84 protein-coding genes and 1 pseudogene are annotated in these 100,888 nt (G+C 68.3%); 44 read left to right on the forward strand and 41 right to left on the reverse strand.

Translation table 11 applies throughout. From position 1 onward, the window contains the following. Window positions 1-4: 4 nt before the first annotated feature. Both AC3WRR_RS18765 and AC3WRR_RS18770 read right to left on the reverse strand, forming a co-directional pair. Complete coding sequence (locus AC3WRR_RS18765) at window positions 5-1,327, reverse strand: DUF1501 domain-containing protein (RefSeq protein WP_010810987.1); 1,323 nt, start codon at window positions 1,325-1,327, stop codon at window positions 5-7. 13 nt (window positions 1,328-1,340) lie between these two features. Further along, window positions 1,341-2,930, reverse strand: coding sequence for a DUF1800 domain-containing protein (locus tag AC3WRR_RS18770; RefSeq protein ID WP_037024764.1), 1,590 nt, complete (start codon window positions 2,928-2,930; stop codon window positions 1,341-1,343). Window positions 2,931-3,128: 198 nt separating this feature from the next. Here AC3WRR_RS18770 and AC3WRR_RS18775 point away from each other — a divergent pair, with 198 nt between their 5' ends. From AC3WRR_RS18775 to AC3WRR_RS18785, 3 genes are all read left to right on the forward strand, one after another. Then, window positions 3,129-4,052, forward strand: a complete 924-nt coding sequence (locus AC3WRR_RS18775; RefSeq protein ID WP_010810985.1) for a DMT family transporter — start codon at window positions 3,129-3,131, stop codon at window positions 4,050-4,052. Further along, window positions 4,036-4,800, forward strand: coding sequence for an AraC family transcriptional regulator (locus tag AC3WRR_RS18780; protein WP_011617677.1), 765 nt, complete (start codon window positions 4,036-4,038; stop codon window positions 4,798-4,800). Before AC3WRR_RS18775 ends, AC3WRR_RS18780 begins: the two co-directional genes overlap by 17 nt. 258 nt (window positions 4,801-5,058) lie before the next feature. Continuing rightward, a complete protein-coding gene (locus AC3WRR_RS18785) occupies window positions 5,059-5,679 on the forward strand; it encodes a hemerythrin domain-containing protein (RefSeq protein WP_011617678.1) in 621 nt (206 codons plus the stop codon). Window positions 5,680-5,942: 263 nt separating this feature from the next. Here AC3WRR_RS18785 and AC3WRR_RS18790 read toward each other — a convergent pair whose 3' ends face one another. From AC3WRR_RS18790 to AC3WRR_RS18810, 5 genes are all read right to left on the reverse strand, one after another. After that, window positions 5,943-6,551, reverse strand: coding sequence for a TetR/AcrR family transcriptional regulator (locus AC3WRR_RS18790; RefSeq protein ID WP_231881459.1), 609 nt, complete (start codon window positions 6,549-6,551; stop codon window positions 5,943-5,945). 240 nt (window positions 6,552-6,791) lie between these two features. Then, on the reverse strand, window positions 6,792-7,754 hold the full coding sequence (locus tag AC3WRR_RS18795) for a tripartite tricarboxylate transporter substrate binding protein (RefSeq protein ID WP_439669338.1): 963 nt from the start codon (window positions 7,752-7,754) through the stop codon (window positions 6,792-6,794). A 45-nt stretch (window positions 7,755-7,799) separates the two neighbouring features. Further along, on the reverse strand, window positions 7,800-8,600 hold the full coding sequence (locus AC3WRR_RS18800) for an enoyl-CoA hydratase/isomerase family protein (protein ID WP_454751063.1): 801 nt from the start codon (window positions 8,598-8,600) through the stop codon (window positions 7,800-7,802). Further along, window positions 8,572-9,717, reverse strand: coding sequence for an acyl-CoA dehydrogenase family protein (locus AC3WRR_RS18805; RefSeq protein WP_231881461.1), 1,146 nt, complete (start codon window positions 9,715-9,717; stop codon window positions 8,572-8,574). The genes AC3WRR_RS18800 and AC3WRR_RS18805 overlap by 29 nt, the downstream gene beginning before the upstream one ends. A gap of 8 nt (window positions 9,718-9,725) precedes the next feature. Next, complete coding sequence (locus AC3WRR_RS18810; RefSeq protein WP_439669342.1) at window positions 9,726-10,865, reverse strand: acyl-CoA dehydrogenase family protein; 1,140 nt, start codon at window positions 10,863-10,865, stop codon at window positions 9,726-9,728. A 90-nt stretch (window positions 10,866-10,955) separates the two neighbouring features. Between AC3WRR_RS18810 and AC3WRR_RS18815 the strand changes: the two genes are divergently transcribed. Continuing rightward, window positions 10,956-12,161 (forward strand): CaiB/BaiF CoA transferase family protein, encoded by a 1,206-nt coding sequence (locus tag AC3WRR_RS18815; RefSeq protein ID WP_439669344.1) that lies wholly within the window; start codon window positions 10,956-10,958, stop codon window positions 12,159-12,161. Window positions 12,162-12,261: 100 nt separating this feature from the next. After that, window positions 12,262-15,675: an adenylate/guanylate cyclase domain-containing protein gene (locus tag AC3WRR_RS18820; protein WP_492297800.1), complete on the forward strand. Its 3,414-nt coding sequence runs from the start codon at window positions 12,262-12,264 to the stop codon at window positions 15,673-15,675. A gap of 64 nt (window positions 15,676-15,739) precedes the next feature. Here AC3WRR_RS18820 and AC3WRR_RS18825 read toward each other — a convergent pair whose 3' ends face one another. Together AC3WRR_RS18825 and dkgB are read right to left on the reverse strand one after the other, a co-directional pair. Then, complete coding sequence (locus AC3WRR_RS18825) at window positions 15,740-16,861, reverse strand: alkene reductase (RefSeq protein ID WP_439672105.1); 1,122 nt, start codon at window positions 16,859-16,861, stop codon at window positions 15,740-15,742. A gap of 7 nt (window positions 16,862-16,868) precedes the next feature. Continuing rightward, the gene (dkgB, locus tag AC3WRR_RS18830; RefSeq protein WP_492297802.1) at window positions 16,869-17,672 is read right to left on the reverse strand and encodes a 2,5-didehydrogluconate reductase DkgB; all 804 of its coding nucleotides are present in this window, start codon (window positions 17,670-17,672) and stop codon (window positions 16,869-16,871) included. A 103-nt stretch (window positions 17,673-17,775) separates the two neighbouring features. Between dkgB and AC3WRR_RS18835 the strand changes: the two genes are divergently transcribed. The 5 genes from AC3WRR_RS18835 to AC3WRR_RS18855 all read left to right on the forward strand — a co-directional run bounded on the left by AC3WRR_RS18835 (window position 17,776) and on the right by AC3WRR_RS18855 (window position 23,808). After that, complete coding sequence (locus tag AC3WRR_RS18835; RefSeq protein ID WP_010810973.1) at window positions 17,776-18,678, forward strand: LysR family transcriptional regulator; 903 nt, start codon at window positions 17,776-17,778, stop codon at window positions 18,676-18,678. A 108-nt stretch (window positions 18,679-18,786) separates the two neighbouring features. Then, on the forward strand, window positions 18,787-19,896 hold the full coding sequence (locus AC3WRR_RS18840; RefSeq protein ID WP_011617685.1) for an alkene reductase: 1,110 nt from the start codon (window positions 18,787-18,789) through the stop codon (window positions 19,894-19,896). Window positions 19,897-20,206: 310 nt separating this feature from the next. Next, window positions 20,207-21,586 (forward strand): amino acid permease, encoded by a 1,380-nt coding sequence (locus AC3WRR_RS18845; RefSeq protein ID WP_010810971.1) that lies wholly within the window; start codon window positions 20,207-20,209, stop codon window positions 21,584-21,586. 80 nt (window positions 21,587-21,666) lie between these two features. Then, window positions 21,667-22,656 carry a ferritin-like domain-containing protein gene (locus AC3WRR_RS18850; protein ID WP_492297804.1) on the forward strand — a complete coding sequence of 330 codons (990 nt, stop codon included), beginning with the start codon at window positions 21,667-21,669 and terminating at the stop codon, window positions 22,654-22,656. A 9-nt stretch (window positions 22,657-22,665) separates the two neighbouring features. Continuing rightward, window positions 22,666-23,808, forward strand: a complete 1,143-nt coding sequence (locus AC3WRR_RS18855; RefSeq protein WP_492297806.1) for a glycosyltransferase — start codon at window positions 22,666-22,668, stop codon at window positions 23,806-23,808. A gap of 15 nt (window positions 23,809-23,823) precedes the next feature. On the opposite strand, the gene hpnA is transcribed toward AC3WRR_RS18855, so the two are convergent. After that, complete coding sequence (gene hpnA / locus AC3WRR_RS18860) at window positions 23,824-24,831, reverse strand: hopanoid-associated sugar epimerase (protein ID WP_011617688.1); 1,008 nt, start codon at window positions 24,829-24,831, stop codon at window positions 23,824-23,826. 208 nt (window positions 24,832-25,039) lie between these two features. Here hpnA and ispH point away from each other — a divergent pair, with 208 nt between their 5' ends. The 6 genes and pseudogenes from ispH to AC3WRR_RS18890 all read left to right on the forward strand — a co-directional run bounded on the left by ispH (window position 25,040) and on the right by AC3WRR_RS18890 (window position 31,885). Then, window positions 25,040-26,053 (forward strand): 4-hydroxy-3-methylbut-2-enyl diphosphate reductase, encoded by a 1,014-nt coding sequence (gene ispH / locus AC3WRR_RS18865; protein ID WP_010810967.1) that lies wholly within the window; start codon window positions 25,040-25,042, stop codon window positions 26,051-26,053. Between the two features lie 21 nt (window positions 26,054-26,074). Next, window positions 26,075-27,244 (forward strand): adenosyl-hopene transferase HpnH, encoded by a 1,170-nt coding sequence (gene hpnH / locus AC3WRR_RS18870; protein WP_010810966.1) that lies wholly within the window; start codon window positions 26,075-26,077, stop codon window positions 27,242-27,244. A gap of 11 nt (window positions 27,245-27,255) precedes the next feature. Beyond that, a pseudogene (gene hpnI, locus AC3WRR_RS18875) lies at window positions 27,256-28,338 on the forward strand (bacteriohopanetetrol glucosamine biosynthesis glycosyltransferase HpnI); the annotation flags it as partial. 266 nt (window positions 28,339-28,604) lie between these two features. Beyond that, window positions 28,605-30,029 (forward strand): hopanoid biosynthesis associated radical SAM protein HpnJ, encoded by a 1,425-nt coding sequence (gene hpnJ / locus AC3WRR_RS18880; protein WP_010810964.1) that lies wholly within the window; start codon window positions 28,605-28,607, stop codon window positions 30,027-30,029. Window positions 30,030-30,067: 38 nt separating this feature from the next. Next, window positions 30,068-30,871 carry a hopanoid biosynthesis-associated protein HpnK gene (gene hpnK, locus AC3WRR_RS18885; protein ID WP_081050141.1) on the forward strand — a complete coding sequence of 268 codons (804 nt, stop codon included), beginning with the start codon at window positions 30,068-30,070 and terminating at the stop codon, window positions 30,869-30,871. A 9-nt stretch (window positions 30,872-30,880) separates the two neighbouring features. Further along, complete coding sequence (locus AC3WRR_RS18890; protein WP_037024770.1) at window positions 30,881-31,885, forward strand: lysylphosphatidylglycerol synthase domain-containing protein; 1,005 nt, start codon at window positions 30,881-30,883, stop codon at window positions 31,883-31,885. Between the two features lie 13 nt (window positions 31,886-31,898). Here AC3WRR_RS18890 and AC3WRR_RS18895 read toward each other — a convergent pair whose 3' ends face one another. Next, window positions 31,899-32,543 (reverse strand): MlaC/ttg2D family ABC transporter substrate-binding protein, encoded by a 645-nt coding sequence (locus AC3WRR_RS18895; protein ID WP_011617691.1) that lies wholly within the window; start codon window positions 32,541-32,543, stop codon window positions 31,899-31,901. 171 nt (window positions 32,544-32,714) lie between these two features. On the opposite strand from AC3WRR_RS18895, the gene hpnN reads away from it, so the two are divergent. Together hpnN and AC3WRR_RS18905 are read left to right on the forward strand one after the other, a co-directional pair. Beyond that, window positions 32,715-35,351, forward strand: coding sequence for a hopanoid transporter HpnN (gene hpnN / locus AC3WRR_RS18900; RefSeq protein ID WP_439669360.1), 2,637 nt, complete (start codon window positions 32,715-32,717; stop codon window positions 35,349-35,351). A 40-nt stretch (window positions 35,352-35,391) separates the two neighbouring features. Beyond that, the gene (locus tag AC3WRR_RS18905) at window positions 35,392-36,186 is read left to right on the forward strand and encodes an MlaA family lipoprotein (protein ID WP_010810959.1); all 795 of its coding nucleotides are present in this window, start codon (window positions 35,392-35,394) and stop codon (window positions 36,184-36,186) included. A 9-nt stretch (window positions 36,187-36,195) separates the two neighbouring features. Here AC3WRR_RS18905 and AC3WRR_RS18910 read toward each other — a convergent pair whose 3' ends face one another. Further along, window positions 36,196-36,630, reverse strand: coding sequence for an FKBP-type peptidyl-prolyl cis-trans isomerase (locus tag AC3WRR_RS18910; protein WP_010810958.1), 435 nt, complete (start codon window positions 36,628-36,630; stop codon window positions 36,196-36,198). A gap of 217 nt (window positions 36,631-36,847) precedes the next feature. Here AC3WRR_RS18910 and AC3WRR_RS18915 point away from each other — a divergent pair, with 217 nt between their 5' ends. The 3 genes from AC3WRR_RS18915 (at window position 36,848) to AC3WRR_RS18925 (ending at window position 39,137) form a co-directional block, all read left to right on the forward strand. Continuing rightward, complete coding sequence (locus AC3WRR_RS18915) at window positions 36,848-38,176, forward strand: tetratricopeptide repeat protein (protein ID WP_010810957.1); 1,329 nt, start codon at window positions 36,848-36,850, stop codon at window positions 38,174-38,176. Window positions 38,177-38,237: 61 nt separating this feature from the next. Next, window positions 38,238-38,609: a DUF6152 family protein gene (locus AC3WRR_RS18920; RefSeq protein ID WP_454751055.1), complete on the forward strand. Its 372-nt coding sequence runs from the start codon at window positions 38,238-38,240 to the stop codon at window positions 38,607-38,609. Window positions 38,610-38,624: 15 nt separating this feature from the next. After that, entirely contained in the window at window positions 38,625-39,137 is a 513-nt protein-coding gene (locus AC3WRR_RS18925) for a DUF6644 family protein (protein ID WP_010810955.1), read from the forward strand. Window positions 39,138-39,149: 12 nt separating this feature from the next. On the opposite strand, the gene copD is transcribed toward AC3WRR_RS18925, so the two are convergent. Genes copD through AC3WRR_RS18945 form a run of 4 tightly spaced genes read right to left on the reverse strand, consistent with a single transcriptional unit; the run spans window position 39,150 to window position 43,383 of the window. Continuing rightward, window positions 39,150-40,082 (reverse strand): copper homeostasis membrane protein CopD, encoded by a 933-nt coding sequence (copD, locus tag AC3WRR_RS18930; protein WP_010810954.1) that lies wholly within the window; start codon window positions 40,080-40,082, stop codon window positions 39,150-39,152. Next, entirely contained in the window at window positions 40,083-40,469 is a 387-nt protein-coding gene (gene copC / locus AC3WRR_RS18935; protein ID WP_010810953.1) for a copper homeostasis periplasmic binding protein CopC, read from the reverse strand. Window positions 40,470-40,504: 35 nt separating this feature from the next. Continuing rightward, on the reverse strand, window positions 40,505-41,503 hold the full coding sequence (locus AC3WRR_RS18940) for a copper resistance protein B (protein ID WP_010810952.1): 999 nt from the start codon (window positions 41,501-41,503) through the stop codon (window positions 40,505-40,507). 26 nt (window positions 41,504-41,529) lie between these two features. After that, complete coding sequence (locus AC3WRR_RS18945) at window positions 41,530-43,383, reverse strand: copper resistance system multicopper oxidase (protein ID WP_492297809.1); 1,854 nt, start codon at window positions 43,381-43,383, stop codon at window positions 41,530-41,532. 165 nt (window positions 43,384-43,548) lie between these two features. On the opposite strand from AC3WRR_RS18945, the gene AC3WRR_RS18950 reads away from it, so the two are divergent. Together AC3WRR_RS18950 and AC3WRR_RS18955 are read left to right on the forward strand one after the other, a co-directional pair. After that, the gene (locus AC3WRR_RS18950; protein ID WP_010810950.1) at window positions 43,549-44,244 is read left to right on the forward strand and encodes a heavy metal response regulator transcription factor; all 696 of its coding nucleotides are present in this window, start codon (window positions 43,549-43,551) and stop codon (window positions 44,242-44,244) included. Continuing rightward, window positions 44,241-45,620 carry a heavy metal sensor histidine kinase gene (locus tag AC3WRR_RS18955; RefSeq protein ID WP_492297810.1) on the forward strand — a complete coding sequence of 460 codons (1,380 nt, stop codon included), beginning with the start codon at window positions 44,241-44,243 and terminating at the stop codon, window positions 45,618-45,620. The genes AC3WRR_RS18950 and AC3WRR_RS18955 overlap by 4 nt, the downstream gene beginning before the upstream one ends. Here the strand turns inward: AC3WRR_RS18955 and AC3WRR_RS18960 are convergent. Next, the gene (locus AC3WRR_RS18960) at window positions 45,610-46,656 is read right to left on the reverse strand and encodes a LysR family transcriptional regulator (RefSeq protein ID WP_492297811.1); all 1,047 of its coding nucleotides are present in this window, start codon (window positions 46,654-46,656) and stop codon (window positions 45,610-45,612) included. The two genes, AC3WRR_RS18955 and AC3WRR_RS18960, sit on opposite strands and share 11 nt — an antisense overlap. Before the next feature lie 143 nt (window positions 46,657-46,799). Between AC3WRR_RS18960 and AC3WRR_RS18965 the strand changes: the two genes are divergently transcribed. Next, complete coding sequence (locus AC3WRR_RS18965) at window positions 46,800-47,984, forward strand: NAD(P)/FAD-dependent oxidoreductase (protein WP_011617700.1); 1,185 nt, start codon at window positions 46,800-46,802, stop codon at window positions 47,982-47,984. Between the two features lie 43 nt (window positions 47,985-48,027). Here the strand turns inward: AC3WRR_RS18965 and AC3WRR_RS18970 are convergent, their stop codons facing one another. Beyond that, the gene (locus AC3WRR_RS18970) at window positions 48,028-48,642 is read right to left on the reverse strand and encodes a helix-turn-helix domain-containing protein (protein WP_492294141.1); all 615 of its coding nucleotides are present in this window, start codon (window positions 48,640-48,642) and stop codon (window positions 48,028-48,030) included. A 150-nt stretch (window positions 48,643-48,792) separates the two neighbouring features. Here AC3WRR_RS18970 and glnT point away from each other — a divergent pair, with 150 nt between their 5' ends. The 4 genes from glnT to AC3WRR_RS18990 are packed head-to-tail and all read left to right on the forward strand — an operon-like array spanning window position 48,793 to window position 53,148. Beyond that, the gene (gene glnT / locus AC3WRR_RS18975) at window positions 48,793-50,187 is read left to right on the forward strand and encodes a type III glutamate--ammonia ligase (RefSeq protein ID WP_492294139.1); all 1,395 of its coding nucleotides are present in this window, start codon (window positions 48,793-48,795) and stop codon (window positions 50,185-50,187) included. A 15-nt stretch (window positions 50,188-50,202) separates the two neighbouring features. Then, complete coding sequence (locus AC3WRR_RS18980; RefSeq protein WP_492294138.1) at window positions 50,203-51,111, forward strand: class II glutamine amidotransferase domain-containing protein; 909 nt, start codon at window positions 50,203-50,205, stop codon at window positions 51,109-51,111. Next, the gene (locus AC3WRR_RS18985) at window positions 51,099-51,791 is read left to right on the forward strand and encodes a GltB/FmdC/FwdC-like GXGXG domain-containing protein (RefSeq protein WP_492297812.1); all 693 of its coding nucleotides are present in this window, start codon (window positions 51,099-51,101) and stop codon (window positions 51,789-51,791) included. Before AC3WRR_RS18980 ends, AC3WRR_RS18985 begins: the two co-directional genes overlap by 13 nt. Before the next feature lies 1 nt (window position 51,792). Beyond that, window positions 51,793-53,148: an FMN-binding glutamate synthase family protein gene (locus AC3WRR_RS18990; RefSeq protein ID WP_010810942.1), complete on the forward strand. Its 1,356-nt coding sequence runs from the start codon at window positions 51,793-51,795 to the stop codon at window positions 53,146-53,148. A gap of 181 nt (window positions 53,149-53,329) precedes the next feature. Here AC3WRR_RS18990 and AC3WRR_RS18995 read toward each other — a convergent pair whose 3' ends face one another. From AC3WRR_RS18995 to AC3WRR_RS19040, 10 genes are all read right to left on the reverse strand, one after another. Continuing rightward, complete coding sequence (locus tag AC3WRR_RS18995; RefSeq protein WP_492294136.1) at window positions 53,330-55,753, reverse strand: CHASE2 domain-containing protein; 2,424 nt, start codon at window positions 55,751-55,753, stop codon at window positions 53,330-53,332. Beyond that, a complete protein-coding gene (locus AC3WRR_RS19000; RefSeq protein ID WP_454751049.1) occupies window positions 55,728-57,419 on the reverse strand; it encodes a FecR family protein in 1,692 nt (563 codons plus the stop codon). Before AC3WRR_RS19000 ends, AC3WRR_RS18995 begins: the two co-directional genes overlap by 26 nt. Next, complete coding sequence (locus tag AC3WRR_RS19005) at window positions 57,412-58,140, reverse strand: response regulator transcription factor (RefSeq protein WP_010810939.1); 729 nt, start codon at window positions 58,138-58,140, stop codon at window positions 57,412-57,414. Before AC3WRR_RS19005 ends, AC3WRR_RS19000 begins: the two co-directional genes overlap by 8 nt. A 309-nt stretch (window positions 58,141-58,449) precedes the next feature. After that, window positions 58,450-59,820: an exopolysaccharide Pel transporter PelG gene (pelG, locus tag AC3WRR_RS19010; protein WP_010810938.1), complete on the reverse strand. Its 1,371-nt coding sequence runs from the start codon at window positions 59,818-59,820 to the stop codon at window positions 58,450-58,452. Between the two features lie 2 nt (window positions 59,821-59,822). Then, window positions 59,823-61,421: a GT4 family glycosyltransferase PelF gene (gene pelF / locus AC3WRR_RS19015; RefSeq protein WP_010810937.1), complete on the reverse strand. Its 1,599-nt coding sequence runs from the start codon at window positions 61,419-61,421 to the stop codon at window positions 59,823-59,825. Next, window positions 61,418-62,404 (reverse strand): tetratricopeptide repeat protein, encoded by a 987-nt coding sequence (locus AC3WRR_RS19020; RefSeq protein ID WP_010810936.1) that lies wholly within the window; start codon window positions 62,402-62,404, stop codon window positions 61,418-61,420. The genes pelF and AC3WRR_RS19020 overlap by 4 nt, the downstream gene beginning before the upstream one ends. After that, window positions 62,397-63,836 carry a PelD GGDEF domain-containing protein gene (locus AC3WRR_RS19025; RefSeq protein WP_492297815.1) on the reverse strand — a complete coding sequence of 480 codons (1,440 nt, stop codon included), beginning with the start codon at window positions 63,834-63,836 and terminating at the stop codon, window positions 62,397-62,399. The genes AC3WRR_RS19020 and AC3WRR_RS19025 overlap by 8 nt, the downstream gene beginning before the upstream one ends. 66 nt (window positions 63,837-63,902) lie before the next feature. Further along, entirely contained in the window at window positions 63,903-64,469 is a 567-nt protein-coding gene (locus AC3WRR_RS19030; protein ID WP_041688544.1) for a transporter, read from the reverse strand. 59 nt (window positions 64,470-64,528) lie between these two features. Next, entirely contained in the window at window positions 64,529-68,623 is a 4,095-nt protein-coding gene (locus tag AC3WRR_RS19035; protein WP_492297816.1) for a tetratricopeptide repeat protein, read from the reverse strand. Then, the gene (locus tag AC3WRR_RS19040) at window positions 68,586-71,492 is read right to left on the reverse strand and encodes a bifunctional glycoside hydrolase/polysaccharide deacetylase family protein (RefSeq protein ID WP_492297818.1); all 2,907 of its coding nucleotides are present in this window, start codon (window positions 71,490-71,492) and stop codon (window positions 68,586-68,588) included. Before AC3WRR_RS19040 ends, AC3WRR_RS19035 begins: the two co-directional genes overlap by 38 nt. A gap of 1,018 nt (window positions 71,493-72,510) precedes the next feature. Here AC3WRR_RS19040 and AC3WRR_RS19045 point away from each other — a divergent pair. From AC3WRR_RS19045 to AC3WRR_RS19060, 4 genes are all read left to right on the forward strand, one after another. Continuing rightward, complete coding sequence (locus tag AC3WRR_RS19045) at window positions 72,511-72,714, forward strand: cold-shock protein (RefSeq protein ID WP_010810931.1); 204 nt, start codon at window positions 72,511-72,513, stop codon at window positions 72,712-72,714. A 228-nt stretch (window positions 72,715-72,942) separates the two neighbouring features. Continuing rightward, window positions 72,943-73,812 carry a presqualene diphosphate synthase HpnD gene (gene hpnD / locus AC3WRR_RS19050; RefSeq protein ID WP_492297820.1) on the forward strand — a complete coding sequence of 290 codons (870 nt, stop codon included), beginning with the start codon at window positions 72,943-72,945 and terminating at the stop codon, window positions 73,810-73,812. A gap of 59 nt (window positions 73,813-73,871) precedes the next feature. Further along, window positions 73,872-75,890, forward strand: a complete 2,019-nt coding sequence (shc, locus tag AC3WRR_RS19055) for a squalene--hopene cyclase (protein WP_492297822.1) — start codon at window positions 73,872-73,874, stop codon at window positions 75,888-75,890. After that, the gene (locus AC3WRR_RS19060; RefSeq protein ID WP_010810928.1) at window positions 75,887-76,573 is read left to right on the forward strand and encodes a phosphorylase; all 687 of its coding nucleotides are present in this window, start codon (window positions 75,887-75,889) and stop codon (window positions 76,571-76,573) included. Before shc ends, AC3WRR_RS19060 begins: the two co-directional genes overlap by 4 nt. 43 nt (window positions 76,574-76,616) lie before the next feature. Here AC3WRR_RS19060 and AC3WRR_RS19065 read toward each other — a convergent pair whose 3' ends face one another. Further along, entirely contained in the window at window positions 76,617-77,873 is a 1,257-nt protein-coding gene (locus AC3WRR_RS19065; RefSeq protein ID WP_492297824.1) for an Hsp70 family protein, read from the reverse strand. A gap of 173 nt (window positions 77,874-78,046) precedes the next feature. Here AC3WRR_RS19065 and AC3WRR_RS19070 point away from each other — a divergent pair, with 173 nt between their 5' ends. Both AC3WRR_RS19070 and AC3WRR_RS19075 read left to right on the forward strand, forming a co-directional pair. Next, entirely contained in the window at window positions 78,047-79,246 is a 1,200-nt protein-coding gene (locus AC3WRR_RS19070; protein WP_492297826.1) for a CaiB/BaiF CoA transferase family protein, read from the forward strand. After that, the gene (locus tag AC3WRR_RS19075; RefSeq protein WP_010810925.1) at window positions 79,243-80,118 is read left to right on the forward strand and encodes a citryl-CoA lyase; all 876 of its coding nucleotides are present in this window, start codon (window positions 79,243-79,245) and stop codon (window positions 80,116-80,118) included. The genes AC3WRR_RS19070 and AC3WRR_RS19075 overlap by 4 nt, the downstream gene beginning before the upstream one ends. Window positions 80,119-80,123: 5 nt before the next feature. Here AC3WRR_RS19075 and AC3WRR_RS19080 read toward each other — a convergent pair whose 3' ends face one another. Together AC3WRR_RS19080 and AC3WRR_RS19085 are read right to left on the reverse strand one after the other, a co-directional pair. Continuing rightward, complete coding sequence (locus tag AC3WRR_RS19080) at window positions 80,124-81,377, reverse strand: GGDEF domain-containing protein (RefSeq protein WP_492297844.1); 1,254 nt, start codon at window positions 81,375-81,377, stop codon at window positions 80,124-80,126. Window positions 81,378-81,589: 212 nt separating this feature from the next. Next, window positions 81,590-82,339 (reverse strand): IclR family transcriptional regulator, encoded by a 750-nt coding sequence (locus AC3WRR_RS19085; protein ID WP_011617719.1) that lies wholly within the window; start codon window positions 82,337-82,339, stop codon window positions 81,590-81,592. A gap of 447 nt (window positions 82,340-82,786) precedes the next feature. On the opposite strand from AC3WRR_RS19085, the gene AC3WRR_RS19090 reads away from it, so the two are divergent. Then, window positions 82,787-83,020, forward strand: coding sequence for a hypothetical protein (locus AC3WRR_RS19090; RefSeq protein WP_010810922.1), 234 nt, complete (start codon window positions 82,787-82,789; stop codon window positions 83,018-83,020). Window positions 83,021-83,181: 161 nt separating this feature from the next. Next, a complete protein-coding gene (locus AC3WRR_RS19095) occupies window positions 83,182-83,550 on the forward strand; it encodes a helix-turn-helix domain-containing protein (protein ID WP_010810921.1) in 369 nt (122 codons plus the stop codon). 2 nt (window positions 83,551-83,552) lie between these two features. Here AC3WRR_RS19095 and AC3WRR_RS19100 read toward each other — a convergent pair whose 3' ends face one another. The 7 genes from AC3WRR_RS19100 to soxC all read right to left on the reverse strand — a co-directional run bounded on the left by AC3WRR_RS19100 (window position 83,553) and on the right by soxC (window position 90,115). Further along, the gene (locus AC3WRR_RS19100) at window positions 83,553-84,323 is read right to left on the reverse strand and encodes a class I SAM-dependent methyltransferase (RefSeq protein WP_492294121.1); all 771 of its coding nucleotides are present in this window, start codon (window positions 84,321-84,323) and stop codon (window positions 83,553-83,555) included. Window positions 84,324-84,390: 67 nt separating this feature from the next. Further along, window positions 84,391-85,272: an ABC transporter permease gene (locus tag AC3WRR_RS19105; RefSeq protein ID WP_492297828.1), complete on the reverse strand. Its 882-nt coding sequence runs from the start codon at window positions 85,270-85,272 to the stop codon at window positions 84,391-84,393. Window positions 85,273-85,288: 16 nt separating this feature from the next. Next, the gene (locus tag AC3WRR_RS19110; RefSeq protein WP_439672125.1) at window positions 85,289-86,125 is read right to left on the reverse strand and encodes an ABC transporter ATP-binding protein; all 837 of its coding nucleotides are present in this window, start codon (window positions 86,123-86,125) and stop codon (window positions 85,289-85,291) included. A gap of 2 nt (window positions 86,126-86,127) precedes the next feature. Beyond that, entirely contained in the window at window positions 86,128-87,138 is a 1,011-nt protein-coding gene (locus AC3WRR_RS19115) for an ABC transporter substrate-binding protein (protein WP_010810917.1), read from the reverse strand. An 80-nt stretch (window positions 87,139-87,218) separates the two neighbouring features. Beyond that, on the reverse strand, window positions 87,219-88,148 hold the full coding sequence (locus AC3WRR_RS19120) for a TauD/TfdA dioxygenase family protein (RefSeq protein ID WP_492297831.1): 930 nt from the start codon (window positions 88,146-88,148) through the stop codon (window positions 87,219-87,221). A 151-nt stretch (window positions 88,149-88,299) separates the two neighbouring features. Next, on the reverse strand, window positions 88,300-88,887 hold the full coding sequence (locus AC3WRR_RS19125) for a c-type cytochrome (RefSeq protein WP_439669375.1): 588 nt from the start codon (window positions 88,885-88,887) through the stop codon (window positions 88,300-88,302). Continuing rightward, the gene (soxC, locus tag AC3WRR_RS19130; protein WP_492297833.1) at window positions 88,874-90,115 is read right to left on the reverse strand and encodes a sulfite dehydrogenase; all 1,242 of its coding nucleotides are present in this window, start codon (window positions 90,113-90,115) and stop codon (window positions 88,874-88,876) included. Before soxC ends, AC3WRR_RS19125 begins: the two co-directional genes overlap by 14 nt. Window positions 90,116-90,330: 215 nt before the next feature. Between soxC and AC3WRR_RS19135 the strand changes: the two genes are divergently transcribed. The 7 genes from AC3WRR_RS19135 to AC3WRR_RS19165 all read left to right on the forward strand — a co-directional run bounded on the left by AC3WRR_RS19135 (window position 90,331) and on the right by AC3WRR_RS19165 (window position 97,844). Next, entirely contained in the window at window positions 90,331-91,461 is a 1,131-nt protein-coding gene (locus tag AC3WRR_RS19135; protein ID WP_492297845.1) for an ABC transporter substrate-binding protein, read from the forward strand. A 4-nt stretch (window positions 91,462-91,465) separates the two neighbouring features. Further along, complete coding sequence (locus AC3WRR_RS19140) at window positions 91,466-92,302, forward strand: ABC transporter permease (RefSeq protein ID WP_492297835.1); 837 nt, start codon at window positions 91,466-91,468, stop codon at window positions 92,300-92,302. Between the two features lie 12 nt (window positions 92,303-92,314). Continuing rightward, entirely contained in the window at window positions 92,315-93,112 is a 798-nt protein-coding gene (locus tag AC3WRR_RS19145) for an ABC transporter permease (protein ID WP_011617726.1), read from the forward strand. Between the two features lie 33 nt (window positions 93,113-93,145). Beyond that, complete coding sequence (locus AC3WRR_RS19150) at window positions 93,146-93,940, forward strand: ABC transporter ATP-binding protein (RefSeq protein ID WP_010810910.1); 795 nt, start codon at window positions 93,146-93,148, stop codon at window positions 93,938-93,940. Window positions 93,941-93,971: 31 nt separating this feature from the next. Beyond that, window positions 93,972-94,934, forward strand: a complete 963-nt coding sequence (locus AC3WRR_RS19155) for a TauD/TfdA dioxygenase family protein (protein ID WP_492297837.1) — start codon at window positions 93,972-93,974, stop codon at window positions 94,932-94,934. 31 nt (window positions 94,935-94,965) lie between these two features. Continuing rightward, a complete protein-coding gene (locus AC3WRR_RS19160; protein WP_492297839.1) occupies window positions 94,966-96,339 on the forward strand; it encodes an LLM class flavin-dependent oxidoreductase in 1,374 nt (457 codons plus the stop codon). A 230-nt stretch (window positions 96,340-96,569) separates the two neighbouring features. Next, window positions 96,570-97,844, forward strand: coding sequence for an O-acetylhomoserine aminocarboxypropyltransferase/cysteine synthase family protein (locus AC3WRR_RS19165; RefSeq protein ID WP_492297841.1), 1,275 nt, complete (start codon window positions 96,570-96,572; stop codon window positions 97,842-97,844). A 105-nt stretch (window positions 97,845-97,949) separates the two neighbouring features. Here AC3WRR_RS19165 and AC3WRR_RS19170 read toward each other — a convergent pair whose 3' ends face one another. From AC3WRR_RS19170 to AC3WRR_RS19180, 3 genes are read right to left on the reverse strand one after another with little or no spacing between them, the layout of a single operon-like run. After that, entirely contained in the window at window positions 97,950-98,909 is a 960-nt protein-coding gene (locus AC3WRR_RS19170; RefSeq protein ID WP_010810906.1) for a lysylphosphatidylglycerol synthase domain-containing protein, read from the reverse strand. Further along, complete coding sequence (locus AC3WRR_RS19175) at window positions 98,906-99,205, reverse strand: hypothetical protein (protein ID WP_144062260.1); 300 nt, start codon at window positions 99,203-99,205, stop codon at window positions 98,906-98,908. Before AC3WRR_RS19175 ends, AC3WRR_RS19170 begins: the two co-directional genes overlap by 4 nt. After that, the gene (locus AC3WRR_RS19180; protein WP_037024789.1) at window positions 99,192-99,548 is read right to left on the reverse strand and encodes a hypothetical protein; all 357 of its coding nucleotides are present in this window, start codon (window positions 99,546-99,548) and stop codon (window positions 99,192-99,194) included. Before AC3WRR_RS19180 ends, AC3WRR_RS19175 begins: the two co-directional genes overlap by 14 nt. A 183-nt stretch (window positions 99,549-99,731) precedes the next feature. Here AC3WRR_RS19180 and AC3WRR_RS19185 point away from each other — a divergent pair, with 183 nt between their 5' ends. Further along, window positions 99,732-100,553 (forward strand): MetQ/NlpA family ABC transporter substrate-binding protein, encoded by an 822-nt coding sequence (locus tag AC3WRR_RS19185; RefSeq protein ID WP_010810904.1) that lies wholly within the window; start codon window positions 99,732-99,734, stop codon window positions 100,551-100,553. Window positions 100,554-100,888 lie beyond the last annotated feature (335 nt).

Below are 100,888 nucleotides of genomic sequence, written 5' to 3' on the forward strand. Positions count from 1 at the left end.
GGGGCTACACCAACCCGATATCCCGCCCCCGCACCCCCGGAAACACCTGCGCCAGCCGCGCCTCATCGAGCCCGTACAGCCTGCGGAAGACCCCGCCCAGCACCGCGCGGTACTCATTGCGCACCGGCCAGTCGCGGTTCTGGTTGAGCGTGGCTTGTTCCACCGCTACCTGCTCACCAGCGATGCGGCCGCCACGCACGGTGCCGCCCGCGATCCAGTAGACGGTGCCGTGGCCATGGTCGGTGCCGCGCGTGCCGTTCTCGCGGAAGGTGCGGCCGAACTCGGACAGCACCACCACGGTGGTCTTGTCCCACACAGGACCCATCTCGGCGGCGAAAGCAGACAGGCCGCGGCCGAGGTTGTCGAGCAGGCCGGCCAGTTGCCCCTGTGCGCCGCCCTGGTTGACGTGGGTGTCCCAGCCACCCACGTCGATAAAGCCCAGGTTGAAGCGCTCGCGCATCAAGCCCGCCATGCGCCGGGCCTCGACCTCGAATCCGCGCGCGCTGAGCGAGCGGCGGTTGGCGGCCTGCATTTCCTGCATGCGCGCTGCCATGGTGCCGGCGTCGTTGCCTGACATGCCGGGCTGCGGCTGCGCCTGGCGCGCCACCGTTTCGCGCAGCTCGAAGCCTTCATCGATCAGCGATTCGAAACGCGTGCCACGGTACATCTGCGCCAGCAGCTTCGCCTGGCGCGCATCGAACGGGGTGCGGCCGCTGCCCTTGAGCGAGACATTGGGCACGTCGCGCGGACCGGACAGCACCATCGGCAGGCCGTCGGTGAAGGCCACGGGCGCGGCCTGCCCGCCCATGGCCTGCGCCAGGCGGTTCAGGAAGCCGCTGCCGCGCAGCGCGGCCACGGACTTGCGGTCCTCGCCTTCGCCGGGCAAGCCGGCCTCGATCCCGTCCTGGGTCTCGAAGTGGCTGCGCGACAGGTCGTGCGTGCCGGCGAACGGCACGAAGGCCAACTGGCCGCGCTGCCATAGCGGCAGCATGGTCGCGGCCAATGCCGGGTGCAGCGCCCAGTCGCCGATGCCGCGCGCGGCGCTGTCGGCGGCAAAAGCCGGCGCCAGCGCCACTGCCGCGTTGGGGTCAGCGTCCGCACCGGCCGCGGGCGGGCGGCGAATGGCGATATTGGGCCGCGCGGCGTAATAGAAATCACTGCCGGCCGGCACCAGCGCGCTGGTGCCGTCATAGCCGCCGCGCAGGAACACCAGCAGGAAGCGCGCATCGGCCCGCGCCGGCAGCGCATAGACACGCGAGGCGATGGCGGGCAGGGCCAGCCCCAGCGTGGCGCCGCCCATCGTTTTCAGCCATTGTCGGCGTTGCATGGTCTGCTCCCTGTCAGCGCTGCATCCACTCGGGCGAGCCGAGCAGCACGGTATTCCATTCGGCCTGCGATTCCGCCTGGCCCAGCGCGGCGCGCGTGGCGGGGCCAAGGGTGGCTTCGATGGTGTCGAAGTACAGCTTGTTGCCAATCATCGGAAAGCGCGCGCCGCGCGGCCTCGCGCCATCGCCTGCAAACAATCCCGCCGGCCCCGAGCCGATCGCGCGCGCGATCTCGAAGCGCCGCACCATCTGGCCTGAGCTGGCCCACGCGCTTTCCGACGATGGATAGCCGTCCGGCGCCACGTGGCCGTAGAGCGGCTCGCCGAGCTGGTTCAGCCAGTTCATCACCGGGCGCAGGTTGGTCACGGGACGACCTTCATAGGCGAGCCGCATCGACGACACCACATAGACCATCGGATCCTTGAACTTGCGCGTGGGCGCCGCCAGTTGCCGGTCCAGTTCCGGCGCCAGGAACAAGGTGCGCAGCACCGCGGCGATATCGCCATCGGTGTACGTGAAGGTCTGCGCCATGCGCTCGACCAGCGCCGGCGGCGGGTTGTCGGCGATGAAATAGGCGGCCAGCTTGGCGCTGATAAAGCGCGCGGTGGCCGGCTCGCGCGCCAGGATCGACACCGCTCGCGCCACTTCGTCGAAGCCGGCCGGCTCGATGCGCTGGCCCAGCAGCGTCTTCGCACCGAAGTCATGGCGCGCGGGGTTGAATTCGAACAAACCCTCACTGCGGTACAGCCCCGCGCGCGCCGGCGGCAGCCGCGGCAGCGGCGTGCCGCGCAGGTTGACGCCCACGCCGGTCAGCACGCGCGCCAGCTCCTGCACGTCCTGCTGGGTGTAGCGGGAGCCGCTGGGGCCGCCCGATACGCCCATGGTATGCAGCTCCATCAGCTCGCGCGCGTAGTTCTCGTTGATGCGGTTGGCGCTGCTCTGGGCGTTGTCGAGGTAGACCAGCATGGCCGGCGCGGTCACGCTGGCCATCAGCAGGTCGCGGAAGCGGCCCAGCGCGTGCGGGCGGATGGCGCGCTCTTCGTAGTCGGCCAGCAGCAGCCGGACCTGGCCCTTGCCCGAGTAGACGTTGAAATGGTTCATCCAGAACCACGTCATTTGCTCGCGCAGCTGCGCCGGAGAATACAGCGCGCGCAGCAGGTGGCGCCGCGCGGCATCGGCCACGATCTCGCGGCCCTGCGCGTTCAGCGCCTGGCGGGCCTGCTGCTTGCTGTCGTCGTCGGGCAGCGCGTCGATGCGCTGGCGGGCGTCGCGTGCGGACTGGATCTGCGCGGCGGCATCGGCCTGCAGGTTGGGCAAGGCTGCGATGACGGCCGCCAGTTCGGGCGGATCGGCCAGCGGCAGCGTCAGTTGCTGGTCGAGGAAGCCCTTGCGGCCCAGCCGGCGCAGGTCGCCAAGGGTGGTCTGGTCAGCGCCGTAGGTGACAGTGTTGAGCCAGCGCAGGTCGGTGGCGGCGGTGCTGCCGCCAGCCTCGGCCGGCACCTGGGCGCAGGCGGCCAGGCACGCTGCCAGTGCCAGTGCCGCGGCGGCCCGCCAGGCGGCGAGCGCGCCCCGGCCGGATTGTCTCGAATGCTGCGCCGGATTCATGCCTTGCTCCTCGCCCTGTTCGATCAACATCACTATGTTACGTGGCAAGCGCACATTGGTTGACCCGGAGGCGCCGCCGGAGTGTTACCAGTGCTTTCAGCACGCCGATTGCCGGATTTGCCAAGACAGCGGCGCGCTGCCTGGCTAGCCTTGCGCTCTGTCCCTCCGATCCCGCCCCCGGCGGAAACGCCTGCTTGCATGTCGCGCCCCCTGTCCGCTGCCGCCTGGCTGCCCACCGTTGGCTTTGTCCTGATCTGGTCCACCGGCTTTATCGTCGGCAAGGCCATCGTGCCGCTGGCCGATACCAGCCTGTTCCTGCTGGGCCGCTTTGCCGTGGCGGCGCTAATGTTCGTGGCCTGGTCGCTGGCGGCGCGCGCGGCCTGGCCGCCGCTGCGCGAGGCGCCGCGCCACCTGCTGGCAGGCGCGCTGATGCAGGGCATCTACCTGTGCGCCGGCTACGGCGCCGTGGCCAGGGGCCTGCCGCCGACGATCATGGCCCTGCTAGGCGCGCTGCAGCCGCTGCTGACCGCGCTGCTTGCCATCCCCCTGCTGAAGGAGCTACCTTCCAGGCGGACGTGGCAGGGCCTGGCGCTGGGTGCGCTCGGCGTCGCGCTGGTGGTCGCCCCGGCGATGCAGGCCGGCATTCACCCGGCCGCGTCGGCCCTGTCGCCCTGGATCGTGCTGCTGGGCGTGCTGGCCATTGTCTCCATCACCATGGGAACCCTCTTGCAGAAACCCGCCATCGCCGCCTGTGACTTGCGCGCCAGTTCCGCCTGGCAGAACCTGGGCGCCATGCTGGTAGCCGCCGCGATGGTGGCGATCCAGGCCGCCGACGCGCCGCTGCACTGGCATGGTGGCGTGGCGCTGTGGGCCGGACTGGCATGGGCGGCGATCGGCCTGTCGGGCGCCGGCACCTGGCTGCTGGTCAGCCTGGTGCGGCGTGGCCAGGCCGCCAATGCCGCGGCGCTGATGTTCCTGGCGCCGCCGCTGGCCGCGCTGCAGGCCTGGCTGCTGTTCGGCGAACGGCTGGATGCGGTGCAGGCGCTGGGCATGGCGGTGGCCGGCGCGGGCGTCTGGCTGTGCCAGACCCCTGGCAGGTTGCGGCATGCCGAAGCCCGCTGAACCCCAAGCCTCGCCGCTGGTCGAGCATCGGCGCTACCGCCCGCAGCCTGATGGCCACCAGCACGGCTACCACCAGTTGCTGTTCGGTCTGGCCGGCGCCACCGAGCTGGAGATCGACGGCCACGTCTATCGCGTGGACGACCGCACCGGCCTGATCGTGCCGGCCGGCAGCCATCATGAATTCCTGGGCTTGGACGGCAACCTGCAGCTGGTGGCGGACTTCCCGGCGCGCTCGGTGGCACTGCCCGCGCGGCTGATGACGCGCCCGCGCACGTTCCCGCTGGACGGCGCCTTCGGCAGCCGCGTGCGCGCGCTGGCGGCATGGCGCGCCGCCGCAGCAGCACGCGGGCCGCAGACCGACTGGCACCTGGCGGCAACGCTGGCCGCGGCGCTGGCGGACTGCCTCGGCATGCCCGGCGACGAGCAGGTATTCCCGCTGATGGCCGTTGATGCCTACCTGCGCGCCAACCTGGCCGCGCCACTGCGCGTGGCGGAAGTCGCCGGGCATTTCGGCTGGAGCGTGCGGCGCTTCCAGACCCTGTTTGCCGAGGCCTTCGGCGATACCCCGCACCGCTACCAGACCCGGCTGCGGCTGGACCGCGCGCTGCAGCTGCTGACGCAATCCACGCTGCCGCTGGCCGAGATCGCGCTGGCGTCAGGCTACCCGGACCAGACCACCTTCACGCGCAGCTTCACGCGGCGCTTCGGGCAGCCGCCCGGGGCGTGGCGGGCGGCCGCACGCGGCTAGCCTGCCTGCGCGGTAGTCGATTCTGGCACCGGACTAACCGTGGTGACCCTCTCGCGTCGAGGCGAGTTAGAGGGCGGCGCAGGTTGAACGTGCGGCGTATAAGGCTTCCGCCCCTTGCGAGATCCGAGCGCTTAGCGCCGCATTGATCTGCGTCAGACTCAGATCATGCAGGGAAGCTATTGTGTCAATAGGGTCCCGCGAGTCCCGATATCGCATCGGACTCAACGGTCTGCTTGCCCAGTTTCCCAGGAGGGCGCCATGGCCACCCCACTAGCCACCTCGCTTCCAACTTCACCTTCCGCCGCGCTTTCCACCCCGGGCCCGACACCGCTTGCCGCCTGGCATACCGACCATATCCATTTCGCCTCAATGCTCGACCTGCTGGAAAAGCAGGTCAGCACCTTCCATCAGGGCGAGCAGCCCGACTACGGCCTGATGGCCACGATCATCCAATACCTGCGCAACTATGGCGATTGCGTGCACCACCCCCGTGAGGATGTTGCCTACGCGCTGCTCGTGGACCGGGATCCCGGCACGCGGATCATCATCAGCCGGTTACTGCAGGAACATCGCGTGATCGCCACAGTCGGCGCGGAATTGCTCGACCGCCTGCGTGAAGCCCAGAGCGAGGTGGTCACCTCGCGAGCGGCACTGGAAGCGGCCGCCGCCATGTACCTGGTGTACTACCGCAACCATCTGTCCACCGAGGAGAAACAGGTCATGCCGCGCGCCGCCCGGTTCCTGACCGAAGCGGACTGGGCGGAGGTCGCCGCCATCGATCCGGCCAGTGCCGATCCGCTATTCGGCGCCAATGTGGAGAGGCGCTTCGCGACTTTGCGCAAGCAGATCGACAGTGAAGCGAACGCGTCCATGCACTGAACGTCGGTCGCTTCGCGGCACTGCCGGGCCTCGGCTCAGAACTTATGCCTGCGGCGAGTGTCTTGGCCCTGGCAGAAACCGTCCCGGGCTTTTTAACGGCATCCGGCAACAGCAATGACGGACAGGTATTGCAGCCTATTTGCCGCTCTGGCGGCCCAGCAGCACCGTCTCGCCGGTCTCGCTCGAGTGCCGGCGCAGGGCGTCGTGGACCGAGGCGCCGGTGCCCTCAGCCCACCCTCAGCATCGCCATGACGATGGTTCTTCTATAGCAACCACTCCCCGATCATCCGCAGGATTTCCGCCTTCACGGCTGCAGGGTCCATGGAAGCCCGGTTCAGGCGGTGCACGGAGATACCGCGCAGCAGGCTCATCAGGATGAAGGCCGCGGATTTTGTGTCCACGTCCGCCCGGATCTGCCCAAGGGTCTTCGCCTCGTTGAGCTTGTACTCGACGTAGGCCATGTTCTTTTCGTTGTAGTCGTGGACAAAGCCATGCAGCGGCGAGTCGGCAACGGACGAGTCAAGCACGATGAAAAACATCGCGCGGATACTGTTGACCGCGTTTTCCGGCCGCTGGGTGTAGGCGTCCACCAGCGAATAGATGCCGTGAATGCCGCGGGTATCGCTGCCGTCCTTCTTGCGCTGGGCATTGAATTCACGCGAGAGCTGTTCCAGACATTCCTCCAGCAGCTTTTCCTTGGAGCCGAAGTGATTGTGCGCCAGGCCGCGGCTATAGCCCGCCTTGGTGCCGACTTCATTCATCGTCAGCCCGGCGAGGCCTTTTTCAGAAATCAGCTCGATTGCGGCCTGCACCATACGGCTGACAGACTCCTCACGCCGTTGCTCCTGGGTGCGACTGGTTTGCTGTTTCATAGGTAGTGAGCGATATGTCGCCTGCGGCGCGCCGACCGATGCATGGATCGGCCGGCTATGTCTCGAAGCAGTGGTAATGGTCCATGGCGCCGTTGTGGCTGCGTTGAACAGGATATGGGTCTGTTCACGCGGAGCTGCACGGCGCCCAAATTGTACCGAAGCGAACGGGCCACTTTTCAGAACTGCGTCGACACAAGGCCCTGCGTGCGCAGTTTCCGGCGCAGCAGTAAGGCCAGGCGCTCAACTCGGCCGGATATTGGCTTTTTCCGCCACACCCTTGAAGCGCAGGTATTCCGCACGCTGGAATTCCCCCAATTCGCCGAGCGCCTTCTTCAAAAAGGTACCCGCGCGCTTGGACTGGTATGCCTTTGCCGCCTCGGTCCCTTGCGCGGCGGAAATCGCTGCGGCAAGCTCCTTGAGCTTGTCCTGCGGGGTGCCGGCCTTCATCGAGAAGGACGACCACACGTAGGATTCAAAGTCCGCATAGCCCAGTTCCTTCATCGTCGGGACATTCGGCAACAGCTTGTCGCGCGCCCCGCCGGTAATCGCGAGCACGCGGAGCTTCTTGGCCTTTTCCATGGGGGCGATGCCGGTGATGTCGTTGAGGGCGATGTCCAGCCGGTTGCCGATCAGGTCCGTCACCATGGGCGCTCCGCCCTTGTACGGCACGGGCGTGGTCTTGATACCCGTTACCTGCGCCAGCCACTCGCCTACCAGGCGGTAGCCTTCGGAATAATTGCCGATCGAGATCGGGTTGCCCGTGGCCTTGTAGCGGGCCACCACATCCGCAATGCTGTTGTAGGGTGAATCGTTGCCGGCCACAAAAGCGGCGGCGGAGATCGCCAGGCCGTGCAGCGGCACCAGGTCCTTGAACGGGTCGTAGCCCAGGTCCTTCACCATCACCGGGTTCACCGCGATCAGCGAGTTGCTGCCCAGCAGGATGGTGTTGCCGTCCGCCTGCTCCGCCAGCACAGTGCGCACGGCGATGAGGCCGCTGGCCCCCGGCTTGTTCTCGACCACGATGGAGCGTCCCAGCGCCTTGCCGATCAGCTCCGCGTAAAAGCGCGCGCCCTCGTCCGAGCCGCTGCCCGCCGTGAAGGGCACGATGACGCGAATCGCCTTGCCCTGCGCCCGGGCGATGTAGGGGAAACCCAACGCTGCCGCGCCCGCCAGCAGCGTGGCGCCAAATTGTCTCCGTTGCATGGTGCTTGTCTCCTGTATATCGAAATGGTTTGGCCTTGGCCGGATTCAGTCTTCAAAGACCGGCAGCCGCCTTTCGGCCATGGCCTTCACGCCCTCGGCCATGTCCGGCCCCGCAAACTGGGTAGCCTGCTCCGCGCTCTCGCGCGAGATGGCGTTGCGGATGTGGCTGAGCGAGTCCGCTTTCAAGGTTTGGCGGGTGGACTGCAACGCACGCGGCGATGAAGTGGCCATTTCCCGGGCCAGTGCCATCGCGGCGGTGCGCACCTCCGCCTCGGGGACGATGAAGTCCACCAGCCCCAGCTCACTGGCGCGGGCGCCATCTACGCGGGCGCCGGTGTACAGCAACCACGCCGCCATCTGCTTGCCGATCAGCGCCGGCAGGGTGTAAGAGAGCGCGAAGCCAGGGTGAATCCCGAGCCGGTTGAAGTTGGCCGAAAACCGGGCCTTTGCGCATGACACCCGGAAGTCCGCCGCGAGCGCCAGGCCAAGGCCGCCACCCACGGCCGCGCCCTCGATGGCGGCCACAATCGGCTTGCTGAAACTGAAGATGCGCAGTGCCTCCAGATAGATGGGATTAATGCGCGAGGCGCTGCGCCCCTCCGCGCCATTGCGCCGCGAAAAATCCGCCCCCGCGCAGAACGCGCTGCCGCCCGCCTGCAGCAGCACCGCACGGCAGGTCTTGTCGGCCTGCAGCCGGTCCAGCTCGTCGGCAATCCGGGCAATCATCTCCACATCAAAGAAATTGTGCCGCGGGCGGTTCAGCTCGATGATGGCAACATGGCCGTCGCGGCTGGTCAGGATGGCCTGGTTCGGCGTCTCAGACATGGGTGGCGGTCCTTTCTGCATGCGTGGGTTGGGCTTGGTGGTCAGCCGGCGTTGCCGGGGCATCCGCCGACGGCAGGGTGCGCGCGGTCAGGTGCGGCCAGAACTGGTCCGAGCCTGCCTGGATGAACGCCTGGCCGAGGCGCTCTGCCCATTCGGTGCTGCTGCCGGCCTCGGCACGCCAGGCCCACAGGCGCCGCGTGGCAAAGTTCAGCGGGTATTCGTAGGTAAAGCCAATGGCGCCATGCACCTGGTGCGCAATCGAGGCACCCGTGCGCACCGCGTCGCTGGCCGTCACCTTGGCGACCGCGGCGCTGAATTCAGCCTGGGGCGCGCTGTCCTCCTGCATGGCGGGCAGATCGCGCAGTGCGGTGGCCGCAGCCGCGTAGCTGCAGGCCACCTCGCCGGCCAGCACGGCAATCTGCTGCTGGATAGCCTGGTTCTTGCCGATGGGCTTGCCAAACTGCACGCGGTCCTTCACATACTGCACCGCCAGGTCCAGCGCGTAATCCAGCGCGCCGGTCAGCTGCGCGGCGGTGGTGGCGGCGTAGAACACTTCCAGCGGCCGGCTCAGCCCGGAAATGCCAGCAGGCAGCACATGCGCCACGGGGGCATGGTCAAGCACCACCGTGTCGGCCGGCAGCGATGCGGCATCGGCCTTTGGCTCCACCCGCACGCCAGTCCCCTTGGCATCCACCAGGCAGACGTGGCCTGCCGCCTCCACCACCAGCCAATGGGCATGGCGCGCCCACTTCACCGCTGTCATCGTGCCGGTGAGGGTGGCGGGCGTCCCCGCCTCATTGCCGGTCAGTGCCAGTGCCCGCGTCTGCGCGCCGGCGGCCAGCGCAATCACGCTGCCGGCCGCCAGGTCCAGCCCGCTGCGCGATGCCAGGTACTGCCCCACCACCGCCTGCGACAGCGGCACCGGCGCCTGGGTATAGCCGACCTGGTAGAACAGGGACAACGCTTCCGGCCACGAGGCCTCGATGCCGCCATGCGCCTCGCGGCAGAGAATCTTGGTCATGCCGGCGTCGGCGATGGCTTGCCACAGTGCGCCGGCAAATTCACCGGTCTCGACAGCGGTCAGCAGCTCGCGGCTCACCTCGTTGGCCAGCAGTCGCTTGACGGTTTCTTCAATCATGTTGTCGCTCATCGCAGCCCCAGTCCTTTCGCAATAATTCCGCGCAAAATCTCTCTCGTGCCCCCGCGCAGCGAGAACGATGGCGCCGCCAGCGTCACCAGGTTCAGCACCTGGTCGAACTCGCTGCCATCCCCCAGCCGGTCGGGGAATACCTCGTAGGCAATGTCGGGCAGCGACTGCTCCAGCAGCGCGCCCTGGTCCTTGACGATGGAGGCGGCCAGCGACGGGTCCTGCCCCTCGGCCATCATCAGCGCGATGCCCTGCGACATCTGGCGCAAGGTGGCGTAGCGCGCGATTACCTTGCCGATGGCCACGGCCTGCTGACGGTTGCCTGCCTGCGCCGCATCCAGCATCTCCAGCAGCAGTTGCGTGCTGCTCAGGAAGCGCTCCGCGCCCGATCGCTCGTACTTCAGTTCATTGATTACCTGGCTCCAGCCCTTGCCCTCCTCGCCCACCAGGTGGTCGTCGGGCACGAACACGTCGTCGAGGATCACCTCGTTGAAGATGCGCGTGCCCAGCTGCGAGACGATCGGGCGCACCGTCACGCCGGGGCGGTCCATCTCGATGAAGATCTGGCTCATGCCGGCGTGGCGGTCATCGCCACGTTCGCTGGTGCGCACCAGGGCCACCATGTAGTGCGCATGGTGCGCGCCCGAGGTCCACACCTTGCGGCCGTTGATCTTCCAGCCGCCTTCAACCTTGGTGCCGCGGGTGCGGATGGAAGCGAGATCCGAGCCCGAGTCCGGTTCGCTCATGCCGATGCAAATGAACGCCTCGCCCCGGCGGATCTGCGGGATGACTTTGGGAGCAAGCTGGTCGCGGCTGTAGCGGATGAGCAGCGGCCCCATCTGCCGGTCAGCGGCCCAGTGCGCGCCCATCGGGGCACCTACGGCCAGCAGTTCCTCCAGCATCACATAGCGCTCCAGCATGCTCTTTCCGCCGCCGCCGATGTCGGTTGGCCAGGTCATGCCGAGCCACCCTTTTTCGCCCATCTTCCTGGAGAAACCCGGGTCGCGGCCGGCCCAGTTATGTGCCCGCTCGACGCGTGAATACTTTGTGATGTGCTCCCTGGCAAAGGCCCTTGCCTCCTCCCGGAGCGCCTCGCATTCGGGTGGCAGGTCCCCGACCGTGATGTGCAACGTATCCATGTTTATCCTTACTTGCTTGCTGACAAGCAACACTATAGAGTGGATACAACGAATCTGCTCTAGGTAATAACGATGAGAAGCGAGGCAACCATGAATGCAAGCGACACGACGAACGACCAGAAGAAGCCGGACGCCGCCGCTCCCCGAGGCCCTCTTGCCGGTATCCGCGTGCTGGATCTGACCGCGGTGGTACTGGGTCCCGTCGCCACCCAGGTGCTGGCGGACTATGGCGCCGAGGTGATCAAGGTAGAACCGCCCGAGGGCGACCTGATGCGTGCAAACGGCGTGAGCCGCACGCCCGGCATGAGTTCCACCTTCATGAATATCAACCGCAACAAGAGTTCGGTGTGCATCGACCTCAAGGCGGAAGAAGGCAAGGCACAGCTACGCCAGCTGATCGGCCGCTGCGACGTGCTGGTGCACAACATCCGCATCAAGGCGATCGAGCGGCTGGGGTTCGGCTACGATTCGGTGGCGCAGATCAACCCGGGCATCGTCTACTGCGCCGCCACCGGCTTTGGCGAGGGCGGCGCCTTTGCCGGCCAGCCCGCATTCGACGACATCATCCAGGGCGCCTGCGGCCTGGCCCATCTGGTGGGACACGAAAGCGGCGTCCCTGACTACCCGCCCACCCTGCTGGCCGACAAGATCGCGGGCCTGGCCACGGCCAACGCCATCCTGGGCGCGATCGTCCACAAGGTCCGCACCGGCGAAGGCCAGTACGTCGAAGTGCCGATGTTCGAGACAATGGTCGCCTTCACGATGACGGAGCATCTGGGCGGCCACGGCTTTCAGCCGCCCATTGGCGACGCTGGCTATGCGCGCCTGCTCAAGGGCGGCCGCAAGCCCTCGCCCACCCAGGACGGGTACATCGCCCTGCTGCCCTATACGGAGCAGCACTGGAAGGCCTTCTTTCACCGCTTCGGGCGCGGCGAATTCATCGAACAGTTCAACATCAGCAGCCGGATCGAGCGCAACAAGAACATCCAGGCGATCTATGCGGAGCTGCGCAACATCACCGCGCGGTACACCACAAAAGAGATGATGGACGTGTGCCGCGAGATGGATATCCCGGTCGCGGAAATGTATTCCATCCACACCATCCAGACCCATCCCCAGGTACAAAGCACCGGGCTGTTCCAGACCATGACGCACCCCACCGAAGGCGACGTGGTAACCACCCGCCCGACAGCCCTGTTCTCCAGGACGCCTGCTTCGATCTATAAGCCTGCCCCTCGTCTCGGCGAGGATACTGAGCGGGTCTTGGGTTCCAGGTCCGTGAAATGTTCGAATTGAAGCCGAACCTGAAAAACACGGCCAAGCAGCCGCCCATTGATCCCAAAGTGGAGAAAGCGTCTAATCATCAAGAGAAGGGACCTGAAGTGACGAGGTCTGTATGCACTGCACAAACTGCGGATCCGAGAACCCTCCTGACGCGAGGTTCTGCAAGGATTGCGGATCACGACTGGGCCGACGCTGCCCGCACTGTGGCCACGACTCGGGTTCGGCCGACAGGTTTTGTACCGCATGCGGCGCATCGCTGGCCTTACCCACTGTCGGCCCTTCCGATGAAAACCAGCTGACGGCGGCGCCCGCTCCCATCGACTACACCCCACGCCACCTGGTCGAACGCATCCTGGCGCAGCAGGCGGCGATGGAAGCCAGGGGCGCGACCGCCGGCGAGCGCAAGACCATCACGGCGCTGTTCGCCGACATGGCGGGTTCCACGGCGCTGATTCACGACCTGGACCCGGAAGAAGCGCGCCGCCTGATCGATCCCGTGATCGCGCTGATGATGGAGGCCGTGCACCACTACGAAGGCTATGTCGCCAAGTCGCTGGGCGACGGCATACTGGCCCTGTTCGGTGCGCCCATCGCGCATGAAGACCACCCGCAGCGCGCGCTGTATGCGGCGCTGCGGATGCAGGAAGCGATGCGCCGCCACGGCGACCGCATCCGCCTGGAGCAAGGCATACCGCTCCAGATCCGGGTGGGCATCCACACCGGCGAGGTGGTGGTGCGGTCCATCCGCCGCGACGACCTGCATACCGACTACGATCCGGTAGGACACACGATCAACATTGCCTCGCGGATGGAAAGCATCGCCACGCCGTCGTCCATTCTGGTCAGCGAGGCGACCTGCAGGCTGACGGAGGGGTATTTCGACTTCAAGGCCCTGGGCGCAACCCAGGTGAAGGGCATTAGGGAGCCGCTTGCCGTGTATGAAGTGCTGCGCCTGGGCGTGTTGCGCACGCGCCTGCAGGTGGCGCAACGCCGCGGCCTGGCGCAGTTCGTAGGCCGCGAGGGTGAGCTGGCGCAATTGCGTGACGCGCTGGAGCGGGCCAAGGCGGGACACGGGCAGATCGTGGGCGTGGTCGGCGAGGCCGGGGTCGGCAAGTCACGGCTGTTCCATGAGTTCAAGGTGCTGTCGCAGCGCGGCTGCATGGTGCTTGAGACCTTCTCGGTGTCGCACGGCAAGTCGTTCGCGTACCTGCCGCTGATCGACCTGGTGAAGAATTATTTCCAGATCGAGCCGCTCGATGATGAGCGCAGGTGCCGCGAGAAGGTCGCCGGCAGGATGCTGATGCTGGACCGCACACTGGAAGAGCTGCTGCCTTACCTGCTTTTCCTGCTGGGTATCAGCGAGCCGGGTTCGGCATTGCCGAACATGGATCCCCGCATCCGGCGCCAGCGCACCTTCGACGCAATCACGCGCCTGCTGGTCCGAGAGAGCCACAACCAGCCGCTCGAGTTGATCTTCGAGGACCTGCAATGGCTGGACAGCGAGACCGAGGCGTTCCTGGATGTCCTCGCCAGCCACCTGCCAGGTGCCAGGATCCTGCTGCTGCTCAACTATCGGCCCGAGTACCAGCATGGCCGACATCAGCCGGACGGCTACACCGAGCTACGGCTCGATCCGCTGGGCCAGGCCGAGGCCCAGGAACTGCTCGCCGCGCTGCTTGGCGACGATCCCGCGCTGATGCCGCTCAAGCGGCTCATCCTGGACAAGACCGAGGGCAATCCATTCTTCATGGAGGAAGTGGTGCAGACCTTGTCCGAGGAGAAGGCCCTGCTCGGCGAACCTGGCCACTACCGGATCGAGCAGACCCCGATCGCGCTGCATATTCCCACCACGGTCCAGGGCGTACTGGCCGCCCGCATCGACCGGCTGCCCCGCCCCGAGAAAGACTTGCTGCAGAGCCTTGCCGTGATCGGCAAGGAGTTTTCCCTGAGCCTGATCCAGCGCGTGGTCTCCCAGCCGGAGGAACAGTTGCAGCCGCTGCTGGCCAGGCTGGAGGCCGGCGAATTCATCTACGAGCGGCCCGCATTCCCGGATACGGAGTACATGTTCAAGCATGCGCTGACCCAGGAAGTCGCCGGCAGCTCGCTGCTGACCGAGGAGCGCACCGCGCTGCACCAACGCACGGCGCAGGCAATCGAAGCCCTGTTCCAGCATCAGCTGAAGGATCACTACAGCGAGCTGGCCCGGCACTACAGCCTGAGCGGCAATGAACCGAAGGCCGTCGAGTACCTGCAGTGCACCGGCCAGCAGGCAGTGCAGCGCTCCGCGTACCACGAAGCGATCCGCCACCTGAATGCCGCGCTGGAATTGCTCCAGCGCCAGCCCGATTCGCCCGAACGCGCCCGCCAGGAACTCACGCTGCGCCTTGCCATCGGGCCGGCGCTGATCGCCGCCAGGGGCTTTGCCTCGTCCGAGGTCGAAACCACTTACAGCCGTGCCCTGGCGCTGTGCGGTGAGGTCGGGGAGACCCCGCAGCTCTTTCCCACGCTGGTCGGCCTGCGCACGTATTTCTCCCTGCGCGCCGAGCATCGCAAGGCTTACAAGCTGGGCAAGCAACTGCTTGCCCAGGCCAGGAAGACGCAGGACCCGGAGCTATTGGGCGAGGCCCATGTCTCGCTCGCCACGACCTTGTATTACTGCGGGAAGTTCAGGGCCTCCGATGGCCACCTGCGAGATGCGCTCGCCCTCTATGGCGCCAAACCGGATCACGTCCATGTGAATATGCATGGCGTCGACCCGGAGTCACGGGCGCTATCCTTTTCGGCATTGGTCCTGTGGAATCTCGGCTATCCGGACCAGGCCTGCAAGCGAGCACAGAATTCGCTCACGCTGGCCCGGCAGCTGTGCCATCCCTTCAGTCTCGCGCATGGCCTCTGCCTGGCGGCCGAGCTGCACCAGTTCCGCTGCGACCCAAGGCTCACGCTCGAGTGCGCCGACGCGGCCATCGCGCTCTCAAGCGAGCAGGGCTTCCCCGTGTGGCTTGCCTGGTCGACCTTCCTGCGCGGTTGGGCCCTGGCCGAGCAAGGGCAGCATGAGCAAGGCATCGCGCAGATGCGCCAGGGGCTGGCGGCGTACCACGCTACCGGCGCGGCGCTGGGGCATTCGCACTTCCAGCAACTGTTGGCGCAGATCTACGCACGCATGGGACAGGTGGATTCAGCCCTGGACGCGCTAGCCGAAGCGCAAGACGCGGTGCAAAGGACCGGTGAGCACTATTGCGAAGCTGAGTGGCATCGGGTCAAGGGCGAGATGATCCTTCACGGCTGCCGTTCTGATGGCCTTCTGTCTGAAGATGACGCGCAAGCGTGTTTTCACCAGGCGATCACGGTAGCCCGCAAGCAGAATGCCAGGTCGCTGGAGTTGCGGGCCTCACTGAGCCTTGCACGGCTCTGGCAACGCCAGGGCAGGCCCGAGCCGGCCAGGCAACTGCTGGACCAGATCCGCGGCGCATTTACCGAAGGGCTGGACAGCGCGGACATGCGCGACGTCGTGGCGGCATGCCGTTGATGACGATTTCGCCGCCAGCGGCGATTTGCGCCAGTGTTTACATTCTGAATCTCCTGATTTCCACTCAGGCCGCCCTGGCGGCCAGTGCGGGATAGTCGGTCAGCCCGCGTGCACCACCACCAAACAGCGTGTCGCGGTCATGGGGGTTGAGCGTCGCGCCAGCGCGCAGGCGCTCCGGCAGGTCGGGGTTGGCCACGAACGGCCGGCCGAAGGCAATCAGATCGGCCCATCCCTCGTTCAGCGCGGCCTGCGCACGTTCCGCGGTGTACTTGCCGGCGTAGATCAGCGTGCCCCGATACACCTCGCGCAGCCGCTGCTTGAATGCGGCGGGCATATGTGGCGCATCGTCCCAGTCGGCCTCGGCGATATGGATGTAGCCCACGCCCAGCTCGCCGAGCAGCTTTGCCGCGGCCGCATAGGTGGTTTCCGGATCGGCGTCGACGCAGCCATTGAGCGTGGTCAGCGGCGCCAGGCGGATACCGACCCGGTCCTTGCTGCCCGTGCCCTCGATCAGCGCCTGCGTCACCTCGCCCAGGAACCGCAGGCGGTTTTCTAGCGAGCCGCCATATTCGTCGGTACGGTTGTTGGCTTCCGAGTCGATGAACTGGTTGACCAGATAGCCGTTGGCCGCGTGCAGTTCCACACCGTCGAAGCCGGCCGCCATCGCGTTGCGCGCGGCCTGGCGGAATTCGTCGACGATGGCGTGGATCTCTTCCACCTTGAGCGCGCGCGGGTGGGATGCCTGCACGAAGCCCGGCTTGCCATCCTGATCGGCGACGAACACGTTCACACCGTGCGCCGGGATGGCGGACGACGACACCGGTGCGTGGCCATCGAGCAGACTGACATGGCTCAGGCGGCCCACGTGCCAGAGCTGCGCGAAGATGCGCCCGCCCGCTTCATGCACGGCAGCGGTGACCTTGCGCCAGCCGGCGACCTGCGCCGGCGTGTGGATGCCGGGCGTCCACGCATAGCCCTTGCCGAGCGGCGAAATCCAGGTGCCCTCGCTGACGATCAGGCCGGCGCTGGCGCGTTGCGCGTAGTACTCGGCCATCAGTTCGTTCGGCACGTCGTCGGGCTGGCTTGCGCGCGAACGCGTCATCGGCGGCATCACGATGCGATTGGGCAGCGTGAGGGCACCCAGCGAATGCGGCTGGAACAGCGGATCGTGTGTATCGGACATCATGGCCTCCTCAGTCCCAGGCCGGGGCCAGGCCCTCGGGGCTGACCTCGCGGCCGTTGCGCTCCAGCGCGGCGACCTGGGCCATGTCGTCGGCGTCGAGCTTCAGGTCGCGCGCCAGCAGGTTGCTGGCCAGGTTCTCGCGCCTGGTCGACGACGGAATCACCGCATAGCCGAGTTGCAGCGCCCATGCCAGCGCAACCTGCGCGACGGTGGCGCGGTGCTTGTTCGCGATCTGCGCCAGCACCGGGTCCTTCAGCACCTTGCCGTAGGCCAGCGTCATGTACGACGTCACGGCGATGCCCTGCTCCTTCAGGAACGCGGCGAGCTTGTGGTTCTGCAGATAGGGGCTCAGTTCGATCTGGTTGGTGGCGATTTCGCCCTTGCCAACCGCATCGAGCGCCTGCTTCGTCAGTGCGATATTGAAGTTGGAAACACCGATCTGCCGCGTCAGGCCCAGCGCCTTGGCTTCGGCCAGCGCCGCCATGTATTCGGGCAGCGCCACGCCATTGCCCGGCGCCGGCCAGTGGCTCAGGGTCAGGTCGACGTAGTCGGTGCGCAGCTTGTCCAGGCTTTCGCGCAGGCTCGGCACAAGCTTGCCGGCGGCGTAGTTCGCCGTCCAGATCTTGGTGGTCACAAACAGTTCATCGCGCTTCACGCCGGCCTCGGCGATAGCCTGGCCGACGTCGGCCTCGTTGCCGTAGATCTGTGCCGTATCGACGGCGCGATAGCCCAGGTCCAGCGCGTTGCGCACCGAATCGATCACGGCCTGGCCGGTCAGGCGGAAAGTCCCGACACCAAATGAAGGAACGCTCATGGTGCAACTCCTATGAAGGAAACTCGAATGCACGCAGTTTGCCGCCCTTACCTTTGCGGATAAAGCCGTGTATAAGGGAAATTCATTTGATTTGAAATCAATAATGAAGACGACCATCGACGAACTGCTGGCCTTTGCCGCCGTGGTGGACACCGGCTCGATCACGGCGGCCGCCGAGCAGCTCAAGCTGACGGTCTCCGCCGCCAGCCGCACCCTGGGCCGGCTGGAGGAGAAACTGCAGACCACGCTGCTGCGGCGAACCACGCGGCGGCTGGAGCTGACCGAGGAAGGGGCGGCATTCCTGGAACACGCCCGCGCCATCCTGGCGATGGTTGACGAGGCGGAAGAGCAGATCGCGGCGCGCCGCCTGCGGCCGGTTGGGCGCTTGCGGGTGGATGCGGCAACGCCGTTCATGCTGCATGTGATCGTGCCGCTGCTGGAGGGCTTTCGCGCCAGCTACCCGGAAGTGGAACTGGAACTCAACTCGAACGAAGGCATCATCGACCTGATCGAAAAGCGCACCGATGTGGCGTTCCGCATCGGCCAGCTGAAGGACTCAACGCTGCATGCGCGCCCCATCGGCACCAGCCGAATCCGCATCCTGGCCAGTCCCGGCTACCTGAAGCGCCACGGCACGCCCACCAAGCCGGCGCAGCTCGCGCAGCATGCGCTGCTGGGCTTCACGCAGCCGGAATCGCTGAACGACTGGCCGCTGCGCGACGACGACGGCAGCGTGCTGCATATCAAGCCAACCATCGCCTCGTCCAGCGGCGAGACCCTCCGGAGCCTGGCCCTGAACGGCCAGGGCATTGCCTGCCTGTCGGACTTCATGACGCGCGACGATCGGCAAGACGGGCGGCTGGTGCAGCTGTTTGCGAAACAGACCCTCGATGTGCGCCAGTCGATCAACGCGGTCTACTATCGCAACACCGCGTTGGCGTCCCGCATCACCTGCTTTGTCGAGTATGTGGTCAAGGTGCTTGGCCAGAAGCCGTTCGAGAGCTAGTTTTCATATTTGATGCCAGATCAAAAGTATTTGACCGATACACGGCTTAATCTGCAAAGATGAACCGGGCAAACTGCGCTCCATCGAAACCCATTCCCTGGAGCACAAATGAGCCCCCTCTTCAAGCCCTTTGCCATGGCCGAGCAAACGCTATCCAACCGGATCGCCATGGCGCCGCTGACCCGTTCGCGCAACCCGGACGGGGTGCCCAACGATCTCAACGCGCTCTACTACGGCCAGCGTGCCGACGCCGGCCTGATCGTGACCGAAGGCACGGTGATCTCGCCCAGCGCGCAGGGATTCCTGTTCAATCCGGGCCTCTACACGCCGCAACAGGTTGAAGGCTGGCGCAAGGTGACCGACGCGGTGCATGCGAAGCGCGGAACGATCTTCACGCAGCTCTGGCACGTCGGCCGGGTGAGCCACGTCTCGATCCAGCCTGGCGGCATCCAGCCGGTCAGCGCAACCGACCAGGTTGCGAAGAACACCAAGGCCTGGGGCTATACCGCCGACGGCACGCCCGGTGCGGTCGATGTATCCGCGCCGCGCGCGCTGGCCAGCGGTGAGGTCTACGGCGTAATCGCCGATTTCGCGGAAGCCGCGGCCAATGCGATCGCCGCCGGCTTCGACGGCGTGGAACTTCACGGTGCCAATGGCTACCTGATCGAACAGTTCCTGAACCCGACGGTGAACGACCGCACCGACGAATTCCGTGGCGACACGCTGGAAGGCCGTACCCGCTTTGTACTGGCTGCCATCGACGCCGTGGCAGCCCGGATCGGCGCGCATCGCACGGCCATCCGCCTGTCTCCCTATGGCGGACTGGGCGACATGGCCGAGTACCCTGAGCTGGAGCAGACCTATCTCCATCTGGCCGACGAGCTCTCGAAGCGGAATATCGCCTACGTCCACCTCATGGACCAGAGCACGCGCGGCAGCTCGGCCACGCCGGGCGACTTCCTGGCAAGGTTCCGACGTCGCTTCACGGGTGCGCTGATCCTTGCGGGTGGCATGACACGCGCACGCGCCGAGCAGCTGATTGCCGATGACCTGATCGACATTGCCGCCTTCGGCGAGCCGTTCATCGCCAACCCCGATCTGGTTGCCCGGCTTGAGAACAACTGGCCGCTGGCCTCGTCGGACCGCGCGCACCACTACGGTGGCGGCGCCGAGGGCTACACGGACTATCCCGCCTACGACGGCGCCGCCGCAGCCTGAACTGCGCCAGACCACCTCGCGCAGCTTCACGCGGCGCTTCGGGCAGCCGCCCGGGGCGGGTGTCCGCACACGGATAGCAAGGCTGCACTCAGTCCACCGAGCCACACGATTGCGCGCGGGGGTGTCGCCGCTCAGGTCGTCAGCAATTTTTCCTGATTTTCACCACGAATTCAGCAACAAATACCCGCGTTATCTGATTAACCTGCCCGCTATTTTCCGTTTACGGCCCGCCGCGGACGAGAAAATAGCTGCTCCCGCCGGCCCCACGAAGGCCGGCGCGGCCTTTCTGATGACACGGAGACAACGACACATGAGTGCAAGCGCAGAACATCTGCAACGCGGCCTGGGCGAACGGCATATCCGGCTGATGGCACTGGGTTCGGCCATCGGCGTGGGCCTGTTCCTGGGCGCCGGCAATGCCATCAAGATGGCCGGCCCCGCCATCATGCTGGGCTACCTGATCGGCGGCGCGGTGATCTTCCTGATCATGCGCGCGCTGGGCGAAATGGCCGTGCACAACCCGGTGGCCGGCTCGTTCTGCCGCTACGCGCAGGACCACATGGGCCCGCTGGCCGGCTACCTGACCGGCTGGAACTACTGGTTCCTGTGGCTGGTGACCTGCGTGGCGGAGATCACCGCCGTGGCCATCTACATGGGCATGTGGTTCCCCGACGTGCCGCGCTGGATCTGGGCGCTGGCCGCGCTGGCGGCAATGGGCTCGGTCAACCTGATGGCGGTCAAGGCCTATGGCGAGTTCGAGTTCTGGTTCGCCATGATCAAGATCGTCACCATCGTGCTAATGCTGATCGGCGGCGGGGCCATGATCGTGTTCGGCTTTGGCAACGGCGGTATCGCCACCGGCATCTCGAACCTGTGGGCGCACGGCGGTTTCATGCCCAACGGCGCCTCCGGCGTGCTGATGTCGCTGCAGATGGTGATGTTCGCCTACCTCGGCGTGGAGATGATCGGCCTGACCGCCGGCGAGGCGCGCAACCCGAAGAAGTCGATCCCTGACGCGATCAACTCGGTGTTCTGGCGCATCCTGATCTTCTACGTGGGTGCGCTGTTCGTGATCCTGTCGCTGTACCCGTGGAACGAGATCGGCGCCCAGGGCAGCCCCTTCGTGCTGACTTTCGAGCGGCTGGGCATCAAGACCGCCGCCGGCATCATCAACTTCGTGGTGCTGACCGCGGCGCTGTCGTCGTGCAATGGCGGCATCTTCAGCACCGGGCGCATGCTGTACAACCTGGCGCAGCAGGGCCAGGCGCCGCAGGCCTTTGCCAAGGTCGACCGCAATGGCGTGCCGCGCCGCGCGCTGCTGGTGTCGATCGCCGCGCTGCTGTGCGGCGTGCTGCTCAATTACCTGGTGCCCGAGCAGGTCTTCGTCTGGGTGACGGCGATTTCCACCTTCGGCGCGGTCTGGACCTGGGCCATCATCCTGGTCACGCAGATCCAGTTCCGCCGCAGCTTGTCGGCGGCCGAGCGCAAGGCGCTGGCCTTCCGCATGCCGTTCTGGCCCTATGGCTCCTACATCGCGCTGGCCTTCCTGGCGCTGGTGGTGGCGCTGATGGCCTACTTCCCGGAAACCCGCGTGGCGCTGTACGTGGGCCCGGGCTGGCTGGTGCTGCTGACGGTGTGCTACTACGCGCTGGACATGCGCTCGCGCGGGCCAGTCAGCTACCGCGCCTGAGCTTGCCGTAGCCAGCGGGGTGCGCCGGCCGGCGCGCCTCGCTACAATGGCTCCCGGGCAATCCAACGCCAGGGGGCCGAATGTCCGAGACCACTGAGGTTGCTGGCAACGCGGCGGCTGCGCCGCCGCGCAACAGCGCCGCCGATGCCGAGGCCCGCGCCATCGCGGTTGCCGATAAGGTCGCGCGCACTGCCGTCGAGCAGGCCGACCATGCCATGCGCCACTGGACCGACCCCACCGCGGGGCCGGTACGCATCGGCTCCGCGCAGCACCTGCAGATGTTCTGCAATATGCTGCTGCAGACCCACAACCCCTACAAACCCGCCGTGATCGACTGGCCGAAGCTGTCGCCGGAGGCCCTGCACCGCGTCACCTCGCTGCCGATCTGGGATATCGCCGTGCAGACCGAGGGCCGCGCCTCGATCCGAGTCAAGACCTTTGCCCAGACCGTCAGCGAGCCGCTGCTGCGCATCGCGCTGGAAATGGACGGCGGCGAAGAGTCGCGCCACAAGGTGGTGCTGTCGAAGCTGGTCGAGGCCTACGGCATCGCGCTCGCGCCGGAGCCTGACTACCCGCCCCCGGACGATCCGGAATGGGGCTGGCTGGTTACCGGCTACAGCGAGTGCATCGACAGCTTCTTCGCCTTCGGCCTGTTCGCCGCGGCCAGGCGCTCCGGCTTCTTCCCCGCCGAGCTGGTCGAGACCTTCGAGCCGGTGATCCAGGAGGAAGGCCGGCATATCCTGTTCTTCGTCAACTGGGCCGCCTGGTACCGGCGCACCCTGCCGTGGTGGCGCCGTCCGCTGTTTGCGCTGAAGGTGGCGCGCGTGTGGGCCTTCCTGGTCTGGGAGCGCATCGGCATCGCGCGCGGCATAGACACCGACGGCGTGGCCCAGGACGCCAACTTCACCATGAACGGCTCGGCGGCGCTGGGCGAAGCCCTGACGCCGGGCGCGATGATCGACCTGTGCCTGGCCGAGAACGACCGGCGCATGGCCGGCTACGACGCGCGCCTGCTGCGCCCGGAAACCGTGCCGCGGCTGGCCCGGCTGGCGCGGCGCTTCGTCAAGTAGGGCCGGCCCATGCACCTTGCGTTGGCATTGTCGCTGCTGTCGCTGGCGGTCTGGCTGGTGCTGATCTTTGCCCGCGCGGGCTTCTGGCGCGTGCGCAAGCCGGCTGCCGCACCGGATCCCGCGGACTGGCCGGAGGTGGTCGCGGTCATCCCCGCCCGCAACGAGGCCGACGTGATCGGCCGCGCCGTGGCCGGCGTGCTGGGCCAGCGCTACCGGGGCCGGCTGGCGCTGGTGGTGGTGGACGACCACAGCCAGGACGGCACCGCCGATATCGCCCGCGCCGCCGCCGCGGCCACCGCGCGCCCGCGGGGGCTGACCGTGATCGGCGCTCGCGAGCTGCCGGCCGGCTGGAGCGGCAAGGTCTGGGCGCAGTCCGAAGGATTGGCTGCGGCCGACCGCATCGCCCCGCAGGCCCGCTACGTCTGGCTGACCGATGCCGATATCTGGCACGGCCCCGGCGTGCTGGCCGGTCTGGTGGCGCGCGCCGAGCACGAACGGCGCGACCTGGTCTCGCTGATGGTCCGGCTGCGCTGCGAATCCGCCTGGGAACGGCTGATCGTGCCGGCCTTTGTCTTCTTCTTCGCCAAGCTCTACCCCTTCGCCCGCGTGCGCGATGCCCGCTGCCGCGTGGCGGCCGCGGCCGGGGGCTGCATGCTGGCCAGCCGCGCGGCGCTGGCGCGCATTGGCGGCTTTGCCGCCATCCGCGGCGAGCTGATCGACGACTGCAGCCTGGCCGCGCGCATCAAGCCCGGCGGCGCGATCCGGCTGGACCTGGCCGACGACAGCGTGTCGTTGCGGCCCTACAACGACTGGCGCAGCCTGTGGGACATGATCGCGCGCAGCGCTTATACGCAATTGCGCTACTCGCCGCCGCTGCTGGCCGGCGCGGTAGCGGGCATGGTGCTGACCTACCTGGTGCCGCCGGTGCTGGCGCTCGGCTGGCGGCTGTGGCCGGCATGGCTGGCCTGGGGCGCGATGACCCTGGCCTACCTGCCGATGCTGCGCGAATACCGGCAGCCGGCGTGGCTGGCGCCGCTGCTGCCGGTCACGGCGCTGTTCTACCTGGGGGCAACCATCGACTCGGCACGGCGCTACTGGCTGCGGCGCGGCGGGCAGTGGAAGGGCCGGGCGCAGGCGCCGGTGCGGTCCTGAGCGCTCCCTGCCAGCTTAGCGCTTGTCGAGATACCCCTGCGCCCGGAACCACTCCAGCGCGTCCCGCAAACCCTCCTGGTATGGCCGCGGCTGATAGCCCAGCACCTTGCGCGCCTTGTCTGATGTAAAGAACATCCGGTACCGGGACATATTGAGTCCATCTACAGTGATGAACGGCTCCTTGCCGGTAAAGCGTGCCGCCGCCTCGGCCCCGTACGCCAGCGGGTACAGCGGCCAGCGCGGCAGCTGCATGGTCGGCGGGCGCCGGCCGCACAGCTGCGCGATGTCACGCAGCATCTGCTGCAGCATCACGTCCTGGCCGCCCAGGATGTAGCGCTCGCCGGCCTGGCCGCGTTCCAGCGCCAGGAAATGCCCTTCGGCCACGTCATCCACATGCGCCAGGTTCAGGCCGGTATCGACAAAGGCGGGGATCTTGCCCGTGGCCGCCTCGACGATGATGCGCCCGGTCGGCGTCGGCCGCACGTCGCGCGGGCCGATCGGAGTGGACGGGTTGACGATGACCGCCGGCAGGCCGCGCTCGGCCACCAGTTTTTCGACCACGCGCTCGGCCAGCACCTTGCTGCGCTTGTAGGCGCCGATGGCCTCGTGCGGGCGCAGCGCCGCGGTCTCGTCCACCGGCGCCCGCGCGCCGGCCACGCGCAGCGTCGCCACGCTGCTGGTATAGACCACCCGCTCGACGCCGGCCTGCTGCGCGGCCTCCATCACGGCCAGGGTGCCGTCGACGTTAGTGCGCACGATCTCCTCGGGGTCCGGCGCCCACAGCCGGTAGTCGGCGGCCACATGGAACAGGTAGCGCACGCCCTGCAGCGCGGCAGCCACCGCGCCGGCGTCGCGCATGTCGCCTTCCGCCACGCTCACCGGCAGCCCGGCCAAGTTGGCGCGCGGGCTTTGCGGGCGCACCAGCACGCGCACCCGGAAGCCGCGTGCCAGCGCCCTGCGCACCACCGCCGAGCCCAGAAAGCCCGAGGCGCCTGTCACCAGCACGTCATCGTTTTTCGTCATAAGCCCGTTTTCCCGTGAGGCGGAGTCGCCCCGGGCCAGCCTCGCGCTGGCCAAGGCGACTCCAGACAAAGCCGGCGTGTCGGGTATATAGTAACCACCGTGCGACGGAAATGTGATCTGCGGTGGATCTCCGGTGGATGCCGGTGCATTTCCTGTCCCGCCATCCCAAACACTGAAACCCGTTGCAAAGGGTCGGGGGGCTTACTCTATGCAGGTGATTCTTGCTCAGCCCCGGGGCTTCTGCGCTGGCGTGGTGCGCGCGATCGAGATCGTTGACCGCGCCCTCGTCAAGCATGGCGCCCCGGTGTTCGTGCGGCATGAGATCGTGCACAACAAGCACGTCGTAGAGGGACTGAAGGACAAGGGGGCGCGCTTCGTCGAAGAACTGGACGAAGTCCCGACCGGCGCCGTGACGATCTTCAGCGCGCACGGGGTCTCGCGCGAGGTCATCGCCGATGCCAGCCAGCGCCAGTTGCATGCCATCGACGCCACCTGCCCGCTGGTGATCAAGGTCCATACCCAGGGCCGCCAGTACGCGGCCAGCGGCCGCACCGTGATCCTGATCGGCCATGCCGGCCACCCGGAAGTGGAAGGCACCATGGGCCAGATCCCGGGCAAGGTGATCCTGGTGCAGAACGAGGCCGAGGTCGCGCAGCTGGACCTGCCCGCCGACACCCCGGTCGCCTATGTCACGCAGACCACGCTGAGCGTGGACGACACCCGCAATATCATCGCCGCGCTCGGGCGCCGCTTCAGCAACCTGGTCGGTCCCGATACGCGCGATATCTGCTACGCCACGCAGAACCGCCAGAGCGCGGTGCGCGACCTGTGCAAGCTGGCCGACGTGATCCTGGTGATCGGCGCGACCAACAGCTCCAACTCCAACCGCCTGCGCGAGATCGGCACTGAAAGCGGCGTGCCCAGCTACCTGATCGCCGAAGGCGCCGAGCTGGACCCCGCCTGGGTGCGCGACGCCAACGTGGTGGGCATCACCGCCGGCGCCTCCGCCCCCGAGGAAATGGTCGAGGACGTGATCAACGCGCTGCGCCGGCTGGGCCCGGTGGATGTCACCACCATGGCCGGGCGCGAGGAACATGCCGAGTTCCGGCTGCCGCCCGAACTGGCCGACGTAAAGCCGCAATCGGCCCCGCGCAAGGCCGGCAAGGAACCCGCCGCAGTCGCGGCCGCACCGGCCACCGCCAACGAGAATATCGCCGGCTGAACCCAACCAGAGGAAGCTGCCTTGGCTATTCCGCTACTGCAGGTCGCCCGCGTGGGCGCCTACATCGTCGGCAAGCATCTGTCGCGACAGAAGCGCTATCCGCTTGCCCTGATGCTGGAACCGCTGTTCCGCTGCAACCTGGCGTGCTCAGGCTGCGGCAAGATCGATTATCCGGATCCCATCCTGAACCAGCGCCTGTCGGTGCAGGAATGCCTGGAGGCGGTGGATGAATGCGGTGCCCCGGTGGTGTCCATCGCCGGCGGCGAGCCGCTGCTGCACAAGGACATGCCGCAGATCGTGCAAGGCATCATCGCGCGGCGCAAGTTCGTCTACCTGTGCACCAATGCGCTGCTGATGGAAAAGAAGCTGGACCAGTACCAGCCCAGCCCGTATTTCATCTGGTCGGTGCACCTGGACGGCGACCGCGAGATGCATGACCGCTCGGTGTGCCAGGAAGGCGTGTACGACCGCTGCGTCGAGGCAATCCGGCTGGCCAAGCAACGGGGTTTCCGCGTAAATATCAACTGCACGCTGTTCAACGATGCCCAGCCCGAGCGCGTGGCGAAGTTCTTCGACTCGGTCAAGGCGCTGGGCGTGGACGGCATCACCGTGTCGCCTGGCTATGCCTATGAACGCGCGCCGGACCAGCAGCACTTCCTGAACCGCGGCAAGACCCGCCAGCTGTTTCGCGACATCCTCAGCCGCGGCCGCGCCGGCAAGAACTGGGCCTTCAGCCAGTCGACGCTGTTCCTGGACTTCCTGGCCGGCAACCAGACCTACCACTGCACCCCGTGGGGCAACCCGGCGCGCACCGTATTCGGCTGGCAGCGTCCGTGCTACCTGGTGGGCGAGGGCTATGCCGCCACCTTCCGCGAGCTGATGGAAGAAACCGACTGGGACGCCTACGGCACCGGCAACTACGAGAAGTGCGCCGACTGCATGGTGCACAGCGGCTATGAGGCCACCGCCGTGGCCGACACCTTTGCCCATCCGCTCAAGGCGCTGGGCGTGAGCCTGCGCGGCGTGCGCACCAGCGGGCCGATGGCGCCCGATATTGCGCTGGACCGGCAGCGGCCGGCGGAATACGTGTTCTCGCGCCACGTCGAGATCAAGCTCGAGGAAATCCAGCGCGCGAAACCGCGCGCCAACCGGCCGCGGCCGGCCGAGGCCAACGCCGCGGCCACGCACTGACTGCACTGCCGATGGCCGCGGAACTTGCCGCCCCCCTCCCAGGCGCTGCGCTGACCTGCGTGTCGGCGGCCTATGCGCTGGCCGCGGCCTGGCTGTCGCATCGCGCGCCGGCGGCAAGCGGCGGCACCGCGACGACGCCGGTCAGCGTGCTCAAGCCGCTGTGCGGCGCCGAGCCCCGGCTGCACGAGAACCTGGCCACGCTGTGCCGGCAGCGGCATCCGTCGTTCCAGCTGGTATTCGGCGTGCATGCCGCGGACGATCCCGCCATCGCCGTGGTCGAACGGCTGCGCCGCGACTTCCCGGCGTGCGACATCGCGCTGGTGGTCGATCCGCAAGTGCACGGCACCAACCTGAAAGTCAGCAACCTGGTCAACCTGTTCGCACAAGCGAAGCACGATGTGCTGGTGATCGCCGACAGCGATATCGCCGTGCCGCCCGACTACCTGGCGCGCGTGACCGCGCCGCTGGCCGACGCCGGCGTGGGCGTGGTCACCTGCCTCTACCGCGGCAATCCGACTGGCGGGCGGTGGTCGCGCATCGGCGCGCAGTTCATCAACGACTGGTTCGCGCCGTCGGTGCGCATCGCCCACGCGGGCGGCTCGCAACGCTTTGCCTTTGGCGCGACGATTGCGCTGCGGCGGGATGCGCTGGTTTCGGTCGGCGGGTTCGAGGTATTGGCGGACCGGCTGGCGGATGACTTCTGGCTGGGCGAGCTGACGCGGCGACAAGGGTTGCGCACGGTGCTGTCAGACGTGGTGGTCAGCACCGATGTCACCGAGGAACACTTTGCCGACCTTTGGCGGCATGAGGTGCGCTGGCTGCGCACGATAAGGTCGCTCAATCCGCTGGGTTTTGCCTTCACCTTTATTACCTTCACCTGGCCGATGCTGGTGCTGGGCGTATTGCTGGCGCCGCTCCCTGCTGTTCTTGCCCTGGCGACCCTCGGCGTGATCGCGCGCAGCATGATGGCGGGCAGCGTGGCCGCTGCGTTGCGCGCGCCGTTGCGCGATGCGATGCTGCTGGCCGGCTGGGCCGTTGCGCTGACGGGCAAGCGCGTGCGGTGGCGCGAGCAGGTGCTGCCGGTACATGATGGGCAGCACTCCGGGCGAGCGCCTGCCCTCTCCCCCGCCCCTCTCCCGCAAGCGGGCGAGGGGAGAAAACAGGCGGACGGGGAGCCGCCATCGCGTTATTCCGCACGCCGTCCTGCGGCAGCGTCCGTTGATGTGACGACGTTGAACGCAGCGGCGGTTCGCTCCCCTCTCCCACCTGCGGGAGAGGAGCCGGGGGAGAGGGCCGGCGTATCCACGAAGTCCCCACCCCCAACCCCACCCTTCACCGGCATCCATCCCCAGAGGCCGCAATGAAAAAAACCCTGTTCCTCCAGGCCCCTTCCTTCGACGGCTTCGACGGCGGCGCGGGCTCGCGCTACCAGGCCAAGCGCGAGATCAAGTCGTTCTGGTACCCGACCTGGCTGGCGCAGCCCGCCGCACTGGTGCCGGGCAGCCGCGTGCTCGACGCACCGGCCGACGGCCTGACCGTGCAGCAGACGCTGGATATCGCCGCGGACTATGAACTGGTCATCATCCACACCAGCACGCCCTCGTTCCCCACCGACGCCAAGTTCGCCGAGGAACTGAAGCAGCGCAAGCCGGACGTGATGATCGGCATGGTCGGCGCCAAGCCCGCAGTCGATCCGGGCGGCACGCTGGGTGCCAGCGAGGCCATCGACTTCGTCTGCCGCGAGGAGTTCGACTACACCTGCCAGGACGTGGCCGCGGGCAAGCCGCTCCAGGACATCCTGGGCCTGTCCTATCGCTTGCCGGACGGCTCGCTCGAACACAACGGGCAGCGCCCGATGATCGAGAACATGGACGAACTGCCCTTCGTGGCGCCGGTCTACCAGCGCGACCTGAAGATCGACAACTACTTCATCGGCTACCTGAAGCACCCCTATGTGTCGATCTACACCGGCCGCGGCTGCCGTTCGCGCTGCACCTTCTGCCTCTGGCCGCAGACCGTGGGCGGGCACCGCTACCGCACGCGCTCGGCCGAGAGCGTGATCGCCGAGGTCAAATGGATCAAGGAGAACATGCCCGAGGTCAAGGAGATCATGTTCGACGACGACACCTTCACCGACTTCAAGCCGCGCGTGGAAGAGATCGCGCGCGGGCTGGGCCAGCTGGGGGTCACGTGGTCCTGCAATGCCAAGGCCAACGTGCCGTACAGCACGCTCAAGATCATGAAGGAGAACGGCCTGCGCCTGCTGCTGGTGGGCTATGAGTCCGGCGACGACCAGATCCTGCTGAACATCAAGAAGGGCCTGCGCACCGACATTGCGCGCCGCTTCACCGAGGACTGCCGCAAGCTGGGCATCCAGATCCACGGCACCTTTATCCTGGGCCTGCCGGGCGAGACGCGCGAGACCATCGAGAAGACCATCGAGTACGCCAAGGAAATCAACCCGCACACCATCCAGGTGTCGCTGGCCGCGCCCTACCCCGGGACCACGCTGTACCGGCAGGCGGTGGAGAACGGCTGGCTCGAGGAAAACAAGGTCATCAACCTGGTCAACGACCAGGGCGTGCAGCTGGCCGCGATCAGCTATCCGCACCTGTCCAGGGAAGACATCTACCACGGCGTGGAGACCTTCTATAAGCGCTTCTACTTCCGCCCCGGCAAGATCTGGGAAATCGTGCGCGAGATGCTGGGCAGCTGGGACATGATGAAGCGGCGCCTGCGCGAAGGCGTGGAGTTCTTCCGCTTCCTGCGCTCGCACGAGGCCTGATCCTGGCCCACGCGCTTTCCTGTGCCTCGCAACGCGCGCTGATCGTCACCGCCGACGACTTCGGCCTGCACCCCGCCGTCAATGAGGCGGTGGAGCTGGCCCACCGCGACGGCGTGCTCAATGCCGCCAGCCTGATGGTGGGCGCGCCCGCCGTGGCGGATGCGGTCGAGCGCGCGCGCCGGCTGCCGTCGTTGCGCGTGGGGCTGCACGTGGTGCTGGCCGACGGCCCGGCCACGCTGCCGCGCGCGCGGATCCCCGACCTGGTCGACGCCGAAGCCCGCTTCGGCTCGGCCATGGCCCTGGACGGCTGCCGCTTCTTCTTCCTGCCGCGCGTGCGCCGCCAGCTGGCGGCGGAGATCCGCGCGCAGTTCGAAGCCTTTGCCGCCACCGGCCTGCCGCTTGACCACGTCAACACGCACAAGCATTTCCACCTGCACCCCACGGTGCTGTCGCTGATCCTGTCGATCGGGCGCGACTACGGCCTGCGCGCGATGCGCCTGCCGCGCGAGCAGGGCGCGCCGTTGCCGCTGCGCCCCTGGCTGGCGCTGCTGCGCCGGCGCCTGGACCGCGCCGGCATCGCGCACAATGACTACGTGGTCGGCATCGCGCGCAGCGGGCAGATGGACGAGGCAGCCCTGCTGCAGGCGCTGGCGCAGTTGCCCGCGGGCGTGGGCGAGATCTACCTGCATCCGGCCGTGGTCTCTGGCGAGGCCATTACCGCATCGATGCGCGGCTATCGCCACGCCGACGAGCTGGCCGCGCTGCTGTCGCCGCGCGTGCGCGCCGCGCTGGAGCGCGCGGCCAACCGGCGCGGCGGCTTTGCCGACGTGCTGGTGCCCTGATTGTTCAAGATGAAACGCATTGCTTACCTGACCGGCCTGATCGGGCTGCTGGCGCTCACCGCACTGGTGATCCACCAAGGCGCCAGCGACATCGCCGCCATCGTGGCGCAGGGCGGCTGGCTGCTGCTGTTGCTGGTGCCCCTGCATGCACTGCCGCTGCTGCTCGATGCGCAAGGCTGGCGCGTCCTGCTGACCTCGGCCGACCCCGAGGAGAAGGCGGGGCTCGGTTTCCTGTGGTGGGTCGCCACGGTGCGCGAAGCGGTCAACCGCCTGCTGCCGACGGTGGGGGTCGGCGGTGAACTGGTCGGCATCCGCCTGACGCGGCTGCGCATCCGCGACACCACCGCCGTCACCGCCAGCATCGTGGTTGAAGTGATGCTGACACTGTTCTCGCAGTACCTGTTCTCGGCCATGGGGGTGCTGCTGCTGGTGGCCGCGCTGCAGGACAGCGGCGGGGCCTGGATCATCCTGGCCGGGCTGCTGCTGTCATTGCCGGTGCCGGTGCTGTTCGCGCTGTCGCTGCGGCACACCGCGATCTTCGAGAAACTGGAAGGCGCGGCGCGCAAGCTGTTTGGCGAAGATCACCGCATCGTCGCCTTGATCGACGGTGCGCGGCTCGATGCCCATATCCGCGCGCTCAACCGGCGCCGGCGCGAGCTGCTGGCGGCACTGGGCTGGCAACTGGCAGGGCTGGTCAGCGGCACGCTGGAGATCTGGCTGGCGCTGATGCTGCTGGGCCATCCGGTGCCGGTCTGGCAGGCGCTGGCGATCGAATCGCTGACCCAGGCCGCGCGCCACGTGGCCTTCTTCGTGCCGGCCGGGCTGGGCGTGCAGGAAGCGGTGGTGATGCTGCTGGGGCAGGTGCTGGGGATGGATGCGCAGGTCTCGCTGGCGCTGGCGCTGGTCAAGCGCGCGCGCGAGATCCTGTTCGGCGTGCCCGCGCTGCTGTCATGGCAATGGGTGGAGCTGCGCCACTGGCGGCGCAGCCGGCACACGGGCCACGCCTCGCCCTGATGGCGTGCGGCGCTCAGGCGTCAGACGCCTGGCGCGCGTTATGGGTGGTCAGGTACTTCACCAGCCCGTCGACCCCGCTGCGCGCGACGATGTCCGCAAACTGCTTGCGATACACCTCGATCAGCCACGCCCCCATCATATTGATGTCATAGATCTTCCAGCCGTTGGCTGTGCGCTGCAGCCGGTAATCGATCTGCATCTCGTCGGCATTGTTGATCACACGCGTCTGCACCACCACATCGGTGGCGCCGCTGCCGGACTTGACCGGCTGGTAGCGGAACTTGACGCTCTGCTCGCGCAGTTGCGCCAGCGACACTGCATAGCTGCGCACGAGCAGCATCTGGAACTGCTCATGGAGCTGTTGCTGCTGCTCCGGCGTGGCCGTGCGCCAGGCACTGCCCAGCGCCAGCCGCGTGGTGCGCTGGAAATCCGTGTAGGGCAGGAACTGCTTCTGCACCACCGCGGTAATCTTGGCGAGGTCGCCGGCGCGGGTGTCGGGATTGGACTGGATGGTGCCGATCACGCCCTCCACCGCGGCCTGCACCAGCCGCTCGGGGCTGGCGCGCAGGTCGCCGGGCTGGACTGCCTGGGCGTGCGCTACGGAAACCATGGCCACCGCCGCAAGCGGCGCCAGGGGAAGCAAACCGTGAATCGTCATCGATATGAGAACCAGGAAGGACGGTGAAGCGGCGCCGGCGCTGCAGCGCCGATGCCAGGCTGACAGTTTATAGCGGATCGGCCTGAATCGCGGATGCCCGGGCCGCGCATGCCGCATGCGCCACGCTGCCAGCCGATATACTCGCGGTTCGTGCTCCTTCCGGATCCGCCCATGCTGACTTCGCTGCTGACACGCATTGTCCGGCTTGCCACTGCCTGGCCGTGGCGCGTCATCATCCTGGCGGCATTGCTGACCGCCGTCAGCGGCGTCTACGTGGCCCGCAACTTTGCGATCAACACCGACATCGGCCGCCTGCTGGAATCCGACGCCCCCTGGGCGGTGCGCGATGCCGCCATCGGCGACGCCTTTCCCCAGCGCAACCAGTTGATCCTGGCGGTGGTGCAGGCGCCCGCGACCGAGCTGGCCGATGCCGCCGCCGACGCGCTGGCCGAGGCGCTGCGCCGCCAGCCGGCACGCTTCACCGCGGTCAGCCAGCCCGGCGGCGGTGCGTTCTTCGCGCGCAACGGATTGCTGTTCGCCAACACCGATGAAGTGCGCCAGCTCACGCAACAGCTGATGCAGGCGCGCCCGCTCGTCAACGCGCTCGCGCATGACCCGACCCTGCGCGGCCTGTCCGATCTCCTCGCCACCACGCTGGCGCTGCCGCTGCAGATGGGGCAGGTAAAGCTGGGCGACATGGCCAGGCTGCTGGGCAGCAGTGCACGGACACTGGACCAGGTGCTGGCCGGCAAGCCCGTCGCGCTGTCCTGGGCAGGGCTGCTCGACGACAGCCTCAAGCCCGGGCCCGATGGCCAGGTCTACAGCTACATCGCGCTCAGCCCCGTGCTGGACTACAGCGACCTGCAGGCCGGGGCCGCCGCCTCGCGCGCGATCCGGCAGGCGGCGGCCGAGCTGCAGCTGGCGCAGCGCTACCAGGCCACGGTGCGGCTGACCGGCCCGCAGGCGCTGGCCGACGATGAATTCGCCTCGGTCAGCGACGGCGCCGTGCTCAACGGCGTGCTGACGGTGCTGGTGGTGGTGCTGATCCTGTGGCTGGCCTTGCGCTCGGCGCGGCTGATCGTTGCGGTGCTGGCCAGCCTGTTTGCCGGGCTGCTCATCACCGCCGCGCTGGGGCTGGCCATGGTTGGCGCGCTGAACATGATCTCGGTGGCGTTCGCGGTGCTGTTCGTCGGGCTGGGGGTGGACTTCGGCATCCAGTTCGGCGTGCGCTACCGCGCCGAGCGCCATGACCGCGACCATATCGTCGAAGCGCTGGGGCTGGCCGCGCGCGCGGTGGGCGCTCCGCTGGCGCTGGCGGCCGCGGCCACGGCGGCGGCGTTCTTCTGCTTCCTGCCCACCGACTACCGCGGCGTGGCCGAGCTGGGGCTGATCGCCGGCGTGGGCATGATGGTGGCATTCGCCACCACCTTCACGCTGCTGCCGGCGCTGATCTGCGTGCTCAAGCCCGGCGGCGAGCCCGAGGCGCCGGGCTTCGCGTGGCTGGCGCCCGCGGACCGGTTCTTCGACCGCTATCGCAAGCCGGTGCTGCTGGTCACCCTGCTCGCGATCCTGGCAGGCGCGCCGCTGCTGCCGCACCTGCGCTTTGACTTCGACCCGCTGCACCTGAAGGACCCCAGGTCCGAATCGATGGCCACGCTGCTGGCGCTCAAGGACGCGCCGCAGGCCGGCACCGACGATGTCAGCGTGCTGGCGCCTTCGCTGCCGGCCGCGCGCGATCTGGCCGGCAAGCTGGCGGCGCTGCCCGAGGTGGCGCGCGCGGTCACGCTGCAGACTTTCATCCCCGCAGACCAGCCGCCCAAGCTGCAGGCCATCGGCCAGGCCTCGGCCGCGCTGATGCCGGCGCTGACGCAGCCCACCGCCACGCCCGCCACCGACAGCGCGCGCGTCAGTGCGCTGCGCAATGCCGCGCGGCAGCTGGCCATCGCCGCCGACGAGCATCCCGGTCCGGGCGCGGCCGAAGCCGCGCACCTGTCCGCCACGCTGAAGCAGCTGGCGGCCGCCGACGCCGCCACGCGCGACCGCGCCGAGCGCGCCATCGCCGTGCCGCTGCAGCTGGCGCTGGCACGGTTGAAGCTGGCGCTGGGCCCGCAACCCGTCAGCGAGCAGACGCTGCCGCCCGAACTGGTGCGCGACTGGATCACGCCGGACGGGCGCGCGCTGGTCAACGTCAGCCCGAAGCTGCCGCCGCCCGCCAGCGCACAGCGCGAGGCCGCGCTGGACCGCTTCATCACCGCGGTGCAGCGCGTGGAGCCGACCGCCACCGGCGGGCCGATCGCGATCCGCGGCTCGGCCGATACCATCATGGCCGCCTTTGCGCAGGCCGGCATCTGGGCGGTGGTGTCGATCACCATCCTGCTATGGATCACGCTGCGCCGCTTCGGCGATGTGCTGCGCACGCTGATACCGCTGCTGGTTTCGGCCATCGTCACGCTGGAATTGTGCGTGCTGTTCGGCATTGCGCTGAACTTTGCCAACGTGATCGCGCTGCCGCTGCTGCTGGGCGTGGGCGTCGCGTTCAAGATCTACTACGTGATTGCCTGGCGGCACGGCAAGACCCAGCTGCTGCAGTCCAGCCTGACGCACGCCGTGCTGTACAGCGCGGCCACCACCGCCACCGCTTTCGGCAGCCTGTGGCTGTCGCAGCATCCCGGCACCGCCAGCATGGGCAAGCTGCTGGCGCTGGCACTGGCGTGCACGCTGGTCGGCGCGGTGTTCTTCCAGCCGATCCTGATGGGCCGCCCGCGCGAAGGCGCCCATCACAAACATGACAAGGCCGCCCGGTCATAATCACAAACCCGATGCGGCCGACCCCGACCCCCTTCGTACGATGCCTTTACGCCAGCGCGCTACATCCGTTGCCACCACCGCCATTGCCGCCGCCCTGCTCGCCGGCTGCGCCACCGGCCCGCAAGCCAGTCCCGACGATCCGCTCGAGCCGATGAACCGCGCGGTCTTCACCGTCAACGACAAGCTCGACCAGTACGTGGCCGTGCCGGTGGCCAAGGGCTACAAGGCGGTCACGCCGGAGCCGGTGCGCACCGCGGTCACCAATTTCTATTCGAACATCGCGGACATCGGCAACTTTGCCAACAACCTGCTGCAGGGCAAGGGCGTTGAGGCAGCGGAGAGCTTCATGCGGGTCGCGATCAATTCCGTGCTGGGTATCGGCGGACTGATCGACATCGCCACGCCCGCCGGGCTGCAGAAGCATTCGCAGGATTTCGGCCTGACGCTGGGCACGTGGGGCGTGCCGTCGGGACCCTACCTGGTGCTGCCGCTGTTCGGCCCCAGCTCATTCCGCGACGGCGTGGGCCTGTATGTGAATTTCCAGTTCGACCCGACCACCTATGCCGAGCCGGCGGTGCGCAATTCGCTGTTCGGGATGAACGTGGTGGACGTGCGCACCAACCTGCTGGGCGCCACCGACCTGCTGAAGCTGGCGGCGCTGGACAAGTACGCCTTTGTGCGCGATGCCTACCTGCAGCGGCGCCGCTACCTGCTGGGAGAGAACACGTCGCTGCCGGACTACGACGAAGACGACGACGGCGGCACGGCCGCAGCACCCGCCGCGGAGGCGCCGGCGGGCACGCCTGCGCCCGCGCAGCCGCAGGCGCCGCGCTGACGCGGGGTCTTAGCCGCCGATCCCCAGCAGCACCACCTCGAAGGTAAGCGTGGCGTTCGGCGGAATCGTGCCCGGCACGCCGCGCGCGCCGTAGGCCGTGGCCGGCGGGCAGGTCAGCTTGGCCTTGCCGCCCACCTGCATCGCCTGCACCCCTTCGGTCCAGCACGGGATCACGCGGTTGAGCGGGAACGAGATCGGCTGGCCGCGCTTGTACGAGCTGTCAAACTCGGTGCCGTCGGCCAGCGTGCCGCGGTAGTGGACCTGCACCGAGTCGGTGGCCTTGGGCGAGGCGCCATTGCCCTTGATCAGGTGCTGGATGGTCATGCCCGACGCCAGCGTCTGCGGCGCCGCAGCGGGTGCGGCCGGGGCCGAGGCGGCCGGGGCGGCAGCGGAGGCGGCGCAGGCCAAGGTCAGGGTGCCGAGGAAAAGCGCAAGTGTTTTCATGGGAAACCTGGTCGTGAGGTCGTGATTGGGGTTGCGGCAGTTTAACCGACACACGGCAACGATATGGCGGCAGCGGCATATAGCGCACAACGCACCCCGGCCGTGCGCCTTGCGGCAGGCATGGTGCGGCGCACCCCGCCGCATCCGTTACACGGGGCGTTTTGCCGTCTACGATGGTTCGTGACAGCCCCGCTGCCGCGGGCGCACGGAGATTGCCATGGCACTCACGGATTCACGGGACCTTCCGGTCTCGACCCAGAACGCCCGCTCGGTCGAGCAGTATGAGACCGCCCTGCAACTGCTGAACGGCTACTACGGCGACCCGCTCGCCGCCATCGACACGGCGCTGGCCGCCGACCCCGACTTCGCCATGGGCCACGCGCTGCGCGCCGCGCTGATGGTCACCTCTGGCGACGGCACGGCCGAGCCCATGCTGCGCCAGAGCGTCGAAGCCGGCGAAGCCCGGCACGCCCGCGCCAACGACCGCGAGCGCCGCCACATCGCCGCGGCACGGGCCTGGCTGGACGGCGAGTTCGAGCGCTCGGTCCGGCTCTACGGCGATATCGTGATCGACTATCCACGCGACCTGCTGGCGATCCAGACCGCGCATCTCGGCGACTTCCTGCTGGGGCAGTCATCGATGCTGCGCGACCGCGTGGCGCAGGCGCTGCCGCACTGGGATGCCGGCATGCCGGGCTACGGCTACCTGCTCGGCATGCATGCCTTCGGCCTGGAAGAAACCCAGCTCTACGAGCGCGCCGAGGAAAGCGGCCGGCGCGCGCTCGAGCTCAATCCGCGCGACCCGTGGGCCGTGCACGCGGTGGCGCACGTGATGGAGATGCAGGGCCGGCTGGACGACGGTATCGCCTGGCTGGACGGGCGCCGCGACGACTGGTCCGACGACAATATGCTGGCCGTGCACAACTGGTGGCACCTGGCATTGTTCCAGCTGGAAGCGGGCAGGACCGACGAGGTGCTGGCGCTGTACGACCGCTATATCAAGCGCCCCGCGCCGGCGATCGCGCTGGACCTGGTGGATGCCTCCGCGCTGCTGTGGCGGCTGCACCTGCGCGGCGTGGACGTGGGCCGGCGCTGGCAGCCGGTGGCGGACGACTGGCTCGGCCGCGGCGCGGCCGGCTACTACGCCTTCAACGATGTCCATGCCGTGATGGCCAGCCTGGGCGCGCACCGGCCCGCTGCCGCCGACCAGGTCCGCGCCGCGCTGGAGCGCGCCGCCCTGGGCAACGGCACCAATGCCATGATGTCGCGCGATGTGGGGCTGCCGGTGGCCGATGCCCTGATCGCGTTCGACCAGGGCGATTACAGCACCGCCATCGACCTGTTGATGCCGGTGCGCCTGATCGCCCACCGCTTCGGCGGCAGCCATGCACAGCGCGACATCGTCAGCCTGACCCTGCTCGAGGCGGCGCTGCGCGGCCGCCGCAGCAACCTGGCGATCGCGCTCACGGCCGAACGCGCCGCGCTCAAGCCCATGAGTCCTAGCCTGCACCGGCTGGTGCAGCGCGCCGACTCGTGCCGCGCATAAGTCTCCCTGCCGCGGCCGGGATCGGCGCCTATACTGCACCTGTCCTGACCGGAGACCACCCATGCCCAGCTTCCGCGCCCTGTTCCGCCTCGCCCTCTTTGCCGCCAGCGCCGCGCTGGCGCTGGCGGCCGTGCCGGCCATTGCCCATCACGGCTGGTCCACCTACGACGAGACCAAGCCGCTGACGCTGACCGGCAAGATCGTCGAGAGCCACTACGAGAACCCCCACGCGCATATCCGCATCGATGCCGGCGGCAAGCGCTGGCTGGCCGTGCTGGCACCCGTGTCGCGGATGGAGGCGCGCGGCGCCACCGCCGACAAGGTGGCCGTGGGGCGCGAGGTCACGCTGGTCGGCTACGCCAGCAAGGAAAAGGCCGACGAGCTGCGCGCCGAGCGCATCACCGTGGACGGCAAGACCGTCGAGTTGCGCTGAGCGGGCGCGCGCCGCATGTCGGTGCTGTTCGCGCAATGGACGGAATGGGCCGGCGCGCTGGCGCGGCTGCCGTTCCCGATGGCCCTGCGCAGTTCGGCCTGGGCCTATCCCGCGGTAGAGATCGTCCACCTGGCCGGCATGGCGCTGCTGTTCGGCTCCATCTTCGTGGTCGACATGCGCCTGGCCGGGCTCGGCCGGCGGCTGCCGGTGAGCCTGCTGTTGCGCCATGCGCTGCCCTTCACCGTCGGCGCCTTCATTGCGGTCGCGGCCAGCGGCGTGCTGCTGTTCCTGGCCCATGCCGATGAGCTGGCCGCCAATCCCGCGTTCCTGGCCAAGCTGTGCCTGATTGCACTGGCGCTGGCCAATGTGCTGTGGTTCCACTTCGGTCCCTATCGCAGCCTGCATGCCGGGCAACCGGGCTGGGACAGCGGCGTCGCGCCGCCGGCCGGCGCGCGCGTCAGCGCCATTGTCTCGATGGTGACGTGGTCGCTGGTGATCTGCGCCGGGCGTCTGATTGCTTATGTCTGATGGCCGCGGGACTCACGGCGGCGCCGGAGACAGCATCCCCAGCATGGCTACCAGGGCCATCACCAGCGCGGCGGCACACGCCTCCAGCAGCAGGCTGCGCCGCAACGCCAGCGTCGCCGCCCGATGCTCCCCGGCCTGCACCGCCAACGCCAGCCGCGGGCTCAGGCGGAAGCGGTTCGCGGCAGCCAGGCCAAGCATCGCCACGAACAGCGCGAGTTTTGCGACAAGCAGCCCGCCATAGGACATCGGCGCAAGATCCGGCAGCGCCGGGCCCACGATGAACCAGTAGTTGAGCGCGCCGGTCAGCAGCAGCGTGGCAACAATGATGGTGCCGATACGGGCAAACCCGTTCGAGGTGCGGCTCAGCAGCACCACCGCCGCCCGGTCCGATACCGGCCGCGCCAGCGACAGCAGCACGAACGCGGCCAACGCGCCGACCCAGGCGCCGGCGGCCAGCAGGTGCGCCACGTCGGCGCTCAGGTGGAGATAGCGCAAGGCGCCCTCATGCATCGCGCCGTGGCCGCCCCAGGCCAGCGTCGCCAGCGCAATCCCGCCGAACCCGGCCAGCGCAGTGAAGCGCGCGCCCGGCCGCCTGCGCCAGGACACGCAGGCCAGCACGAACAGCAGCAGGGCCGCCAGGCGCACCGACCACGCCAGCCCGAAATCCGTCCCTGTGACGATCATGGCGAAGACGTGGGCCTGCAACGCGGCGTAGTCGGACTCCCCTGTCATGGCCAGCGCCATCACCACAAGGGCAGCCAGCGAAAGCCCGATGCCGGCGATGGCGCAGCCCAGCGCAAGCGCCTGGCAACGCTTTGCAAAGCGTGAGGCCCGTTCCCCCCGATGCAGCGCATAGGTGCAGAACAGCGGCAGCCCGAACAGCAAGGCCAGGTCGAAATAGAGCGCCAGGCGCAGCCCGGCGGCCACCCAGTCCGGCTGCTGCAATCACTTCACCGTGAAGGCAATCTTGCCGTTGACGGGATGGGTATCGGACGACACCGCCCGCCAGTCCACCCGATAGCTGCCCGGCGGCAGCGGCTGCGTGGGCGTGATCACCATGGTCTTGGGGTCGTCGCTGCCGGAGACTTTCACGGCCATTTTCATCGGCGCATGGTCAGCCATGCCCGGCATGCCGGTCATCACCAGGTTGGCGCCGGAAAACTGGGTGACCAGGCTCTCGGAGAACTGCAGTTCGATCTTCTGCGGCGCGGCCACCTCGGCCTTGTCCGCCGGCGTGGACGACACCAGCTTCGGGTGCGCGAAGGCGATGCTGCTGGCCAGCGCGGCGGTTGCGGCAAGCAGGGTCTGGATCAGGGGGCGATTGGCATGCATGGTTGTCTCCACTTGGGGATGATGAAGTTGTGGTGTCAGAACCAGACCCGGACACCGGCGACGAAACGCGTTTCGCCCGCCTTGCCGCCAGAGGTCCGGATCATGTCGGCGGTATTGCCGAAGGTCTGGTAGCGCTCCACGCCGATATACGGCGCGAACTGCCGGCTGAACTCATAGCGCAGCCGCAGCCCCACGGTGCCGTTGGACAAGCCGCTGCCGATGCCCACCTCCGGGTCGTTCTTGCCATAGAGGTTGGCTTCGATGCGTGGTTGCAGGATCAGGCGCTGCGTCAGCAGCAATTCGTATTCGGCGGACAGCCGCAGCGCGGTGCGGCCGCTGGTGCCGACATAGGCAGTGGCATCGACCTCGAACCAGTACGGCGCCAGCCCCTGCACCCCGAACGCCAGCCAGTTGCGCGCCGGGCGCCCGCTGCCGGTGTCGTTGCGCAGGCCCAGTTGCGTATCCCAGTAGCTGGCCACGGCGTGTCCCCACAGCAGCTCGGTGCGGGCCTCGTGCAGCTTGCCCTTCGACGCTTCGCCCTCGGCCTTGAGCACCAGCTTGTCGTAGCTGTTGCCGAACCACGCCTGCGCTTCATAGGCGGCGGCATTGCTGCCATTGGCGTGGGCCCACTCCAGGCGGTCGACCAGCACCGAGGCGAACAGGTGCTCGTCGGCCATCACCAGCTGGCGTTTGTCGCCCAGCGCGTACTTGCCGACGCCCAGCTGGTAGCCGCCGGAATAGGCATGCGGATCGCGGGCGTCGGGCGGCGCGCTGCCGCCCTGCATCTTCATGTCGCCGTGGTCCATGGCAGGGGCGGCCATGCCCTGCGTGTCCGGCGTCGGCGCACCGCCACCGTCCATGGTCTGGATCCCGTCCTGCTCCATGCCCTGCATCTGCCCATGGTCCATGCCCTGCATGGCGGCCGGGGCATCGTGCTGGTGCGCATGGCCGGCATGCGGGTCCTGCGCCTGGGCTGCGCCGATTGCGGTCAAGGCCAGCGCCACGGCCAGTATCGTCTTCTTGTGCCTGTGCATGGAGATTGCGAATTCAGGTTGAACCATCACGCCACCACCACTTCGCGGAACATGCCCGCATCCATATGCAGCATCAGGTGGCAATGCCAGGCCCAGCGTCCCAGCGCATCGGCGGTGACCAGGAAGCTGATGCGCTGCGCCGGCTGCACCGGGATGGTGTGGCGCCGCGCCTGGAAGCTGCCGTCCGGCGTTTCCAGCTCGCTCCACATGCCATGCAGGTGCATGGGGTGGGTCATCATGGTGTCGTTGTGCAGGATCACGCGCAGCCGTTCGCCGTGCTTGAAGTGGATCGGCGTCGACTTGCCGAACTCGACGCCGTCGAAGGACCAGGTGTAGCGCTCCATATTGCCGGTCAGGTGCAGCTCGACCTCGCGCCCGGGGCCGCGCGCATCCATGGCGCCGCCGATGGTGTGCTGGTCGGCCAGGGTCAGCACGCGCCTGCCGTTGTTGCGCAGGCCGATGCCGGGATCGTCCAGGTTGGTGCGGGCCATGTCGACGCGCATGTCGGTGCCCGGACCGTATTCGGTGCGGGCGTGGCGGGCGGTCTTGCTGGGGACCTTGAGCGGGTCGGCGGCGGCCATGGCGTGCTGGCTGTGGTCCATGCCGGCGTGGTCCATGCCCTGCATCGGCGTGGCGCCGTGCTGCATGCCGCCGTGTCCCGCATGACCGCCATGGCCGCCATGCCCGCCGTGGCCCGTCATCGCGCCCATCATGTCGGTCATGGTCAGCCATTCGGCCCGGTCTAGCGCGGGCACCGGCGCCGCCAGCCCTTCCCTGACCGCCAGCGTGCCGCGCGCATAGCCGGTACGGTCCATCGATTGCGCGAACAGCGTGTAAGCGTCGTCGCGCGGTTCGACAATCGCATCGCAGGTCTCGCCGGGGCCGAAGCGGAATTCATCGACCGTGACCGGTTCGATATCCTGGCCGTCGACCTGCACCACCCGCAGCTTCAGCCCGGGGATGCGCACGTCATAGAAGGTGTTGCCCGAGCCGTTGATAAAGCGCAGGCGCACGGTCTCGCCGCGCCGGAACAGCCCAGTCCAGTTGCCGGCCGGCGTGACGCCGTTGGCCAGGTGCGTGAGCGTGGCGCTGGACAGGTCGGCCAGGTCGGTCGGGCTCATCCGCATCTGGTTCCACATGCTGCGCTTGTCCAGCGCCTGCTTCAGCCCGTCGCGCGAGACGTCGCGGAAGAAGTCGACCACGGTCGGCTGGTTGTAGTTGTAGTAGTCGCCCTGGACCTTGAGCTTGGTCAGCACCCGCATCGGATCTTCGTCGGTCCAGTCCGACAGCAGCACGGTGTGGTCGCGGTCGGCCCGCACACTTTCCTGGCCCGTGGCCGGATCGATGACGATGCCGCCGTACACACCGGTCATTTCCTGGAAGCCCGAATGCGAGTGGTACCAGTAGCTGCCGGTCTGCGCGACCTTGAAGCGGTAGGTGAAGGTCTGGCCGGGCGGGATGCCGGCAAAGCTGATGCCCGGCACGCCGTCCATCTCAAACGGCAGGATGATGCCGTGCCAGTGGATCGAAGTGGCCTCGCGCAGGCGGTTGGTCACGCGGATGGTGACCGTGTCGCCCTCGCGCCAGCGCAGCGTCGGGCCCGGCAGCATGCCGTTGATGGTGGTGGCAATGGCCGGCTTGCCGGTAAAGTTGACCAGCGACTCGCCGATCACCAGGTCGAACTCGGTGCCGCGCAGGACCGGCGCCGAGCCGGAGCCGGCCGGGGCAGCCTGCCCGGAGCGCTGGCCCGCATGCTGCGCCCACGCGCTGCCGCCGACGCCAGCAAGGCTGGCCACCACGCCGCCGGCAACCAGCCCTTGCACGAAGCGGCGGCGGGGTAAATCGGGCAGCACAAGGCCGGTACTGGGGTGGCGTCGCATGTCATCAGTCCTGGTAGAAAGCATGCCAAGCGTAGCCAAAGCCACCCTACGCACGTCTGACCGGAACATGACATTGCGGTAATCTTCCGGTCATGTTGGCGCCCGCGTTGCCGGCGTAGAGTTGCCGGACCCTGCCCAAAGGGCCGATCGATCAAGGAAAGTGCTGTGAAACTGCTAGTGGTGGAGGACGAGTCCAAGACCGGCGAATACCTGCGCCAGGGGCTGACCGAGGCGGGCTTTGTCGTCGACCTGGTGGCCAACGGGCTGGACGGCCAGCATCTGGCGATGACCGAGCCCTATGACCTGGTCATCCTGGACGTGATGCTGCCGGACGTAGATGGCTGGCGCATCGTGCAGGCGCTGCGCGCGGCGGAGATCGCCGTGCCGGTGCTGTTCCTGACCGCGCGCGACAGCGTGGCCGACCGCGTCAAGGGGCTGGAGCTGGGTGCGGACGACTACCTGGTCAAGCCCTTCGCCTTTTCCGAGCTGCTCGCGCGGGTGCGCACGCTGCTGCGCCGGGGCACGGCGCAGATGGCGCTGGACCGCATCCAGGTGGCCGACCTGGTGCTGGACCTGGGCCGCCGCCGGGCCACGCGCGCCGGGCGCCGCATCACGCTGACCAGCAAGGAGTTCGCCTTGCTGGAACTGCTGGCGCGCCGCCGCGGCGAAGTGCTGCCGCGCTCCTTGATCGCCTCGCAGGTGTGGGACATGAACTTCGACAGCGACAGCAATGTCATCGACGTCGCCATCCGGCGCCTGCGCGCGAAGATCGACGATGAGTTCGAGCCCAAGCTGATCCAGACCGTGCGCGGCATGGGCTATGTGCTGGAAGCCCCCGAGGCAGCGGAGAACGCTGAATGAAGGTCCGGATGTCGCTGACGGCACGGCTCACCATCCTGTTCTCGCTGTCGTCGGCCGCGGTGCTGCTGGGGCTGGGCGTGCTGATCTGGCTGGCGATCGACAATCATTTCGCCGACGAGGACTACGCCGTGCTGGGCGACAACGTGCGGCTGATCCAGAAGATCGCGGGCGAAGGCCCGGCGGCGTCGCTGGCGCAACGCCTGGGCCCGGTGCTGGAACACCATGCCGGCTTCGTCGCCGAGGTGCGCGCCGCGGACGGCAAGCGCCTGTATGCCACGCAGGACTTCGACTTCGGCATGGCCCTGGCCACCGCCGCGCAACTGCCGGCGCAGCGGCATGCCTTCACTTGGGAACAGGGTGGCCAGACCTACCGCGGCATGCGTGCGCTGGCGCAGGTGCCGCCCGGACAGCCGGGGCCGCTGCAGGTCGTGGTCGGCATGGACACGGCACTGCATGCCCACTTCATGCACGCCTTCCGCCAGTCGCTGGCCTTCTACGCCGCGCTGGCCGCGCTGGCGAGCGGGCTGCTGGGCTGGTGGGCCGCGCGCCGCGGGCTCTCGCCATTGCGCACCATGGCCTCGCGCGCGCGCGCCGTCACCGCGCACAAGCTCGACGAGCGCATGCCGGTCGATGCCGTGCCGGTGGAAATGGCCGACCTGGCCGCGACGCTCAACGCCATGCTGGAACGCCTGCAGCGCGATTTCGCGCGCCTGTCGGAGTTCTCATCGGACCTGGCGCACGAGCTGCGCACGCCGATCACCAACCTGATGACGCAAACCCAGGTGGTACTGTCGCAGCCGCGCGATGCGGACAAGTACCGCGACGTGCTGGCGTCCAACGTGGAAGAGCTGCAGCGGCTGTCGCGCATGGTGTCGGACATGCTCTACCTGGCGAAGATGGAGCACGGCATCACCCTGCCAAACGCCGAGCCGATCGAGGTCGCTGATGAGGTCGCTGCGCTGTTCGATTTCTACGATGCGTTGGCTGAGGACAAGGGTGTGCGCATGGCCGTGCGCGGCAGTGGCCGCATCACCGGAGACCGGCTGATGCTGCGGCGGGCGCTGAGCAACCTGCTGTCGAATGCGCTGCGGCATACGCCGGCGGGCAAGGGCATTGTGGTGGAGATCTTGCCCGCTGCCGAAGGGGTGACGGTGGTCGTCGAGAACGAAGGCGAGACCATCCGGCCTGAACTGCTGCCCTCGCTGTTTGACCGGTTCTTCCGCGCGGACAAGTCGCGGGCGCGGCCCGAGTCCGATGGTGCGGGGCTGGGGCTGGGTCTGGCGATCACGCAGGCGATTGTGGCTGCGCATGGCGGGGGCATTGGAGTGGAGTCGGAGGGGGGGCGGACGCGCTTTGTCCTGACGTTCAGGGCGTAGGGAGTGAGGGAGACTGCGCCGTGCCAGCGCTGATCGCATCCGCCGGCAACCCAGGCAGCATGGCGCGTATCGCGGGGACGAGCTCCCGCGTGAGCACCGTCCGCGTGATCCGGGCAATGTCTTCGGCAAGGTCGGACCATTCCGCCATTCGGCAAAGCAGGTAAAGATCGCGCTGGCCCAGCCGCGATGGCGGGATCGGCACCAGCTCGACCTGATCCAGCCACACCCGCGATTGCCAGAGGCAAAGGGGCGTGCTGACGGCCCACCCAAGTCCCGCAGCCACCAGGCTCAGCAGCGGATCGGTCGCATCGAACTCGAATCGACGTGCCGCTTCCACGCCGATATGGCGCAGGTATCGCTCGACTTGCTGGCCGATGACCGAGCGCTGCGTGTACCGGATCAGCGGCAGATCGCCGACACGGTCGGCGAGGTCTTGCACCGTGGACAACGGCAGTACATGGCTGCCTTTGGGAAATACGGCCACCCAGCTTTCGGAAAACAGAAGTCGCTGGGCAATGCGTGCTTCGGCTACCGGCACTTCGGTGCAGATCGCCAGGTCCAGCTCCCGGCCCAGCAGCTGGGCATTCAGGCCCGGGGTCAGGCCAGACCATAGCTGCATTTGCCTGGCAGACCCTGACAGCCCGCGAATCAACGCCGGCCCCAACGTCGCCGCAAAGGAGTCCACACAACCGAGCCGTATCTGGGCGTGGTCCAGCCGCACGCGCTTGCGCAACTCCTCATCCACATGCCGGGCCTCGGCCAGCAGGCGGTCCGCCATCTCCAGCAGGATGTTCCCTGCGCGCGTGGGCCTGGCAGGCCGCACTTCCCTGTCGAACAGCTGGATCCCGTATTCGACTTCGAGTGAGCGGATCATCTGGCTGACCGCGCTTTGGCTGACGCCGAGCCCTTGTGCGGCAAGGGCCATGGAACCGGATTCACAGACAGCCATAAAGACCTGTAGCGCGTGCAGGTCGGGCACGCGCGCGCGGCGCCGGGTCGGGGAAATCGCGGGGGGCATGGGAGCGGACTTGGCCATGGGCTTGCCTGCAACAGGGAGCGGTGTCGCCCACTATAACTTAAGAAAATCTAATTTTTCCTATAAATATTTCTTCATCTAAGGCTCCGCACTGCCGTCGCTCCTAGGCTTGCATCCAGTTCTGATCCCACCAGGAAATCTCCATGCAAAGCTACGACGCGATCGTTATCGGGGCCGGCGTGATCGGCAGTTCCGTCGCCTGCCATCTTGCCCGCCAGGGCTGCACTAACGTGCTCGTGCTCGAGCGCATGCAGATCGGAACAGGAACCACCTCCCAATCCAGCGGCATTCTGCGGACGCACTACTCGGTCATCGAGAACGTCCGGCTGGCGCAAGCGTCGTGGCAGGTGTTCAACGACTTTGCCGCTTACCTGGGCGACGAAGAGGCCTCCGCGGGCATGGTCAAGTGCGGCTACCTGATCGCCGCGCCGGATGGTCCCAGGCTGTCCCCGCTGCGTGCCTCGCTGGAAGCCCAGCAGGCACAGGGGATCGAAGTGCGGTTGCTCGATGCAAAGGAAGCGCAAAGCCTGCTTCCGATTGCCCGCTTCGACGACGCTGCGCTGATCGGCTACGAGCCGGAAGCCGGCTTTGCCGACGCTTACCTGGTCGCCACCGGCTTTGCGCGGGCGGCACGCCGCCTCGGGGTCAGGATCCTGGAAGGCGTCGGAGTCGAACGGTTGTTGCTCGACGGCGGCAAAGTCGCCGGCGTTGAAACCTCGCGAGGAACCTTCCTCGCCGGCACCGTCATCAGCACCCAGAATATCTGGGCGACCGAAATCGAGCGCTGGACCGGCATCGCCAGCCCGGTCGTCCCCGAGCGCCATGCCGTGCTGGCACTGGAAGCGGCATCGCCCTATACGTTCCAGATGCCGGTGTACAAGGACCTCGGCTCTCCCGGCATGCTGTATTGCCGCAGTTACGGCGGCAGGCAGATGCTGGTCAGCGAGGGCACCGTCGGTGAGACGCTGTCGTCGCCGGACAACGAGCAAGGCGACATCAGCATGAATTACATGGTCGAAGTCGGCGCGCAAGTCGCCGAGCGCTTCCCCACCTATGCGGACGCCGGGATTGCTTCGTCCTGGACCGGCGTCTACGACGTGACGCCCGACTGGAACCCGGTGCTCGGGTGTCTGCCCGAGGTACCGGGTCTCGTGGTGGGTTACGGCTTCTCGGGCCACGGCTTCAAGCTGGCTCCCGCGGTCGGACGCGTGCTGGCCCAGGCAGCGCTGGGCATCGAGACCGAGATTGACATCGCCCCCTATTCCCTGGAGCGCTTCCGCAATGGTGCGCTGCTGACTGGCAAGTACGGTCTCGGCGCGGTGTCCTGAGCCCCGCGTTTGCAGTGCTGCCGATCCGGGTCGCAGGGCACCATCACTCCCCTTGTCGCGGATAGATGGTGATGGACAGGAACCTGATCGGACACCTGGTCAGGCCTACCGGGCCATGCGGTATCTCGCCGGCGAAGGTCAGGGCATCGCCGGGTTCGAGCGTATAGGTTTGCTGTCCGCAGCGATACTCGACCACGCCCTCCAGCATGTACAGGAATTCGGTGCCGGGGTGCTGGAAGGTCGGGTAGCGCTCGGTGTCGTCCTCGATCGTGATCAGGAACGGCTCAAAGGCTTTCACGGGGCCCTGGTCATAGGCCAGCAGATGATAGGTATGACCGCTCCTGGTGCCGCGCCGCACCACCTCCATCCCCGCTCCATGCCTGACATGCTGCGCGGCAGCCGACGCGCCATCGTACTTGCTGAACAGCACCGCCATTGGCACGCCCAGCGCGCGGGCGATACGGGCAAGCGTATCCATGCCGGCCATGGTGCTGCCGGTCTCGATCTTCGACAGCATCCCGCGGCTCAGGCCTGCCTGTTCCGCGACCTGGGCAATCGTCAGCCTTTCCCGCAGCCGCAGTTCGCGAATGACCATGCCCACCGATTCCTCAATGTGGGGCACGTGGGCTTCAAAAGGGGGCTCGGCATGGGTCTTCATGTGGGTCTCTCAGTCATTGACGCACCAGGAGGATGATTCCTGATGGGCACACTTGTTGCTCCACAGGAATCATCGCAGATTTGCGCCCCAGTGCGCAAGTCATGCGCCTGGCGCTGCGAGGCGCATTCCAAAGTCGGAAGGAGCCGATCCATGAAGTCAGAGTTGAGTGCGCATCTTGCGGCGCCAGCCGGGGCGCTGACCCCGGCTCCGCGGTTCAACACCGTCGAAGACGCTCAAGACTATCTGCTGGCGCGCGGCGTCAGCTACGTCCTCGCGCAGTTCGTCGATATCCACGGCGTCGCCAAGGCCAAATCGGTGCCAGTGGCGCATCTTGGCTCGGTCCTGGCAGAGGGTGCGGGCTTTGCCGGCTTTGCCATCTGGGGCGTCGGCATTGAACCGCATGGCCCGGACTTCATGGCTCGCGGGGATCTCGACACCATCGGGCTGGTGCCATGGCAGCCGGGCCTGGCCCGGATCGTATGCGAAGGGCATGTCGATGGTGCGCCATGGCAGTACGACAGCCGGGTCGTCCTGAAGCGGCAGATCGCCAGGCTCTCGCAAGGTGGCTACACGCTTTATACCGGCCTCGAGCCTGAGTTTTCGCTGCTGCGCCGTGACGACAAAGGCGGCATCGGTCCGTGCGACCCGAGCGATACGCTGGCCAAGCCTTGCTACGACTACAAGGGGCTGTCGCGCACGCGTACTTTCCTGGAGCGTCTGTCCAACGGACTGCGCGCCGCGGGAATCGATGTCTACCAGATCGACCATGAAGACGCCAACGGGCAATTCGAACTGAATTACACCTTCACCGACTGCCTGACGTCTTGCGACCATTTCATCTTCTTCAAGATGGCGGCATCGGAAATCGCCAACGAGCTGGGCATGGTGTGCTCCTTCATGCCGAAGCCGTTTGCAAACCGCCCCGGCAACGGCATGCATATGCACATGTCGATCGGCGATGGCCAGCGCAACCTGTTTGCTGACAAGAGCGACCCGCGCGGGCTGGACCTGTCCCAGCTGGCCTATCACTTCCTTGGCGGGCTGCTGGCCCATGCGCCGGCGCTCACGGCGCTTTGCGCGCCCACCGTCAATTCCTACAAGCGGCTCGTGGTGGGCCGTTCCCTCACCGGCGCCACCTGGGCTCCCGCGTATATCAGCTATGGCGACAACAATCGCTCGAGCATGATCCGCATCCCCAAGGGCCGGCTGGAACTGCGGCTGCCCGATGGCGCCGCCAACCCGTATCTCGCCACAGCGGCCGTGATTGCGGCGGGGCTTGACGGCATCGACCGGAAGCTCGATCCCGGCGCACCGCGCAACACCAATCTCTATGAGTGGAGCGAGGCGCAGCTGGCCGAAGCCGGCATCGGCCTGCTACCGCAGAACCTTGGCAGCGCGCTGGATGCCCTCGAAGCCGATGCGCTGATAACCGAGGCACTGGGACCCGTTGCGCAAGAGTTCCTGAAGCTCAAGCGCATGGAGTGGCTCGAATATCAACGGCATGTCTCGGACTGGGAAGTGAAGCAGTACCTGGAATTCTTTTGAAGAAGGAATCACGCTATGTGCGGAATTGTTGCATTGTTAGTCAAGACATCTTCGCTGCGGGAAAAGCTTGGCGAGCTGATGGTGCCCATGCTGATCGGCATGACCGAGCGCGGCCCGGATTCAGCGGGATTGGCGGTGTTCTCGGCGCCTGTGGAAGAACGCCACAGGAAGATCAGCGTCTATGCCGGCTACACCGATGACGGCGAACGCTATGACTGGAATCGCCTGGCCGACGCATTGAATGCGGCCCTCGACGTGCACGCAACCGTGCAGGCACAGGGAAACCATGGCATCGTGACCTTCCGCGGCGAGCCAGAGCGCGTCAAGGACTGGATCGCCGCGAACGACCCCAAGCTGCATGTGTTCTCGACGGGCCGCAGCATCGACCTCTACAAGGACATCGGCACCCCGGCTGAAGTGGCAGCCCGTTACCGCTTCGCCGAACTCCAGGGCAGCCACCTCGTCGGCCATACCCGCATGGCCACCGAATCTGCCGTCACGCCCGATCGCGCACACCCGTTCACCGCCGGCGAGGACTTTTGCCTGGTGCATAACGGCTCCCTGTCGAATCCCAACGGCATCCGGCGCATGCTGGCGCCCCATGGCATCCACTTCGACACCGACAACGACACCGAGGCGGCAACGCGTTTCCTGGAATGGCGGCTGCGCGAAGGCGACACGCTAGAGCAGGCGCTGCAGGCAGGCTTTGATGTCCTGGATGGCTTCTACACCTTCCTGATGGGAACGCCCACGGAACTGGCGCTGATCCGCGACCCCTTCGCCTGCAAGCCCGCGGTAGTGGCCGAAAGCGACGACTACGTCGCCATCGCGTCGGAATTCCGCTCGCTGGCCCACCTGCCCGGCGTCAGGCACGCCCATGTTTTCGAACCAGCACCCGAGGAGATGTACGTATGGAAAGCGTGAAGTTTGACCTCGCGGTCACGCCGCTGCGCGAAGTCAACCGGTACCTGCACAAGGACGTGCCTGCGCAAGGCGGCTTGCGCGTGCAGATCGACAACCCGAACGGCGCGCACGCGATCGCCGCCGGATTGAATGCGCCTGTCGACGTGGTCATCGAAGGCCATGCCGGCTACTACGCCGCCGGGATGAATCAAGGCGCCACCGTGACCATCAACGGCAGCGCCGGAACCGGCGTCGCCGAGAACATGATGAGCGGCAAGGTCCACGTCAAGGGCTTCGCCTCCAACGCCGCAGGCGCCACTGCCCACGGCGGGCTGCTGGTGATCGACGGCGATGCCGGCCTGCGTTGCGCGATTTCGCTGAAGGGCGCCGATATCGTCGTCGGCGGTTCCGTCGGCAGCTTCTCGGCGTTCATGGCGCAAGCGGGCAACCTGGTGGTGCTCGGCGACGCCGGCGAAGCGCTGGGCGACTCGCTCTACGAAGCCGCCATCTATGTGCGTGGCAAGGTGAAGAGCCTGGGCGCCGATTGCGAAGAGAAGACCATGGGCCCGCGCGAACGCGTGGTGCTGGCCGGCCTGCTCCACCGCGCCGGCCATGTGGATGTCGACCCGTCGTCGTTCAAGCTGTACGGGTCTGCCCGCACGCTCTACAACTTCCATGTCGATAACGCAGGAGCCTATTGATATGAATGCCCCGACCCAACTGCAGGACCTGGCATCAAGTTCCACCCAGACTCCACCGCGCTATTCCGCGACGTTCGACCCGGCTACCCTGGCCGAAATCCGGCGCGCCGCGGCCACCGGCATCTACGATATCCGTGGCGGCGGCGCCAAGCGCAAGCTGCCGCATTTCGATGACTTGCTGTTCCTGGGCGCCTCGGTCAGCCGCTATCCGCTGGAAGGCTACCGGGAGAAGTGCGGAACCGACGTCGTCCTGGGAACGCGCTACGCCAAAAAGCCGATTCACCTGAAGACGCCGGTCACCATTGCCGGCATGAGCTTCGGCGCGCTGTCCGCCCAGGCCAAGGAGGCACTGGGACGCGGCGCCACCATCGCCGGCACGAGCACGACCACGGGCGACGGAGGCATGACACCGGAGGAGCGCGGCCAGTCGCAGACGCTGGTGTACCAGTACCTGCCCTCACGCTACGGCATGAACCCCGACGACCTGCGCAAGGCTGACGCCATCGAAGTCGTGATCGGACAGGGCGCGAAACCCGGTGGCGGCGGCATGCTGCTGGGACAGAAGATCAGCGCGCGCGTGGCAAGGATGCGATGCCTTCCCGAAGGCATCGATCAACGCTCGGCATGCCGGCATCCGGACTGGACCGGCCCCGACGACCTCGAGATCAAGATCCTCGAACTGCGGGAAATTACCGACTGGGAGAAACCCATCTACGTCAAGGTTGGCGCCACCCGCCCCTACTATGACGTGGCCCTGGCGGTCAAAGCCGGCGCCGATGTGGTGGTGCTCGATGGCATGCAGGGTGGCACCGCCGCGACGCAGGAAGTGTTCATCGAGCACGTGGGTATCCCCATCCTCGCGGCCATCCGGCCCGCGGTGAAGGCGCTTCAGGACCTGGGCATGCATCGCAAGGTTCAGCTGATCGTCTCGGGCGGCATTCGCAACGGCGCGGACGTCGCCAAGGCCCTCGCCCTTGGAGCAGATGCCGTTGCCATCGGCACGGCTGCACTGGTCGCGCTGGGGGACAACGACCCGCGCCATGCCGGCGAGTACCACAAGCTCGGGACCGTTCCGGGGGCTTACGACGACTGGCATGAGGGCAAGGATCCCGCAGGCATTACCACGCAGGATCCGGAACTGGCTTCTCGCCTGGATCCGGTACAGGCCGGGCGGCGCCTGGCAAACTACTTGTCGGTCATGACGATGGAAGCGCAGATCATCGCGCGTGCCTGCGGCAAGTCGCACCTGCATAACCTGGAGCCCGAAGACCTCGTTGCACTGACCATCGAGGCGGCGGCGATGACACAGGTGCCGCTTGCCGGGACCGCGTGGGTGCCCGGGCAAGGTGGGTACTGAGTTCAAGTGGCACCCAAAAAAGCCGCCCACGCCAGTTACGGCCATTGGGGGAGCTGGCGTGGGCGCGAAGACCGCCGGATGCGGCTCCAGCGGCGATACGATGCTACGCAAATCCGCCTGTGGCGACTGCCAACAATTGTGTCGGCGGCCGTAACGTGGCTTGCGGCCATTGCTGTGCCGCTCAGGCCACAGGCAATTCGATGCGGAACTCCGCCCCCGCCCCAGCCGCACTGCGCACGCTGGCCTTGCCGCCATGCCGCTCGGCCACGGCCCGCACCAGCACCAGCCCCAGACCCGCGCCTTCCGGCGCGCCCTGCTGCCCCTCATGCAAGCGCGCGAACGGTTCGAACAATCGTGCCTGGTCGGCCTCGGCAATCCCCGGCCCATGGTCCTGCACGGCAACGACAAAGCTGCCCGGCTCACGCGTGAGCGAGACCGTCACGGTCCCCGCTTGCGGGCTGAACTTGATCGCATTGCTGACCAGGTTGGCGATGGCGCGCGCCAGCAGCGTCGGTTCACCCTGCAGCACCGCGGGCTCGTCAGGCAGGTCGATCTGCAGCGTCACGTCGCGGGCCTTGGCCAGTGCCCAGAGCTGGTCCGTCGCATCCAGCACCAGGCCACCCAATTCCACTTCCATGAACGCCAGGGTCTTCGACTCCGCGCGCGCCACGCTGATGAAGTCGTCGGCCAGCGTCATCGTGCGGCGTGCATGGGCGGCGATGCGTGCCAGCACGCCGCTGTCCGTGGCGACGTCGCCGGCGGCTGCCCCATCGCGCCGCGCGCGGCGCTCATGCAGCTCGATCAAGGCCAGGATCGATGCCTGCGGCGAGCGCATGTCGTGCGACAGGAAGCGCAGCATCTGCTCGCGCTGGCGCTCGGCAATGCGGATCGCGGTGATGTCGATCACGCTGACGATCAGGCCGGCCACGGCGCCGGCCTCGGCGTGCAGCGGCGCGCCATGCAGCAGGTAGCGGCGGTCGCCGCGCCCGGCCACCTCGATGCCGCCGTCGGGAACCGGGACCGGAGCGATGCGGGCGCCGGCGTGGCGGTCGTGCAGCGACTGCCAGTACGCCAGGGCCGGTGCCGGCGCGGGAAAGATTGCCTCGATCAGCGCGCGGATGGCGGCCCGCGGCGGCCCGGCCGCGCCCGGCGCATGAGCGGGCTCGCCGTCCAGCACCGCGGGCGCCAGCGCCACGCAGCGCCGGTTGGCCAGCATCACGCCGCCATCCAGGTCGCAGATCGCGGTGGCATCGGGCAGGCTTTCCAGGCCATCGGACAGGAAGCGGCGCGTGCCGCGCAGTTGCGCGCTCATGCTGTAGACGGCGCGCATGCGGCTGTCGAGCGTGGCGCCGGTATGGCGCGGCGCGGCAATCAGGCCGGGTTCGCGTTCCAGCCGCGCCAGTTCGTCGGTAAGGAAGCGCAAGGCCGCCTCCTGGCGCAACCAGCTCCACAGCGGGTAGAACAGCACGCAGCCCAGCGCCGCGGCGGCGGGTGCAAACCATAGCCGCGCCAGCGCCAGCAGCAACAGCGAGCCGCCCAGCAGGGCCGCCAGCAGCAGCCCGGTGGCCACCAGCGCGCCGCGCGGGGGCAGGCGCAGCGCGGCCAGTGCGGCCAGCAGCACCGCCAGCAGCGTGCCGCCGACCTGCCACGCGCGCGGCACCGCCACAATGGCATCGCCGTCGGTCAGCGCCTGCACGGTATTGGCCAGGATCTCCACCCCGCTCATGCCGCGGCCATCGCGCGACACCGGCGTCGGCAGCACGTCGCCCATGCCGGTGGCGAGCGCGCCGATCAGCACGGCCTTGCCGGCAAAGATGGCGGGGTTGGCGCGGCCATCCAGCACGTCGCGCGCCGACACGCGGGCAAAGGTGCCGGGCGGGCCGGCATACGGGATACGCAGGCGGCCGCTGCGCTCCCAGCCGTTGGCTTCGGTGATCCGGGCCGGCTCCTGGCGCGCGATGCCGGGCGGCTCGGCGGCGCGACCGAACGCCGCCATCACCGCAGCCAGGTGCGGCACGCCGGCGGCGGCCACCGGATGGGGCCCTTCGCTCAGATAGACCTGGCGCGCCACGCCATCGGTATCGACCACCATGTTGATATGGCCCACCGCGGCGCCCAGCCCGGCCAGCGGGTAGCGCACCAGCATGCCGGCGGGGCCGGATTCGGCCACCACCGGCAGCACCACGTTGCCGGCCCGGGCCAGGCTGCGGGCCAGCACGGCGTCGTCTTGCGGATAGCGGGTGTCGCGCTCGGACAGGATCACGTCCACGCCGATCACGCGCGGCCGGCCGGCGGCGATGCGCTCGACCAGCTGCGCCAGCACCGCGCGGCGCCACGGCCAGCGGCCGATGGCGGTGATGCTGGCGTCATCGATGCCGACGATGACGATGTCGTCGCGGGCCGGATGGTGCTGGGCGCTGATGGCGATGTCGTAGGCGGCCAGGTCGGCGCGCTCGGCCCAGCCCTGGCGCGCGGCCAGCACCACCAGGGCCAGCACGGCAGCAAGCAGCAGGCACCATTCGATCAGCGTGCGCTGCCCGAAAGCGTGCCCCGGCGCGGCCGGTGCCGGGCCTGGCGCGTCAGTTGAGCCGGATGCGGCCACCACCGTCCGGCCGGTCGCCCGACCCGATTGCGCCGCCCTGCGAGTCGCGCAGGAGGGCATTGACTTCAATGCGCTGCGGCGCGGAGAACGCCGCCGGGTCAGGTGTCACCCCCGGCGCCGCACGTGCCACGCGGATGAAATAGACGCCGGGCGCGGGGCGCGGCAGGTCAATGGCATTGGTGGTGGTGTGCTCGTCGGCCAGCAGCGTGGCAAAGCCGGCATCGGCCGACACCTGGACCCGGTAGCCCGCGCCGGCGCCGCTGCCCTCGGGCCAGCCGATATGCAGCGCGCCGCCGTCGTCCTGCAGGGTCGGCACGGGCGGCTTGGGTTCGACGCTGAACGGGACCGCGTCCGACCACGGGCCCGGCCGGCCCGCCGCATCGACGCTGCGCACGCGCCACCACCAGCGGCCCGGCACCAGCGCTTGCGTGGCGGCGGGCTCGGAGGCCGCCTGCACCACGGCATCGCGCGTAAAGGCCGAATCGGCGGCCAGCGCCAGTTCGTAGCGCGCCGCGCTCGGCACGGTGGCCCATTCGAAGGCGACGGCTTCGGCATAGCGCACCGCATCGGCGGCAGGCTGCTGCGTGAACGGCGCCGGCGGGTTCAGCCGCACCGACACCGGTGCCTGGGCGTCATGGCCGGTCAGCTGGTGCTTGTCGATGGCACTGACGCTCAGGTACAGCGTGCCCTCGGGCAGGCCGTCGACGCGCGCGGTCGTGGCAGTGGCGCCACTGGCGGTGCCGGTCCAGACCAGTTCGCTCAGCGCCGCATCGCGCGCCACCAGCACGCGGTAGGCGGTGGCGCCCGGCACCGGCTGCCAGGCGGCCTCGAAGGACGGGCCCAGCACGGTATCGGCCGGGGGCAGCAGGGCCGGCGCCGGCAGCAGCGCCACCGGCTGCGACAGCTTGCCGCCGGCCGACACGCCGATGCCATAGCCGGCACCGACCGAAGCCGCCGCGGTCATGGCACGCTCTGCTGCCGGCCTGGCGCGGGCACCCCGCGCCGCACTGACGCCGACGCGCCCTTCCAGCACCTCGCTGCGGCTTCCTGCCGTGTCGGCCGAGACCCGGTAGCGGGTGCCGCGCACGCCGGTCACCATCATCGGCGTATGCAGCTCGAAGCGCCCGACGCCGCCGCCCTGCGGTGCCACGCGCGTATCGGCGGCACCCTTCTCGATGCGGATCACGGTGTCGGTCAGGCCGCTGCGCGCGAACATGCGCAGCCGGCTGACCGAGAGCGTGGTGGCCGGCGGCACCGTGACGCGGCTGCGGTCCGGCAACTCCAGCGTGACCGAGCCGCCCGCGGGGGTCTCGATGCGCGTGGTTTCGTCCAGCGTCATGCCGGCCTGCACCGGCCGGCCATTGGCGCGGACCGCGCCGGCCACATGGACCACACGCGCCGACGCGGCCTGCTCGGGAATCTGGCTGAGCGGGATGCGCAGGCGCGAGCCGGGCACCAGCCGGTACGGATCGGCCACGCCGTTCAGGCGCTGCAGCGTGCGCCACCCCTGCTCGGACGCCATGTAGCGCGAGGCCAGGCCGATCAGCGTATCGCCCGGCTCCACCAGGTAGATAAAATCGGCGCCTTCCGCGCCCGCGGGCCCGGCGTGCGCCGGAACCGCCATGCCGGCCAGCAGGGCCAGCGCGGCACCACCGATCACCTTACGCATCCGCCCCGGCCTCATCCGCCTCCACATCTGCCGCGGAAGCCTCTTCAAAGCGATAGCCGTGCGAGTACACGGAGGTCAGCCGCACGCCGTTCTCGGGGCGCAGCGCCAGCTTGAGGCGCAGCCGCGAGATATGCGTATCCAGCGTGCGCGAGCCCGCGCCCATGGCGCGGCCCCAGACGGCCTGCTCCATCACCTCGCGCGCCAGCAGGCGCCCGGTATTGCGGAACAGGAACAGGGCCAGCTCATATTCTCGCGGGGACAGCAGCGCCGGCTCGCCGCCGACGGTGATGGTGCGCGCGTGGGTATCGACGATGTAGTTGCCGCGCCGGATCAGCTCCACTTCCTGCGCCGCCTCGGGGTAGGCGCGGCGCAGCAGCGAACGCACGCGGGCGATCAGCTCGCCGGCGCGGATGGGCTTGAGCATGTAGTCGTCGGCGCCCACGGTGAGGCCGTCGACGATGTCGGATTCGGCGGTGCGGCTGGTGACGAACAGGATCGGCGGCATATTGCCGGACTTCTGCCGCACCCAGCTGACCAGCTCATAGCCGCTGGTGCCCGGCAACTGCCAGTCGACCAGCAACAGGTCATAGGCGCGCTCGCGCAACGCGCGCAGAAAATCCGCGCCGTTGGCGTAGGACTCGCACTCGAAGCCGGCTTCGCTCAATATCTGCCGGATCAGTTCGGCCTGATCCGGATCATCCTCCACGGAGGCAATTCGCATACCTCTACATCCTTCTGCCAGCTTCCGACTGCAACTGCGGTCTCTGCCACGGCATGTCGACGGCTCGGCCGGCAAGTCATTCCTCATATTCACCCCCAGGGGGCGCGGCCGTCGATCTGATCCGACGGGCCAGGCCGAAGCCCGCCGGCTGCCGCCATGTTACCCAATCGCAGGCCCTTCCGTCGAGATGCCCCGACGAGGGGTGGTGGCGGCAACTGCGCCGATCCCTCCGCGATCGTCTTTCGATCTGCATCATCCTTGCCGCCATCGCGCCGCCCGGGGAGCCGGCCGGCGCGGCCCCGGCAGGGCCTATTGCAGCATGTAGGTCTCGTACTCCAGCCGGTCCAGCTTGCGGTCCAGCAGGTACAGCGCCAGCGCCACCACCACCAGCAGCGACACCGCAAAGCCGTAGCCGTACCAGGCCGGCCCCAGGTGCAGCGTCAGCAGCGTCAGCGCGAAGTTCAGCACCACGAAGGTCGCGGTCAGCAGCAGCACCTCGCGGCGGCGGTCCAGGTAGAAGTAGATGTTGAGCACCCCCAGCAGCACCACCTGCAGGCTGGCGCCGATCACGTCCACGTACAGCAGCGGCAGGTACAGCTCGGAAATGCCCAGCAGCCGCAGCACCCACACGCCCACCGCGAACAGCAGCAGCGCGGCGATGGCCTGCACCTTGACGATCTCGTACAAACCCAGCCGGATGGTCTGGACCATGGTGTTGCGCATGTCCTCGATATGCTCGAGCGAGCTGCCGCCGCGCACCGCGTTGTAGAACGCGTCGTAGTACTCGACGAAATCGGTCTCGATGCGCACCAGGAACACCGCCATGCCCGGGATGATCGCCAGGTAGGCCAGGAACACCGGGATGTCGTAGATAATCGACGCATGCAGCGGCCCGATCACCTGCTGCCCGGTGGAGGGCGCGTACCAGAACATGAACTTGTCGATCCAGATGCCCAGGTTGTAGAGCAGGCCGATCGCGACCAGGCTGGGGTAGGCATGGCGGCGCTGGAACACCTCGAACGACATGAACTGGCGGCTGGTGTAGTTGCGGTAGATCAGCGTCACCATGCCGGTCAGCAGGCACAGCTGGCCGGCGGCGAAACCGCCCAGCAGCCCTTCCAGCCCGTGGCCGCGCAGCACCAGCGCGGCGCCGACCGAGATCGCGTAGCCCAGCAGGAAGGTCCACACGATGGCCTTGTACTGCTTCATGCTCGACAGGAAGATCGCGGCAATCCAGATATTGCTCAGCACCACGAAGCCCGCCACCATCAGCAGCCGGTACAGCACCGACTGCTCGCCGAAGCTGAATACCGCGCACGCCACGCCGATGCCGCCCGACAGCACCGTCGCCAGCAGCGCCACCGCGTGGTAGTTGCTCAGGACCAGGTGGTCGCGCTTCTCGAACAACCGGTCCGAGGTGAAGCGCGTGAACGCCAGCTGCATCGGCCCGGTCAGGATCAGGCTGCCGGCGATCAGGTAGGTCACCGACACCTGGAACTGCGTGATCAGCGAGCCCGGCACCACGAAGGGCAGGCTCAGCATGCCGATCAGCAGGATGCCGACGATCGACAGGATCCATGGCCCGGAGCTGATGATGCCGGCATACGCGTAGGCGCTCAGCATGCCCGACAGGTTGTCCCGCCGCAGCATCTTGCGCAGCTCGAATCCAATGCCAGCCATGCTCAGGCTCCTCCGTGGACCGGGCAGCGCGCGGGGTTGCCGCCGCCCTGCCGCTCAGGTCCGCCATGCCCGGCGCCGTCTGCCTGCGCCATCAGCCGTTGATACAGTTCGCGGTAGCTGCCCACCATGCGGTCCTGGGTGTAGTAGCGCTCCACGCGCGCCACGCCGGCGGCCTGGGCCGCCTGCCAGCGCGCCGGGTCCTGCAGCAGCCCGAGCGCCGCCGCGGCCAGGGCCGCGGGGTCGGCAATGCGCACCACCTCGCCGGCCGAGCCCAGCGCGGCGTCGTCGCCGGGCAGGCCGAACAGCAGCTCGCGGCACGAGCCCACGTCGGTGGTCACGCACGGCACGCCGGCGGCAAAGCCTTCCAGCACCACCAGCGGCAGCGCCTCGCTGATCGAGCTCAGCACCAGCACGCCCACCTGCGGCAGCAGCGCGTCGATGCGCTGGAAGCCCAGGAACTTGACCTTCTGGCCCAAGCCCAGGCTCTCGGCCAGGCTGCGGCATTCACGCGCGTAGTCGGGATCCTCGTCCTCGGGGCCGGCGATCCAGCCTTCGGCGTCGGGGTACTCGCGCACCACCGTCAGCATGGCGCGGATAAAGGTCTTGACGTCCTTGATCGGCACCACCCGGCCAATCAGGCACAGCACCGGCGGCACGCCCGGCTTGCGGCGGGCGCGCAGCGGCGCCAGGCGCGGCAGGTCGATGCCATTGGGGATGCTGCGCGTGCGCACCTCAGGCGCGCCGTCCTGCACCTGGCGGCGGCGATTGCCCTCATACAGCGCGACGATGTCGTCGCCGGCGTCGTAGCAGACCCGGCCGATGGTCTCGAAGAAGCGCACCCACAGTTCGCGGAAGTAGCTGATCTGGGAGATGTCGCGCTCGAACACATTGCGGTTGTCGCGGATCCACTGGCTCTGGAACAGGTCGATCTTGCGTTCCTTGGTGTAGATGCCGTGCTCCGACACCAGCAGCGGGCGCTGGTTGCGGTGGCGCAGCAGCGCCCCGAGAAAGCCCGCATAGCCGGTGGAAACCGTGTGGTAGACGCGCGCCGGGATCAGGTTGTCGGCAATGCGCACCAGCTGCCACAGCGGCTTGTGCATGATGCGCACGGTCCAGAAATAGTCCGTGAACGACGGGTCCGTGCAGAAGCGCCGGTATTGCTCGGTGATGGTCTGCCAGGCGCGGCGGCTGTACAGGAAGGCGTCCTCGCCCAGCGCCCCACCCTCGCGCAGCGCCGGCATCAGCTCGCGCATCATGGCGCCGGCCTCGGCCTCGCGGCCCGGGTCGCGCAGCAGCTCGTGCAGGCGGTCCGAGGCGTCGAACGCCTTGGCATCGCCGGTGCTGCCCTGGACCAGCGGCGGCGGCGGGAAGTCGTACAGGTAGTGCGTTTCCAGGTGTACCACGTTGGGCGGCAGCTGGTAGGCCATGTCGCCATAGTCCTCGCGCCGGCTGCCGATAAAGACGATGCCGAAGCGCAGGTCCGGGAACGCGCGGATCATCTGGTTGACCCAGCTCGACACCCCTCCGCTCACATACGGGAAGGTGCCTTCGAGCAGCAACATGACGTCGGCCGACGTCGCTTTTACCAGGATCTTGCTCATGATTGCCAGTACCGCAGCAGGGGCCGCACCAGCGGGAGCGGCGAGGGGCTGTCAAACGATGCCATCAGCTGGCGCACCGCGGCATAGTCGCGTTCCAGGTAGGCGGCCTCGGCCAGGTGCGGCAGCACGCGTTCGCGCGCGAAGCCGAGGGATTCGGCGCGCTGCAGCCATTCACGCGCCTCGCGCGGGGCATTGCGCGCCAGCGCCAGGCGTCCGCGCATGTACCACAGCGAGGCATTGCTGTCGTCGTACTGCAGCGCCGCGCTGGCGTAGCGCTCGACCTGGCTGGCGGTGTAGCGGTAGACGTCGCCCTGCACCAGGTTCTGGTAGATCAGTTCCCAGTACAGGTCGGCCAGCCGCTTGCTGATCTCGGCGCGCTCGCTGGCGCTGTTGGCGCTCTCCAGCCGCGGCAGCTCGGCCAGGATCTGCTGGGTCAGCTGCTTCTCGGCGCCGTCCAGCATGCCGTAGGCCAGCAGCCGCACGTCGTCGACGCTGTCGGCCAGCAGTTCGCGCAGCACCGGGCTGGCGGTGCGCGCCGGCATCGACTGCATCGCCACCAGCGCGGTCATGCGCTCGGGCAGGGGCGCGCGCGCATTGCCCAGCTGCGCACGCAGGCGCGCGCCGCCGCCGTGGGTGACGCGCGACATCAGGTGCGTGACGAACTCGGGCAAGCCCACGGTGCCGATGCCGCTGGTGTCCACGCGCCGCGGGAACAGCTTCGAGAACAGGTAGCTGCCCAGGCACACCAGCGCGCCGCCCAGCGGCACGAAGAAGCAGAACAGCGCGAGAAAGCCATAGCTCCATCCGAACGGCACGCGAAAGCGCCGCGGCAGCAGGCGCCACAGCAGCAGCGCCGTCAGCGCGGCGGCCACCGCCTGCATGCCGAAGAAGGCCAGCAGCAGCGCGGTGCTGTTGCCGGCGCGCGCCAGCAGCGCCAGCGCGGCGATCTGGGCGACGAGCCCGCTGGCGCCGAGCTTAAACATGGGGCGCTTCCCCGGCCGGCAGCGTGGCCGGCGCGATCGCGCCATCCACCTGGGCCCGGCGCAGCAGCTTGACCAGCGCGTCTTCCGAGCCGGCGCCGGGCACCGCCAGCGTATAGACGCCGATGCCCGCACTGGTGAAGTCGGTGCCGAACTGCGCGCGCAGCATGTCTTCGATGCGCACCAGGTAGGCCGCCACCGCCTGCGTATCGGACAGCGGCATCAGCGTCAGCATCGCGCGGTGATGGGCGTTGACCACCGGCCACGCCACATCCAGCGCGCGCCGGCTGCGCACCACCTGCTCGAACAGCGCATCGCGCTCCGGATCCGCGTCGAACACCAGCGCCACAACCGAGCTTTCGATGCCGGTCTCGCGCCGCAGCCGCGACAGCCGCGCATAGTCCAGCGCAAACGGGTATGGGCAGGCCGGCAGCGCCGCCTGGATGGTGCGGGTGGCGCCGGCGTGCTCCACGCCGTCGGCGTAGTAGCCCAGCAGCACCATCAGCATCTGCAGGTTCTCGTAGGTCAGCGACAGGAACGGCATGCGCTCGACCACCAGCAGGCCGATCAGGTGGTCGGAGCCGGCCAGCACCGGCGCCACCGCCACGTAGCGCGTCTGCGCGCCATGCTGCAGGCCGTCGGCGCTCAGGTGCGCCAGCTGGCGCGTGTCCAGGCAGTGGCGCACCAACGGGTCGGTGGTGTCGAGCGTGAATTCCGGGCCGATGCTGGCGACCGGGACGCCATCCACGTGCTCGCCATCGCAGGCATGGAGCGCGGCTGCCTCAAGCTGGCAGGCCTGCGCCACCACCTGCAGCATCGGCTGCGCACCGGCCAGCACCTGGCCGGTGCGCGCGGCCTCGTCCAGCGCCACGCTGCGCAGCTGCGACAGCGTGTCGCGCAGCGTGGTGGGCCGCGCCAGCAGGTCGTTTTCCAGCCGCTCATGCGAGATGCGCAGCAGGTAGTGGTTCTTGGTCAGCGCCGCCAGGCGTTCGTCCAGGTAGCGGTTCACGGCGCGGGCGCGCGCCAGGCGCGTGCCCCAGATATCGCCGAACTGTCCGGCCACCAGCACCAGCAGCAGCCCGCCGAGGAAGAACAGGCGCGGGAAGGGCCCTGCCATCACGCCGGTCTGCTGGTAGAAGTACCAGCCGCCCAGCAGCATCAGCACGCTGCCCACGCCGATCAGCGTGCCATAGCGCAGCGCCAGGATCACCGGCAGCAGCCAGGCCCACGGAAAGCCCATGCCGAGCAGCAGCGGATTCTGCGGCAGCACCAGCCACGCCAGCCCCATTGCGGCCAGCATGGCCACCACCAGTTCCACCACGGCCGCGCGCCCGCTGACCGCCGGCGCCAGCAGGCGCGCATAGCGCCCACCCAGGCCGATGCCCTGTCCTTGCCGCGCGCGATATGTCTTGTCAGCCGTATTGGCCACGCTCATCCCCTTGCTTCAACCATTGCATCGCCGCATCGGTGTGCAGCCTCTTCCTGGTGGCTTGCCGCCGCCTCAGCCTTGCATCAGCGGCGCCAGCAGGCGACGCAGCAGCTTCTGCGCGGTGCCCGACAGCGAGGCGCGGCTCCAGCCGCTGTCGCTGCCGGTGGCCGACCACACCACTTCACCGCTGTTCACGTCCAGCAGCTGCAGCGAGATGCCGACCGCAGGCTCGCCGTCCACGCCCACCTTGTAGCGCCATTCCTGCACCGCGCCGGTCAGCGCGTAGCGGGCCTTCTCGGCACGCGCCCATTCCAGCGCCTTGCCCACGGCTTCGCGCTCGGCCGGCTCGAACAGCGTTTCCGGGTTCAGGCTGGCCGGATAACGCTTCAGGCTGGCCACGCCGCCGGTCTTCAGCAGGCTCTCGGCAATCGCCTCGGCGCGCAGGCCGGCCTGCGGCGTCTCGGTGTAGTTCACGATCGGCAGCACCGCGATGATCTCGCCGCGGGCCAGCGCCGGCGCGCGGCCGACATCCGTCACCGCACAGCCTGCCAGCCACAGTGCCGCGCCCAGCGCGCCGCACCATGCCGCCAGCCGCCTGGCCACTGTCTTGCCCGTCATTGCCGTGGTTTGCTTGTTCATCTTCATCCCCTTTTCCATGTCCTGTTGTTACCCGATCCCTGCCATCCGCTGCCGCCGGCTCAGTACAGCCAGCGATAGCGCATTCCCAGTTCCGTCAGCGGCCTGCCACCGTTGCGCGCCGCGGTCTCATGCGAGATATACAGCGCCAGGTGGTCGTTGCCGAATACCGATCCGGCCACCCCGCCCTGCACGCGGAAGTTCTGCCGTGCGCGCGTGTCGCGCAGCAGCCCCACTTCACCGAACGGCCGCCACTTGCGTGTGTATTCGTCCAGCAGCTCAGTGCCGAAGCCGAACAGCACGCCGGCCTGCGTGAAGCCCTGCGGCATGTAGAACGCCGGCGTGGCTTCGTCGCCGACCGGCACCAGCGACGCCATGCGCGGCGTCAGGCCGCCGCCGTTGGCACTGTAGTTGGCATGCGTGCTGACCACGCGCACGGTGTAGTCCGGATACGAGGTGCGGATCCTGTAGCCAGCCTCGACGTCATAGACCATGCCATGCCCGAGCGCGCTGCGGTCCTGCCCGCGGAAGCTGCTGTACTCGATGCGCGCGCCGACGAACTCGCGCAGGCTGAAGCGCCAGGTTGCGCCCAGCCCCACGACGTCCTTGGCCCCGCCCACGCGCAGCGGCGCCGATTCGTCGGCCGGCTGGTTCAGCCCGGCCAGCGTGCTGAACTGCAGCCGGCCCTGCTGGTTCCACTCGCCGAAGAAGCGCGCGGTCGCCATTGTGTCCAGCCCCTCGCGGTAGCCTGCCGTGGCACGCCAGCGCTTGCTGTTGTCGCGATAACCCAGCGACAGGTCGGCGCGCCGGTCGGACGACGGCACGTTCACCAGCTGCTGCGGATCGGTGCTGCGCTGGTCGCGCCAGGTGCCGCGCAGGTTCAGGTCATACCCGTCCCACAGGCGCACGCCACCCGCGAGGCTGCCTTCGGTATATTCCAGCGGCTTCTGGTGCATGAAGCTCACGCGCGGCTCGATCGCCTGGGCGTTGTAGAGCAGCGTCTCCTGCAAGGAGTCCTGCAGCGTGTCATCGGAACGGGCCCGCTCCTGGGTTTCGAAGGCCAGCGTCTGCGCGGCGCTGATGCGGTTCAGTTGCTGGTTGGCCTCGATCTGGTTGGCCACCGGCACGCGGCCGGCCTGGCGCTCCAGGATACGGTCAAGGCTGTTCATGTCCTGCCGGTCCAGCGCGATCGCCACCTCGGCATAGGCCGGTCGCTGCAGCCGGTTGACGTACTGGCGGGCCAGCCAGCTTCGCGCCAGTTCGTTGGATTCCGCGGACATCGCCCATGCCAGCGCGGCATCGCGCCCGGCAGCGGACAGCGCGGCATCGCGGCGGGCCGCATTGCGCGCGACCTCCGCGGACGCGGGCGCGGTTGCCGCCTCATGAAGCGGCGGCAGCCCGGCCACCTCGCCCAACTGCGACGGCGCGCCCGCCATCGGCGGCACCAGTTCGCGCGCCGCCGTGGAAGCGCGGTCCGCGCGCAGCATCTGGATCACCAGCGCGCGCGAGACATCGCCCGAGGCAAAGATCTGCCCCAGCGCCACGGTCTGGCGGCGCAGGTCCGCGCGCGAAGGCGCGCCGGACTCGTTCTCGTACTCTTCGTCGCCGTCGGTGTTGTCGGGCCGCAGCCGGGCATAGCGCACCCCGCCCTGGGACCAGCCATGGTGCAGGTCGATCCAGGCCTGGCGGCGCACGCGCCAGGCCATGTCGGTCTGGCCGATGGCTTCATAAGCATCGGCCATCAGGCTGAGCCAGAGCGGATCGGCGCTCTTGCCGTCGTTGAGCTTGCGCAGGTAGTGCATGGCCGCGCGCCCGTCCTGGAAACGCATATGGCCCGCGGCGAAGGCGCCCCACAGGTCGGGGTTGTCTTCCGCGTCGTCCTTGACGCGGCGCATCACCGCGCGCACTTCGGTATCGCTGCCCTGGTCGACCAGCGTCCACAGCAGCGCCGCCAGCGTTTCGCTGTCGGCATCGCGCAGGCCCGCGGCGCGGCGCAGGTCGGCCAGGGCGTGGTCGCGCTGGCCGGTCACGCGGTAGTACTCCGCGCGCCGCATCAGGAAGCGGCTCGACTGCGCTGCCGCCTGGCGCTGCTCGGGCGTCATGTCCTGCAACAGGCGCCCGATACGCCGGTAGGCGTGGGCACGCGTGTAGTAGTACAGCGCCAGTTCCAGCGATTCCGGCTTGCCGCCGCGGCGCCAGTCGGCCTCGGCGATGCGCCCGGCGTCGATCGGGGTCTTGTCGTAGTAGGCGATCAGGTTGGAGAAATCCGCCTCCTGCGTGTCGCGGACCTCGTCCAGGCAGTCGTTGCGCGCCGGGCCCGCCGGCCTCTCCATGCAGTGCTCGTCCTGCGTCTGCGCCGCCGCCAGCATCAGCTGGCGATAGCCGTCCTTGAGCAGGTCGTCGCGCTGGTTCAGCCGCGCCAGCTCGGTAAAGGTGCGCCAGTAGAGGATGTCATCCTTCCCGGCCGTGGCACGCGCCGGCAGCATGGCGTCCAGCGCCTGCGCCAGCTTGCCGCGCACATAGAGCAGGTTGGCGAGCTTCAGCGCATAGGCGGGGCGCGGGCCGAAGCGCTGCTGCATCTGCGTATAGATCTGGAACGCGCGCTCGTCCTTGCCGGCGCGCTCGGCCAGCGCGGCGTGGCGTTCCATGATGTCGCGAGCCCTGGGGCCGTGGCTCAGGCCTTCGAGGAAGCGCATGGCCTCTTCCGGCTCGCCCAGGCGTTCGTAGGCAGCCACCACCTCGTCCACGGTCTTCAGGTCCGAGCCGCCCGCGCGGTGGCGCAGCGCGGCCAGGTAGGCGCGATCGTCGGACAGGCCCGGGGCGAGCCGCATCACTGCATCCCACGCGCGCTCGTCGTTGGTGGCGCGGGCATAGTCGAGCCAGCTCTTCAGGGCCACGGCCGGCTGGCGGTTCCATTCGGCCACCTGCGCCAGCCGTTCGCGCCAGATCGCCTCGCCCGGCAGCCGGCGCACCGCGGTCTCGGCCACGCGCTGCGCCTGGTCGAGCTTGCCGGCTGACAGGAACACGCGATAGGCGAGTTCGTAGTCGTCGGCGTTGAACGGCTTGTCGGCTGGCTCCGCCGGCGCCTGCGCGGGCGCAGCAGCTTGCGCCGCAATCTTGCGCGTACCCAGCTGGCCGGAGGCGGCCAGCGCTTCACGCAAGGCCAGGCCGCGCGGCCCGTCGAGGAAGACCAGGCCGCGCTCGGCCCACGGCTGGCTGGCGGCGATACGCCGCGCCTCGGCCTGGCGTGCGGCCAGCGCCGCCGGGCCGGCATCGCGCGTGCGCGCCGAAACCTTCAGCAGCCGCTCGACATAGCGGCTGGCCTGCTCCGGCTTGTTGGCCGCCAGCGCCAGCTTCGTCAGGTAGCGCAGCACCTCCGGATCGTCCAGCAGCTTGCCGCCGTGGCGCTCGGCCTGCGCCAGCGCTTCGTCCAGCAGGTTGCCTGACTGCAGCGTCTGCACCGCCTTCAGGAACAGCGCGCGCCGCTCGGCCAGCGTGGTGGCGGCCGCCTGCTGCGCGAACAAGGCGTTGGCGGCGTTGCGATAGTCGCCGCCCGCGATCGCCATGTCGGCCAGCTGGCGGTTCCAGAAGGCCGCGTTGTTGCGGTCCTGGCTGGCCAGCGCCGCATAGAACTTGCGCATCGCGTCCTGGGCGCCGGCCTGGCGCGACTGCGTGGCCAGTGTTTGCAGGTCGGCCAGCCCCCAGCTGCGCCCGGCAGCCTGGTCCAGCAGGCTGCGCAGCTGCACCAGGTTCTGTTCGCGCTCAGGCGTATCCGGCAGCGCGGCCCAGGCGCGCTGCTGCGCGATCTCGATGCGCGTGCGCAGGATCTGGCCCGACAGGTCGGTGCCCTGCACCGCCTGCATGCGCGCCAGCATGGCCTGCGCCTCTTCCAGCCGGCCGGTGCGCGCGTATTGTTCGGCCAGCACGCCCATGAAACCGGGGTCGTCGGGCGTGACCTTCCACCAGGCTTCCAGGTAGGCCATGGTCAGCCCGTCGATGGTGCGGCCCTGGCCCAGCAGGCGCTCGCGCAGAGTCTCGCGCGGGAACATCAGCGCCAGGCCGATCCCCACCATCGCAGTGAAAGTCAGCACCAGCGCCGGCGGCAGCAGCCGCTCGCGCTCAACCGGCGCAGCGGACTTCGACTTGTTGCCTGGCATGGTTCGGATCGGTGACGGGTGCGGTATCCACGCGCAGCGTGTTGCGCTCGCGGACGGCCTGTACGGGCTTGCCATCGACGCTCACACGGCAGTTGCCGGCGTTGGCAAGACGGAAGAATGGCTTGAAGTAGCCGCTGAAGGCGAAGCGCGTGACGCCATCGCGCTGCGACCAGTCGCGCACGATGCCGTTGGCTTCGGCCAGCTGCGGCGCGGCCGGGGCGGTGACTGTGTCGCGCACGGCGAAGCGCGCATCGCCGCCATCCAGGTGCAGGTAGACGCCGCCGCCCGGTGCCGGCGAGGTGCCGGTCACGCCGTGCGCCGCGCCCACGTCGGGCATGCCCGCGCCGCTCCAGCGCAGGTTGCGCAGGTTGCCGTCGCCGCGAACGATCCATTCAGCACCGGTGCCGCCCGGCTGGCCGTCGCCCACATCCCGCGCCACGGCCATGTCCTGCCAGTCGAGCACCTTGCGCACGTAGTCGGTGGAGTGCAGCGGCAGCAGCGGCTGCGCCAGCACATAGTCATAGACCTTGCGCAGCGCCTTCAGCGACGCGGCCTTGGTGCCCGAATAGCTGTGGTAGTAGATATTGACCGGCTTGAAGCGATAAGGCTTGTCGGTCAGCTCGTAGGTCTCGATCACGCGCTCGAAGCCGTAGAACGGGCCGTGCCAGAGGTTGGTGTAGACGTTCTCGTTCTGGTTGGGCGCAAACACCTGGAAGGTGCCGCCGGGCTTGTTGATGCCTAGCGGCGCGATCGCGGTCCAGCTCGGGTTGCTGCGCGTGATCAGCGTATCGCCGCCGTTCATGTTGAGCACGCGCGCCTTCTCGGTGAGCCGCAGCGCCTCGGCCGGCGGCTGGCAGTCGCCCGACCACAGCAGCATGCTGACCGGCTTGCCGGCCGGCGCCAGCGTGCGGTTGATGTAGTCGATGGAGCCGCCGATCTCGCGGTTCAGGTCCATGCTGTAGCCGGGGATGCTCAGGTGGAAGGCCTCGTCGCCCTCGACCACCGCGGCGCCGCTGGATTGCGTTGGCTGCCCTGGCTGGGCCGGCACGGTGCGCGACCACTCGAACGGATGCGAGAAGGTATGGCTGGCCACCTCGACATAGGGCTGCGCGAAGATCTTGCGCGCGATCGGCTCAAGCTCGGCGCTGAGCCTGGGGTACATGCCGTCCTTGCTGACTTCGCCCTGGATCACCGACATCGTCATCGGCAGCCGGTAGCGGTCGAAAATCTCGCGGAACAGCACCTCGCCGGAGAAGCCGCCGCCGGGAATCTCAGCGCGCGAGGCAAAGCCGTCGCCGTCGATATGGATGGTCAGCAGGCGCCGGCCGTTCTCGGTGGTGACATCGGGCACGGGCATGGCGGGCAGGCGCAGCGCCTCGCGCAGGAAGTCCAGCGGCTGCACCACCCAGCGGCTCTGGCCGTTGCCGTTGCCGCTCTGGCGCACCGCATACGGCCCCAGCACATAGCCGCCCCACGGCGTGATCGCGGCGGCGTCATAGGTCAGCGTGCCCGAACGCAGGCGCAGCAGCGAACGGTAGCCGGCGCCGTCCGGCACCTGGATCGCTTCGGCCTGGGTGCGGTCGGGGGCCACCGGCATCTCGAAGCCCATCATCCGGTCCTTGGCCAGCACCTCGACCGGGCCCGACACGCGGCCCTTGACTGCCTTCAGCCCGAAGCTGCGCGCCACCGTGCCGCTCATGCTGGTGCCGAAGTCGTTGAGGAACACCACCGGCATGCCCTGCGCCATGCGCGCCTGCACCCAGGCATGGAAGCGTCCCGGCTGCGCCGTGACATTGCCTGACAGGTACACCACCACGCCGGCGTAGCGGTCCGGCCCGATCTCGGGCAGGTCCTCGCTGGTCTCGGCGAAATCCACGCGATAGCCAAGGTAGTTGAGCGGCATCGAGACAAAGCGCACACCCTCGGAATCATCGATCGACACCCCGGGGCGGCGCTCCTGCACTACCAGCACGCGCCGGGGCAGCACCTCGACCTTGCCGATGCCGACCGTCTGCAGCCCGGGATCGGCCACATAGGGCGTGATCCCCAGCGCGCGGATGCGCTGCGCGGTTTCGCGCGCGCAGCGGCGGTCCGCCGGCGGACAATAATCGATCGAGATCACCGGCAGGCGGTATTGCTCGCGGATGGTGCGCGCCTGCGCCAGCAGCCAGTCGCGGTCAGCCTGCGCAACGTCGACATAGCGGCCCTGGGCCTGGTTCCAGCTGCGGAACAGCGACTCGAAGGCAACGGCATAGGCCAGGTCATGCACCTGCGGCAGGATCTCGAAGCCGCGGTTGAAGACCAGGCGCGCCTCGGGGTAGCGCGCCTTGATCGCGCGGATCACGCGCACCAGCCCCGCTTCCTGCCGTGCGCGCTCGGCGTCGGTCCTGGCGGCAAGCTGGTAGGAATCGAGGGTATCGAGGAAAAAGCCGCGGAAGCCGCGCTGCCACAGCGGCGCGATCACCTTGTCGACATAGAAGGCGGGCCAGCCGTCGGCTGCCTGGTCGATGACCGGCGCGTTCCAGGCGTCATTGCGCCCGACGAACCAGGCTTTGGGGATGTCCCTGAAGTAGGCGCGGCTCTCCAGCACCTCGCCCACGCTGACATAGGCAAACCAGGCCGTGGCCGGCGTCGCCGCCTGGCGCGGGTCGAAGCCGCTGTCGGGCTCGACCACGGCGATGTCGAAGGCTTGCAGAGCGTCAACCGGCGGCTTGGCGCCGTAGTGCAAGGCGATCGACGGCATGGATGGCGCCTGCGCCGCGGGCGCCGGCGCGGCCGCAGCCGTCGCCGCCCCGAGGGCCAGCGCCAGCGCGATGCCTTGCACCCGCTGCGCCATGCGCATCCCTACCCACCCCGATCGGAACGGCATGCGGCCGCCGCCCCGGTTCCCTTGTGCTTCCTCCAGCTGCTTCACAGGCTTTTACTTCCTCTTGTCTGCGCACGCCGGCAAGTGCCTCACGCACGACATTCCCTGAGGCGGTCGCTGCCGCCTTGTGTCCGACTGTGGATCTCAAAATCGGAAAAATCTGATGGTATCCGGAAACGAATGCTAGGACAGACGCATGGATCACATTGTCAACAATTGTCCCAACGCTGAGACATTGAGCCGGCTCGCGCGTTAACGCGCGCCACCGTGCTGCGGGCGCACGTCAGCCGCGCTTGCGGTACGGGCGTACGGCGGGCGCGGCTCGGCTCAAATGCAAACAACGGAAACAGTCCAGATCCCGTGCGCGACGGGTGGTGGGGCTGTCCGCAACCGAAATTCCGGACAGCTGGGTTTGAAACGCCATGATGGATTCCCCGTTCCGAGCTTTTATGTATGGGCCCGCATACAGTGGGCGCGCTCATGTATGTCTGTGCACGACGCGAGCGCGGCCACCGGCCTGGCCTTTATTGTCAGCATAATGATATATCCGGGCCGCGCCGGCTTCCCCCGAACGCGGTAGGGATTGGGTGCCGTAAGAATTTGTAAAAAAGATGGCACGCCCATGCACCGGACGACCGCCATTATGCACGGCGGTGTGGCATCGCGCTCGCTGGCGGTGCACGCACAACCAAACCCGCGATAAAAAAATCAGGGAATTCACTGAACTGAAGCTGAAGTAGAAAACGCTAATATCTCCTATCGGAACCTCTCATCATGATTAGGCGCTTAGCCTGATTGACACGCCGGGAAAATTCGGCAGAATGATTCCCACTTGTGCAGCGCCCATGCGGTGTGTCTTTTGGTGTTGTCGTTCCGTGACGTTTTCGGTTGTCACGACAGCGACATATCGAAGTCATATGGAATGCGCTGGCGGGGAACATAAAAAGGATCCGCTGGGTGCGTTGCACACGGTGTATAACGAGCGTTTTCGCTCATTTTGAAATTCAAGGTTGAGATAGATATGGAAACCGGTACCGTTAAGTGGTTCAACGACGCCAAGGGCTTCGGCTTCATCACGCCGGATGAAGGCGGCAACGATCTGTTCGCGCACTTCTCCGCAATCGAAGGCAATGGCTTCAAGTCGTTGAAGGAAGGCCAGAAGGTACGCTACGTCAAGGCCATGGGCCAGAAGGGCGAGCAAGCCACCAAGATTCAGGCCCTCTGATACCGGTGGATTCCGGGCCGGTCCAGCGGACCGGCCGGAAGGAAAGCCCCGCAGCTTCGGCGCGGGGCTTTTTTTATTGGCGCGCCGGCACCGGGGCCGCCGCTGCGGCAGTCTTGCGACGAGTGAAATTGCTATAATCTGCCGACCCACAACCGCCCTCCCGCCAGTGGGCGCGCACGGATGCTGCGCGATCAGTGCGGGACGGTATGCAGCGTGTCGAGGAGTTACGTGGCCGGTACTCAAATCGCAACGCAAGACACCCCTGTCGCCGCCGACCATGGCAGCCAGGCGGGCCCGGCGGCCTCGGCCGGCAGTTCCTTCCATGCCGCGCTGCGCATCCTGCCGCCAGCGCAGCGCCAGGCCATGTTCGAGATCTATGCGTTCTGCCGCGCGGTCGACGACATCGCCGACGGCAACGCACCGCACGCCGAGCGCCTTGCCGCACTCGATGCCTGGCGCCACGACATCGCCGCCTGCTACACCGGCAACCCGCCTCGCGCCCTGCAGCCGCTGAGCGCGCAGATCCGCGCCTTCGACCTGCAGCAGCAGGATTTCCTCGCCGTGATCGACGGCATGACCATGGACGTGGTGCAGGACATCCGCGCCCCCGACGCGGCCACCCTCGACCTGTATTGCGATCGCGTCGCCAGCGCTGTCGGCCGGCTGGCGGTGCGCGTGTTCGGCCTGGAAGAAGCGTGCGGCATCGCGCTCGCGCGCCACCTGGGCCGCGCACTGCAGCTGACCAATATCCTGCGCGATATCGACGAAGACGCTGCCATCGGCCGGCTCTACCTGCCGGCGGAAGCGCTGGCCGCGGCCGGCATCGGCGCGGACACGCCCCAGGCCGTGGTGGCCCACCCCGCCGTCGGCCAGGCCTGCGCGGCCGTGGCGCGCGAGGCCCAGGCGCACTACGACCAGGCCTACGCCATCATGGCGCGCTGCCCGTCGCGGCAGGTGCGCTCGCCGCGCATCATGGCCGAGGTCTACCACCGCATCCTGGCGCGGCTGCGCACGCAGGGCTGGCGCGCGCCGCGCCAGCGCGTGCGCCTGCCGCGCGCCCAATTGCTCTGGATCTTGCTGCGCCACGCCATTGGCTGAGCGCTGCCCCCGATGCATGCCGGGCGCGGCCGCGCCGTGCGCCGGCACAAGGAGTCTGCATGTCGATGAACGAGACCGCCTTTGCCACGGCAGTGCCACGGATCGCGCCGGCCAGCGCGGGGGACAGCCCCGCGCCGCGCGACGCCGCGCAGGCATTGGACCAGGGCATCGGCCGCGCGATCGACGCGCTGCTGCACCAGCAGCGCCCCGACGGCCACTGGGTCTACGAACTGGAAGCCGACGCCACCATTCCCGCCGAATACGTGCTGATGGTGCACTACCTCGGCGAAGCCCCGGACCTGGAGCTTGAAGCCCGCCTGGCCCGCTACCTGCGCCGCATCCAGAATCCCGATGGCGGCTGGCCGCTGTTCCATGAAGGCCGCTCCGACGTCAGCGCCAGCGTAAAGGCCTATTTCGCGCTGAAGATGGCCGGCGACGACCCCCAGGCCGCGCATATGCAGCGCGCGCGCCGGGCCGTCCACGCGCTGGGCGGCGCCGAGGCCAGCAATGTATTCACGCGCACGCTGCTGGCCCTGTACGGCGTGATGCCATGGTCGGCGGTGCCGATGATGCCGGTCGAGATCATGCTGCTGCCGCAGTGGTTTCCGTTCCACCTGTCCAAGGTCTCGTACTGGGCGCGCACGGTGATCGTGCCGCTGCTGGTGCTGAACAGCCTGCGCCCGCAGGCGCGCAACCCGCGCGGGGTCGGCATCAATGAGCTGTTCGTCGGCAACTGCCATACGGTGGGGCTGCCGCCGCGCGCGGCGCACCAGCACGCCGGCTGGTACACGGTGTTCCGCGGCCTGGACGCGCTGCTGCGCGTGGCCGAGCCGCTCGTCCCGCGCACGCTGCGCCGGCGCGCCATTGCCGCGGCGCAGGCCTTCGTGCGCGAGCGGCTCAACGGCGAGGACGGCCTGGGCGCCATCTTCCCGGCAATGGCCAACAGCGTGATGATGTTCGACGTGCTGGGCGTGCCGCCCGACGATCCGGCACGCGCGCTGGCGCGGCAATCCGTCGAGCGGCTGCTGGTCGAGCACGGCGACGAAGCCTATTGCCAGCCCTGCCTGTCGCCGGTGTGGGATACCGCGCTGGCCGCGCACGCGCTGCTGGAAACCGGCGAGGCGCGCGCGACGGCCGCGGCCGGGCGCGGCCTGGACTGGCTCAGGCCGCTGCAAGTGCTGGACGTGCGCGGCGACTGGGCCGTGCGCCGCCCCCTGGTGCGCCCCGGCGGCTGGGCCTTCCAGTACGCCAATGCCTATTACCCGGACGTGGACGACACCGCCGTGGTGGCCGCCGCGATGAACCGCTACATGCGCGCGCACGATGTGCCGGGCCGCTATGACGAAGCCGTGGCGCGCGCCGCCGAGTGGATCGTCGGCATGCAGGGCGGCGACGGCGGCTGGGGCGCGTTCGAGCCCGAGAACACGCATCTCTACCTGAACAACATCCCCTTTGCCGACCATGGCGCGCTGCTGGACCCGCCCACCGCGGACGTATCCGCGCGCTGCCTGTCGATGCTGTGCCAGATCGGCGCCACGCCGGGCAAGAGCGAACCCGCCGCGCGCGCCCTGCGCTACCTGCTGGCCGAGCAGATGCCCGACGGCAGCTGGTTTGGCCGCTGGGGCACCAACTATATCTATGGCACCTGGAGCGCGCTGTGCGCGCTGAACGCAACGGGCCTGGCACCGGAAGCCCCCGAGATGCGCCGCGCCGTGGCGTGGCTCGAGCAGATCCAGAACGCCGACGGCGGCTGGGGCGAGGACGGCAGCAGCTACCGGCTCGACTACCGCGGCTACGAGCCCGCGCCGAGCGTGGCCTCGCAGACCGCGTGGGCGCTGCTGGCGCTGATGGCAGCCGGCGCCGCGCAGCATGCCGCGGTGGCGCGCGGCATCGACTACCTGCTGCGCACGCAGCAATCCGGCGGCCTGTGGCATGAGCCGCGCTTCACCGCCGTGGGCTTTCCGCGCGTGTTCTACCTGCGCTATCACGGCTATGCACGCTACTTCCCGCTGTGGGCGCTGGCGCGCTACCGCAACCTGCAGCGCGGCGGCGCGCACCAGGTGCCGTGGGGGCTGTGACGGCACCGTTCGTGCTGGTCGTCACCGGCATGGCGTTCGAGGCGCGCACCGCCGCCGGTCCGCATTGCCGCGTGGTGCACGGCCTGCGCGGACTTGCACTGGAACAAGGCGTTTCCGCGATGGCAAGCCGGCACTGCATGGGCATCCTCAGCTTTGGCGTGGCGGGCGGGCTGGATCCCGCGCTGGCGCCGGGCGCCCTCGTGCTGGCGGACTCGGTATGCGCGGCCGGCGAACGCTACGACACCGACATGACCTGGACCCGGGCGATGCACGCGGCGCTGCCGCATGCCAGGGTCGGGATACTTGCCGGCGCGGACCAGCCGGTGCTTTCGGTTGCCGCCAAGCAGATGCTGCACCGGGCCACGGGGGCGCTCTGCGTCGACATGGAATCGCACCTCGCCGCGCGCATGGCGGCGGCTTGCCGGCTGCCGTTCGCGGCCTGCCGCGTGGTGATCGACCCGGCCAGCCGCGCGGTTCCGGCTGCCGCGGCGGCAGGCATGGGTGAAGACGGCAAGACGGATGTCGGCGCGGTGCTGGGCGGGCTCTTGCGCGCGCCGTGGGAACTGCCGGCGCTGATGCGGCTGGCGCGCGATGCGGCGGCCGCGCGCGGCGCGCTGCGGGCGGCACGGCTGGCGCTGGGGGACGAATACGGCTTGCGCGATATGCGGACGCAGGCCGGCTGACGTCTGAGCTGGCCGCTGGGCTGCTCAGACGCCAGCCTGCCCCTCACCCAAACTTCCTCACCGCATCCAGCGCCAGCCCGCTGCCGATGCTGCCGAACCGGTCCCCTTCCACGCAACGCGCTTGCGGCAACAGCGCCGCCAGCCGCTGCCGCAGCAGCGGCACGCTGCTGGAGCCGCCGGTGAAAAAGATGGTATCGACCGCGGCGCCATCGACGCCGGCATCCATCAGCAGCTTCTGCACGGTCTGCTCGGTCTTCACCACCAGCTTGTCGATCGACGCATCGAACTCGTCGCGCGTGATGGTCAGCGTCAGCCCCTGCTCCAGCCGGTGCAGGTCCACGTCGGTGCTGCCGGCGTCGGACAAGGCGATCTTGGCGGCTTCCACCTGGATCGCCAGCCAGTGCCCGGCGCGCTCGCGGATCAGCCGCACCAGGCGGTCGAGCTTCACCGTATCGGCCGCGTCGCGGTAGTTGTCCATCACCATCGACCACGCCTTGCGCGTATAGACCAGGTTGATGGTGTGCCAGCTGGCCAGGTCGAAATACTGGCTGGACGGCATCGCCTTGCCGTTGCGCAGCGCGCTGCCCAGGCCCAGCAGCGGCATTGCACGCGCCAGGCTGAGCGCGCGGTCGAAATCAGTGCCGCCGATATGCACGCCGCCATTGGCCAGGATGTCGTCGCGCCGGTCGCTGCGCGCGGCGCGCTCGGGCGACAGGCGCACCAGCGAGAAGTCCGAGGTGCCGCCGCCGATGTCGGCCACCAGCACCAGTTCCTCACGCGTGATCCGGGCCTCATAGTCGAAGGCCGCGGCGATCGGCTCGTACTGGAACGCGATCTCGCCGAAACCCGCGTCGCGCGCGATCTCGGCCAGGGTGTCTTCGGCGAGCTGGTCGGCGGCCGGGTTCTCGTCGATGAAGAACACCGGGCGGCCCAGCACCGCACGCGAGAATTCCGCGCCGGCGGCCTGCTCGGCACGCGTCTTCAGCTCGCGGATGAAGTGCGCCAGCAGCTTGCGGAACGGCATCGCCTGGCCCATCACCTCGGTGCTGTCGTCCATCATCGAGGTGCCAAGCAGGCTCTTGAGCGAACGCATCAGCCGGCCTTCATAGCCGGCCAGGTAATCGCCCAGCGCGGCGCGGCCATAGCTGACCAGCGGATCCTCCGCGTGGAAGAAGATCACCGAGGGCAACGTCACCCTGCCGTCCTCCAGCGGCAGCAGCGCCGCCGGCCGCGCCGGATGGCTCCAGCCGACCGTTGAGTTGGACGTGCCGAAGTCCAGGCCGCATGCGTTTGACATCATTGATTCCGTTTCCTGCAAGACACCACTAAAAAAGGCCCGCGCGCCAGCGGGCCGCGCGGACGGGGCGCCATTGTATGGCAGGTGCCGGCCAGGCGCCCGGCTTGACACGCCCAAACGCGGCTCCTATCCTCCGCATGTTCTCTGTTAAAGATCGTCATTCTGTTGTACAGAACATGAAAAAGCCACTGCGCCATATCCGCGTGCTCGACCTGACCAATGTGCTGGCCGGGCCGTTCTGCTGCCACCAGCTTGCCCACCTGGGCGCCGAAGTCATCAAGGTGGAAACCCCCGGCACCGGCGACCTGGCCCGGCAGCTGGGCGCCGATGCCGAGCTGAACCAGCGCCTGATGGGCGTGTCGTTCCTGGCCCAGAACCCAGGCAAGCAGTCGGTCACGCTCAACCTGAAGCACGCGCGCGGCAAGGAGGTGTTCCGCAAGCTGGTGCAAAGCGCCGACGTGCTGGTGGAGAACTTCCGCCCCGGCGTGATGGACCGGCTCGGGCTGGGCTACGAGACCCTGAAGCAGGACAACCCGCGCCTGATCTACTGCGCGATCTCGGGCTTTGGCCAGGACGGGCCGCTGGCCGGGCTGCCGGCCTATGACCAGATCATCCAGGGCATGGCCGGCGTGATGAGCATTACCGGCGATGCGCAGAGCGCACCGTTGCGGGTCGGCTATCCGGTCTCGGACACCATCGGCGGGCTGACCGCGGCGCTGGCGGTGTCGGCGGCGCTGGCGGACCACCAGCGCACCGAAGGCTATTTCGTCGACGTATCGATGCTGGAAGCCACGTTGGCCACCATGGGCTGGGTGGTATCCAACCACCTGATCGCCGGCAAGGTGCCGGCGCCGATGGGCAACGAGAACATGACCGCCAGCCCTTCCGGCACTTTCCGCACCGCGGACGGGCTGCTCAATATCGCCGCCAACAAGCAGGAACAGTTTGAAGCCGTGTGCCGCGTGCTGGGCCGCCGCGAGCTGGCCGCCGATCCGCGCTTCGCGCAGCGCCAGGCGCGCCTGGCCAACCGGGGCGAACTGACACAGGCGCTGGAAGCAGAGCTGGCGAAGAAGCCGGCCACCGAATGGTGGCCGCTGCTGACCGAGGCCGGCGTGCCCGCCGGCCCGGTGCTGGACGTGCCACAGACGCTGGCGCATCCGCAGGTGCGCGAGCGCGGCATGATCGGCGAGTTTGCCGATGCGCCCGGCGTGGGCCGCGATATCCGCGTGGTGCGCACCGGCTTCAAGCTCAACCGCGAGGCCCCGGCCGTGGACACGCCGCCGCCGGAGCTGGGCCAGCATACGCGGCAGGTGCTGGCCAGCCTGGGCTACAGCGATGCGGACATCGACCAACTGAGCGAGGAGCGCGCGATATGAGCGGCATCGAAACCAGCGGCCAGCCCCGGGATGACGCCATGGACCCGGGCCAGCGCCTGTCGCAGGACTGGTGGCGCACCGGCATCATCGACATGCGCCCGGGCGAGATCCGCTACCGCGGCTACCCGATCGAACAACTGATCGGCCGGGTCTCGTTTGCGCAGATGATCTGGCTGATGCTGCGCGGCGAGCTGCCCGGCCCCGGGCAGGGCGAGCTGCTGGACGCGGCGCTGATGGCCGCGGTCGACCACGGCCCGCAGGCGCCCAGCATTGCCATCGCGCGCATGGCGGCCACCTGCGGCGTGGGGCTGAACAACGCCATGGCTTCCGCCGTCAACGTGCTGGGCGACGTGCATGGCGGCGCCGGCGAACAGGCGGTGGCGCTGTACCAGGACGTGGCGCAGCGGCTGGATGCGGGCGGCGCCATGGACGACGCCGTCACCGCCGCGCTGCGGCACTACCGCGACCTGCACGGCAAGTTCATTGCCGGCTTTGGCCACCGTTTCCACCCGGTCGACCCGCGTGCGCCACGGCTGCTGGCGCTGGTCGACCAGGCCGCGGCCGATGGCGTGGTCAGCGGGCGCTACGCGGGGATCGCGCGCGCGGTCGAGGCGGCGCTGGGTGCCGGCCGCGGCAAGCCCATCCCGATGAATATCGATGGCGCCACCGCGGTGATCTATGCCGAGCTGGGCTTTGCCGCACCGCTGGCGCGGGGGCTGTTCTGCCTGTCGCGCTCGGTCGGCATCCTGGCGCATGCCTGGGAGCAGACCTGCGAGGGCGGGCGCAACAAGGGCCCGATGCCGCGCCAGTTCCTGTGGACCTATGACGGTACGCCGCAGCGCGACGTGCCGGAGCCTGGCCGGCAGGCATAACCGGGTCAGCCGGCCAGTTCGGGCTCTGGCTCCAGCAGCGGCGCGGGCGATGCGCTCGCGGCCGCCGGCGCCGCCATGGACGAGGCCAGCACATAGCGGTCGCGCCCATGTTCCTTGGCGTGGTAGAGGGCGCGGTCGGCATCGGCAAACAACAGGCGCCACAGCGCTTCCTTGCTGCCCGGGCCGCCGCGCAGCTGCGCCACGCCAATGCTGACGCTGGCATGGCCGCGCCCGGCGGGCAGTTCAATCGCGCGCACCTTGCGCAGGATCCGGTTGGCCAGCGCCGAGGCCTGCTGCTCGTCGGTATGCGGGCACAGGATGCAGAACTCTTCGCCACCGTAGCGCCCGGCCACATCCGAGGCGCGGCGCGAGTTGTCCAGCGCATGCGCGACTTCGCGCAGCACGGCGTCGCCAGCGTGATGGCCGAAGGTATCGTTGACCTGCTTGAAATAATCGATGTCGATCACCAGGCAGGACAGCGCCTGCCCGTCGCGCTGCCAGCGCGCCACCAGCGACAGTGCCGACATCTCCAGCGCCCCGCGGTTGAGCAGCCCGGTCAGGGCATCCACGCGCGCGCCGCTTTCGTTGTGCGCGACGATCTGCTCCATCGCCATCACGGTGAAGCCGAACAGGCCCAGCAGCGTGGCCATCAGCGGCGCCAGCAGCCAGGCCGAACCGGCCGGGCCGGCAAAGAACAGCGTCAGCGGCGCGGCGCCCGCACCGCCCGCCACGGGCAGGTTCATGGCATGGCTGAAGCCGGCCAGCTGCGTGGCCAGATGCACCAGGCTGGCCACCAGCACCAGCGGCGCGCCGATGCTGCGGCGCCCGCGCCCGGCACGCGCCAGCGTGGCAAAGGTGGCCAGCGAGACCAGCGCCAGCAGGCCGTAGACGATGCGCAGCACCACCTGCTGCCCGTCGGGCATGCCGCTGGTGGCCGCGGTCAGGCCAAGCCCGATCACGCCCGCGGCGGCCAGCGCCGCGGGATGGGCCGGCACGCCGTAATAGACCCGCACGCCGCGGTAGATCAGCAACCAGCCAGCCACGAACGCCAACGCTCCCAGCGTGCCCAGCTGGCCGGTGCCGCTGGCCGCGCTGATGGCCAGCGCCAGGCCCGCGGCCGACACCAGTACGTGCCCGAACGCCCACAGCCGCCCCGCCTCGCTCGCGCGCAGCGCGAACACCAGCCCCGCCGCAATAATCAGCGTGCTGCAAAAAAACACCATCATCACCACCGCAATGGTCTGCTGGTCCAGGTGCACGGGGATTTCCTCAAGGATGCCGTCTGCCGCGCCGTCATATCGAGCGGCGGGCATCAGGCCACAGGGGCGCGACGCAGGCATCTCTCGCACTTGTTTTCACAAAATGTGACATGCGTTGTTTTCAATGCCAGCCGCATGATAGCCCGCGCATGCAGGCGCGTGGCACCCCCGACAAGCCGGGTCGGGCCGGCTGCACACGCAAGCCCGGCGGCTCAGCCCGCGGAGGCATTGTCCGCAATGCTGTCCGGAAAGGTGCCGCCCAGCGCCTGGGTCAGCGCGCGCGCCGCATGCAGCACATCGACGCGGAAGTCTTCACGGTAGCGCGAGGCCGGGCAGGTCAGCGTCAGCGCGCCGCACAGCACATCGCCGGGACCGAATACCGGCGCCGACACCCCGGCAAGATCGGGGCTGCGGTCGCCCACCAGTGCCGCCACGCCCTCGTGCCGGATGCGCTCGTAGAGCGTGCCGGACTCGCCGGCAAAGGCGCGCAGCACGCGCGCGCCGGCGCCCCGGTCGCGCGGCAGCAGTTCGCCGGCGCGGACATGGTCTCGCACCGGCTGCGGCGAATCGACGCGGTACAGGCACAGCCGGTGCTCGCCCTGCTCGACATGGAAGGCCGCGCTTTCACGCGTGATGCGCACCAGCTCGCGCAGCGCCGGCATCACCACCGCCTCCAATGAGAACGACGCGGCGTAGACGGCATTGAGCCGCGCCACCTCGGGGCCCAGGCCATAGCGCCCGTCGGACTGGCGCCGCACCAGCCCGGCGTGCTCAAGCGAGGCCAGCAAGCGCAGCAGCGTGCTCTTGTACAGGCCGCTGCGTTGCGCCAGCTCGGCCAGCCCCAGCGCGGTATCGCCGAGACGGAACACCGACAGCACGAACAGCGCCCGGTCCACGGCGATGGCGCCGCCCGCGGCGGCGTGCTTGTCGGCTTCTGAAACCTGTGCGGCTTTGCGTGGCATGGCGGACGGCGGCGATCCTGGCTGGACCGGATGACGGAACGATGCGCCAACGTATAGAACGCACCCCGGCTTGTCAATCCGCCCTGCTCCGTGTCAATGACCCGGCACACGTGCGGCGAGCTCGCGCAACAGATGCCGCATGCGTCCACGTATCCGCCCGGCGCGCTGGCGTTTTTCTGCAACACCGTGGCCGGCCTCTGCCGCCGCCCGGGCCACTGCCAAAGCGCCTTCGCCGCCCCCTCGGCTACCGCATGCGCCACATTGCTTGCGCGTACTCGCCACTCCCGGCTTTGCAAGCGGAATTAGAGGGAAAGTTACCTGCTTTTGATTCAGCAGCCGCTGCACGGGGTGGATAAAATCATGTGTTGCTGACCTTCGCGCAATCCCTGCGCTGCTTTCCGTACCCTCGCTGCAATGTCTCACCGCCGTGCTTTTCCCGACCCTGGTATGACCGTTCCCGCTCTCTCGCTTGGCGCCATCCTGGATGACCTGCGTAGTGCCCCGCGCCCGCTGACTTCCGCGGAGTACACATACCTGGCCCACCTGCGGCAGCGTATCGTCACCGGCGACGCAGACCTGTGGACCACGCTCGAGACCGCGGGCGTGCCATGCAGGGAACGCCGCCTGTCGCCCGAGGTGGTGCAGGCACTGACCGCGATCGGCCATTTGCCAATGCACTGAGCCCGGCGCACGCCACCCCACATTGCAGAAATTTCCCCGGATCATTTCGGAAAACCGCACCCTCCAGCCTGCCTGCGTCCCGCTACGATCGATTTCCTTTCGATTCGCCGGGCACCGTGCTTTCAGTCAACTGCCAAGCATGCCCCGGCCACGGCCCAGCCATGGCTTACCCATCCAGCAACCGGCGCGTCAGCTTCCTGTCGTTGCGCGCCTATGTCGCAGTGATGCAGCACCGTGATGCCGTCCGCGCCGCGCAAGCGCTGCGCATCCATCCGCAACGGCTGTACTACCACATCCGCGGCCTCGAGGCCGCGCTCGGCAAGCCGCTGTTCAGCACTTGCAGCCCGGACTGGCTGCCGACATCCACGGGCGTGACCGCACTGCCCAAGGTCGTCGCCATGCTGGCCATCTGGGACCAGATCGAGGCGGGCATCCGTGCCAGCCAGCCTGCCGCGGCGGCCCGGGAAGCCGAGCCCGGCGCCATTGCGCGCTACGGCGCCGCATTCTGGGTGCGGCAGGCGACGATGTAGCGTCAGGCCAGCCGTTCGCAGCAATAGGCCTCGGTGCGATAAGGGAAGGCAACCTCGGCACGGCCCGCCAGCGCGGGATGCCCGTCGATGACCGCCTGCAGCCGTGCGCGCACGCGGGCCTGCTCCGCCGCCGGCAGCGCGGCAATGAAGCTCACCGACATCACCCGGTCCACGATCACCTGCTGCGGCGCCCCCACATGCGTGTAGGGCAGGCACTGCAGCGCCAGCGGCCCAAAGCCCTCGGCGGGAAAGACCCGCTTCCAGTCACCCCTGTAGAAACGCGGCGCGTCGCCTTCATACGGCGTCATGATGGCTGTCAGCTGCGCCACCCAGTCCACGCTTTCATCGCGCACGTTCCATACCAACCCGAGCCGGCCGCCAGGGCGCAGCACGCGGCCGATTTCCGCCATCGCGCCCGCATTGGCAAACCAGTGGAAGGCCTGCGCGCAGACCACGGCATCGACGCTGGCATCGGCCAGCGGAATGGCCTCGGCACTGCCTTCCAGCGCCTGTACCGACGGCAGCGCCACGGCCAGCTGAGCGCGCATCTGCGCCACCGGTTCGACTGCGATCACCGTCGTGCCGGTCTCCGCCAGCCGGCGCGTGAACTTGCCGGTGCCAGCGCCCAGGTCCAGCACGGTGCGGCCGGCGCGCAGACCCAGCGTGCCGCGCAGCCAGGCGTCGATTTCAGCGGGATATTCGGGGCGTCCGCGCGCGTAGGTATCGGCCTGGCTGGCGAATCCCTGTGCGGCGGCCTGGTGGATGGCGGTCATGGGCGGGCTCCGGTTGCGTACCGGAGGCGTAGCCTACGCCCCATGCCGGCACGGGGCAAGCGGGCGGCTACTGCTGCATGCCCCAGCGGCGCACCGTCAGCCGTTCCAGCGTGGTGAACACCAGTCCCTCCACCAGCAGTCCGATCAGAATCACCGCGGCCAGCCCTGCAAAAACGCGGTCGGTGTAGAGCTCATTGCGGTTCTGGAAGATAAACCAGCCCAGCCCGCCCTGCCCCGACGACGCGCCGAACACCAGCTCGGCCGCGATCAGCGTGCGCCACGCAAAGGCCCAGCCGATCTTCAGGCCCGACAGGATCGCCGGCAGCGCCGCCGGCACCAGCACCAGCGCGACATAGCGCAGCCCGCGCAGGCCGTAGTTGCGGCCCGCCATGCGCAGCGTCGGCGGCACCGCCCGGAAGCCCGCGTACATGTTCAGCGCCAGCGGCCACAGCACCGAATGGACCAGCACGAAGACCAGGCTTTTGGTGCCCAGCCCGAACCACAGCAGCGCCAGCGGCAATAGCGCGATCGCCGGCAGCGGATTGAACATGGCGGTGAGCGTGTCCAGCACATCGCGCCCGAAGCGCGTGGACACCGCCAGCGAGGTCAGCACGAACGCCAGCACGATGCCGGCCGCATAGCCGCGCAGCAGCACCGACAGCGAAATCGCCGCCTTGCCCGGCAGCTCGCCGCTGGCCACCGCGTCGCCGAAGGCGCGCATCGTGGCCAGGCATGACGGCAGCAGCAGGTCGTTGTCCTGCACGCGCGCCACCAGCTCCCAGATCAGCCCCAGCGCCAGCAGGATCACCGCCTTGCGCAGCCAGCCGTGTTGCCACAGGCGCTGGTGCCACGGCAGCGCGCGCGCAAGCGGGGCTTCGGTGAAGGGTTCAGGCTCGCGTTCGTATTCGGGCCGAAGCGTGTTGGCCAGTGTCAGTGTCGGTTGCGTCATGATGCGATGTCCCGGTTCAGCGGCCCGCCGCGCTGCGCGCACGCGGCGCGGCCTCGGCGGCGGGCTCGTCGAACAGCAAGGTATGGATGCGTTGCGCGGCGGCCTGGAATTCGGCGCCGCCCTGGCTGGCCAGGCTGAACTGGTGGCTGTTGAGTTCCGCGCGCACGCGGCCCGGGTGCGGCGACAGCAGCAGGATGCGGCTGCCCACCACCAGCGCCTCTTCGATCGAATGCGTGACAAACAGCAGCGTGAAGGCCGCGTCGTCCCACAGCGCCAGCAGCTCTTCCTGCATGCGCCGGCGCGTGAGCGCGTCCAGCGCGGCAAAGGGCTCGTCCATCAGCAGCACCTTGGGGCGCATCGCCAGCGCGCGCGCGATCGCCACGCGCTGCTTCATGCCGCCCGACAGCGTATGCGGATAGGCATCGGCAAAACCGGCCAGCCCCACCTTGTCCAGGCTGTCCAGCGCCAGCTCGCGCGCCTCCGCCCGCGACAGCTTGCGCGCCTGCCGCAGCGGGAACATCACGTTCTGCGCCACCGTCTGCCACGGCGGCAGCTGGTCGAACTCCTGGAACACCACGATGCGGTCCGGGCCGGGCTGCAGCACACGCCGGCCTTCAAGCCGGATCTCGCCCTCGCTGGGCGGAACGAACCCGGCAACCGCCTTCAGCAGCGTGGACTTGCCGCAGCCGGACGGGCCCAGCAGCACGAAGCGGTCGCCGGCATGCACGTCGAAGCTGACACGATGGGTGGCGCGCACGATGCGCTCGGGCGTCCGGTATTCCAGCGACACGCCATCGACCTGCAGCAACGGCGTGGCGCGCTCCGACACCACGCGCAGGTTATGGGTGGCCATGCTCAGCTCCCCTGCGCGGTGACCGGGTCCTGGAAGAAGTAGTCCTGCCAGGACTTGGGCTGGTTGCGGATCGCGCCAACGCGGTGCATGAAAGCGGCCAGCGCAAAGGTGTTCTGCGGCGCCACGCGGAACTGCACCTGCGGATTCTTCAGCACGCGCAGCAGCAGCGCGCGGTCGGTTTTGGCCTTGCTCTGCCGCAGGTAGATGTCGGCGGCCGCTTCCGGATTGGCGGTGGCGAAGGCCGCGGCCTCGGCCAGCGCATCGACGAAGGCGCGATAGGTCTTGGGGTTGTCGCTGCGGAACTTCTCGGTCGCGTACAGCACCGTGGAAGAACTCGGACCGCCCAGCACGTCATACGAATTCAGCACGATACGCGCGTTGGGGTTGCCCGCCAGTTCCTGCTCCTGGAACGGCGGATTGCCGAAGTGGCCGGTGATCTCGGTGCCGCCGGAAATGATCGCCGCGGCGGCATCCGGGTGCGGCACCGCCACGGTCCACTTGTCGAGGCGGTTGTATTCCTTGTCGCCCCATTGCCTGGCCGCAGCCAGTTGCAGCACGCGCGACTGCACCGAAACGCCCACCGCCGGCAGCGCGATGCGGTCCTTCTCGGTGAAGTCGGCAATCGACTTCACCTTGGGGTTGTTGCTGACCAGGTAGTACGGGAAGTTGCCCAGCGATGCCACGCCCCGCACGTTCTGCTTGCCGTGGGTGCGGTCCCACAGCGTCAGCAGCGGGCCCACGCCGGCGCCGGCGATATCGATGGCACCGGACAGCAGCGCGTCATTGACCGCGGCGCCGCCCGACAGTTGCGTCCATTCGACCTTGATGTCGACACCCTGCTGCTTGCCGTGCTTTTCAATCAGCTGCTGGTCGCGCGCCACGTTGAGCAGCAGGTAGACCACGCCAAACTGCTCGGCGATGCGCAGCTTGCCTTCGGCGTGCGCGTTGCCGGTGATGGCCAGGCCGGCGCTCAGCGCCAGCAGGCCGAGCTTGCGGGAAAAACGAGAAAACATGACAGAACTCCGGGGAATACAGTGGATTGGCGCTCGCCGCTGCGAGCGCCCTGGGATGACTTGCGACACCGTTGCCGCCTTCAGCGCGGCACGTCGCCTTCGATGGTGGTGCGGTACATCACGCGCCGCTGTTCCGGCGGACAGCCCGCGGCAAGATGCAGCAGCGAGCGGTTGTCCCAGAACACCAGGTCATGTGGCTGCCACTGGTGGCGGTAGATGTGGGCGGGCTTGACGCTGTGCGCGAACAACTGGTCCAGCAGGTCGCGGCTTTCCTGCTCGGGCAGGCCGACGATGCGGGTGGTGAAGTGCTCGCTGACAAAGAGCGCCTTGCGCCCTGTCTCCGGATGGGTGCGCACCACCGGCTGCAGCACCGGCCTGACCTGCGCGATCTGCTCCGGCGTCAGGTCGGGCCGCCACGGGCTGCGCTGCTGCAACTCGGCATAGCGCGCCAGGTAGGTGTGCTCGGCGTGCAGGCCATCGACGGCGCGTTGCAGCGCCGACGGCAGCGTGTCCCAGGCCAGATGCATGTTGGCGAACAGCGTGTCGCCGCCTTCGGCGGGCAGCTCGCGCGCATGCAGCAGCGAACCGAGGCTGGGCTTTTCCTTGTACGACAGGTCCGAATGCCAGAAGTGGCCGGCATCGCCGAGCCCGATCGGCTTGCCGTTCTCGACCACGTTGGACACCACCAGCACTTCCGCATGGCCCGGCAGCTGGAACTGGTGCAGCACGTGGATCTGCAACGGCCCGAAGCGGCGGCTGAAATCGATCTGCTGCACGGGCGTGATCTGCTGGTCGCGGAACACCACCACGTGGTAGTCGAGGTGGGCGCGATGGATGCGGACAAAATCCGCGTCGGACAGCGGCTGCGACAAGTCGAGTCCGATCACTTCCGCGCCCAGCGGCGCGTCCAGCGGACGGATCTCGAAGTTGCCCGCGTCTGCTGACAATGCGGTGGAAAGCGGCGCGCTCTGCTGGCGCGAAACACTGGCGTGGGCGGTTGCGGTCGTCATGGCAAGCTCTGGCACGGGGGAAACCGATACGGCATCCGGGATGCCGCGTACAAGCTTGCACTGTAGAGAGCCGGCCATTGCACCGTCAACGAATCATATTGCTGGCCCTTATCCGCTTATCGCATATCCATGTCTCGACATTTGCCAGCCATCAGGGCTTGCCGGGGCAAGCGCTGCGGCACGGCACGTTGGCCGTATCCGGGCGCGCGTCGGCGACAAAGCCATCGCGGTTCGGCATCTTCACCTGCGGCAGCGTGCGCGCGTCCAGCACCGCATCCGCGGGCAGGATGCCGTTCTTGTGCAGCAGCCACGCGGTGACGGCATAGACCTCGTCCGGTGCCAGGCTCTGCGGCGCGTTGTAGGGCATGGCACGGTTGATGAAGTCGAATACCGTGGTCGCATAAGGCCAGAAGCTGCCGATGGTCTTGACCGGGTCCTTGCCCCTGGCGGCGTCCTTCAGCGTGCCCTGCCCGCCCACCAGCGCATCCGCCGGCTTGCCTTCGCCATTGACGCCGTGACATGCGGCACAGTGCTGCGCATAGACCTGCTGGCCACGCGCGACCGTGCCGCTGCCCGGCGGCAGGCCCGTGCCGTCCGGGGTCACGTCGATATTCCACGCGGCAAGGTCGCGCTCGCTGGCGGGGCGGCCTATGCCGTAGGTCTGCGCAAGGACCGTTTGGGCCGCGCAAGCCAGCGCCAGCGCGGCGGCAGCACCACTGATTCGTTCAAGCGCGCGCATTGGCAATACTCCCGTCCGCGGCCACGCGCCAGCGCTGGATCGCGTTGTAGTGATAGGTGGAAGCCACGCCGCGCGCGGCCACCAACTGGTCCGGCGTGGGCTGGACGTTGCCGGCTTCGTCGATAGCGCGGCTCTCCAGCGAAGCTGGCCCGCCATCCCAGCGCCACGGCAGGCGGAAGCGCACCAGCGCGCGGTCCAGCACCGGCTCCTGCAACTGCGCCTCGCGCCAGCTGCGGCCACCGTCGACCGACACCTCGACGCGGCGGATGCGCCCATGGCCCGACCACGCCAGGCCCGAGATCTCATAGAACCCGCGCTCACGCAGTCTGTGATCCGGCGCGGGGAAGGTGATCACGGACTTCACGTCCATCAGGAAGGTGAACTGCCGCGCGCTGCCGTCGGGCAAGGAGTCCGTGTACTTCGACGTCTCTTCGCGCGACATGAACGGCGCGCGCCCCAGCTTCAGGCGCCGCAGCCACTTGATGGACATGTTGCCCTCATAGCCCGGCAGGAACAGCCGCAGCGGATAGCCATGCTCGGGCCGCAGCATCTCGCCGTTCTGCGCATAGACCAGCACTGCATCTTCCAGCGCCTTGGCCAGCGGCACGCTGCGCGTCATGGCTGCGCCATCGGCGCCTTCGGCCAGCACCCAGGCCGCATCCGGCGCCACGCCGACTTCCTCGAGCACCACGGACAACGGCACGCCGGTCCACTCACAGCAAGACAGCAGACCGTGGCTGATCTGCACGGACTTGGCGCCGGGCGCCTTCCACTCGCGTCCGGTGTTGCCCGAGCACTCCAGGAAATGGATGCGCGATACCGACGGCAGGCGCACCAGGTCGTCCATGGTGAAGATGCGCGGGCGCGCCACCAGCCCGTGCACCGCCAGCCGGTGCTGCGCCGGGTCGATCAGCGGGATGCCGGCGTGATGGCGCTCGAACACCAGCCCGGTCGGCGTGATGATGCCGCGCAGATCCTGCAGCGGCGTCATCGACGAGTTGGCGCCGGGAAGCGGCGCCGCGCTGCGGCTGCGCCGCACCACGTCTTTCTCGAACGGGGACGGCTGGCCGTAGGCATGCCACAGCACGGGCTCGCCCGGCGTGCGCGTCCACGGCGCAACCGTCAGGGGCTCAGCGCGCGCCGCAGTGGCGGCGCCGGCCGCGGCGGCGCCCAGCACCGCCCCGCGCTGCAGGAAGCGCCGGCGGCCGGAAGTCAGGTCATTGCTCATCGTGAGGGCGTGGTCAGTCTGGTAGCGATCAAAATGCGCAGACTGTAGGACAGCACCGGCACTCGGCCAACGAAGAAGAATGCATGCCGATATGCCAACGCCGCGCTGCGCGCCATATGCGCGGGGCCGATAACCAAAGCCGGAATCATTCGTTCAGGTCCGCGCGCCGCGCCGCTTATCGTGGAGCCGTCCTCCACTTCAAGAAGGTCTGCATGATGATGACCCCGCGCCCCGATGCCACCGCCGCACCCACGCTGACCCGCCGCGAGCTGCTGCGCTGCGCGGCCTGGTCCGGGCTGGGCATGGCCGCGTCGCTGTCGCCGCTGTCCGCGTTCAGCGCCAGCCCGGCCGCGCGGCCCGACGTGATCCGCGTCGGCGTGGCCCAGCCCGCCACCGGCACCCCGCCCAGCTTTGCCGGCAGTTCGCTGGCGATTGCCCATGCGCGCGGCTGGCTCGAGGAATCGTTCAAGCCGACCGGCACGCGCGTGGAGTGGTTCTTCTTCAAGGGCGCCGGCCCCGCCGTCAACGAGGCGCTGGCCAACCGCCAGCTCGACTTCGCGCTGCAGGGCGACCTGCCGTCCATCGTGGCGCGCTCCGCGGGCCTGAAGACGCGGCTGGTGCTGGCCACTGGAGTGCGCGCCAACATCTACGTGGGGGTGCCGCCCGATTCGCCGCTGAAGACGGTCAGCGACCTGCGCGGCAAGCGCGTGTCGCTGTTCAAGGGCACCAACATGCATCTGCCGGCGCTGCGCCTGCTGGAAGCGAACGGGCTGTCGGACAAGGACCTGCGCCTGCTCAACCTGGACACGGCCGGCTACCTGGCGGCGCTGTCCACGCGCGACATCGACGCCGCCATCGGCGCCATGGACATCCTGCGCCTGCGCGATAAGGGCGCGGTGCGCATCCTGTACTCCAGCAAGAACCAGTCGCCGATCTACACACGGCAAAGCCACGTGCTGGTGAGCGACGATTTCGCCGGGCGCTATCCGGAAGCCACGCAGCACCTGGTGAAGGCCGCGGTCGAGGCGGCGCGGTGGGCCTCGGACGAGAGCCATCGCGAGGAGGTGCTGCGCACCTGGGCGCGCGCGGGTACGCCTTATGACCACTGGAAGGAGGACTTCGACGGCGAGCCGCTGCGGGTGCGGCTGAACCCGAATTTCGATCCCTTCCTGGTCAGCCGCTACAAGGATGCGGTCGAGCAGGCCTATCGCTTCAAGCTGAGCCGTACGCGCTTTGACGTGGACCAGTGGATCGACCAGCGCTTCCTGAAGGCCGCACTCAACGACCTGAGCCTGCAGAGCTACTGGCCCGTCTACCAGCCCAACGGCAAGATCCTGGGAGCCTGACACCATGTCCGTCGCCGAATCGCTTTCACTGCCCGCCGCAGCAGCACCGCGCGCGCCTTCCTCACGCAAGCCACTGCGCTGGCGGGATGCCACACGCTGGCTGCTGGCCTGGCCGGTGCCGCTGGCGCTGCTGCTGGTCTGGTACGTGGCCGCCCGCAATGCCTGGATTCCGCCGCAGGTGCTGCCCGCACCCGAAGACGTCGCACGCACGCTGGCCGACCTCTGGCAAAGCGGGGAACTGCAGGCCAACCTGGCCATCAGCGCGCTGCGCGTGGCCGGCGGCTTCGCCGTGGGGCTGGCCGGCGGCCTGGCGCTGGGCGCGGCCATGGGCCTGTCGCCGACGTTGCGCGACTACGTCTACCCGACCTTCAAGGCGTTCAGCCAGGTGCCGGTGCTGGGCTGGCTGCCGCTGCTGATGCTGCTGGTCGGCATCGACGAAGCGCTCAAGGTGATCCTGATCGCCAAGGCCGCCTTCGTGCCGGTGGCGCTGAACACGTACAAGGGCATCGGCAGCGTGCCGACCCGCTACCTGGAAGTGGCGCGGGTGCTGCAGCTCACGCGCTGGCAGACGCTGTCGCGCGTGGTGCTGCCCGCCGCGGCCGCGCCGGTGTGGAACGGCGTGCGCTACGGCCTCACGCACGCGTGGCTGGCGCTGGTGGTGGTGGAGCTGCTGGCCTCGTCCGAGGGGCTGGGCTACATGATCGTCTACGGGCGCCAGCTGTTCCAGCTCGACATGGTGCTGGCCGCCGTGGTGGTGGTGGGCGTGGTGGGCTTTGCGCTGGACAAGACGCTGGCGCTGGCCGAAGGCGCGGTGCTGCGCTGGCGCAAGCCGGGCTTCTGAGGCGAGGCCGCGATGACCACGTCCGCTATCCGCCCCCGTATTCGCCTGCACCGCGCCTTGCGCGGCTGGGTGCTGCCGCTCGCGCTGCTCGCGCTGTGGTGGGCCGCCGTGCGCTTTGGCTGGACCACTTCGCCGCTGCTGGTGCCGGTATCCAGCGTCTGGGACACCGCGGTGCGCCAGCTGCAGAGCGGCGCGCTGGCCACGGCATTGGCCGCCAGCCTGTGGCGCGACCTGGCCGGCTTTGCCATCGGCGCCAGCGCCGGGCTGGTGTTCGGCACGGCGCTGGGCCTGTCGCGCCTGTTCGAACGCATGGTCGGTCCGAGCTTTCACACGGTCAAGCAGATCTCGCTGTTTGCATGGATCCCGCTGATCTCGGTCTGGTTCGGGCTGGGCGATGCCGCCAAGGTGGTGTTCCTGTCGCTGGCCGCATTCTTCCCGGTGGTGCTGAACACCTTCGAAGGCATCCGCGCCGTGCCGGCGGACCTGCTCGAGGTTGCACGCGTCCTGCGATTCAGCCGCACCCAGGTGCTGTGGCGCGTGGTGCTGCCGTCGGCGGCGCCGTCGATCTTCGCCGGCATCCACCTGGGGCTGATCTATGCGTGGCTGGCCACGCTCGGCGCCGAGTACCTGCTGGTATCCGGCAAGGGCATCGGCAACACCATGACCGACGGCCGCGAGAACTTCTGGATGGACCTGGTGATCTTCGGCGTGATCGTGGTCGGCCTGGTCGGCTTCACGCTGAACTGGATTGCCAGCCGCATCGAATCGCGCCTGCTCGCCTGGCGCGGGCGCTCGGTGGCAGCGGGCTGAGCCACGCTGCACCTTATTGAACGGAGACCGCAAATGCCACATGCCGGCACGCTAAGCATCGCGCACCTGCACAAGCAGTACGAAGTCGAGGGCCGGGCGCTGCCCGTGCTCGAGGACATCACCCTGACCATCGCCCCGGGAGAGTTCGTCAGCATCGTCGGCGCCAGCGGCTGCGGCAAGTCCACCCTGCTGCGGCTGGTGGTGGGCCTGGAAGAGGACTACCGCGGCAAGATCCTGCTGGACGGCAAGCGCGTATCGGGCACCAGCCTGCAGCGCGGCATCGTGTTCCAGGAGCATCGCCTGTTCCCATGGCTGTCGGTGGAACAGAACATCCGGCTGGCGCTGCTCAACACGCCGGGCAGCGACGCGGAGAAAGACCGCAACGTTGCCGAGCATATCGCGCTGGTTGGCCTGCGCGGCTTCGAGCAGGCCTATCCGCACCAGCTCTCTGGCGGCATGTCGCAGCGCGTGGCGATTGCGCGGGCACTGGTGACGCGCCCCGAGATCCTGCTGCTCGACGAGCCCTTCGGCGCGCTCGACGCGATGACGCGGGCCTACCTGCAGCAGGAACTGCAGCGCATCTGGCAGGCCGAGGGCATCACCATGATCCTGGTCACCCACGACGTCGAGGAAGCCGTCTTCCTGGGCGACCGCGTGGTGGTGATGGAACCCCGGCCCGGCCGCATCCGCCGCATCCTGCCGGTGGACCTGCCGCATCCGCGCGAACGCGCCGGACTTCCCTTCGCGCGCGTGCGCGATGCCGTGCTGCGCGAATTCGCCGGGCAGGAGCCTGTCGTGCAGCGGACCCCCGAACCTGAACTCGCCTGACCCAACCCTCTTACATCCCCGGAGCTTCGCGATGACCCAAGCCAACGCCACGCAAGACCAGACCGTCCAGCTCGACATCCACCCGGTTGCCGGCCGCATCGGCGCCGAGATCCGCGGCGTCGCGCTGCACGGCGACCTGCCGCCCGCCACCTTCGCCGCCATCCGCGCAGCCTTGCTCAGGCACAAGGTGCTGTTCTTCCGCGACCAGGTCCATCTGGACGATGCCGCGCAGCAGGGCTTTGCGCGCCTGTTCGGCGACACCGTGCCGCACCCGACCGTGCCCTCGCGCGACGGCACGCAACTGCTTGAGCTCGACTCGCAGCACGGCGGCCGCGCCAATTCCTGGCATACCGACGTGACCTTCGACCTGGCCTACCCCGCGGTCTCGGTGCTGCGCGCCGTGACCGTTCCCGCCGCCGGCGGCGACACGGTGTGGGCCAACACCGCTGCCGCGTACCAGGACCTGCCCGAGCCGCTGCGCGAACTGGCCGACAAGCTGTGGGCACTGCACACCAACGACTACGACTACGCGGCCACGCGCGTCAATCCGAGCGACGAAGGGTTGAAGCGCTACCGCGAGCTATTTACCTCGGCGCTCTACGAGACCGAGCACCCGGTGGTGCGCGTGCATCCGGAAACCGGTGAACGCACGCTGGTGCTGGGCCACTTCGTCAAGAAGCTGCTGGACTACTCGTCGGCCGATTCGGCGCACCTGATTGCCGTGCTGCAGGGCCATGTGCACCGGCTGGAGAACACCGTGCGCTGGCGCTGGCGCGCGGGCGACGTCGCCATCTGGGACAACCGCGCCACCCAGCACTACGCCATCAACGACTATGGCGACGCGCACCGCGTGGTACGCCGGGCCACCGTGGCCGGCGACATCCCGGTCGGCGTGGATGGCCGCTGCAGCAAGGCGGTGAAGGCGGGCGGGCGCAACGAAGGCGCGGCGCCGGCCAACCAGTCCGCCGGTGCCGCGCAACGGCAAGCGGCCTGATTTAGCCAGTTGCTTCCGGGGAGCACGATCCATGTCACAGCAAAAGCCGGCGCGCCAGCTGCATCTGGGCGCCTTTCTCCAGGCCACCGGGCACCATGTCGCCGGGTGGCGCCATCCGGGCGCGCAGGCCGATGCCGGGCGCAACCTGGCGCACTACATCGCGCTGGCGCAGCGCGCCGAGGCCGCGGGGTTCGATGCGCTGTTCCTGGCGGACGGCGTTGCCATCCGCGGCATGGATGATGCCACCCTGCCGCGCACCGCGCGCGCCGCCACCTTCGAGCCGCTGACACTGCTGTCGGCACTGGCGGCAGTGACGCAGCGCATCGGCCTGGTGGCGACCGTCTCCACCACCTACAACGAGCCCTTTCATGTGGCGCGAAAGTTCGCCTCGCTCGACCACCTCAGCGGCGGCCGCGCGGGCTGGAACGTGGTGACGTCGTGGTCGGATGCCGAAGCGCGCAACTTCAGCCTCGAACGTCATCCCGCGCACGCGGATCGCTACGCCCGCGCCGAAGAGTTTGTCGACGTGGTCACCGGGCTGTGGGACACCTGGGAGGACCATGCCTTCCTGTATGACAAGGACAGCGGCCGGCATTTCGATGCGGACAAGCTGCACACGCTCGACCATCGCGGCGCGCACTTCCAGGTGCGCGGACCGCTCAACGTCGCGCGCCCGCCGCAGGGCCATCCGGTGATCGTGCAGGCTGGCTCGTCGGAGGCCGGGCAGGAACTGGCGGCCCGCACCGCCGAGGTCATCTTCACCGCGCAGCAGTCGCTGGCCGATGCGCAGGCCTTCTATCGTGGCCTGAAAGCGCGGCTCGCGCGCTATGGCCGCACGTTTGATCAACTCAAGATCCTGCCTGGCGTGTTCCCGGTGGTGGGCCGCAGCGAGGCCGAGGCGCAGGAGAAGTTCGAAGCGCTGCAAAGCCTGATCCATCCATCGGTGGGGCTGGCCCTGCTGTCGCAGCACCTGGGCGGGATCGACCTGAGCGGCTATCCGCTGGACGGCCCGCTGCCCGACAACCTGGCCGAACCGAACGGCGCCAAGAGCCGCTTCCAGCTGGTTACCGGCCTGGCCCGTCGCGACGGGCTCACCATCCGCCAGCTGTGCCTGCGCGTGGCCACCGCGCGCGGCCATTGGTCGATCCACGGCACGCCGCAGTCCATCGCCGACCAGCTGCAGGCGTGGTTCGAGGGTGAGGCCGCCGACGGCTTCAACGTGATGCCGCCCTGGCTGCCGGGCGGGCTCGATGACTTCATCGAACTGGTGCTGCCGGAACTGCGCCGGCGCGGGCTCTTTCGCGAGCGCTATACGGGCACCACGCTGCGCGAGCACCTGGGGCTGCGCCGGCCCGAGAACCTGCGCTGGCGGCAGGTCGAACCACCGCTCGCGGTCGGGGCATGACCGCTGCGCTGCGGCGCCGCGCATATCCAAATGCAATAAGCTTCCTTGCCTCGCGCGAGCGCCGTCGGCAACCATAGCGGCCACGCCGCAGGGGCGTGCGCGGGCCGGCTGGTACCATCGCACGGCCTGGTGCGCCCGCGCGGCGCACCGCTCGGCATGCCCGGCGCCATGGCAGGCACTGCCCCGTCGCGCCGGTCCGGCACCCAACAGCGAGACGAAGAGAGAAGAAGATGAGACTCGAAACCCTGGCCGTCCATGGCGGCTATTCGCCCGATCCCACCACGCGCGCGGTGGCCGTGCCCATCTACCAGACGGTGGCCTACGCCTTCGACAGCGCCCAGCACGGCGCCGACCTGTTCGACCTGAAGGTGGCCGGCAATATCTACAGCCGCATCATGAACCCGACCAACGACGTGCTCGAGCAGCGCCTGGCCGCGCTCGAGGGCGGCGTGGGCGCGCTGGCGCTGGCGTCCGGCATGGCGGCAATCACGTATGCGATCCAGACCATTGCCGAGGCCGGCGACAACATCGTCTCGTCGAGCCAGCTCTATGGCGGCACCTACAACCTGCTGGCGCACACGCTGCCGCAGTCCGGCATCGAGACCCGCTTTGCCGATGGCCGCAACCCGGCCAGCTTCGGCGACCTGATCGACGCGCGCACCAAGGCGATCTTCGTGGAGTCGGTGGGCAACCCGCTCGGCAACGTGGTCGATATCGAAGCCATCGCGCGCGTGGCGCACAACCACGGCGTGCCGCTGATCGTCGACAACACGGTGCCGTCGCCCTACCTGTGCCGTCCGTTCGAGCATGGCGCGGATATCGTGGTGCATTCGCTGACCAAGTACCTGGGCGGCCACGGCAACAGCGTCGGCGGCGCCATCATCGACAGCGGCAAGTTCCCCTGGGCCCAGCACAAGGAACGCTTCAAGCGCCTGAACGAGCCCGACGTCTCCTATCACGGCGTGGTCTACACCGAGGCGCTGGGCCCGGCCGCCTATATCGGCCGCGCGCGCGTGGTGCCGCTGCGCAATACCGGCGCGGCGCTGTCGCCGTTCAATGCCTTCCTGATCCTGCAAGGCATCGAAACCCTGGCGCTGCGGCTGGACCGCATCACCGAGAACGCGCTGGCGATTGCCCGCCACCTGCAGCAGCATGCCAAGGTGGACTGGGTCAACTTTGCCGGCCTGCCCGACCATGCCGACCACGCGCTGGTGCAGAAGTACCTGGGTGGGCGCGGTCCCGGCATTCTGTCGTTCGGCCTGAAGCAAGGCGGCCGTGAAGGCGGTGCGCGCTTCCTGGACGCGCTGCAGCTGTTCACGCGGCTGGTCAACATCGGCGATGCCAAGTCGCTGGCCACGCATCCGACGTCGACCACGCATCGGCAACTCAATGCGGAGGAACTGAAGGCAGCGGGCGTCAGTGAGGACATGGTGCGGCTGTCGGTCGGCATCGAGCATATCGATGACCTGATCGAGGACCTGGATCGCGCGCTGGCGGCGGCCTGACCGCAGGCTACCGACGTCAGAGCGACCCGCTGGTTTGCTCCCCTCTCCCGCTCGCGGGAGAGGGGCAGGGGGTGAGGGCAGGCGGTCGCATACCGCCAGCACAACCTACCCCCCACCACGCTTGCCGTGCGCCTCCAGCACAAAGTAGCCGATCGCCCCGATCATCAGCGGAATCAGGTAATACATCGCGCGATACGCAATCAGCGCCGCCAGCAGCAGCCCGTGCGGCACCTGGCCGCCCAGCATCGTCAGGAACACGGTCTCGATCACGCCGAGGCCCCCGGGGATCCGCACCACCACGCCCGCCAGCCCCGACGCGAGCAATACCCCAAGCACCGTGAAGTACCCCGCATGCGTATGCAGCAGCGAAAACAGGATCGCCGCCATCGCCATCCAGTGCGCCGCCGACAAGAGGATTTGCAGCGCCGCGAAGCCGACCGACGGAACGTAGATATCGTGGTCGCGCACGGTCCGGTGCCGGCCGTGCCAGGTGGCACAGGCAGCCAGGTAGGCAGCCGGCACCGCCAGCATCAGCGCGCCCAGCACCCGTGTCAGCGCGGCGGGAACGCCCCACTCGGGCGGCAGCACCACCAGCTGCGCCACCAGGATGCCCCCCGCCAGCAAGGCATAGCCGAGCCAGTTGCTGCTCACCACCACCACGAACAGGCTCCAGATCTGCGGCAGGGTCAGCCCGGCGCGCGTGTACAGCCGATAGCGCACGCCCGCGCCGCCCAGCGTGGCCCCGAGGTTGAGGCTGAGCGTGTAGCTGACATAAGAGATCGCCATCACCCGCCGCGCCGGCAACGGGTGTCCGGCATAGTGGCAGCCGAGGCGGTCGAACTGGCTGTACAACAAGCCGCTCAGCGCAACGAAGGCCGCCGCCGGCGCCAGCGTGCGGGCGTTGAAGCCGCGCAGCGCGGCCAGCACCGCGTCCCAGTCGATGGTGCCCAGCTTGCGCGCGATCAGCGCCAGCACCGCGGCAATGAACAGGATGCCGATGGCACGGCGCCACGCGGGCCAGTGCGCGTGCTGGCGGATGGCCGAGAAGGTCGTCGCGCCCATCATTGCGCGCCTCCCCTCGTCGCCGCGCACCGCAAAACCGGCGTCAGGAATGTGCAGGAATGCAGGCCTGCGCGCGCCAGCCCGGCATGCAATTTCTGGCCTGCCTCGGCTTCAAACAGGATAAAAGTTTCCGCCAGTGCGCTTTCGCGCGCGCGCGGGATGGCGCCGGCCCCGCACGACAGGCGCCGCTCTGCGCCATGCCCTGGCCGGCGGAAACGATTGGAGGCGGACTGCATCGGTGTCATGACCTGAGAAAGCCGCAAACACCGTGCCAGCACGGGCACGTCAACCACGGCCACGGCTGCGCCGCCAGCGCGCCAGGGCTGCGGCCGCCAGCGCACCAGCGGCAAGCCCGGCAATGAACACCGCGGCAGTGGTCCCCTCCCAGCCCGCCGCGGCCGCAACCTCTGCACGGCCCCGCGCAAGGGGCGCGAGCGACTGCCAGTCGGCAGCCGTGAACTGCGTCATCGCCTGCGCCCCGTCCAGGCCATACACGCAGATCTCCCCGCCCGGCAGCTTGCAGAAGCGCTCGCGCGGGCAGGCCTTGAGGATGGCCTGCGGAGCGCCCTCGCCGCAGCTGGCCCCGGCGCTGCGCAAGACCTGGATCGTGACTTCGGGATGCCGGGTAAGTTGTTCGGGCATGGCGGCCTCCATACGGGTGACGCTGTCCTTCAGCGTAGTGCAGCCAGGCGCCGGCGCCCTTATTCACCAGCGGCATATGACCATGCGTAATAACTCGTTCGCCTATTGCCTGCCTTTCCATACAATGAGCCGACGCCGCGGCGGGACGCTGCCGGCCTCCAACAACATAACGGGGAGCATCAGATGCAATACGGGAAATTCGGCTTCGTCGCACGGCTGGCGGCAGCGGTGCTGGCACTGGGCGTGATGCAGGGTGCGGGCGCGGCCGATCCGGACAAGAAGGAAATCCGCTTCGGCGCCACCGCCGGCCCCTACGCCGACCAGATCCGCTATGGCGTGAAGCCGGTGCTGGAAAAGCGCGGCTACAAGGTCACCATCATTGAGTTCAGCGACTACGTGCAGCCCAACCTGGCGCTGGCCGACGGCGCCATCGACGCCAATGCGTTCCAGCACGTGGCCTACCTGAAGAAGTTCTCGGCCGACCGCAAGCTGGCGCTGACCGACGTGATCCAGGTGCCGACCGCGCCGATCGGCATCTACAGCCGCAAGCACAAGGGCCTGGCCGAGGTGAAGCCCGGCAATACCGTGTCGCTGCCGAACGATCCCACCAACCTGGCGCGCGCCATCGCCATCCTGCAGCAGATCGGCTGGGTCACGCTCAAGCCGGGCACCGACCCGATCCGCGCCAGCGAGCGCGACATCGACGCCAACCCGCACAAGCTCAAGCTGATCCAGCTGGAAGCCGCCCAGCTGCCGCGCTCGCTCGACGACGTGGACTATGCCTTCGTCAACGGCAACTATGCGCTGGCCTCCGGCCTGAAGCTGACCTCGGCGCTGGCGCTGGAGAAGATTCCCGACTATTACATGAACCTGGTCGCGGTGAAGACGGCGGACCTGAACAAGCCCTTCGTCAAGGACATCCGAGAGGCCTACGAGTCGGCGGAGTTCAAGGCCGTGACGCAGCAGCGCTTTGCGGGCTTCGTGCAGCCGCCGTACCAGCGCTGAGCCACCGCGCTCTCGCCAGCAAGAAAGCGCCGCCAGGCGCTTTCTTGCATTTGGGACAGCTGTCGCGCGCATTGTGCGCAGCAAGACAATTTTGCGCCGCGCGCGCCGCGCAAATGCCCTACACTCAAGCTCAAGTCCCCCGCGCCCAAAAAGCACGGCAGGGATCACAACGCGATCATTGCTGCGGATAGCTGCGAAGATCCTCGCGGCCGTCCCAGCGGATCCTGTCGAGACAACCGCATCGAGAGACCTGCCATGTCCACGGTTGCGCGCTTTGAGATCGGCTACACCCGCTACCTTGCCCCGCCGGGCGACACCTCCTCCCCCACTTCTCC

Source organism: Cupriavidus sp. FW305-3-2-15-C-LB2 (assembly GCF_058787575.1).

What these genes read in the sequence shown, in the direction of transcription:
- AC3WRR_RS18765 (WP_010810987.1), bottom strand. Translation starts at nt 1,327, where the DNA reads ATGCAACGCCGACAATGGCTGAAAACGATGGGCGGCGCCACGCTGGGG.
- AC3WRR_RS18770 (WP_037024764.1), bottom strand. Translation starts at nt 2,930, where the DNA reads ATGAATCCGGCGCAGCATTCGAGACAATCCGGCCGGGGCGCGCTCGCC.
- AC3WRR_RS18775 (WP_010810985.1), top strand. Translation starts at nt 3,129, where the DNA reads ATGTCGCGCCCCCTGTCCGCTGCCGCCTGGCTGCCCACCGTTGGCTTT.
- AC3WRR_RS18780 (WP_011617677.1), top strand. Translation starts at nt 4,036, where the DNA reads ATGCCGAAGCCCGCTGAACCCCAAGCCTCGCCGCTGGTCGAGCATCGG.
- AC3WRR_RS18785 (WP_011617678.1), top strand. Translation starts at nt 5,059, where the DNA reads ATGGCCACCCCACTAGCCACCTCGCTTCCAACTTCACCTTCCGCCGCG.
- AC3WRR_RS18790 (WP_231881459.1), bottom strand. Translation starts at nt 6,551, where the DNA reads ATGAAACAGCAAACCAGTCGCACCCAGGAGCAACGGCGTGAGGAGTCT.
- AC3WRR_RS18795 (WP_439669338.1), bottom strand. Translation starts at nt 7,754, where the DNA reads ATGCAACGGAGACAATTTGGCGCCACGCTGCTGGCGGGCGCGGCAGCG.
- AC3WRR_RS18800 (WP_454751063.1), bottom strand. Translation starts at nt 8,600, where the DNA reads ATGCAGAAAGGACCGCCACCCATGTCTGAGACGCCGAACCAGGCCATC.
- AC3WRR_RS18805 (WP_231881461.1), bottom strand. Translation starts at nt 9,717, where the DNA reads ATGATTGAAGAAACCGTCAAGCGACTGCTGGCCAACGAGGTGAGCCGC.
- AC3WRR_RS18810 (WP_439669342.1), bottom strand. Translation starts at nt 10,865, where the DNA reads ATGGATACGTTGCACATCACGGTCGGGGACCTGCCACCCGAATGCGAG.
- AC3WRR_RS18815 (WP_439669344.1), top strand. Translation starts at nt 10,956, where the DNA reads ATGAATGCAAGCGACACGACGAACGACCAGAAGAAGCCGGACGCCGCC.
- AC3WRR_RS18820 (WP_492297800.1), top strand. Translation starts at nt 12,262, where the DNA reads ATGCACTGCACAAACTGCGGATCCGAGAACCCTCCTGACGCGAGGTTC.
- AC3WRR_RS18825 (WP_439672105.1), bottom strand. Translation starts at nt 16,861, where the DNA reads ATGATGTCCGATACACACGATCCGCTGTTCCAGCCGCATTCGCTGGGT.
- dkgB (WP_492297802.1), bottom strand. Translation starts at nt 17,672, where the DNA reads ATGAGCGTTCCTTCATTTGGTGTCGGGACTTTCCGCCTGACCGGCCAG.
- AC3WRR_RS18835 (WP_010810973.1), top strand. Translation starts at nt 17,776, where the DNA reads ATGAAGACGACCATCGACGAACTGCTGGCCTTTGCCGCCGTGGTGGAC.
- AC3WRR_RS18840 (WP_011617685.1), top strand. Translation starts at nt 18,787, where the DNA reads ATGAGCCCCCTCTTCAAGCCCTTTGCCATGGCCGAGCAAACGCTATCC.
- AC3WRR_RS18845 (WP_010810971.1), top strand. Translation starts at nt 20,207, where the DNA reads ATGAGTGCAAGCGCAGAACATCTGCAACGCGGCCTGGGCGAACGGCAT.
- AC3WRR_RS18850 (WP_492297804.1), top strand. Translation starts at nt 21,667, where the DNA reads ATGTCCGAGACCACTGAGGTTGCTGGCAACGCGGCGGCTGCGCCGCCG.
- AC3WRR_RS18855 (WP_492297806.1), top strand. Translation starts at nt 22,666, where the DNA reads ATGCACCTTGCGTTGGCATTGTCGCTGCTGTCGCTGGCGGTCTGGCTG.
- hpnA (WP_011617688.1), bottom strand. Translation starts at nt 24,831, where the DNA reads ATGACGAAAAACGATGACGTGCTGGTGACAGGCGCCTCGGGCTTTCTG.
- ispH (WP_010810967.1), top strand. Translation starts at nt 25,040, where the DNA reads ATGCAGGTGATTCTTGCTCAGCCCCGGGGCTTCTGCGCTGGCGTGGTG.
- hpnJ (WP_010810964.1), top strand. Translation starts at nt 28,605, where the DNA reads ATGAAAAAAACCCTGTTCCTCCAGGCCCCTTCCTTCGACGGCTTCGAC.
- AC3WRR_RS18890 (WP_037024770.1), top strand. Translation starts at nt 30,881, where the DNA reads ATGAAACGCATTGCTTACCTGACCGGCCTGATCGGGCTGCTGGCGCTC.
- AC3WRR_RS18895 (WP_011617691.1), bottom strand. Translation starts at nt 32,543, where the DNA reads ATGACGATTCACGGTTTGCTTCCCCTGGCGCCGCTTGCGGCGGTGGCC.
- hpnN (WP_439669360.1), top strand. Translation starts at nt 32,715, where the DNA reads ATGCTGACTTCGCTGCTGACACGCATTGTCCGGCTTGCCACTGCCTGG.
- AC3WRR_RS18905 (WP_010810959.1), top strand. Translation starts at nt 35,392, where the DNA reads ATGCCTTTACGCCAGCGCGCTACATCCGTTGCCACCACCGCCATTGCC.
- AC3WRR_RS18910 (WP_010810958.1), bottom strand. Translation starts at nt 36,630, where the DNA reads ATGAAAACACTTGCGCTTTTCCTCGGCACCCTGACCTTGGCCTGCGCC.
- AC3WRR_RS18915 (WP_010810957.1), top strand. Translation starts at nt 36,848, where the DNA reads ATGGCACTCACGGATTCACGGGACCTTCCGGTCTCGACCCAGAACGCC.
- AC3WRR_RS18920 (WP_454751055.1), top strand. Translation starts at nt 38,238, where the DNA reads ATGCCCAGCTTCCGCGCCCTGTTCCGCCTCGCCCTCTTTGCCGCCAGC.
- AC3WRR_RS18925 (WP_010810955.1), top strand. Translation starts at nt 38,625, where the DNA reads ATGTCGGTGCTGTTCGCGCAATGGACGGAATGGGCCGGCGCGCTGGCG.
- copC (WP_010810953.1), bottom strand. Translation starts at nt 40,469, where the DNA reads ATGCATGCCAATCGCCCCCTGATCCAGACCCTGCTTGCCGCAACCGCC.
- AC3WRR_RS18940 (WP_010810952.1), bottom strand. Translation starts at nt 41,503, where the DNA reads ATGCACAGGCACAAGAAGACGATACTGGCCGTGGCGCTGGCCTTGACC.
- AC3WRR_RS18945 (WP_492297809.1), bottom strand. Translation starts at nt 43,383, where the DNA reads ATGCGACGCCACCCCAGTACCGGCCTTGTGCTGCCCGATTTACCCCGC.
- AC3WRR_RS18955 (WP_492297810.1), top strand. Translation starts at nt 44,241, where the DNA reads ATGAAGGTCCGGATGTCGCTGACGGCACGGCTCACCATCCTGTTCTCG.
- AC3WRR_RS18960 (WP_492297811.1), bottom strand. Translation starts at nt 46,656, where the DNA reads ATGGCCAAGTCCGCTCCCATGCCCCCCGCGATTTCCCCGACCCGGCGC.
- AC3WRR_RS18965 (WP_011617700.1), top strand. Translation starts at nt 46,800, where the DNA reads ATGCAAAGCTACGACGCGATCGTTATCGGGGCCGGCGTGATCGGCAGT.
- AC3WRR_RS18970 (WP_492294141.1), bottom strand. Translation starts at nt 48,642, where the DNA reads ATGAAGACCCATGCCGAGCCCCCTTTTGAAGCCCACGTGCCCCACATT.
- glnT (WP_492294139.1), top strand. Translation starts at nt 48,793, where the DNA reads ATGAAGTCAGAGTTGAGTGCGCATCTTGCGGCGCCAGCCGGGGCGCTG.
- AC3WRR_RS18980 (WP_492294138.1), top strand. Translation starts at nt 50,203, where the DNA reads ATGTGCGGAATTGTTGCATTGTTAGTCAAGACATCTTCGCTGCGGGAA.
- AC3WRR_RS18985 (WP_492297812.1), top strand. Translation starts at nt 51,099, where the DNA reads ATGGAAAGCGTGAAGTTTGACCTCGCGGTCACGCCGCTGCGCGAAGTC.
- AC3WRR_RS18990 (WP_010810942.1), top strand. Translation starts at nt 51,793, where the DNA reads ATGAATGCCCCGACCCAACTGCAGGACCTGGCATCAAGTTCCACCCAG.
- AC3WRR_RS19000 (WP_454751049.1), bottom strand. Translation starts at nt 57,419, where the DNA reads ATGCGTAAGGTGATCGGTGGTGCCGCGCTGGCCCTGCTGGCCGGCATG.
- AC3WRR_RS19005 (WP_010810939.1), bottom strand. Translation starts at nt 58,140, where the DNA reads ATGCGAATTGCCTCCGTGGAGGATGATCCGGATCAGGCCGAACTGATC.
- pelG (WP_010810938.1), bottom strand. Translation starts at nt 59,820, where the DNA reads ATGGCTGGCATTGGATTCGAGCTGCGCAAGATGCTGCGGCGGGACAAC.
- pelF (WP_010810937.1), bottom strand. Translation starts at nt 61,421, where the DNA reads ATGAGCAAGATCCTGGTAAAAGCGACGTCGGCCGACGTCATGTTGCTG.
- AC3WRR_RS19020 (WP_010810936.1), bottom strand. Translation starts at nt 62,404, where the DNA reads ATGTTTAAGCTCGGCGCCAGCGGGCTCGTCGCCCAGATCGCCGCGCTG.
- AC3WRR_RS19025 (WP_492297815.1), bottom strand. Translation starts at nt 63,836, where the DNA reads ATGAGCGTGGCCAATACGGCTGACAAGACATATCGCGCGCGGCAAGGA.
- AC3WRR_RS19030 (WP_041688544.1), bottom strand. Translation starts at nt 64,469, where the DNA reads ATGAACAAGCAAACCACGGCAATGACGGGCAAGACAGTGGCCAGGCGG.
- AC3WRR_RS19035 (WP_492297816.1), bottom strand. Translation starts at nt 68,623, where the DNA reads ATGCCAGGCAACAAGTCGAAGTCCGCTGCGCCGGTTGAGCGCGAGCGG.
- AC3WRR_RS19040 (WP_492297818.1), bottom strand. Translation starts at nt 71,492, where the DNA reads ATGCCGTTCCGATCGGGGTGGGTAGGGATGCGCATGGCGCAGCGGGTG.
- AC3WRR_RS19045 (WP_010810931.1), top strand. Translation starts at nt 72,511, where the DNA reads ATGGAAACCGGTACCGTTAAGTGGTTCAACGACGCCAAGGGCTTCGGC.
- shc (WP_492297822.1), top strand. Translation starts at nt 73,872, where the DNA reads ATGTCGATGAACGAGACCGCCTTTGCCACGGCAGTGCCACGGATCGCG.
- AC3WRR_RS19065 (WP_492297824.1), bottom strand. Translation starts at nt 77,873, where the DNA reads ATGATGTCAAACGCATGCGGCCTGGACTTCGGCACGTCCAACTCAACG.
- AC3WRR_RS19070 (WP_492297826.1), top strand. Translation starts at nt 78,047, where the DNA reads ATGAAAAAGCCACTGCGCCATATCCGCGTGCTCGACCTGACCAATGTG.
- AC3WRR_RS19075 (WP_010810925.1), top strand. Translation starts at nt 79,243, where the DNA reads ATGAGCGGCATCGAAACCAGCGGCCAGCCCCGGGATGACGCCATGGAC.
- AC3WRR_RS19085 (WP_011617719.1), bottom strand. Translation starts at nt 82,339, where the DNA reads ATGCCACGCAAAGCCGCACAGGTTTCAGAAGCCGACAAGCACGCCGCC.
- AC3WRR_RS19090 (WP_010810922.1), top strand. Translation starts at nt 82,787, where the DNA reads ATGACCGTTCCCGCTCTCTCGCTTGGCGCCATCCTGGATGACCTGCGT.
- AC3WRR_RS19095 (WP_010810921.1), top strand. Translation starts at nt 83,182, where the DNA reads ATGGCTTACCCATCCAGCAACCGGCGCGTCAGCTTCCTGTCGTTGCGC.
- AC3WRR_RS19100 (WP_492294121.1), bottom strand. Translation starts at nt 84,323, where the DNA reads ATGACCGCCATCCACCAGGCCGCCGCACAGGGATTCGCCAGCCAGGCC.
- AC3WRR_RS19105 (WP_492297828.1), bottom strand. Translation starts at nt 85,272, where the DNA reads ATGACGCAACCGACACTGACACTGGCCAACACGCTTCGGCCCGAATAC.
- AC3WRR_RS19110 (WP_439672125.1), bottom strand. Translation starts at nt 86,125, where the DNA reads ATGGCCACCCATAACCTGCGCGTGGTGTCGGAGCGCGCCACGCCGTTG.
- AC3WRR_RS19115 (WP_010810917.1), bottom strand. Translation starts at nt 87,138, where the DNA reads ATGTTTTCTCGTTTTTCCCGCAAGCTCGGCCTGCTGGCGCTGAGCGCC.
- AC3WRR_RS19120 (WP_492297831.1), bottom strand. Translation starts at nt 88,148, where the DNA reads ATGACGACCGCAACCGCCCACGCCAGTGTTTCGCGCCAGCAGAGCGCG.
- AC3WRR_RS19125 (WP_439669375.1), bottom strand. Translation starts at nt 88,887, where the DNA reads ATGCGCGCGCTTGAACGAATCAGTGGTGCTGCCGCCGCGCTGGCGCTG.
- soxC (WP_492297833.1), bottom strand. Translation starts at nt 90,115, where the DNA reads ATGAGCAATGACCTGACTTCCGGCCGCCGGCGCTTCCTGCAGCGCGGG.
- AC3WRR_RS19135 (WP_492297845.1), top strand. Translation starts at nt 90,331, where the DNA reads ATGATGACCCCGCGCCCCGATGCCACCGCCGCACCCACGCTGACCCGC.
- AC3WRR_RS19140 (WP_492297835.1), top strand. Translation starts at nt 91,466, where the DNA reads ATGTCCGTCGCCGAATCGCTTTCACTGCCCGCCGCAGCAGCACCGCGC.
- AC3WRR_RS19145 (WP_011617726.1), top strand. Translation starts at nt 92,315, where the DNA reads ATGACCACGTCCGCTATCCGCCCCCGTATTCGCCTGCACCGCGCCTTG.
- AC3WRR_RS19150 (WP_010810910.1), top strand. Translation starts at nt 93,146, where the DNA reads ATGCCACATGCCGGCACGCTAAGCATCGCGCACCTGCACAAGCAGTAC.
- AC3WRR_RS19155 (WP_492297837.1), top strand. Translation starts at nt 93,972, where the DNA reads ATGACCCAAGCCAACGCCACGCAAGACCAGACCGTCCAGCTCGACATC.
- AC3WRR_RS19160 (WP_492297839.1), top strand. Translation starts at nt 94,966, where the DNA reads ATGTCACAGCAAAAGCCGGCGCGCCAGCTGCATCTGGGCGCCTTTCTC.
- AC3WRR_RS19165 (WP_492297841.1), top strand. Translation starts at nt 96,570, where the DNA reads ATGAGACTCGAAACCCTGGCCGTCCATGGCGGCTATTCGCCCGATCCC.
- AC3WRR_RS19170 (WP_010810906.1), bottom strand. Translation starts at nt 98,909, where the DNA reads ATGATGGGCGCGACGACCTTCTCGGCCATCCGCCAGCACGCGCACTGG.
- AC3WRR_RS19180 (WP_037024789.1), bottom strand. Translation starts at nt 99,548, where the DNA reads ATGCCCGAACAACTTACCCGGCATCCCGAAGTCACGATCCAGGTCTTG.
- AC3WRR_RS19185 (WP_010810904.1), top strand. Translation starts at nt 99,732, where the DNA reads ATGCAATACGGGAAATTCGGCTTCGTCGCACGGCTGGCGGCAGCGGTG.